Raw genomic sequence first — 94,885 nt, 5'->3', positions numbered from 1 at the left:
AAATAAAAGGAAGAGATATTGAAAAAGCGCGCCGCATGCTGGTCTCGGCATATCAGCGCCGCTTTTTAAGCGGCACTGAATTTTGTGGGGAGCCGTGACGTGCAGGGCCGGCGCGCCGGCAGGCCCTGCTCGGTTGAGGCTCGGAAAGCCAGGTAGACAATTACACATGAGCAACCGAAACATGCCACTTCACGCCCGGTGGCGGCAGCGGAGCCGCAGAAAAACGGCAGGCGTTTGCCAACGCAACAAACCCCGATCAAAAAAACCACCGCACATAAACAACCGAAACAATCCACTTTATGACCGATGACGGCAGCATAGCCGCAGAAAAACAGCGAGCGTCTGCCAACGCAACAAACCTCGATCCATAAAAAGAAGCCCCCCGCATGGCCATGCGCCCCCCCTCACATCCGAAAACCCTCAATCGTCATCACATCACTACAAAAACTCCCGTCCCCCTGAATCTCAAAATACTCAACCACTTCAGCAGAGGCCCCCTCCTGTAACGCCCGGATAGCCGTCACAAAGTGCTCCGGCGTCCGCATCCGCGTTACCCAGCTGCTGAACTCCAGCGCCAGGCGGCCGCGGGTCACTTTTTCTGCCCCCAGCCCGGCGGCGTTAAACATCGTGAGCCACTCGCCGCCGGAATAGTTGTGCACATGGGAGGTGTCGCGCAGCACCTCCACCGTTTGCAGGTGGATGTCCAGCACCGGGTGGCCGGGCGACACCACGTCCATCACGATCACCTTGCCGCCCGGCTTCAGCACCCGCCGCACCTCGCGCAGTGCCAGCCCGACATCATGCCAGTGGTGTGCTGAATAACGGCTGATCACCACATCAAATTCGCCATCCGCAAACGGCAACGACTCCGCCGCCCCCTGCACCACCCGGATATTCGCCAGTTGCCGCGCTTCGGCCGCCCCGGCCACCACCTTCAGCATCTCCGCCGACAGATCGTATGCCGTCACCTGCGCTACCTGCCCGGCCGCCACAAAACTGGCGTGCCCCGCCCCGCAGCCGATGTCCAGTACATTGGCCTGCGGGTGCGCCGCCAGCCGCCGCGCCAGCCGCTGTAAATCTTCGCCCTGTGCGTGAACCGCGCTGTGTAAATAGGCGTCGGCCTGCGTGCCGAACTGCCGCTCAACTGCCTCTGCGTGGGTGCCCTGCTTGTCCATAATGCCTCCGGGGTGCTGATAAGAATGAAGAGTCTGACGGCCGTCCTGTTGCGCCGTGGCCCCACTATAGGTGCCTACAGATACGGGTACAATATGAGCAGTTATACTGGTATAACGGCTACCCCCTTCGCGAAATGGACACGAGATGATGCAACCCGATACCCTGAATGGCCCCAAGGCACTGGGCGCTTTTTTACGCGCCCACCGTGAACGCCTCACCCCGGCGCAGGCCGGGTTGCCCCGCGCCCCGCGCCGCCGTACCAGCGGATTGCGGCGTGAGGAGCTGGCGCAACTCAGCGGCATCAGCACCACCTGGTACACCTGGATTGAACAGGGGCGCGATGTCTCCGTCTCGCCGCTGACCCTGGCGCGGCTGGCGCGGGCGCTGCAACTCGGCACGGCCGAGCGTGACTATCTCTTCTCCCTGGCGCAGGCCAGCGACCCGGAGGGCCAGGACGCGGCAGACGCCGTCAGCCCGGCGCTGCTGGCCAGCGTGCAGCAGATCCACTGCCCCGGCTACCTGCTGGACAGCGTCTGGAATGTGATCAGTTGGAATGCCCCGGCGCAGGCGCTGTTCAGCGGCTTCCTCGGCAGCGACCCGGCCCCTAACCTGCTGAATTTTATGTTCCTGCACCCGCTGGCGCGGGTACTGGTGGCGGACTGGCCGGAGCGGGCGCGGCGGGTGGTGGCAGAATTCCGCGCGGAGACGCGCCACTTCCCGCACTCTGAACCGGTGCGTGAACAGATCCAGACGCTCTGCCGCGCCAGCGTGCAGTTTAACGGCTGGTGGCACGGCCAGACGGTGATGGCGCGCGAGGGCGGCCTGCGCCGCTTCCATCATCCCCAGCGCGGCGACGTCCTGTATCGCCAGCAAACCTTCTACCCGGCGGGCAGCCCGGCACTGAAACTGGTGATGCTGTTGCCCGGCGAGGACGCTGAAAATATTGACACCCCACCGCAGAATGGGTGACGCTGAGCCCCCTGCCGATGAGGATACGCCTATGATCCCACGCCTGATATACCGTGATAACGCCATTGAGATCCGTGCCCCGGAAGAGGCTGAAGCCCCGCTGCTGTGCCGCGCCGTGCGCGATTCCCAGGCTGACATTGGCCGCTGGGAGAGCTGGTGCACGCCCGCCTACAGCGTGGCCGACAGCCTGCGCTTCCTGCGCGATTCAGAACAAAAACGCTCGCGCGGCAGCGAATACAACTTCAACCTGTTTGACCTGCACACCGGCGAGATCACCGGCGCTATCTCCCTGAACCGCATCAGCTACGAATACCATATGGCCAACGTCGGCTACTGGACACGCAGCGACCGCACCGGCCAGGGGCTGGCCCCGCTGGCGGTGCGCGCCGCCAGCCAGTTTGCCTTTGAGCGGCTGGCGCTGACGCGGCTGGAGATCGTGGCGATGGAGCGCAACCACCGCAGCTGCCGGGTGGCCGAAAAAGTGGGGGCCACCGCCGAAGGGCTGCACCGCAACCGGCTCTATTTTCATGGTAAACCCTGCCACGCCTGGGTTTACTCCCTGATCCCCGGTGACATCACCTACCCCGATGCCACCGGCTCCCCGATGCAACAAAGGAATGCGACGCTATGACTGCTTCTTATCTCGTCTCCCCGCACTGGCTGGAAAAACATTTGCAGGATGACAACCTGATCGTGCTCGACTGCCGCAAGGCCAAGCCCGGCACCACCCCGCCGCGGCCGCTGGAAGAGGAGTACCGCGATGCGCACATCCCCGGCGCGGTCTATTTTGACGTGGATAAACTCTCCGACCAGCACACGCCGCTGCCGCATATGCTGGCGGACGATGCCTACTTTGCCCGCGAGGCCGGGAAACTGGGCATCCGCAACGATCAGACTATCGTCGCCTATGATGACGGGGATTTCTTCTCGGCACCGCGCATCTGGTGGATGCTGCGCCACTACGGCGCACAGGATGTGCGGGTGCTGGACGGCGGCATCAATGCCTGGCGCGCCGAAGGTCGTCCGCTGGAACAGGGCGAGGTAAGCCGCCCGCCGCAGACGTTCCGTGCTGCCTTCGACCGCAGCCAGGTGAAATCGGTGAAAGAGGTCAGTGCACTCAGCCAGAGCGGCGAAGCGCAGATCGTGGATGCCCGCGCCGCCGGGCGTTTCCGGGGTGAAGTGCCGGAGCCACGCCCCGGCCTGCACAGCGGCCATATCCCGAACAGCCTGAACGTGCCCTTTACGCTGCTCTCGGCAGACGGCCGCCTGAAAAAGCCGGACGCGCTGAAGCAGACGTTTATCGATCAGGGTGTGGATCTGGAGAAGCCGGTGGTGGCGAGCTGTGGTTCCGGCGTCACGGCGGCGGCGCTGGTGTTCGCCCTGGCGACGCTGGGTGTGGAGGCCACACTCTATGACGGTGCCTGGACAGAATGGGGCGATCTCAATGCGCCATGGCCCGTAGAAAAAGGGCCGGTGGAAAAAGGGCCGGTGGAAAAAGGCTGAGCCACCGCCAGATAAAAAGAAGCCCGCGCAAGGCGGGCGGAACAAACTGGATGAAGCTGGGTTGTTATTCGGGGGCTTTTCGCCCTTGCTGTTTTTAACCCATGATTCTTTCAACCCGTTGAGTGTAGATCGGTTTCGGGCCGCATGATGTTATTAAAATGTAAACAAATGCGCCCAACCTTATCCAGCCGGCCCTAACCCACCCAACAGATAGCGCCCCGGCTCCTGTGCGCCCGGTAGGGCCGATCCGGGCGGCAATTTGCCGAACCAGTGGTAACGGTTTTTCGCCACGCCGTTATACACCGCATCACGCAGCACAGGGGGGAACAGGCGCAGAATCGCCAGCGCGCGCCACGGCCAGCCGAGCTGTGCCAGAATGGCGAAAAACGCATCAGACCGCACCCGCAGCTGCGGGCCGCGAATCCAGGCGATGGTGTTGAAATGATCGGTAGGCAGCCCGGCCCAGCGCAGTAAGTCCTGCCCGGTGGCGGACTGCACGGTCGCCAGTTTCAGTATGCGCTGCTGGTCAGCCCGCAACAGGAAACGCACCAGCCGGTGGCAGAGCGGGCACTCACCATCAAACAGCACCACCTGTTCACCGGGCGGAAGATGCGGAGGCGCAGAACCTTGTGTCATCATCGTTACCTTATTCACTGTCAGCCCCTTTGACTGCGTGATTCCGCCCTTTCCCCCCAGCCTCAGGAGACCCCATGCGCCCGCACCCCGCCGCCGACAACATCATCCCGCTCTACCAGCAGCATGCCGCGTTGTGGGATGCCGCCCGCCGTGACGACTTTATTGAACAGCCGTGGCTGGATGCCTTTCTCAGCCTGCTGCCGGGGGGCGGCCAGGTGCTGGACATCGGCTGCGGTGCGGCAAAACCGCTGGCCGCCTGGATGATTGCCCGCCGGTTTGACGTCACCGGCGTGGATGCCTCACCGCCGATGATTGAACTCTGCCGGGCGCGCTTTCCGCAACAGCGCTGGCAAGTCGCGGATATGCGCACGCTGGCGCTGGGCCGCACGTTCCACGGCCTGCTGGCCTGGGACAGCGTCTTCCATCTGACGCGTGAGGCGCAGCGGCAGATGTTCCCGATCTTCCGCGCCCATGCGCGCCCCGGTGCGGCGCTGCTGTTTACCAGCGGCCCGGCGGACGGCGAGGCGATCGGCACCTTTGCCGGCCAGCCGCTCTACCACGCCAGCCTCGATCCGGTGGAGTACCGGCAGTTGCTGGCGCAGAACGGCTTCCGGGTGGTCAGGCAGCAAAGCGAAGACCCCACCTGCGGCCACCACACGATCTGGCTGGCGCAGCGGCAGGGCTGAACGCCGCTCAGGTTGCCGGCACCTGCTGCCGCGCGATCGCCTGCCGGAAGGCGCCGATCGGGCAGAAGCCCTGCACATCGGCCGGGCAACCGGCCAGTTTCAGCGTAACGCGCTGCGGCGGGGTTTGCAGGGTCAGGGCGCTGTTGTTGCGGATCTGCTCCGTGGTCGGGTAGACATACTCCACCTTCAGCAGGTCACGGTTCGCCGTGCTGTCGTGCCAGCGCTGGAAGACCACCGCACCGCTGATCGGCGTGCGCTCATACTGCTGCGGCAGCTGATAATCCTGGGTGCCCAGCGCCGCCAGCAGGGAGGCGATGTTGGAATCATGCCCCACCAGCACCGCCACTTTCGCCTGTTGCGCGGCCTGCTCGTCCGGCGTTTTGCCGTTGGCCCCGTCCAGCGCCTGGCTGATAAAGCCCAGCAGCGGCGCGGCGGCGTTGGCGGCAATCGCCGGGGAACCGAACAGCGTCTCATGGTAGAGGTTTTTGATCGCCTCCAGTTGCTGCCATTGTGCCGGGGTGCTGACCTTGCCCCAGGCCACATCGGTGAGCGGGTAGCCCTCATAATATTGCAGCATAAAGGCGTCGGCCGCGCCCGTGGCGGTGCGCAGCGGCCCGGTGATGCCCGGCTCTTTGCCCTGGCTCAGCTGCACGCTGGAGGGCTGCGCCGCCAGCGAACAGCGCTTTTCCTCCCGGCAGATTTTGCTGTGCCGGTAATCCAGCACCTGCTCCAGAAACGCGTAGTTCGGCTTCAGCCGCTGGTTCAGGCCGTCGATGCCGCCCTCCCCGGCATGCTGGTTGAGGGAGCGCAGCGCGTTCTGGCGGAATGTGTCTGTCACGTCAGCGGTAATAATCGGGTTGAAGGTCGGGTCCATGGTGCCGACCAGCATCTGGTGCGTGACGCGGACATCACAGCCGGGAAACGCCCCGGCCAGGAAGTGGGTGGCGGTGTCGATGGTGCGCGGCAAACTGTTGGCGTAGGTAAACACCTGTTTGGGTGCCGGGCAGCCGCCGGCCGCCAGCAGGCCGGTGGTGCCGAGCCAGGCGCGGAAATAGCGCCCGACGTGCTCCTCCACCTGCCCGCCCTTAGGGGTCAGCAACCCGCCGGGGGTCTTCCACGCCGGCCAGGTGTGCGGCGTGGACTCCGCCAGCACATCGCCGTAGTTCACCAGCGGTGCGCGGATGCCGTGGCGGCTCATGATCACCACTTTTTCCAACGTATAACCCGCCGGTGCGCCGCTCTCCGCCGCGCCTGCCGCCAGCGGCAACAGCAGCCATGACAGCGCAGCCGCGCCCTTTTTCCATCCCGATTTTTTAGCCATTGATCGCTCCATTGTGAAAACACCTGGTGGTGCAGCCTTCAACCACTTGATCCTGCGTCTTTTTTCAGCATAGAAGAGTCTGGCGGAAAGGGTGAGAAGCGGCTCACATTCCCTGATTCAGTGGCTGACCGAATGGGAAAACAGGTTCATGACCATCACGCCCGCCACAATCAGCGCCATGCCGAGCAGCGCCGGGAGATCGAGTTTCTGGCCGAACAGCAGCCAGCCCACCAGCGTGATCAGCACCACGCCCAGCCCTGACCAGATGGCATAGGTGATACCCACCGGCAGGGTGCGCAGCGTCAAAGACAGCAGGTAAAAAGCGATGCCGTAGCCTGCCGCCATCAACAGCACCGGCCCCGGCCGGGTGAAGCCGTTGCTGGCTTTCAGCGCGGAGGTGGCGATCACTTCCGCCACGATCGCCGCGAGTAAAATAGCCCACTGTGTCATTGTCTGCTCCCTTGTTGATTGAGCCTTAAGCGTAGCCGGTCAGTTTTGTGCCGTGACGTAATGGGAAAAGGTGGCAGCCGGGGTGAGGGCCAGCGTCTGTTTCATGTGGGCGATCTCCTCGCCCGGCGGGCGGCCGAAGAAGCGTTTGAACTCGCGGCTGAACTGTGACGCGCTTTCATAACCGACCTGGAGGGCGGCGGCCGCGGCCGTGACGTCATGGCGGATCATCATCAGCCGCGCCTGATGCAGCCGGGTCGATTTCAGGTATTGGATCGGGGTGGTCTGGGTCACGGCTTTGAAGTGCGCATGAAACGCCGGGACACTCATTCCCGCTTCCCCGGCCAGCCGGCTGACGTCCATCGCGGCGTCATAATGCTGGTGGATGCGGCGCAGCGCGCGGGCGATTTTGCCGAAATTCCCCTGCTGCACCAGCGCTGCCCGCATCGCGCCGCCCTGCTCGCCCATCAGCACCCGGAAACAGATTTCGCGCACCAGCGACGGCCCAAGGATGTCCGCCTCCAGCGGCGTGCTGAGCGCCTCCAGCAGCCGCAGCACGCTGTCGCTGAGTTTGCCGGTCAGGGGCGTCGCGATCATGCTCTGCGGGTCGGCCGCGATCCGCCCGTGCCCCTCCTCAATCGCCAGCATTAATTCAGCGGTGGTGGTGAGATCGAGCCGCAGCGCCACGGCCAGCATCGGCTCCTCCGGTGTGGCTTCGGTTTCGGTGGCAAACGGCAACGGCACCGACAACACCAGGTAGTGCCGGGCATCGTACACAAACGCCTTATTGCCGAAGAACCCGCGTTTCCGCCCCTGGCAGACAATCACGATGCTCGGCTCATAGAGCACCGGCGTCAGCGGCAGGGGCTGGTTGGCGCGCATAAAACGCACGTTTTCCAGCGCTGACTGGGTATAGCCCTCACGCGGTGCCAGCCGCAATAACAGCTCCACCATACGCTGTTGCCGGTGCACATCCGGCTGTATGACCACTGCCTCACTCATCTTGCCCTCCTGAGATTGCTGGAACCGGGTTACCGCGACCGGCTAAAGCATGGCACAGGCGGGCCGTGCCGCGCCAGTGGCCACGCTGGGTGAAATTTACCCAACCACATGGCTAAAGCCCCGGCGGGCGCTGCCGATAATTCAGAATTAGCCATTTTTATTCCGGGGAAGCCAGGTGAGCCACAGCGACAAAGAACAATTTCTGAAAACCAGCCCGCTCTCAATCATTGCCAGCCTGCGTGACCTCGAAACGCAGGACACCGCAGTCATGGTGAGCCATGCACGCGGCCAGTTCGTGACCAAAGTGCTGGCGGTGCTGCCGGAGAGCAGCGAGTGGGTGCTGGATCTGAGCAGCGTCGGCCACGAAAACCGGGTGGCGCTGGAAGCACAAACGCTCGGCGTGGTGGCGGAAACCGCCAGCGCGAAGATTGAGTTTACCCTCAGCGGCCAGTTGCGTGAGCAGCCGTGGCAAGGGCTGCCGGCGTTTTACGCACCGCTGCCTGCGTCGTTGTATGCCATTCAGCGGCGCGAATATTTCCGCGTCAACACGCCGCTGTCGCTGGATTTCTGCTGCCGCGGCACCCTGCCGGGCTACGGGGATTTCTGTTTCCAGGTGAAAGATATTTCGCTGGGCGGCATCTGCCTGTATGCCGACAAGGCGTTCACCGGCACGTTGCAGGCGGGCACGGTGCTGCGCAATGCGGAGCTGGATTTAGGGATGTTTGGCCGCTTTACGCTGGACATTCAGTTTGTGGATGTGATGGTAAACCAGGTGCTGGATCGCAAAGGCGACACCCAGAACCAGACCCGTTTCAGCTTCCGGTTCCCGATGCTCAGCGCCCCGCAGGAGCGCGATTTGCAGCGGGTGATTTTCGGGCTGGAGAGGTTGCAGCATGAGCGGCGGCAGCGGGTGCGATAGCGCGTAGGCGCGGGCTTATCGCTTAGAACGGAGAAAGTTGCGTTGGCGGATTCTTAGATCGGAGAAGGTTGCGTTGGCTCACGTCCGCTGTCTTTCTGCGGCTCCGCTGCCGCCACCGCGCAAGGGGCGCGTAGGCGCTCGCCCCTTGCATCCCCGCGCCTTAGGTGCCCTGGCTGAATCATTGCCCGCTACCGCGGGTGACCCTCATTTCGCCTCCGGGCTAATCGGGCCGCCGCAGACACGCTCCCAGCGTGGCTGCGACTCTCGCACACATCCTTGTGTGCTCGCCCGGCCCTGCGGCTCCATTCGGCAATGATTTTTACGCCCCCACCAGACTGCAAATCAAAAGGTATGTGAGGAAAGAGTAGACGGGATTCTATTGATGAATCCGCGTTTACTTTTGGCCTGCGGCTCCATTCGGCAAGAGTTTTTATGCCCCCGCCAAACTGTAAACTCTTGGGTGTGTAAGGAAAAAGCAGGCGGGGAAACGTTGAGGGATGTGGTGAAAAAGGCGTAAAAAAGCCGGGACATTGATACGGCCCGGCTTTTTATGCCGCCTGCTTTTATGAGGCTTAAAGGTCGCGGGTTTTGAAGGTGCTGACGTGGGCAGTCAGGCCGAGTGCCTGTTGCTCCAGGGCGGCGGTGGTGGCGGTGGCTTGCTGTACCAGCGCGCTGTTCTGCTGGGTGACGCCCTCCATCTCGTGCACCGCCTGGGTGACCTGGCTGATGCCGCGTGCCTGCTCGTCCGAGGCAGTGACAATCTCCGCCATAATAGCGTTGACCGCCATTACCGCCTGCGTCATCTCGGCCATGGTCTTGCCGGTGGCGTTCACCAGCGATACCCCTTTGCCGACCCGTGCGCCGGATTCCGCCAGCAACACGCTGATTTCGCGGGCGGCATCGGCGCTGCGCTGCGCCAGATTACGCACCTCGCCCGCCACCACCGCGAAACCACGGCCCTGCTCACCGGCGCGCGCCGCCTCTACCGCGGCGTTCAACGCCAGAATATTGGTCTGGAATGCGATGCCGTTAATCAGCGTGGTGATGTCATTGATGCGCCGCGCGCTGTCGTCAATCTCACCCATAATCGCTACCACTTCACCCACCAACTCCTCGCCGCGCCCGGCAATCTGCGCGGCGTTACCAGTCAACGACGTGGCGCTGTGGGCGTTCTCCGCGTTCTGCTGCACCGTGGCGGTCAACTGCTCCATACTGGCTGCAGTCTGCTCCAGCGCGGCAGCCTGCTGCTCGGTACGGGCAGCCAGCTCCACGTTCCCGGCGGCAATCTGCGTCGCCTCACTGCTCACCGCCTCGCTGGTGGCGCGGATCTGCCCGACCAGCGTCGAAAGCTGACGCTGCATGGTCGACAACGCGTAAAACAGACTGTGCGTGTCCTGCGCGTTCACCGTTACCGGCTGGCGTAAATCGCCTGCGGCAACGGCCAGCGCAATCTCAGCCGCCTCACGCGGCTCTCCGCCCAGCGGGCGCGCCACCTTAAAGGTGAACACCGCGCCCAGCACGCCAGTCACGATCACAATACTCAACAACATCAGCCACAGCGCCTGAGTACGCTGCCGATCGGCCGCCGCCATCACCACATCCAGCGGCGCGACAATCTGCAACATCCACGGCGTGCCGCTGTTCCCAATCGGGATCGGCAACACAATAGTGATGGCGCGCGTCTTCAGCACGCTGTCTTCCACTTCCGCCTGCCACGGCTTCCCGGCACGGATATGATCCAACAACACGCGCTCTGTAACGCTCTCGCCACGCAGCGCCGCATCCGGGTGCGCGACCACTTTCCCCTCCGCCGAATAGAGCGCCGCATAACCGGTGCCCTCAAAGGGCACAATCTCCGCCACCATCTTTTGCAAAGTGGCCAGGGAGAAATCCGCCGTCACTGACCCGACGAACTTCCCCTCTTTCATGATCGGCACCGCAATCGAGGTCAGCAGCACCGGCACGCCGTTATAGGGGTAACTATAAGGCTCGAGGATCACGTCCGTGCGGCGCTCGCGCGGCAGCAGATAGTAATTGCCGCTGCCGGCGGTTTCGTAGTCGGTTAAGTTGTGCAGCGCCGGGTTGCCCTGTGCATCGCGATCGCTGTAACGCATAAACCGCCCGGCGGCATCCTGCCCCGGCTGGCCGGCAAACGTGCGGTCTTTGCCGTCAAAGGCGTCCGGCTCCCAGCCCATCGACATCGACAGGAAATCGGGATGGCTACCGAGCGTGTTCTGCAGCAAGGTATCCGCCAGGTGACGATCGGCCGCCCCGCCCTGTTGCAGGCTTTGCAGGTTCACCCCCAGCGAGCGTGCCGCAATCAACGCCGCATCCAGCCGCTGCTGGGTGGCGAAGGCTTGCGTGGCCGCCGTCTGCGTGAGGTAACGGATAGACAGGGCTTTTTGTTGCTGGCCGGACTGGTAGCTCAGCAGGCCCAGCGTGGTGACAAAACCCAGCGTGATCACGCCCAGCCCGGCCAGCAGCATCACGCTGCGGGTAGAGAGGCCGCGGTGCGTGGCGCCCGGCGGTTTTTTACGAAACAAGGATGACAAAAACATGGGATTCCCCTGGCGAAGACAATAACAGTGACAGCGGCACTCCCTGCTCGGGTGGTTCACCTGTTTCCGGCCAGGCATCGGAAGAGGTTATCGGCAACAAATGGCGAAACCTTAACCACCTTATGCAAGGCAACACCCTTGACACCCGGTTAACATTGAATTTAAATTCAATTAAAATGAGTAACAATTCACACAGGGAAACAGGCATGGAACAGCATACGGACAGCATTGCACCGGTTGAGCGCCAGTTTCAGGCCTATAACCAGCATGATTTACCCGCCTTTCTTGCCAACTTCAGTGATGATTTTGTCTCGTACCGGATGCCCTCGCCGCAGCCGGTATTACAGGGGAAAGCCGCACTGGCCGATTTTTATGCCGCCCATCGTTTTAATAACCCGGCGTTGCGGGCAGAGCTGTTAAGCCGCACGGTGGTGGGCAATACGGTATTCGACCATGAGCGCATTTACGGGCTGGGCGCAGAGCCTGTCACCAACATGGCGGTGTTTCAGGTGGAGGGCGGTCTGATCACCACAGCCTGGTTCTGGTTTGCCTGAATCATGCTTTTTGTGAATGAATAGTTAAAACGATTCAGCAACCTGATTGATTTATGCTGTTAAATTACGCAGGATGGGGTTCTTTTATTCATCGAAGGAATGAGAATGCTGACGATCAGAACGGCCGGGGTCGCGGATGCGGCAACCCTGCAACAAGTGGCGCGTGACTCTTACCTGCACCATTTTGCCCACTTATGGCAGGTGGCAGCGGAGATGGAAGAGTTTCTGGCGGAGGAGTACAACCGCGAAACCCTGGAGGCGGAGCTGGCCAACCCGGAGATTCTGTGGCTGCTGGCGGAGTCCGCCGGGCAACCCGTCGGCTTTGCCAAGGTGTGCTGGAACCGCCCGCGCCCGGACAACGGCGAGCCGGGCGCGCTGTTGCAAAAGCTCTACATGATGCCGGAGCAGACCGGCCATGGCTACGGCCACCAGCTGTGGGAAAAGGTGCTGGCAGCAGCACAGCAACAGGGGCAGAAAAACCTGTGGCTGACGGTGTTGCAGAACAACCCGCGGGCGCGCACCTTCTACCTGCGGCGCGGCATGGAAAGCATCCAGACCCTGCCGTTCTCCAGCGTCAGCCAGCGCAGCCTGATGGATCTGCTGGCCATGCCGCTGGCATGATCGTCCTGCCGCTGCCGGGTTTCCCGGTGGATCTGGTGAGTGCCGCGCCGGCGCACACCCACGCGGTGTGTGCCTATTTTGCGCGCAACCAGGCGCACCTGGCCCCGTGGGAGCCGTTGCGCCCGGCCGGGTTTTATGCGCCGCAGGCGGTACGGCAACGGCTGGAAAATGCGGCCGCTGAAGTGGAAGAGGACCGCAGCGTCCAGTTTCTGCTATGGGATCGCGGGCAGGGCAGCATGGTGGGTGCCTGCAATTTCACCGGCATCGCGCGCGGCGCGTCACAGTCCTGCCATCTCGGTTATTCGCTGGATGCGCAACAGCAGGGCCGGGGGCTGATGACCGCCGCGCTGCGCCGGGGCATCCGCTTTATGTTTGAACAACAGGCCCTGCACCGCATCATGGCCGCCTACCTGCCGCATAACCGCCCCAGCGAACGGCTGTTGCAACGCCTTGGTTTTGAGCGCGAAGGCTATGCCCGCGCTTACCTGAACATCGCCGGGCGCTGGCAAGATCACGTGCTCACCGCGCTGATCGCCCCGCTCGATGTCACCGAACGGTGAGCTTTTCTTTACTGTCCCCTCTATTTTTAGCAGCACGGGTTTAACAATTTTACGCCAAATCACGTACACTCCCTGCGCCGGTTACCGCATGGCGTGGTAACCCCGTAATGGGACGTGCCGTGTTTCTGACGCTTCGCCCCTCTGCCCGGCACCGGATAACGGCCGCCTGGCTGGGGATCTTCGCGCTGTTGCTGTTGTTTGTTGCCCCGGTGATCTCCACATCACTGGCACAGACGCACGCCCGGACGATGGCGATGCCCGGCATGATGATGCCGATGGATACCATGGCGATGGACCATGACACGATGGGTCATGATGCGATGGCCGCAGGCGACATGCCGATGACGCACCCGGCCGGGGTGATGCCCGATCAGGCTGCCTGCGGTTACTGCGTGCTGCTGGCCCATGCGCCGCTGCTGGAGATGGCGCTGCCGCTGCTGGCCTGGTTTACCCTGCTGGCCGCCCGTACGCCGCCGCCCCGGCGGCGGTTGCGCCTGCCGCCCCCGCCCCCACTCTGCCGGCCGCGTACGCGCGCGCCCCCTGTTCTGCTGATAAGCCTCTGACGCCCCCGGCGTCTTTTGCCCGTTGCCGCTGCCCGTAAAGGCGGTGGCCGCGTGACGTTTGCCTTATCACGGAGTTCACTATGTCGGTTGAATCTTTGCCGCAGGCACATACGCCTGTGCGCACCCTTTCCTCCCGTGCGGCGCTGCTGGCGCTGCTGAAACGGCTGCATTTCGCCATCGGCCTGTTCGTCGGCCCGTTTATCTTTGTCGCCGCGCTCACCGGCACCCTGTATGTGCTGACGCCGCAACTCGAAAACGCGCTCTACGCCCAACAACTCTTTACCGATGCCACCGGCCCGGTGCAGCCGCTGTCACGCCAGGTGGCGGCCGCACAGGCCGCCGCCGGGCAGGGTGCGCGGATTATTGCCGTGCGCCCTGCACCGTCGCCCACGGAGACCACCCGCGTGATGTTTGCGGCCGCCGGTCAGGGGCCGTCGGAGAGCCGTGCGCTGTTTGTTGACCCACACACGCTGGCGCTGCGCGGTGACCTCACCGTCTACGGCACCAGCGGCGTGCTGCCGTTGCGCACCACGCTGGACTACCTGCACCGCAGCCTGCTGCTGGGGGAACCGGGGCGCATTTACAGCGAATTGGCCGCCTCCTGGCTGTGGGTGGCAGCCCTGGGCGGCCTGGCACTCTGGCTGGCGCAACGCCCGCCGCGCCTGACCCGCCACGCCACCGGCACCGCCCGGCAGCAACAACGCACCCGCCGCCGCCATACCCTCACCGGCCTGACGCTGCTGCTGGGGCTGCTGTTCTTCTCCGCCACCGGGCTTACCTGGTCAAACTGGGCGGGCGGCAACATCGACCGGATGCGCAGCGCGCTGGGCTGGATGACCCCGGCAGTGAGCACCGCGCTGCACGGCGGGCACACGGAGATGGCCGACCCGCACGCCGAACACCACGGCATGATGATGATGCCGGGCATGGTGATGCCGCCCGCGCCCGCCCAGGCGGCGGCCACCTTTGACGGCGTCCTGGCGGCGGCGCGGCAGGCGGGGATCACCGCTGACCGGCTGGAGATCCGCCCGGCGAAAACCCACACGCAGGCATGGACGGTGAATGAGATTGACCGCCGGTGGCCGACGCAGGTCGATTCTGCGGCAGTGGATCCGCACGGCTACCGGGTGGTGGATGTGGTGCGCTTTGCGGATTTCCCGCTGGTGGCCAAACTCACGCGCTGGGGGGTGGATGCGCACATGGGGGTGCTGTTCGGGCTGCCGAACCAGCTGCTGCTGGCGGCGTTCGGGCTGGGGCTGTGCCTGATGATTCTCTGGGGCTACCGGATGTGGTGGCTGCGGCGGCCCTCTGCCCCCGCCCAGCACCCGGCGCAGACGCTCTCGGCCGCCTGGGCCGCCTTGCCGCTGCTGCCGCGCCTGCTGGTGCTGCTGGTGGCCGCCGGGCTGGCGCTGGCCTTGCCGGTGATGGGCGTCAGCCTGCTGCTGTTTTTGCTGGTGGACCTGCTGCGCTGGCGGCGCGCTGCCTGAGGCCAGAAGGTGCCGCCCACGCGGGCGGCACCCGGGCGTCAGATGATGCCGCCGTTCGCGCGCAGCGTCTGCCCGTTGATCCAGCCGCCGTCCGGCCCGGCCAGAAACGCCACGGTGCCGGCGATGTCCTGCGGCTCGCCGAGGCGCTCCAGCGGCGGCATCTTCGCCAGCCGCTCAACCTGTTCCGGGGTTTTGCCGTCGAGGAACAGATCGGTCGCCGTCGGGCCGGGCGCGACGGCATTCACGGTGATGGTGCGGCCGCGCAGCTCCCGCGCCAGTATCGCCGTCAGCGCTTCCACCCCGGCTTTGGTGGCGGCATAGACGCCGTAACCCGGGTGCCGCAGCCCCACCAGGCTGGAGGAGAAATTAATGATGCGGCCGCCGTCGCGCAGGCGCGTTGCCGCTTCACGCAGGGCGTTGAAGGTGCCTTTCAGGTTAATGGCGATCAGCCGGTCAAAGGTCGCGTCATCCACCTCCGCCAGCGGGGCGATCGCCATCACCCCGGCGTTGTTGACCAGCACATCCACGCCGCCAAACTCCGCCACGGCCCGGTCAAACAGGGCAGCCACAGCGGCGGCATCACTGACGTCCGCTTTCACCGCGATCGCCCGGCCACCGCGCAGGGTGAGCTTCTCCACCAGCGCATCGGCCGGCAGCGCCTGGCTGGCGTAGTTAATCACCACCGCAAACCCCTCGTTGCTCAGCCGCTCCGCCACGGCGGCACCGATACCGCGTGATGCCCCGGTCACGATAGCGACTTTCTGGTTTTCATTGCTCATCATCTTTTTCCCGTTGTGGTCAGTGGCGGGCACCATTGCCTGCCGTGGAGCCATCATGCTCCTTTCGCGCCGGCGGATAATCCCCTATCTTTCGGTATCACTTTCCGGAAAAGGCGAACAATCATGGACAGACTGGATGCGATGCAGGTGTTCATCCGTGTGGTGGAGTTGCGCAGCTTTACCAAAGCGGCCGCGCTGCTGGGCCTGCCGCGCTCCACGGTGACGGATGCCGTGCGGCAACTTGAGGCGCGGCTGGGGGTGAAGCTGCTGGCGCGTACCACCCGCCACGTCAGCCCGACGCCGGACGGTGACGCCTATTACCTGCGCTGCCTGAACATTCTGGCGGAGGTGGAGGATGCCGAAGGCGCATTCGCCGGCGGCACCCCGAAAGGGGTGCTGCGGGTGGATGTGCAGGGCACGCTGGCACGCCATTTTATGCTGCCGGCGCTGGGTGATTTCCTGGCCGCCTACCCGGGCATTGAACTTCAGCTCAGCGAGAGCGACCGCCGGGTGGATGCGCTGCGCGAGGGCATCGACTGTGTGTTGCGGGTCGGCCCGGTGCATACCAGCGATCTGGTGGCGCGCCCGCTGGGGGTGCTGGAGGAGATAACCTGCGCGTCACCGGCTTATCTGGCGCGCTTCGGTACGCCCCACAGCCCGGCCGATCTGGCCGGGCATCTGATGGTGGGGTTCCGCACCGAAGAGGGCACGGTGTTGCCGCTGGCGTTTACCCAGGACGGCCGGGCAACCACAGTGACGCTGCCGTGCCGGGTATCGGTAAATGGGGTGGAGAGCTTTGTTGAGGCCGCGTTGCAGGGGTTCGGCCTGCTTCAGGCCCCCTATTACAGCCTGGGCCCCGCGCTGGCCAGCGGCCAACTGGTGCCGGTGCTGGAGGCCTTCGCCCCGGGCACGCCGCTGCCGGTGACCCTGCTCTACCCGCAGAACCGCCGCCACGCCGGGCGCGTGCGGGTGTTTATTGAGTGGCTCAGCCAGGAATTTGAGGCGCGTAACCGGCGCGGTGCCTACCGCAAGCCCAGCTGAAATCAGTAACGCACCGCGTAGGAATTGATGACCTTGTCGATTTTATGGTCAATGGCGTTAATCACCCGGCCGGAGGCCATCTGCATACCGATGCTCAGCACCACCGCGGCGGCCAGCACCGCCAATAAGCCTTTTGCTGTCATGGTGGGGTTCCTGTGAAGGGGCAATACCGGGGATGGCTGCCCAGGGTATAGCTATAGCAACCCACTGCCGTCACGGCAATCAAAAAGACAGAATGTTCTTAGAGAGCAGACCTGTTACTACATCCGGTAAAACCATACCAGGTAAAACTATGCCAGGTAAAACTGCGCCAGGTAAAACCATACCAGGTAAAACTACACCGGCTAAAACCACCCCGGGTAAAAAGGGGCCGCCCACAGGCGGCCCATAAAACAAGCAAGGGGGTAACGGGTAAAGCAAAAAATCAGCGGGTGGTCTGGGTGGTGGTCGAGGTGCTGGTGGCGGTGGAGCCATTATCGTCTGAGCCGCCATTTTCCAGCAACAGCGCCACGGCAGTAATCGCGGCGATGCTGCCGACACCGATGGCATCAGACTGCCCCTTGCTCAGGGAGGTCGCGCTGCTGCCTGCGGTTTGTGCGGCAGCGGCACCGCCGGAAATCGCCAGGGCGGCGATCAGGCCGGCCACTTTCATCATGTTGACGTGCATTTTTTATTCTCCTGATGATATTGCGGTGAGAGTCCTGGAATAACCACGGGCCGCCCGGTCGCCGTTGAGGCTTTACGCTGTTTTTTTGTCGCGTAATAACCCGGGGCACGTTGAAACGGCCCGATATTGCCGGGGGATTCCTTGCCAATTAATCAAGCCCGGCGAATTAAAACGCTAGAGGTTTGGCTTTTAAAAAACAAATAACATCAGCACCGGTAAAGGTTTTAAGAATAGCCTTAATATAAAATGAATTTTTTTAGTTTTTCCAGCCTTTATCACAAGGTGAAATGATCATGAAATCGGCGTGAAAAACATTTAAAAACAAAAAGTTAACTTTAGGACAATATTTAAGAATCTCAGACTCCCCCGCCAGCTATTGCGCGCACTAAAATAATCGCATTATTTTCACTTATCTTATTTATGGCAAAAGTTTCATTTTCATTCTCTTATTTATTTCTCATTTATTCTGCTGATTTTATTTGCCCGGAGGATAAAGCGGCATGCCAACGCGAAATAAACCGGCGGCCGGGTTATTCCGCGGCAACAAGAGAGGCGGTGAGCTGGATAATTACCGGGGGAGATGATTAAGCGGTGATGGCCGTTTTCCGGCGCAGGCGGGCACCCAGCCGGGCTGAAGATTGATTTCAGCCGGCGTAAAAGGTATAACTGGCGAACTTTAGCAGTTTAGACGTCTATACGGATAAGAATGAGCAGCCAACCTTCCCCCACTTCCGGCCAAGAAGGCCAGTTCCAGCGCACCATGAAAGCCCGCCACCTGGTGATGCTCTCCCTGGGCGGCGTGATCGGCACCGGGTTGTTTTTCAATACCGGCTACATCATCTCCACCACCGGCGCGCTGGGCACGCTGCTGGCCTACCTGATTGGTGCGCTGGTGGTTTACCTGGTGATGCTGAGCCTGGGCGAGCTGTCGGTGGCGATGCCGGAAACCGGCGCGTTCCACCTTTATGCCGCCCGTTACCTCAGCCCGGCCACCGGTTACACCGTGGCCTGGCTCTACTGGCTGACCTGGACAGTGGCGCTCGGCTCCAGCCTCACCGCCGCCGGGTTCTGTATGCAGTACTGGTTCCCCACCGTGCCGGTGTGGATCTGGTGCCTGCTGTTCTGCCTGATCATCTTTGGGCTGAACGTCATCACCACCAAGGTGTTTGCCGAAGGGGAGTTCTGGTTCTCGCTGATCAAAGTGGTGACTATTCTGGCGTTCATTATTCTGGGGGCCGGGGCGATGGTCGGGCTGGTCCCGATGCAGGACGGCACGCCCGCGCCGTTCCTTCACAACCTGACGGCCGGAGGCTGGTTCCCGCATGGCGGCCTGCCGATTCTGATGACCATGGTGGCAGTGAATTTTGCCTTCTCCGGCACCGAGCTTATCGGCATTGCGGCCGGTGAAACGGCGCAGCCGGAAAAAGTGGTGCCGATAGCCATCCGTACCACGGTGGCGCGGCTGGTGATCTTCTTTATCGGGTCGGTGTTTGTGCTGGCGGCGCTGATCCCGATGGATCAGGCCGGGATTGTGAAAAGCCCGTTCGTGGCGGTGTTTGAGAAGATCGGCATCCCTTATGCGGCGGACATTTTTAACTTCGTGATCCTGACCGCCATTTTGTCGGCGGCCAACTCCGGCCTGTACGCCTCCGGGCGGATGCTCTGGTCATTGGCGAATGAGCGCACCCTGCCGCGCGCCTTTGCGCGTGTGAACCGGCGCGGCATTCCAATGAACGCGCTGCTTATCAGCATGGTCGGCGGGCTGCTGGCGCTGCTCTCCAGCGTGATTGCGCCGGACACGGTGTTCGTGGCGCTCTCCGCCATTTCCGGCTTTGCGGTGGTGGCGGTGTGGCTGAGCATCTGCGCGTCACATTATGTGTTCCGCCGCCGCTGGCTGGCAGAGGGCAACACGGCGGCCGCCCTGCCCTACCGCGCGCCCTGGTACCCGGTAACGCCGATCCTCGGTTTCGTGCTCTGTGTGCTGGCCTGCGTCGGGCTGGCGTTCGATCCGTCACAGCGGATTGCCCTATACTGTGGCCTGCCGTTCGTTGCGCTCTGCTATGTTGCCTATTACGTGACCCAACGACGGGCGAAAACCTTAACTGCCGCTGTATCAGGAGAACACCATGCCGGCTGAAAACCCGATTGCCCGCCATCTGGCGCAACACCCTTACCTGATCCTGGACGGGGCGCTGGCCACCGAGCTGGAGGCGCGCGGCTGCAATCTGGCTGACCCGCTCTGGTCGGCGAAAGTGCTGATTGAAAACCCGGAACTGATCTATCAGGTGCATCTGGACTACTTCCGCGCCGGGGCGCAGTGCGCCATTACCGCCAGCTACCAGGCGACGCCGCAGGGCTTCGCGCCGCGCGGGCTGGATGAGGCGGCCTCGCTGGCGCTGATTGGCAAAAGCGTAGCGCTGGCGCAGCAGGCGCGCAGTGATTATCTGGCGCAGCACCCGGAGAAAACCGGCCTGCTGGTGGCCGGCTCGGTCGGCCCCTACGGCGCGTATCTGGCGGACGGCTCCGAGTACCGGGGTGACTACCAGCTGCCGCAGGCGGAGATGATGGCGTTCCACCGGCCGCGCATCCGGGCGCTGGCGGAGGCGGGTGTGGATCTGCTGGCCTGCGAGACGCTGCCCTCGTTTGCCGAGTTGCAGGCGCTGATTGCGCTGCTGGCGGAGTTCCCGGCGCTTTCTGCCTGGTTCTCCTTTACGCTGCGTGACAGTGACCACCTGAGCGACGGCACCCCGCTGGCGCAGGTGGTGGATCTGCTGAACGCCACCCCGCAGGCGGCGGCGCTGGGGATCAACTGCATCGCGCTGGAAAAGGTCACGGCGGCGCTGCAATCCTTAAGCCCGCTGACGGACAAACCGCTGCTGGTTTACCCCAACTCCGGCGAGCAGTATGACGCCACCAGCAAACGCTGGCACAGCTGCGGCACCGGCCACCACACGCTGGCGGACAATCTCCCGGCGTGGACGGCGCTCGGCGCCCGGCTGATTGGCGGCTGCTGCCGCACCACCCCTAAAGACATCACCGCCATCGCCCAGCGCTGCGCGGGCTGATTCCCTTCCCCCTTTCCTGCCTCGGCGCGCCGGTTATTCCGGCGCGTCTGCCGCGCACCGCTGCCAGTAATGCAAAATGGCATCCGCCAGATCGTTCTCTTCAGCATAAAACCAGGCCAGCGGCAGCCCAAGCACGTCGGCGATGCGGCGGGCGGTAGCCTGATCGGGCTGGTGCTTGCCCTTCTCATACTGGTTCATCCGCGAGCTGGAAGTGGTTTCCTCCATGCCGGCCAGCAGCCCGAGTTTGTATTGTGTTAACCCGGCCCGCACCCGCGCCTCTTTTAATCGCTTTACCAGCATGGTTATTTCCCTCTTTATTTCCTCAGATATTCTTAGTTTTTATCCGCGCCCGCTTCCCGCCCGGCAAAATAACGCGAACATCAGGCTGCGGAAGTATGAACGCCGCCCCACTTCTTGGGAAAGAAGTTTATTTTAAGATGTGTCTGAATATTGCTGGTTTTATGAGCCACTTCGCAAAATGTGATTGCGCTCGCCGGATAGATTCCTTTGCCAATCACTTCATTTAACAGGAATTTTTATTTTAACGCTGCGGTTGTTAAGCGTGACCTATTAATCTGATAGTGATAACAGCCTTATAAAATGGCGCAATCCCGGTAAAGTAGCGGCCTGACACACCCGCGTAACCGGTTGTTTTTACGCCATTGTGGGTCACTGACCGGGCGCAGGGCACGATTTTTAACGCCGTGCCGGCTGCCCCCTATTTCCGCCAGGGAGAAAAGATCACCATCCATCGAAATATTTAATTCATTACAACGATAAACACCGGTGCATCGCTGCCCCCGCTCTGCGTGGCCCGCCGGTTATTTATTTTGGTTACCTGCACATTCAGGTGGCCCACCCAGACTCACCTGCAATAAATAGCCTCTGGCTGATAAGAAAGTCTGTTTAAAATAAGGAAAGATCATGCGCAATATCCGTGCTGCGGCACTTAACACCCGGCTTAAAAAAAGCCTGCTGATTGTCTCGTCATTAATTATCGGTACCTCTGCCGCCGCCGCCACCCTGACCCGCGATAATGGTGCGCCGGTAGGCGATAACCAGAACTCCCAGACCGCCGGTGCCCACGGCCCGGTGCTGCTGCAGGATGTGCAACTGTTGCAGAAGCTGCAGCGCTTTGATCGCGAGCGCATCCCGGAGCGCGTGGTGCATGCCCGCGGCACCGGCGCGCACGGCGAGTTTACCGCCACCGCTGACATCTCTGACCTGACCACCGCGCAGCTGTTCCAGAAAGGCAGCAAAACGCCGGTGTTTGTGCGCTTCTCCCTGGTGGTGCACGGCAACCACTCGCCGGAGACGCTGCGTGACCCGCGCGGCTTCGCCACCAAGTTCTACACCACCCAGGGCAACTGGGATCTGGTCGGCAACAACTTCCCGACGTTCTTCATCCGCGATGCGATCAAGTTCCCGGACATGGTGCACGCCTTCAAACCTGACCCGCGCACCAACCTGGATGATGACGCGCGCCGCTTTGACTTCTTCTCCCACCTGCCGGAGTCCACCCGCACCCTGACCGAGCTGTACTCCAACGAGGGCACCCCGGCTTCCTACCGCAACATGGACGGCAACAGCGTTCACGCCTACAAGTTCGTGAATGCCAAAGGCGAAGTGCACTATGTGAAGTTCCACTGGAAAACGCTGCAAGGGGTAAAAAACCTCGACCCGCAGCAGGTTGAGCAGGTGCAGGGCAAAGATTACAGCCACCTGAGCCATGACCTGGTGGACGCGATTAACCGCGGCGATTTCCCGAAATGGGATCTCTATGTGCAGGTGCTGAAGCCGGAAGATCTGAAGAATTTCGATTTCGACCCGCTCGACCCGACCAAAATCTGGCCGAATGTGCCGGAGCGCAAAATCGGCCAGATGGTGCTGAACAAGAACCCGGATAACGTGTTCCAGGAGACCGAGCAGGTGGCAATGGCCCCGGCGAACCTGGTACCGGGCATTGAGCCGTCTGAAGACAAGCTGTTGCAGGGCCGCCTGTTTGCCTATGCCGACACCCAGATCTACCGCCTCGGTGCCAACGGCATGAGCCTGCCGATCAACGCCCCGCGTGCGCCGGTCAACAACATTAACCAGGACGGCAGCCACAACACCGGCCACACGCAGGACAAGGGCGTGAACTACCAGCCAAGCCGCCTCTACCCGCGTGAGGAGCTGGCCTCGGCGCGTTACAGCCTGACGCCGCTGGAAGGCACCACCCAGCAGAGCAAAATCCAGAAGGAGCAGAACTTCAAACAGGCGGGTGAGCTTTACCGCTCCTACAGCAAAAAAGATCAGGATGACCTGATCAACAGCCTCGGTTCGGCGCTGGCCACCACCGACAGCGCCAGCCGCGACGTGATGCTCTCCTACTTCTATAAAGCGGACGCCGACTACGGCACCCGCCTGACCAAAGTAGCGAAAGCGGATCTCAGCAAAGTGCAGCAGATGGCCGCCAGACTCTCTGACTAATGATCCCGGCCGCCCGCCCCACGGGCGGCCTGAAGGAGCCAATGATGATACGTATTTTGCTGATAGTCAGCCTGCTGTTCTCTTTGCCGGGCATCGCCCAGCCCACCCCGCCGGGGGAGGTGCAGGCTTCACTGAACCGCTACCTCTGGGATGCGGCGCGCAATGGCGATAACAAGGTCATCGGGGAGTTTGTCGCGGCCAGGTATGACCTGAACGTGCAGGACGCCAACGGCTACACGCCGGTGATCCTCGCGGCCTATCACGGCAACGGTGACACGCTGGCGCTGCTGCTGAAACATGGCGCAGACCCCTGCCTGCGGGACAAACGCGGCAACAGCGCACTGATGGGCGCGATTTTTAAAGGTGAGGTTAAGATCGCCCGCACCCTGATCGCCGCGCCGTGCAACCCGGACCAGCGCAACAACGCGGGCCAGACCGCCGCCATGTATGCGTCGCTGTTTCAGCGCACGGAATTGCTGAAAGCGCTGGCCGCCAAAGGGGCCGATATGCAGGCCACCGATGCGCTGGGCAACAGCGTGGCGTCCCTGGGACAGGGGGAAATCCGGGGGCGGTGAGGGGTCAGTATTTCATCCTGAAGGCTTCCGCCATTTTACCTATCTGATGCATAGGGTTGTTATCACGTGCCATTTTATGCGCTTCCGGCTTTAGAATGATAATCAGCAGGTAGCTGTCAGGATGCATGGCACCATGGCAGTAAACCAGGTGAGCGTTATCGCTGGTGCGCGTAAACTGGCGGAGGTGGCGGGGAAAAGGATGGTCTCCGTCGGCAAGGTGCACGTGCATAACCTGCTCCTGCTTCACCAGAGGATTCGTGCGGTCATCATCATAAGGTGCATCGCGGCCAAAGGTATCCGGCAACACACCCCCCTGTTTATACAGCAAAAAATCCGCCACCAAATCGGCCAGTTCCTGCTGGCTGAGTTGATGACGGATCCAGGTCGATTTAAAGATTCTGATGCTCATTCCGTGAACTCATTCCGTGAACTCATTGAAATCTTTGTCTGAGGCGTTTTCTAACAGCCCCTGTGCGTGGCCGGTAATCTCATTCAGGCGGGCGGCTGTGGGCCTGAAACGGGCGGTAACCTGATGAGCGCGGTTCTCTTCCAGTAAATCCATTAACTCTTCAAAGAGTTTGGCGCTGATCATATACCCGGCCGGACGATTGTTGGACAACACCGCTACCGGTTGATCAATAAAATACTTCGCCGGGTTTTTCCGTAGCTCCGTAATATTGATCGCTTTTTCCGCTAAGATGCGCTGCATAGCCCCTCCATTATGTACGTAATAATGTACAGCATAGTGATCATCAGACTCTTCTACAAGGGGGCGTTACATATTGGCGGACGTCTTTTCCGAGATACCATTCTTAACAGAAACCATCGGCAACTCGCCGGAATTCCGGCTCATTTGCAGTGTAAATATGATTTATGGCATGCCCGCAATCGCGTTGATGTTTCCAGAGTACACCGTCAACGGTCTGATTCTCCCTTTTCATTACGCGAGATAATAACCTGATGCAGGGGAGATTCGGGGGCGGTGAGGGAGGTATAGATATCGCAACAAGCATGATGCGCAACACGCATCATCGCGTTATAATAGAGGAAATGCATAGCTGAGCAGCCAAGAATGATTAAGGATTTCAGGCACAAGGGATTGCGGCAGTTTTTCTCAGTGGCTCGACGGCGGGTATCAATGCCCAGCAGGCAAAACGCATCAGCTTGCGACTCGCTGTATTGAATGCGGCTGTACAAATCAGCGATCTTGATTTGCCCGGTTTTCATCTCCACGCCCTGAAAGGGGATCGCGAGGGTATCTGGTCAATCACCGTCACAGGCAATTGGCGCATTACGTTTGAATTTATTAACGGTGATGCTTATATCGTCAATTATGAGGACTACCATTGATGAACATGTATAACCCGCCGCACCCCGGCCATCTGGTCAGGGAAACGATGGAAGAGCTGGGATTAAGTGCGCGCCAACTGGCGCTGGCGCTGGATGTCGCACCCACCACGCTGCAACGGCTGGTTAACTGCCAGTCAGATATCTCTTCCGAGATGGCCATTCGCTTAGCGGAAGTCATCGGCAGCTCGCCGGAAGTCTGGCTCAGTTTGCAGTGTAAATATGATTTATGGCAGGCCCGCAACCGCGTTGATGTTTCCAGGCTGCACCGGTTAACAGCCTGATCCCTCTTTCCCAAAACGTTATGTGATCACCCCCTACAGCCCCAGTGCCGTCAGCCCCGGGTGGTCAATTGGCCGCGGGGCGTGGCGATCCCAGTGGAATTTGCGTTCTGCTTCCGTAATCGGCAGGTCATTGATGGAGGCGTGACGCGTTTCCATCAGGCCGTTGGCGTCAAATTGCCAGTTCTCATTGCCGTAGGCGCGGAACCACTGCCCGGCGGCGCCCTGCCATTCATAGGCGAAGCGCACCGCGATGCGGTTTTCGCTGTAGGCCCAGAGCTCTTTGATCAACCGGTAGTGCTGCTCGCGCGCCCATTTCTCTGTGAGGAAAGCCACAATTTCCGCCCGGCCGGTGATAAAGCGGTCACGGTTACGCCAGCGTGAGTTTTCGGTGTAGGCCAGCGCAACACGCTGGGCATCGGTGCTGTTCCAGGCATCTTCCGCCGCGCGGACTTTCTGGATGGCGCTCTCTAAGGTGAACGGCGGTAACGGGGGGCGGGTGAGTGACATGGCGAACTCCTGTTGTAGGGTAATCCCTTGTTGTACCGGGATTTACTGCCGGGGGGAAATCACTCTTAGTGCTAAGGATGACCGGAAAAAGGGGTAACCGGGTTTGCCGTTGTGCGCAACGCGCGTAAGCCGAATTGGCATTCTGGTCTGTCATTTCTCAGACTGCCAATTCATCTGTTTCTGCCAACAGAATAAGCCATGACGGGATTAAAATTTTTCAGGCAACTCTTTATGAATGAACACTCCTTTTCCATTTATACCGATTTCTATATATTGGCCAAACTTCAATGCCCGCAATATCCGCATGACACTGGTTCTGGAAATTGAGGTTCTTTTTTGAATATAGGCAGCCACCTTAATATTTTTCCTTATCTCCTCAGGTTGACTGCAAATATCGAGGATAACCTCTTTAATTTGTTCATAAGCCCCTTTCCCGACCAATTTACAGTTCTCTTTCCAGAGTAAGATCATGGAATAGGTCACGGCTTCGCAGACCGATTGCCAAAGTTTCTTTTCAGTGAACATCGCTTTAGCGACTGTTATGGGGATATAGCTCAGCTCACAATGGGTTTCTGCAATAAAATAGTGACCCTGATTTTCATGGATGGCATTTGCCAGCCCTAATAACGCTTTTTCGATATTTACCTTCACATAAATATTATTATCCCCCCGCACCATTGACATCCGCCCCTCTTTCAGCAGGAAGATATAATTAATCTTGTGGCGAAAATCCAGGATCATGCCTTTCTCAAGTGAAAAAGGAAACGAGTTTGGTTCAAGCACTTTCGCTAACTCTGCAATCGCTGAAGGCCGGCGAGCCCGTGCAGGAGGTTTTGCGGCGCGCAAGGGAGGGACGTATACATCAGCATCTATATATTCTTTCATAATATTATTCTGCCTTATGTTTACTCTATACTTTATCGCCAACGTATAGAGATAATTCAGCTAAACAATATTTACAATGTGCCATTTGGTACAGTTGTTTTGGACGCCTGACGACATTCACCGCCGCACAATGCAGCGCGCCGGGCTTAACCCGGCGCGTTTTTTATGACGATGCCCTGACGATCAGCGTGCGGCGGCTTCCAGCACCTGGTGGATAGTGGTCGAGAGCTCGTTGATTTCGAACTTCGCCACGTAGCCGTTGGCCCCGACTTTACGCACGTGCTCCTCGTTGGCACTGCCGGAGAGCGACGAGTGGATCACCACCGGGATGCTTTTCAGCTGTTCGTCCCGTTTGATGTTGCGGGTGAGCGTGAAGCCGTCCATTTCCGGCATCTCCAGGTCGGTCAGCACCAGCCCGATCTTGTCGGTGATCGGCACCCCTTCCGCCCTCGCCTGCTGGGCGATCAGTTTGATTTTCTCCCAGGCTTCCAGCCCGGTGTTGTGCATCAGCGCCGGGATGCCCAGCCCTTTCAGGCCGTGCTCCAGCATGGTACGGGCGACTTTGGAGTCTTCCGCCACGATGGCGATGGCACCCGGCTTCAGTTTGAAGCCTTTGGCTTTGATGTCATCCGCCGCTTCAACGATGCGCACCGTCGGGATGATGTCATGCAGGATCTGCTCGACATCCAGCACCAGCGCCAGGTTGTTGCTCTGTTTGTCGTTGTCCAGGCAGGCAATGCTGGTGATGTTGCGGTTGCTGACCCCGGCTTCCGCCGCGTGTACCTGGCTCCAGTCGAGGCGGACGATGTTGTCCACGGACTCTACCGCGAACGCCTGGGTGCTGCGCGCATACTCAGTGACCAGCAGCAGGTTCAGCCCGGTAGACGGCGTACACCCGGCCACGGCCGGCAGGTCAATCACCGGGATAATCTGCCCACGGATGCTCGCCACGCCCAGCAACGGCGATTTCATGCCCGCGGCTTTGGTGATGGTCGGCATCGTGACGATTTCACGCAGCTTAAACACGTTGATGCCATAGAGTTCCGATTTCTCACCTTTTACATCCGTTCCCAGGCGGAAGAGCAGCAGCTCAAATTTATTGGAGAGCGCAAGGTTGGCCCGTTCATCGATATCTTTTTGAAAATTATCCATCTTTGCCTCTGAGAATGGTGAGTGTCGTAATTTACAAGCCGATATAGGTGAGGAGCTAACGGGGGAAAGCCCGGCTTTCCGGCATTGGCGCGCTTGAATTACTCTTCAGAGGTTATCGGCAGGAGGCGGGGATTTTATAGGGCAGAGAACAGATTTTGCACTGGCTGCCGCCGCCGGGGAGGTAAACCCGCGCCCTGCTTCACAGTTTTGTGATCCCGGTTAACCAGCCTGCGCACAATTCAGCGTACAACGTCAGTTTGGCTTTTCCAGCTTAGCTGGCACCACTGAACAGAACGGGGTACTCCTTGCGCAAGGCAACAGTGAGCATACTATTGTTACTTTTTTTTATGATCTCAGGCCGGGAGTTTCTGTATAACCACCTTTCCCCCGTGACATTAACCGTGGCAGACACCCTTAACATCAACAGCACCGCCCGCTTATATGTGGTAGAAGCCGATGCGAACACCCCCTCCCGCCCCGCTTACCGTTATTATCTGGCCGATAACACGCTCAGTGAGTCTGATTTTCTTACAAGTATTCAGGAGAGCGAGGCGTATTTTCTGCTGACGCGTGAAAAAGCCAAAGCGGAAGTGAAACAGGGCGTACTTTATTTATCCACCACCGGTGCCGTGTATAAATTCACGAATACCGGCAGTTACCGGGTGGGGAATAATACCTATTACGTGAAGATTGCGCTGTCGGCTGCGCCGGAGTGATGGGGTAAGGGCGGCAGGGTGCCGCCCTTACCCCAACAGATTGATTTAAATTTTAATAATAATATTATTATATTTTTTTAAATTTATACCTTGCAAAGCTTTTTCAGAAAACATTCTAAAAAACCAGAAAAAACCGGAATTTATTTGATCTTGATTAAAAACCCTCACAAGTTTAAGCGTATAAATAACGTGCACTTTTCATTTCACTTCTAATTAAGGATATATAATGGCAATTCCTGCTTACTTATGGTTAAAAGATGATGGTGGCGCAGACATTAAAGGTGATGTCGATATAACGGGGCGCGAAGGCAGTATAGAAATACTTGGGTTAGTGCATAATTTAAGATTACCTACAGACGCAAGAACGGGATTGATAACAGGCACAAGAATTCATGCACCGTTAACCTTTGAAAAAGAAATAGATTCCTCTTCCACCTATCTTTATAAAGCAGTTGCTACAGGGCAAACACTTAAGTCTGCCGAAATAAAATGGTATAAGATAAACTATGCCGGGCAGGAAACTGAATATTACAACTTCCTTTTGGAAGGCGTTAAAGTAGTTTCTATATCACCTATTATGCATAATATCAAAGACCCAACTAAAGAGAATTATAATCATTGCGAATGCGTAGAACTCCATTATGAAAAGATAACCTGGAAAAATTGTGATGGAAATATCATTTTTTCCGATTCCTGGAATGATCGCGCGTAATCTTAAGGAGAAAAAATGCCCCGCCATTTGCATAGCTCTGTAAAAGCACACCCTCCTTATGATGTTTCATCTTTTTCTCCACCTGGAGTCTCCATCGTAAGCAATATGGCACAAGCACGGATGCATGCTGGCCATGGCTCGCCATCAGCGTTAACGTACTATTGGTTTTACATGATGGTTCGCAATCATGGGCAATGGGATTATAAATATCAGTATGGACGTCAGTACGCCAACTGTGGCAACTTCAATTTTGGCGCTGTAGGTACAGCGGTTGGTATTCCAGAAGAGGTTCTTGTACGGGCGGCAGGCTGGGCGCAAGGCCGCGCTGGTACAACAGCAAAAGATTATAGCGTTTGGTATAGTCTTCCCCCATATGGGGACGATCCTGTCGACCAGGCTTGGATCAGAGCAGGAATTGACTATGCAAAACGCTCGGGGTATTAGCTTCTGTAAGTTAGCTTTATTTATAACTATTTTTACGTGCTTTTTGGTCTTGGCTGTTTGGTTTATAGGCCGAGCCATGTTTCCTGTCACTCAGACCATTATTGGCGCGTTAAAAATAAATGACTCTGCAATGTTGTATGTCGTTGAAGCGGACGTCAATGCGACCACCCGCCCCTCTTATCGTTATTATCTGGCAGATAAAAACATCAGCGAGGCGGATTTTCTTGAGAGCATTCAGGAGAGCGATGATTATTTTTTGCTGACCAGTGAAAAAGCACACGCAGAAGTCAAAGAGGGCGTGCTGTTTTTATCTACCACCGGCACCGTGTATAAATTCACCAACACCGGCAGTTATCCGGTGAGGAATAATTACTTCCACGTTAAAGTCGCACTGTCGGCTGCGCCGGAGTAATGGCGTTATGGCGGCTTTTTAGCCGCCATGTTTTATGTGGTTACACCGCGTCCAACGTTCCCCGCAGCGTGTTAATCCGCTCCCACAGTACAAAGCCCAACGATGCCCTCACCCACGGCTCACTCACCTGCAACATGCCGTGTGCCAGCGCCCGGCACTGCTCCGCCAGCTCTGAAGCCGTCAGCGGGCGGTCATCATAAAGATGCGCATCAAAAGGATAAGGCGAGGCTGGCACGGCGTAAGGCAGATCGAGTGCGGCATCCAGCGCATTCAGTTCGCCCAGTAGCATAGTGCAGAGATTCTCATTGGCTGGTGAGGTATCGAGGTTCACCAGGCAAAACGCCAGCAGGCGGCAGTGTTCGGTCAGGGCATGGGGGGAAGAGAAATCAGTATGGGAAAATTCAGAAACCATGCGTGGGGATTGGCTATCCATATAAACGCTCCTTGAAGTGATAACTAAAGCCACCACCGGAGTTCTCACGCTCTTGGGTGGTAGCCCAGACGGGGGTGAGAAACCGGCCTTCAAGGACACCGGCCAGCCCGAAGGCTGCCCCGCCTGAGCCACCATTGAAACACGGCATACGCCATGTAATAGATGTGCCAAGGCCGCAACCCCAAATAAGAGGTCGCCCTGAAGTAACTCGGGTTCTCACGCCCGGCTGCGGATGTGCCGCAACGGCAGGAATGATAACAGGTGGGGGATTAGGGGGACAATGGGGAGGAGGCAGGCGGGAGTATTGGAATTGTTGAATAACGGAGAATGGCTATCGCCCCAGAGTGAGGCGTAAAAACAAAGATCCCGCCCTTGGCCGGGATCTTACTGTTATTGCTTAAATTTAATCGATTCTTGATCTAAATAAGTTTGCCAGTTTCTAAATAATCGCTCAGTATTTTCTCTATGGCTATGAACACTAGGATCATAGCCATCACTGACAGGCATATATGAAACAAAGCTTTCAATCGCCTCAGGGTAATCAAAATCCTCGTAAATAGTCTCAACCATTTTTAATGGTTTTGAGTAGTTATTACGATTAATAAACAACCACAGCAGTATAATAAAAAGCCATTTCTCTTGGGTTACAGACTCATCAGAATCGGTGCAATGCATTGATAAATCATCTAAAATAAATTTTATCTCATGAGTATCCATTTTACTCTTAAAAGACAACTCAAGTTCTAGGTGTGACGCCTCACCTAATGACACCAAATATTCTGCATGCTTTACAATAGAATGCCATCCGATTAATTTCTTTTCATAGCCCCATTTAATATCAAACCATGACAACTTAATGTGACCACAAATAAATTCATATGATATTGAAAGCATATCCATATTATTTCACCTTCGGTGCTTTTTGGTTTGGTTTTCCTGTTATGCCAACACCTTCAATAAAGCGTTGGTGCGTTACATTTCCTGTCTTATCATAAATATACTCAAAAACTCCATCCTTGCCATTAAAGGCTCCTTTAGTCTGCAATAGTGAACGCTTCACACCATCCCCACCAGTAATGGTGAATACCTCACCAGCCATTAATTGCTCTCGGCTTAAATAGCTAGCCCCACGATGGCCAGGATCTGGCTTAAGGCCACTACCAACACGTTGAGCATCAAGGATTTTATCGACAACTGAAGACTTTATTAATGTATTCGCAGTCTTACCCAAAACAGCAATTGCTCGTTCTGCGGGTAAAGAACTCAATAACGCCAGAGCATAGCCTTTAGTAGATTCTGCCTGAAGCAACGCCATCACGGTATCTGATGCAGGGGTATTTTCCAGAATCGCTTTAACTACATCTTCTGGCAAATCTCCTTTCAAATAATGATCCCGAATAGCTTGTTTTTCTTGCGCAGTCAGCGTGTTATCGGTTGAAAGCTCCCTTTCTAACGACCCCGCCCCTTCAAAATATTTCGCACCTTGGCTACCAAATATGTCTCCAAGGCTACTCAGCGAGTTATTCTCAACCGCATTCTTCCCGGCAATCGCCCCCGTCGTGGCCGCGGCAGAACTGTTGCCCGTCATGCCGCCTGCCAGCCCGGCGGCAAGCGTGCCCAGCAGGCTCAGCTGTTCGCGGTCATCTTCCTTAAGTGCCGCGATTTTTTCCGGTGTATCCGCTCCCCAGTACTTCTCTGCAATGTAGCGCGTGGCCAGTTCACCGCTAAAGGCACCCGCTGCGCCTGCGGCCGCATTGCCGCCGGACATCTGTGCAGAGACCGCGCCCCACACTGCGTGCGCCATGGCATTCGCGGCGACATCAACATTTCCCGCAGCGTCGGTCGTCTGTTGCTTAATTAATTGGGCAGCCCAAGGGCATTCAACACAGCAGGTTAATATTATATATAAAGAGTCAATGCCTCCTGATATTTTATACCATGGAACCGCTACGCGATTTTTATCGTCAATCCGGGAACAAGGATTAACTCCCCAAAAACGCCAGCATGTTCATTTATCCTCTGACAAAGAGACAGCTTTTCAGGTCGGCTTGCGTTATGGGAAACCAGCGGTGCTAAAAATTAAAGCCCAGAACATGTATGAACAAGGCTTTAAATTCTTTCAGGCTGATAATGGCGTCTGGTTAACTGATGTCGTTCCTTACCAGTTTATTCAAGAATAACTGCTATTCATCATCAGCCTGTTCTGCTTTATAGCGGGCTGATTCAAGGCGAGCCATTTTCAGCCATTCGGTAAAATTATCAGCATATCCTCTGTCTTCCCAACCGGGTGAGGCAAAGGTATGAATATAGTATACCCTTGGATCTCCTGATGTATCGTCACCATTAAAGCAAACGATATTATCCGAGCAATTTACCTTAGCAAATGGAACCAAGATTCTTGATGGGTATTGCCGCTTTACCTCAATCATCAAAAATGAAGATGATTCTTTAAATTCACAGATAAAAACCATGGCCCAATATTAGGGATAACATCTAAAGACATTATTTAAATATAAGTACCTGGGTATTAAAACCGACAGGAAGCTAATTTTTTTCATATAAACATGCTATCACTATTACTTACCATTTCTTTTAAGATCTTTGTATGATCCTACAACCCCGGAGTTTAGGGTGAGAATTCCAATATTTTGTTAACAGCTCGTTCAAATGCCTTAATGAATCACATAAATCTGAATCATCACACAAAACACTTTCATTTCTAAACAATGAAACTGCATATATTTTCTCTAAAACAAACCAATACTCATGAAATTCATCTCTCCATTCCTCATCTACTGATTGTAAACAAAAAAATAAACCTTCTAAGTTATCAATTAATTTCTTAAGTGAAATCTCTCCTATGTCAAAAGAAATCAACATTTCTTTCATCAAATTAATCTGCCATTGATCATATTCACTTAAGTTTATTTCAGATAACAATGTTATCATAATTTTACGTCCAGCAATGCTGGCCTTTAGGTGTGATAAATTTAAAGTCACCACTCATGATATCGTTTTTAAGCTGCTCAATTAGCTGAGAATTTCGTAAGCCAACTTGAATTTTTATTTCAAATGGAATGCCGACCTTAAAACCTAAATCAGGTTAGTAGCTTATAACAGGGTAAATCCCCTGACTAGTAGTAACCACATAAGATTCAAATCCATTTGCATCAGGAATAATATCTATTTCATTTCCATTGCAAAAAACCAGTTTAAATATATCTCCCTCCAACACTTCAACTTGCTTAACACATTGATTTAAAAAAGAGAATAGCAGATTGCTTGTCATCAGATCCTCTCCATGTCCAATCAAAAACTCATCTGTATTGCCACATTGGAAGGAACATTGCACCAATATTGAGGCTCCTGTTGAGAACAAGAAAACGAGTGACCCGATACCAACAGTGATGCCGGTAAAAATAGCTTGATTAAATTCATTAAGTTCGCTTTTTGTAATCATTTATTATCATTACCTTTTAGGTGGTATCGTATTTTCTGGCAACGGAATGTGAGTTTCCCCACGAGTTCCCGTCCCCCCTGTAGCCGGGTTTATTGGCTGTCCATTCTTCACCGATATCCAGTAACCATTTTCAAGCCCTGGGACAGGAGTAGCGCCTGAAGGCATAACTCTTATATAGGTACTATTCGGCTTACTTGGATCAGTACCTGGAGGGAAGTAAATTGTACTTCCTTCAGTACGTCCTGGGCGACTAATCCAATCTGATGGTATAACAGGGCCTTGTGCCGGGTTTGTAAAAGGCTCCAATTTAGGAGGGACTTTAGGGCCAGATATTTTACCATTAGCACCCAGCGTATGACCATTAGCCAGGTAAGCCAACTCATCCTGATCTGGTTCATCCGCTATCGGCGTTACGGTCGTATTCCCTGCCGTTTCCGGCATACCCTCTGTATTACCGGTATTCGTAGCGCTCTGCTGCCCTGACTTATCCGGGGTAGTCAGCGTAATGCCTTTGTTTTGCTCCTGTTTCGGATTAACCAAAATACCCGTTGTCGGGTCTTTCTCCGGCACAGGGAAGACAGTAATTAGCCCTTTCTGCCCCTGTAATTCATCATACGCTTTGCGTTCTGCCGGCGAGAGGTTGTCCACCAGAGCGGGATTGCCTGACATGGAAGCAAGCATGACGTTCGTTTTCTGAGCCGAAGAGAGTTGCTCCACTGCTGACGTCGCGGCAGTGGCACCGATTAGCGCTCCCAGCCCACTTTCAATCAACTTATTACGGCAGGCTGCAACTTTGGTACAGCCTTCAATCGCTAGTTTACCGCCCTGTGCAATGACACTTAGATAATGATTATTCTCAACCGCATTCTTCCCAACCTGCGCGGCGGTCAGGGCATCGGCGCCTCTGTCGCCTATCAGGCCGCCCGCCAGGCCGCTTGCCAGGGTTGCCAGGGCGGAGACGGTTTTCTTCTCCTCCTCACTCAGTTCGCCCGGCTTTTTGTTGTAGAGGCTGCCGGCAATCATCCCGGTTGCCTCGCCGGCCACTGCGCCACCGGCGGCCACCAGCGCGTTTTTATTCTGCGCGGCGGCCAGCGCGGCGTTGACGACTGCATGCGCCATCAGGTTGGCGGCGGTGTTTACCTCGTTGGTGACCGGGTCGGTGGTCTGTTGGTGGATCAGCTCCGCAATATAAGGGGCCGCGCCTCCGGCGATGGCGGCTTTCACATCCCCGCCAATCAGCCCCTGGATCACCGCCGTGGCGGCCTGCATGCCCTGTTGCAGGGCGCTGCCGGTGCCGTAAGGGGCCATCGCCGTGGCTTCTACCTGTTTGGCGATCTGTTCCGGTGTCGGCTTCGCGTTGCCTTTGGCTGCCAGTGCCGCTTTCGCGGCGGCGACAGCTGTCGGATCTTTTTGCGCCTTCGCAGCAGCAATTTTCCCCTCGGTCGTCGCGATGTCCATCGCCTGTGCGGCGATGTCGCCTACCAGCTGCGCGGTCTGTAGCCGGCGCTGCTCTTTCTCTTTGTTAAAGATCGGGTCGATGCTGCCGTTGGCGTGCTCAACGTCGCGGCTCAGGTCGCTGACTGCCTGCTGCTGCGCGCCCGGGTTGCGGATAACGAGAGTGCCGTCAGAGACTGCGGCCTGCGTCACGCCTTCGGCATGGCCGCTGCCGCCTGCTCCGGCCAGCACGGTGCTCGCCGCGTTGCCCAGGAACATGCCGCCTATCGAGCCGCTGCTGCTGAAGGAGACGCCCTGATGCTCGGTTTTGTAGTCTGCGCGGTTGTCGAGGTTGCTGAAGCCCAGCGTGCCGGTGTCGAGCCGGTTCGCGGCTGCGTCGGCGGTGCTGCTGATCACGGCACCGTCGAGCTGGGTATGGTTGCCCACCGTGAGATCGAAGCCTTTATCACCGGCGTAGAGGCCGGTCTGCTGCTGCACTGAGTCATAGGTGCTGCGCAGCTTGTCACGGTTATAGCTGAAGCTGACCGAGGTGCTCTCAGGGTTGCCGAAGCCATAGCTACCGCCCACGCCGGCGCTCTGCTGCGTGCTGGTGTAGTTGTCGCTGTCCTGCAGGCTGCTCAGGGTCAGGTCACGCCCGACGTTCGCGCTGATCTGCTCGCCGTTCACCTGCGCGCCGTGAAGCGCGGTGTCACGCCCGCTGTTAAGTGTAACCTGCTGCCCCGCATCCAGCGTGGTCTCATTCCAGGTGGTGCCGTTGCCCTTCTCATTGCCGTGCGCGCTGTTGGCGCTGGCCGAGATCGAGAAGCCGCTGCCGGTCATGATGCTGACACCCACCGAGCCGCCTTTACTCTGGTTTTTGCCGGTGGTCAGCTGGGTATCCAGCCCCGCTGACAGCAGGATGTCACGCTGGGCGTCCAGGGTAATATCCTGCCCTGCTTTGGCCTGAGTGCCCACCAGCGTGATGTCGCCGCTCTGCGCGCTGGTGCCGCGGCCGGTGGCGGTCACGGCGAGGTTGCGCCCGGCCGACAGGGTGCTGCCGGTGGTGGTATCCCGCTCACTGTGGGATGACGAGGTTGAAGACTGGCTGCCCAGCGAGAGCGCAACGCCCACGGTACCCTGTTCGCCTTTGGCCTGCGCCAGGCGCGACGCCTGCTCCGCCTGCACGCCGGAGAGCACGCTCTGCACGCCCTGCAGTGCCGCCAGCCGTGAGTCGCCCTGTTTGGTGGCGGCCTGCGCGGTGGTGACGGCGCTGTTGACCGCACTGCCGACGGTGCCGGAGAGCGCCAGCGTCAGACCGCTGGTTTTTTGCTCGAACTTCTCGTCACTGACGCGTTTGTCATGGCCGGGGGTAATGGTCACGCTGTCGCCGGTGATGCTGAGATCGCGCCCTGCCACCAGATCGGCACCGTTGATGTGCGCCTGCCCGCCGGCGGTGATGCTGACGTTGCCGCCGGTGCTGCCCACAGTGCTGACGCTCTGGCTCTGGGTGGTGCCCTTCTCCTTCAGGTCATGCACGGTTTTACTGCTGCCGATAGAGAAACCGATGCCGCCGGTGCCCATCAGGCCGCTTTTTTTGGTCTCGGAGAAGTGCCATGCGGAGTCGGTATTGGTAGCTGCCAGAATATCGACCTGGTTACCGGCGTTCAGCGTTACGTTGCTGTCACCCACCACCTGCGAGCCTTGCACCAGCAGGTTATTGCCCGCCGAGACCGTGACATGGTTGCCGCTCAGCAGCGTGCCCTGTTCCGTGGTGGCGCTCTCTTCCTCGATGGTGTGGGTGGTCTTTTTGCTGAGGAACCCTTTTTTGGTTTTGGTCTCCTCTTTGTAGTGGTAATCGCTGTCGGTGGCGGTCGTGAGGGTGACATCACGTCCGGCGGTGACCGAGACATCCTGCTGCGCGGTGACCTGCGTCGCGGCGCTGTTCACATCACGTCCGGCGGCCAGGGTGGTGCTGCCGCCGCTGGCGATCTCGGTGGCCTGCTGCCGCACCGTCTCATTGATCTCGCTGTTGCTGCCGGATTTATAGCGGTTGCCGCTGGTGGTGGCTTCCGCCTGTAAGGTGAGATCCCGCCCGGCGTTCAGGGCGGCGTCCCCCTCGGCGGCCAGCCCGGCTGCGTGGCTGGTGAGGTCACGCCCGGCCGTCAGGGTCAGATCGCCGCCGCTGGAGACGGTGGTGCGATCGACGCCGGTGGTGTGCGACTCGCGCTTGCCTTTGCTGTCCTGCTGGCTGGTGGCGGCGCTGTTCAGGGTGAGATCGTTACCGGCTGCCAGCGCGGCGTTGCCGCCGGCATTAACGGCACCGGCAGTCACGGTGAGGTCATGGCCCGCCTGCATGGTCAGGTTGCCGCCCGCCGACACGCTGTCGGCCTGGTTGCTGACCGTGCGGGTCCCGGTGTTCGCGGCGTTCTGCCAGCCGTTTTTAAAGCCGGACTGGCTGCTGCCGTTGGTGAGCTGATTGGCGGTGACCGCGATGTCGCCCCAGGCGTTCATCAGCATGTCGCCGCCTGACGAGAGCGCGGCCCCGGTCACGGTGATGTTTTTACCAGCCTGCAGGCTCAGCGTGTCCAGCGCGGTGATGCTGCCGGTGCTGCCGGGCGCGGTCTGGGTGAAGCTCATGGCCGCGCCGCCTTTGCTGGTGGCGTTAAAGGTCTGCGTGTCAGCCGTGGTCAGGTTGTTGATGCTGCCGCCCACGCTCTCCAGCGCCACGGTGGTGCCGCGGATGGTGGCACCGACGTTATTGATGTCACCCAGTGCGCTCAGTTGCAGGCTGCTGCCTGCGCTCATCAGCCCGTCGTTCAGGTTGCTGATGCTGTTCTGGCTGTCGAGCGCCATGCCGGACTGGGCCAGCAGCGAACTGCCGCTGTTGGTGATCGTCCCGGCCTTGAGCGTCACGTTGTTGCCGGCGATCACGCTGCCGTTGTTCACCGTGACATCTTTCGGCGAGAGATAAACCTTCGGCACCATCACCGTCTGGCCGTTAACCGTGGTGGCCTCCCACCAGATGATGCTGGTGTCGAGCGCCGCGACCTGTGCCGCCGTGAGCGAGACGCCGAACTGCAACCCCAGCGACTGTTGTGCCGCGGCGGCGTTGTCCATCAGGTAGCGCATCTGTTCCAGATCGGAACCGAGGCCGTTCAGGTAACGGTTGCCGGTCTGGTTAAGCACCGTGTTGCTGACGTAGCGGGTATCAAAGGCCGCGTCGCCCAGGAACCGGTAGTCATACTCCGGCTTGAGGCTGAGGCGGTCGAGCAGGTAAGCGGAGCCGATAAACTGCGTCTCGTCGGTGTACTGGCTGCGCGTCTCCTGCGGCGCCTGCCCCGGCTGTTTGCCCAGCAGGGTGTAGAGATCGCCGAACAGGCTTGCATCAAGCTGGCCCAGCCCGTTGAGTTTGGGGTTAAGGGTGATGAGGTATGGGCTTTGAGGGTCGGCAGACGCCACAAAATAGCCGTTCTGCCCGCTCGGCAGCGGGTAGGCGCTGGTATCCACCGCTTTACCCTGATAGGTATGCAGCGCGCTGCCTTGCGTGGCCGAAAGCCCGGTGCCGTTCACCTGTGTGCTGTTTAACACGGCAGCCTGCCCCAGCCCGGCCCCGGCCTGCGGTTGGGTCGTGTAATTTTTCAGGGCAGTGACGGAGGCGGTCGTATTGTCCAGCGCGCTGCCGCCGTTGATCTGTTGCAGCGCGGCCTGTAGTTGATCCTGCCATTGCAGTGAACCGACCGCTACCTGCGCGCTGTTCGCCAGCGCCTGTTTTTGCTGGGCGGCCGCGATGCCCGGCGTTGCCAGGCGGCTCAGGGCCGGGGCCGTGAGGGTGTGGTCAACCCCACCGGCATTGGCGTTGGTCTCAGTATTGCTGATGTTGTTGCTGAAGCTGGCGCTGAGGTTGCCGCCTGCCTGAATCACGGCGCGGTACACGTTGCCGCTGCCGTCCGTTTCATAGGTGGGCGCACCGTCCAGCTTGTAAGACATAGAGGATGAACTTGATCCGCCTGTGTAGCGGTAAGTCAGGTACTCCGTGGTGGTGCCTTCCGTCCAGGAGCGGTTGCTCAGAGTGTCACCGGAGAGCGCCATATCCCCACCGGCCAGCAGGGCCGAGGCCATATTTTCCAGCGTTCCGGCCTGGCCGGTAACGTTACGCCCGGCCGCGATCCGCGCCTGGTTGCCGCCGGGGTTTACGGTAATGGCCGAGCTTTGTACCGCGACTTTTTGGACGGCGGCTTTTTCGGTCGGTGCGTAGTACGTGACTGTCGAGCAAATATCATCCCCATGGCCGTGAATACACTGCCCTTCCCGTGTATGCGAGGCATACTCCCCCGGTGCAAACCAGGAGAGCGGAATCGCAACCACCGCATCGCCCGCCCAGGCGGGTTTGTCCGTGGAGATAACCTGTTCACTGGCGGAGAAGCCGTCGCGCTGGTTCAGCAAGTGCCCGGTCTTCACCGTGATATCGCCGTTTTGCGTCTCGATGGTGCCGGAGGTGTTGATGACCTCACTGTTGGCATTGCCTGCGCTGTCGCGCTGCATCCACAGGCTGTTACCGGCCAGCATGTCGCCGCGCTGGTTCTGGATGCTGTTTGCCAGCAACCAGAGATTGTTGCCCGCGTAGATCAGCGCGCTGTTGAGAATGCTGCCCGGCGCGCTGAGCGTCAGGGAGCCGAGCGTGCCGGTAAAGCCCGCGACATTGATGTCGCTGCGGCTGGCGAGGGTGACGTCACCGCCGCCCTGCAGGCTGCCCGCGCCGTTAAGATCGATGCGCCCGCCGCTGAGGTTGCTGGTGCCGCTGCCGGTGGTCAGCTGGCCGTTGTTCACCAGCGCGCCCCCGGCGCTGAGGTTGAGTGCCTGCCCCTGCATTACGCCCTGATTCACCAGATCGCCGTTGCTGCTGGCCGTCAGCGTGTTCCCGGCTGCCACAGTGCCCTGCGCGGTGAATGCATTGGCCAGCGTCAACGTCAGGTTGCCGAGGGCGACCAGCTGGCCGGTGGAGTCCAGCCCGGTGCTGTTAAGCACAAGGTTGCCGCCGCTGAACAGCCGCCCGCTGCCCTGCTGGCTGGCCTGGTCTGCCGTGATGTTAAGCTGGCTGCCGCCAAGCAGGGTGCCGCTGTTGGTCAGTTGCTGATAATTCACCGTCAGGTTAGCGCCCTGCACGCGGCCCTGGTTAGTTAACGCCCGGCCGGTCAGCGTGCCCTGCTGTTCCGCCAGCAGGGTGCCGGTATTGCCGGTGGACGCCGCATTCACATTCAGTTGCGCCGCCTGAAGCCAGCCGCTGTTAGTGAGCTGCGGGGTGTTCAGCGTCAGCTGGCCGCCGCCGAGCAGGCGGCCTTCGTTACGGGCCGTCTGGGTGGCGGTGAGTGTGCTGGTGCCGCTGCCCTGAATCAGCCCCTGGTTGATCAGGTTGGGGGTGGTGAACGAGAGATCTTGCCCGCTGAGCAGGCTGCCGGCGGCGGTGTTGGTCAGGTCGCCGCTCAGGGTCAGCGTCATGCCGTTGTCCCCTTGCAGGCGGCCGCTGTTGGTCAGTGCGCCGCCGGTCAGGCTCAGGCTGTTGCCCTGCATCCGCCCCTGATTGTTCACCGAGGCGGCATTCAGCGTCAGCGCGCCGCCGCTGAGCAGCGTGTTGTCCTGCTGCTGGGTCAGGTTGCCGGTGAGGTTGACCGCCAGCCCCTCCACCCCGCTGATGGCCCCGTTGTTGTCCAGCGATCCGCCCTTCAGGCTGAGGTTTTTGGCGATCCACTGGCCCTGGTTGCTGAGGGTCAGCGCCTGAAGCGCTGCCTGGCCGTTGGCGCTGATTTTGCTGTTCGCCCCGGCCGCCAGCGTATTCGCCAGCACCAGCGCCAGCGCATCGGCGCTCTGGATGGTGCCGTTCTGGATCAGGTCACCCGCCTGCAGCGTGATGCTCTGCCCCTGCAGGCTGCCGCTGTTGGTGATGCGGCCATTGCCGCCGTTAATCGTCAGCGCGCCCTGGGTCAGCAACGCACCGCTGTTGAGGAGTGACGGCGCGGCAGACGCGACGGCCATCACCCGCAACATGCGGGCAAAGGCGGGCGGCGGGGTGCCGATCGTCAGGGCGTGCAGGCCGGTCAGGGTGCCCTGATTGGTGACCTGCGTCGGGTGAATCGTCAGGGTGTTGCCCTGCACCGCGCCGCTGTTGTTCAGGGTGGTGCCGTCGAGCGTGAGATCCCCCTCACTCAGCAGCGAGCCCTGGTTGCTGAGCGTGCGGGCGGTGACTTGCGCGCCCGCTTTGCTCAGCAACTGACCGCCATTCTGCAATGTGCCGGTGACGGCGGCAGTGAGTGCGCTGGTCGCCAGCAGTGAGCCGTCATGTTGCCATGCGTCGGCAGTGACGTCGGCATCCTGCCCTTGCAGCGTGCCGTGGGTGATGAGTTGCCCGGCGGTAAGCGTCAGGTCACCGCCGCTGAGGGCGCGCCCCGGCTGGCCGAGGGTTATGCTGTCACCCGTTACGGCCAGCCCGTCGCTGCCCTGCCACAGGCCATCGTTAGTGAGTTCATTGGCGTGCAGCGTCAGGGTGCGGGCAGCGACCGTGCCGCTGTTCAGCAGGCGCCCGCCGCTGAGCCAGCCGTCACCGCCGCTCCACAGCTGGCCGTGGTTGATCAGGTCACCGGTGACGCTGCCGTTCAGGCCGTTAACCCCGTTCAGGCTGCCGCTGTTGTCCAGTTGGCTGAGGGTGTAGATCAGCTGTTGCCCCTGCAACGTGCCGCTGTTTTGCGCGCTGCCCCCTTGCAGGGTCAGGTCGCCGCCGCTCAGCAGCTGGCCGTAGTTCTCCAGCGTGCTGGCCGTGAGATCGAGGCGCTGTTCGCCCTGGGCGGTGCCGTTGTTGCGCAGCGTGCTGCCGGTCAGCGTCAGGGTGCGGGCGGCCACGGTGCCGCTGTTGTTCAGGGTGGCAGCCTGGAGTGCCGCGCCCTCCTGCGCCACCAGCTGCCCGCCGGACTGGTTGTCCAGCGTGTCAGCGGCTGCCAGCGTCAGGCTGTTGGCCGCTATCCGCCCCTGGTTGATCAGGGACTGACCGTTGAAGGTGAAACCCTCATTGGCCTGCACCAGCCCGGCGTTCTCCAGCCGATCCGGCGAGAGGCTCAGCCCGCCGCCGCTCAGCAGCTGCCCCTGCGCGGTGTTGCTCAGTTGCGCGGTGGTGAGGGACAGCGAGCGGTTACCCTGCAACAGCCCGCTGTTAATCAGTGACGGGGCATCAAGGCTGAGCTGGCTGGCGGCCAGTGTGCCGCTGTTATTGATGCCCGCCGCGCTGAGATCGACATCCTGCTGCCCCAGCAGTGAGCCGCTGTTGGTCAGGTCGCCGGTAAGCACGGCGCTGAACGCGTTCTCTGCCAGCGCACTGCCGCTGTTCTGCCAGTTGCGGGCCTGCACCTTGACCGTGCGCCCCTGCAACGCGCCCTGATTCGCCAGCGTATCGCCGTCGATCGTCAGCGCATCGCCGCTCAGCAGCTGCCCGCTGTTGCCGAGTGCGCCGCCCTGTACCTGCACGCTGTCACTGCCCTGGATCAGGCCGCTGTTGATCAGGTCACCTTGCAGCGCCGCCACTTTCGCCATCAGCCAGCCGCGGTTGTCGATCTGTTCCGCCTGTAAGGTGATGCCCTGCTGCCCGAGGATTTTCCCGCTGTTTTCCAGCCGGTGCTCCACCGTGACCTGCCCATCCTGTTCGCTCAGGGCATTGCCGCTGTTTATCCACTCGCCGGTGGCGAGATTCAGCGTGCCGCCCTGCAACAGCCCGGCGTTGGTCAGGCGGGTTTGCCGGAGATCCAGCGTGCCGTTACTGACCAGCACGCCCGCCTGCTGGTTATCCAGCGTGGTGCCGCGTTGGGTAAAGGCGGTGGTGCCCTGCAGCCGCCCCAGGTTGGTCAGGGTCTCCGCCTGGGTAGTCAGCGTGTCAGCCGCGATCTGCCCGGCATTCTCCAGCAGCGGCGCGTGCAGCGTGAGGTGCCCGGTCGCCAGGAGGTTGCCGTTGCTCTGGTTGGTGAGGCTGTTTGCCAGCGTCAGCAGCATATCCGTGGATTGCAGATCACCGGCGTTATCCAGCGTGCCGGCGTCGAGGGTCAGCGTGCCGCCGCTCAGCAGCGCGCCCTGGTTGGTGACGGCATCGGCTGCTACCGCCAGCGAGCTGTTCCCTTGCAGTGTGCCGCGGTTGGTGAGGGTTCCATGCGTGACCGCCAGTGTCTCTGCCGCCAGCTGGCCCGCGTTATCGAGCGCGTCGCCGCTGAACGTCAGGCGATCTTTCGCCAGCAACAGCCCCGGTGCCTCGTTAAAGAGGGCGAGGGTGGCGGCCGTCAGGGTCACGGCGTTGATTTCACCCCGGTTGGTCAGGCGATCGCCGCTGAGTGCCAGCGCGCTCTCCCCGGTGATCAGGCCGTCATTATTGAGCACCGGGATCGCCAGCGTCAGATCGCCGGCCGTGTGGATCGTGCCGCCCGCGAGGTTATCGAGTTGCGTGGCCAGCAGGTGTAATGACTGTTCGCCCTGCAACAGGCCGCTGTTGGTGAGGGCGTGGCTGGTTACCCTGAGGTCCGGCGCGGTCAGCGTGCCGCTGTTTTCCATCTCCGGCGCGGTGATCCGCACAGCGGCCGCGCTGCTTTTGCCGCCATGGTGCAGCTGTTCAGCACTCATGCTCAGCGTGCCTTTGGCCGCGTGCGTGCCGTCCAGCGTGGCCTGCTGCGCCGCGATCGTGAGATCGCCCTGGCTCTGCACCTGCGCGGTTTTTCCGCTGGTCAGCTGGTTGCCCTGCAACACCAGATCGCCCCCGGCGCTCACATCACCGTTCAGCACGGCGCGGTTGGCCTTCAGCGTCAGCGCGCCCTGGCTGCGGGTCACGGAGCCTTCGCCGCCGGTCAGCGTGTCACTGCTCATTGCCAGCCCCTGTGCGCCGGAGAGCGTGCCGTTCTGTTCCAGCGTTCCCGCGTTAAGGGTAAGCCTGCTGTCACTCAGAAGTTTGCCGCTGTTGCGTAACGCGTCACGCAGCGTCAGGGTGCCTGCGCCTTGTGCGCTGAGCGTGCCGTTCTGGCTGAGGGTGTCGGCAGTGAGCGCCAGCGTATCGCCGCTTTGCAGCGTACCGCTGTTTACCACTGACGCGCCGTTGAGCACCATGCCCTGCCCGCTCTGGAGGGTGCCGCTGTTAGTGAGCGCGTTCATGCTGCTCTGCACCTGCCCGCCCGCCAGCAACGTGCCGCTGTTGTTAAGCGTGCCGCCCGTCAGCGTCAGGGTCTGGCCGGCATTCAGGTTGCCCTGGGTCAGGGCATTGCCGCCGGCGGCCAGATGGATGTCACGCGCCGCATCTGCCCGGCTGGCGCTGTCCTGCGTGAGATCGCGGCCTGACAGCTGAATATCCTGCCCGGCGGTCAGCGCGGCATGGCTGAGTTGCAGCGTGCCGTCACTGGTGAGCGCCATGTTGCCGTCGCTGACCAGTGCGCCGCCCTGTACGCTGACGCCCGTCTGCCCGCCGATCGTGATAGTGCCGGAGGCTTTGTTGTCGCCGTGCAGTTCCACGCGCTCACCTTTCGCCGTCAGCGCGCCGCTGGCCAGGCTGGTGTTGACCACCAGTTTACCGTTGGCATTCAGCGTAATATCACCCTGCCGGGCATTCAGGTTGCCGAGGTTAACCCCCACCCCTTTTTCGCTGGAGACCAGATGGATGCGGTTGGCATACATGCCGCCCAGCGCGCCGGTATCCACGGAGACGCTGGGGGCCGCGCCGTCACCGGTAATCGGCGTGAGGCTGCCGTCTGCCGCGACCCGGTTCGCCCCGGCAATCACCTTCAGGTCTTTGGCGTGAATGGCGGCATTCACGTCGGTGGCGCGGGCGATAATCGACAGCGCATCCGACTGGCTGCCGTTCAGCCCCTGCCCTTCCACCGTAATGCTGCCTTTGCTCACCTCCAGCGATTGCAGGTTGCCCTGCGCATCAAAGGTGGGCTTGCCGGTGGTCAGCGTGACATTCGGCGTGTTGATAAAGCCGCAGCCGTTACAGGTGATGCCGTAAGGGTTGGCGACCATCACATTGGCCGCTTTGCCCGCCACTTCGGTGTAACCCTGGAGCTGTGAACGGTTCGCGCCGGTGACTTCGTTGATAATCGCGTGGGCTTCCTGCCCGGCTTTCAGGTTCGGGTTGTTCTGGATCAGGCCGCCCAGCTGGGTCTGGGTCAGTTGCCCGGTGGCGTTGTTGAGGATCAGCCCTTCCGGGCCGACGTTGTAGGTCTGGTACTGGTTATGGGAGATCCCGGCCTGGTTGGGTGGCGCGATGTTGATCACCGGCACGCCGTTGGCGGCTTTATCCAGCTGCGTGTGGGTGCCTGCCGGGGCGATCTCAGCCGCCAGCGTCGGCAGCAACGGCTGCCATGCCACCAGCGCACAGATCAGGTAGGTCAGCAGACGCTGGGAAAAAGAAGCCTGTGGGAGTCGATTGTCCATAACCTTGCCTTTTAGAACACCAGCGCCAGCCGGTAAGAGATGCTGAGATGATCGGGTGCCAGCCGGTAAGAGATGCTGAGATGATCGGGTGCCAGCCGGTCGGGATAGCTCACCGGCAGGCCAAGCGTTAACTGGGTAGAGAGGTAACGGTTGGTGGTGCCCAGCCCCACCGCGCTGCCCCACAGCGTGCCGGAAGCCCACGGCTCCTCGGTGCTTTTCTTCAGCCAGCCGCCGTCAACGGCCAGCGTGGCATTCACCTGGCCGAGGCCGGGCAAGGTCATCAGGGCGTAATTGAGTTCGTTCCGCCAGTAGCCGCCGATGTCGCCGGAGAGGTACTGCTCTTTAAAACCGCGCACCGAGCTGTCGCCGCCGATCGTCAGCCGCTCATTGCCGTAGAGCCGATCCGGCGTCCACTGCCCGTACACGCTGCTCAGCCACCACAGCGATGCCGTCACCGGCCGCTGAAAACTGCCGCTCAGGCTCCATTTCCGGAAGTCCGCTTTCGGAAGAGCGCCGGGTTTGCCGTGGTCGCTCTCCGCCCCAAGCCAGGGCACCCCATGGCTGAACACCGGGTTAAGCGTGGCGATGCCACCGGCGAGTTTTTGGGTGTGGTTGAGGCCGAGTTGCAGGCTGGTGAGCTGACGGCTGCTGCTCTGCAACAGCACATCGTTCAGGTAGTTATGGCTGGTGTAGTGGCTGAGGCCGGCCATCAGCCCGGTTTTGATGTCGCTGTTACGGAACAGTACCCAGGAACCGTTCAGGCGGTGGGTTTCGCTGCTGCCGTGGGAGAGCCAGCGATAGCCGTTGCTGGTCAGGGTGCTGCGGTAGTCACTCCAGCTGTAGCTATAATCCAGCAGGCCGTAGCCATAAGGCACCGAAAGCCCGGCCTGAAGGCTTTGCGCATCCCGCGAGTGGGAGAACGCGCTGCTGCGGCCCCCGCTGATGAACCATTTATCGGCCAGCCCCAGCAGGTTATTGCCGGTCAGCGAGCCATTTATCTGCCCGACGCCGGTACTTTTCTGGCCGCTATTATCAAAACCCAGCGCCACGGTCAGCGGAAATTCCGGCGTGGCGGTGAGATTAACAATGGAATAACCGGCATTCTCTCCCGGTAATATTTCAATCTGCACCGGCGTGCTACGCAACCGGTTTATCTGCTCCATTCCCTGCTCAATATCGCGCAAGTTCAGGATATTCCCTTCCCGCCCCGGGAACGCCATGGCCAGCTGGCGCGATGCGGCCCCCTCCAGACGGATGGCCTGTAATTTCCCTTCCAGCACCGTGATATGTAACTGCCCGCCTGCGAGATCCTGCTCCGTAATAAAGGCGCGGCTGGTGATATCCCCCCGGCTGATATACCACTGTGAGACATCCCGGATAAGCTGATTAATTTCTGCCATGCCGAGGCAGCGGCCGGAATAAGGTGCGGTCAGCGTTTTCTTTTGTGCAGCCGTTAATAACGAGGCGTTATCAATCTGAATAGTCTTTATGGTAAAGCATGGCCCCTGCCCGGTTTCCGGCATCGGTGCCGCAGGCAGAGTTGCCTGCATACTTCGTTGTAAATCATTACGTTGCTGTTCATTCTGCTGCAATAGCTGCTGCTGTTGGGTCTGTATTTGATTGCGATCGGCAGGCGATAAAGGTTGCGCCTGTGCGTGGAATATCATCAGTGCGGCCACCAGCACCACTAATTTCCGTGTATGTGCCATCATAATAAAGCGGGTGTCTTACCAGGGGGGAGCCAGATTCAGGTGACACAGAATATCAGCTTAACAATCGACTTTTACTTATCTAAACAATAAAACAGTAAAATTCCGGCATCAGGCATTAGCGCGCCACGTCATCATGACTTAATGCAAATTATCTGTTTATTATAAAAGACGGGCTTACAAAATCTTTACTAAAGAAAACGTTATATTAGCCGGGGAAAAATACTGGGACAAAGTACTGGGGCGTATTACTCAGTCCGCAGAAAAACAAATAAGTTCCCGGTGACGTGAATTAATGGCAATTGGCGTAAAAAAGAGCATGGCGGAACCGGCAGAGCGCAACCAATTACCATAGAAAAGCGGCCGGATTCGCCAGCCGGCTGAAAATCCGTTACTATCCGCTCCCCTTTCCCCCTCCGGCAGCCTGATGTCTACGATTCCCGATACCTTTATTGCCCCGCCGTGCCATGACAAGATAGAAGTGCTCTATCAGGACGATCACCTGGTGCTGATCAATAAGCCCAGCGGGTTGCTCAGCCTCTCGGGGAAAAACCCGCAAAATATTGATTCGGTGCATCATCGGCTGGTACAGCGGTTCCCCGGCTGCACGCTGGTGCACCGCCTTGATTTCGGGACGTCCGGGCTGATGGTGGTTGCCCGCAATAAGGCGATCAATGCCGCGCTCTGCCACCAGTTCAGCCAGCGCACGGTGACCAAGGTGTACAGCGCACTGCTCTGCGGGCATCTGGACAACGACGAAGGGGTGATAGACGCGGCGATTGCCAAAGACCCGGCGCTGTTCCCGCTGATGTCGATTTGCGCCCTCAACGGCAAGCCCGCCCGTTCGCGCTATCGGGTTATTGAGCGCTTTTATCACACGTTGGAAAACAAGAGGTTACTGCCGTTAACGCGGGTGGCGCTGACCCCGGAGACCGGGCGTACCCATCAACTGCGCATTCACTGCCGGGAGTTGGGCCACCCTATTTTGGGCTGCGACCTGTATGGCGGCCGCCTGCTGCCGGGCACGGAACAGACGCCGCGGCTGATGCTGCACGCCAGTGAGTTAGATTTTGTTCATCCCATCACCGACGCGTGGATTAACGCCCGCCATGCCAGCCCGTTCTGAACGCGCCGGGCAGACGCCGGGCGCAGTGCCAACCGGCAGGCTTACTCAGGGCGCTGAAGGTAAACCCCGGCACCGGGCATTACCACATTAAATCATCGGGCACTTTAAAGTCGGCATACGGATCATCTTCATCCTGCTCTTCCTGACTCAGCGCACTGTTTAACACGATGCTCTCCGCATCACGCTGCGCAATTTTATCGGCGACGCTCGCGGGGATAATGGCGTATTGGCTTTCACCTTTGCTATCCACCACCAGACGGGCAATGGCGAGACGGCCATTGATCAGTTGCGCCTGGGTCAGCTTATCCACCATTATTTTTTTAATGAGATTATTGTCGGTGAAGTTAAAACCGATATCGCCTTTTGGCACAGTGATTCGGTTCATTTCAATCAGCTGCTTCACCTGCGCTTTATACTCTTTAGATAACGCCGCTTGTTTCTGCTGTTCGCTCAGTTGCTTATCCCGCTCAAGCTGGGCTTTTTTATTCTCTTCCACCGCCTCTCTTGCCTCACGAGCCTGAACACGTGATTTTTTAGCCGTTCGCTGGACTTTGGCCACTTTTTTGCTGGTCACTAATCCAGCTTTCAGCATCTGCTCTTGTAAGGTAAGTTTTGTCATTTTCGTATCTGAACCCGTTGGATAATGCGTAGGATTATACCTGTAATTTTTGAGGTTGTACCAGGTTGCCGGCCCTGCCCCCGGCGCGGCCCGGGTTTGGGGGCGATCGGCGGCGGGCGTCGCGTGTGTGGGAGGGGGAGCAGGAGCAGTGGATGGGGGGTTGCGGCTGGTACATGGCAGGCAGGGCTGCGGCCCCCTTGCGTATTTCTTCTGAACCCCTATTAGTTACGGCACAGGGTCAGCTTACTGTGTGTAAGACGGGCGCGGCAGCGGGTCTGCTATGAACAAAAAGCGGATATAATATTGCGCTCAGGTTTTGGATTGTGCAGTATTTATAATCTATTCTTGTTAACCCAAAATATGCCGCCATGATTGTAATAATCACATTGAGTAATAATTTTTTTAAGGATAAATCATGCCTGGAATAACTCTGACATTATCTGGCTACAAGGACCAAAAGTTGACGAGAGAGTGCGTGCATTTAGCCACTCAAATCACATGCAATATATTGAAGAAAAACAGCTTTGAAACCATGGTCATAGTCAGACATGTAGATAATGACGACTGGTTCATTGACGGTAAGAGCTTGGCTGAATGGGGGAAAAACTCATTTAGACTTGAAGTTACTGTCGTGGATGAAACATGCAGTAAAGATCAAAAAACGGCTTACCAAAAGGCAATTTATAACGCTATGGAACAAATCATTGGTAACTTACATCCTCAGTCAAATGTTCATATCATCGATTGTAAAGCTGCCTCATATGGATACACAGGAATAACTCAAGAATACAGATACCAACATAAAGACGAGTTTTACTAATAATAAATCCGTCCACTATAGCGTTTATTTGACGCATTTATGCAGTGAGCTTAAAGCGCCAACGTGCGCTTCCGGCACATGGCGGTCAGGAGTGATTACATCGCGGTCTTTCCTGGTCCGATAATGCTCCTTAGCATATTGGCGTATCATCCGCATTTGCTCGGCTGCGCCCCGAGAGAGCAGGCGCGCAGAAGGCAAACACACGCAGGACAGGGAACGTTTGATGAAGCTTATTGGTAAAATCGGTATTGGCATGGTGGCCCTTACCTGCGTACTCGTTTTAGATGGTTTCATTGGTTATGCGATTGGCTATCAGGCTGATGTGAAGGCATGCAAGACCCTGACGCGTGCAGAGGTAATCGATGCGGTAGTGGCTGATGTGACGCATCCTGACAAGCGTATTTTTAATCAATTTCATCTGGTTCCTTCAAACCTCTATGTAGATAGAGAGGCTATTCAGATAGGGCCTACGTCTGTACTGGCCCCCTTGCGTATTTCTTCTGAACCTGACCGGCAATATTTCGCGATGCTACGTTGTTCAGACCTGGAGGATATTGAGTATGCAAGTGATTAGCGGATGGGCCGTTACGGGTCATGAATAGGATGATGCGATGGGTGAATTTTTCAGAGGATGTGAAAACCCGCGAAAAGCGGGTTTTGCATTACTGCGGGTAGCCTTACATCATTCGGTTGCACAGACTCTTCAAACGCTGCTGCACCTCTTCGTGAGGTTCGCGCTCAACACATTCTTCCAGGTACTGACGGTGAACCGACAGGCTATCAAGCGGCCACACTTCGAGGGCATTCATCGCCATGTGACGGTTACTTACCACTGGGCTTTGCAGTGCGGCCTTAAGTAAAGGCCATCCCATTTCCGGGAAGCGTTTTAATTCCTGTAATACCAAATCCAGCTGGCGTTGAGAATTCCATTTTGGCCCCATGCCGCTGCTCATTGTCGGCCCACTCGCGATCGCCTTAAGATCAAACTGTGCTTCTGCCAGATTGCATACCTGGCTGGCCTGGTATGCATCCTCTGTCTGCATCAGGTAGTACCAGAGCGATGACTCAGGATTATTGCGCTGGCGTGCAAAGAGTGCAGGAAAGGGATCCTCTTGACGATCGCGGCATACGTCAACAGCAAGATGGAACGCGTAACCTTCTTCACCCGCCAACGCCTGTGCGGTAACGTCCCCCCAAATCGTTAACGCCAGCACCTCGGCGCTTGTTGCCACCAGCTGCGAGGAGAGAGCCGGTTCCAATGATTTTTCACTCTGTGCCCACTCCCTGATACGTTTGGCAGTGAGGTAGTGCAGCGGATGAGCGGGCAGATATGCCAGGACGTTTTGCAAATAACGCCAACAGGCCTTCGCGCCATCGTCATAGGCTGACATACCGGGAACCGGCCCCCCATTTAACAGCGCATAAATCATTTCCGCTGCCCCCAGCAGAAGGGCATCGTCATGTTCCGATGCCAGCGCATCGACCAGCCTGCCGTGGACTGCACAGTTCACCGCGGTGTATTCATTCATCACTGAATTGGCGAAGCCCTCGCGCAACAACCAACTACAGATCGTTTCATCCAGTGTGTATGGCATACGTTCCATCAGATGAATGCGCCCCCAGCCGTTAACCCGCAGCGCCATGGCAAACCAGATATCGGCATACTGCTCCGGCTCAACCATGGAACGCAGTGCGACAACAGCATAGAGCGTAAACTCATCATGGCGCGCCAGCACTTTCAACACTTCCACACTGCGCTGTTGTGGAAAGAAGGCCATCATAGCCATGGCAAACTTTACCGCATTAGGATGCGGGCTTTGGGTGCTCAGCAATAACACCAGCTCATGGAGCTGATCCGCCCGCAGGCCCCGGGACTCAGGGATGGCTTTCATCAGGTCATCGATGTAATGCAGAAGGGAATCCTGATTTATTAAGTCATACAGCACCTGCATTGTCTTGAAGCCCGGTTTTGCGAGCGCCTGCTGCAACGCAGACAGAATTTCCTCTGCGCCCGGACCATCGCTACCGACACCAAAGTGGTAAATCATCGTGCCTTCAAGCGCACCGGGTGCCCAGAACGCTTCATCCAAGTCACCTAACGGCTGAGCCTCTAATAGGCTGTTATCCCATGCCAGCGGTTGTGGCTGATCATAGGTTTGCTCAAGACGTGCATAGATCGATGGCAGCTGTGCATCCCATACCACCGGAAAGGTATGTTGTGGGCTTTTGCCCAGTAACCTGTTAAACCAACTTTTCATATCCATTCCCTGTTAAACGTGATTTCCCAGCACCGTTTCAAATAGCAGTGCATCGAGTAACGCGTCATCGCGCTTGTTGGGCGACGGGGTGAGCGCCGCGTCAGTACGGGTCAGTTCAGCCTCTATGAAGGCATGCAGGACTGGCCGGCGAGGCCCGTATTGTGCTTCACCGGCGCGTTGTTTGGCGGTAAGCAACGCCACGATGTCCTGCAGTAACGGGCCTTCCTCTACCGTTCCCTGAAGCAGTTGATCAAAGCGCATGGGCGGCGCGCCTTTACCCGCTTCTATCCAGCGCACCGCCAGCAAAGGGCGCAGAACATAAAAATACTTTTTCAGCCTGACTTCGTCGCCTTGCAGATAATGACGAAAGTTTTTGTGCGCCATAGACCGGTAGTGCCAGCGCGCCCGCTCCGGTGAAAAGAAACGATCGCTGATAGCATTCACACGCGCCATTATGTCGTCGTTCTGCCGGTATATGATTGGCGAATCCAGCCAGTCGTTTAGCGTGGGGTTGGCGCGCTTTAAAAGACCCAGTGCTTTTCGCCACTCCCAGCCGCAAACGTCGAGTTCGGCATCGATTGGTTTTTCGATAACGTCACGCGGCGATTCAACGCGCAGGTACCACTCAGGTTTATGCACGTAGATAAAACGCACATCATAATCACTGTCCGGTGAGGCAAAGCCCCAGCCACGGCTGCCTGATTCACAGGCAAACAACACACGTACGTCGTGTTCAGCTTCAATGTGCTCCAGGACGCCGCAAACGCGGGCGCGCATCGCCTCATCAACGCCGTGTAATCCCGTTTCTATGTTCATCCTGCTCTTCCTTTTATCCTTTTACGCACACGACCTGGCGTAGCGTGTGAACGATCTCAACCAGAGAAGATTGCGCTGCAATCATGCCGCAGCCAATGTCTACGCCTACTGCCGCCGGGATGATGGCACCCAGCGTCGGGATCACACTGCCAATCGTTGAGCCTTTACCAAGATGTACATCGGGCATGACTGCTACATGCTTAAAGATAAATGGCATGTTGGTCGTGTTAAGCCGTTGCTGTCTGGCTTCAGGTTCCACCGGCACACCGTGCGTCCACATTTTTATCGGCCCACCCGAGAGAGAATTCAGTATTTCAAATTGAGGTTTCATTTTTTTCGTTTGTCATAGTGATTTTTATAGCGGTTTTATATACATAGCGAATGGCGTGCCAATCATTACATTTCACAGCAAAATTAATTAAGCCAATGATTTATAAAATTATTTATTTAAACCCGTAATTTGCCATGAAGAATTGGAAGGGATATTCTTATCTTATTAGATAAGGATTTATCTCAAAGGATAACTAATGAAAAAACGTGTCGTCATCGGTGTTCTGGGAACTCAACTTGACAGGCGGGGTAAGCGTCAGCATCGCTGGACCAAATGGCGCCCCAGCGTGGCACTATGCCAGCACGAGGATTTACCTATTGACCGCTTCGAGTTGTTGCACCAACCGCACGACATAAGCCTGGCGGAACGGTTGGTAGAGGACATTGGGGAGGTATCACCGCAAACGCGGGTTGTACCGCATGCCGTCAGCCTTACCGATCCCTGGGATTTCGAAGAGGTTTACAGTGCATTTCTTGATTTCGCCAGCCGTTACCCGTTCGATACCGAGAACGAAGAGTATCTGGTGCACATCACCACCGGTACTCATGTGGCGCAGATTTGCTGGTTTCTGCTGACAGAAGCGCGTTACCTCCCAGCCAGCCTGTTACAGACCGGGCCAGGACCAAAGGGCGAAGTGACACCAGAAGGCGTGTATTCGGTCATTGATCTGGATTTAAGTCGCTATGCCACGTTAACCAGCCGCTTTCAGCATGAGCAGCAGAGTTCGGTTTCATTTCTTAAATCAGGTATCGACACCCGTAATCCCAGATTTAATGCGCTTATCGAACAAATCGAACGCGTGGCGCAGCGATCGAATGCCCCCATGCTTTTAACGGGGCCAACGGGGGCGGGAAAATCGTTTCTGGCAGAGCGGATCTTTCAGTTACGTCAGTCTCGTCATCAGGTCAAAGGAAAATTTGTCGCCGTTAACTGCGCTACGCTGCGCGGTGATAACGCTATGTCAACGCTGTTTGGCCATGCTAAAGGGGCGTTTACAGGTGCATTGTCTGCACGCACGGGCTTATTGCGTGAGGCTGATGGCGGCATTCTTTTTCTCGATGAAATCGCGGAGCTGGGTCTTGATGAACAAGCTATGCTGCTGCGTGCGATTGAAGAGAAGCGCTTCTTCCCGTTTGGTGCAGACCGTGAAGTCAGCAGTAATTTTCAGTTGATCGCCGGCACGCACCGGGATATGCATCAGTGGGTAAGTGAGGGGCGCTTTCGAGAAGATTTGTATGCGCGCATCAATATGTGGACATTCAATCTGCCGGGTCTTGCCGAGCGCCGGGAAGACATTGAACCTAACGTTGATTACGAACTTCAGCGCTTCATGCGTGACCAGCAGAGCCAGGTGCGCTTCGATAAAGATGCGCGCGCCCATTACATCCGTTTCGCGAACTCAGGTGAGGCTGCCTGGCGGGGCAACTTTCGCGAACTTGGTGCCAGCGTAGCGCGGATGGCAACATTGGCAGAAAACGGACGCATTACAGTAGCGCTGGTGGATGAAGAGATCGCCCGTTTGCAGGCAAACTGGCATACAAAAGGGAAACCTTTCGTGACATTGCCGCTTGAGAATGAGATCGATCTGTTTGATCAAAAGCAGCTAGAAACGGTTATTGATGTTTGCCGGCGTTCAACCTCGCTTTCAGAAGCGGGCCGTAAACTCTTCGCTATCTCCCGGCAGCAGAAAAAGCAGCCAAACGATGCGGATCGGTTGCGCAAATACCTCATGCGTTTTGATTTAAGCTGGGAGGATGTGCGCGAGCAAAAGGAATGATTCGCCTGCACTCTATCCGAGGCTATGTAGGCGCTAATCACGGGAGTTCGTTTACTCGAACCTGCGCGAATTAACGGTTCACCATATCGATCACGACCATACCAATAACCCGGAAGACGGCAGTAACGGGGCGTGATTGTGTCTCTATTGTCATGAACACTCGAAGTACACGGAAGCTGACCAGTACGGCACCACCGTGGTGGCAGGAGAAGACGCGCAAAAAGAGGTAGGGGCCGCGACCTATAGCCTCTTTGCCGATTTAAATCTGGAGATCTATCTATGAGAATAGTTGACGGGTCGAACGCAATTCTCTCGCCGTAGAATGAGGCAGACACCGGCCATAAATGACTGAAGAGTAAAAACAGCCATTATCATCAATTATCTGGCAAAGACACTTGAAAGACTTACCTGGTACAGTGCTGTCAACTGACTGAGCAGCTTCATCAATCGTGTCGAAATCGATCGTAATGCTCACCTCTTTTACCCAGGCGTCAGGGATCTGTTGTTTCGCAAGAAGGTCTGCAAGCATATACGTGTAGCGCCACGCTATATTATCAATTAGAACAAAGCTGGCGCTGCTCTTATGCCTTGGAAATGTAAATCTCACCGAAGTAAGATGCCTTTCGATAGCAAATAGCTTTAACTGGCCAATAGACCAATATCCGTTGTAATCGTTGTTCCGACTGACAAAGCTTCCATTAAGAGAATTTGCTATTCCTTTAAGCTCAGTTCTTCGTGCCATTATTGATTCCTGACTGCTTTTCACACGGCCTAATTAATCACTATAATTTGTACCGGCCGACTGGGCCATCCTTCAGCACTCAATCTGCTATTTGTAAATAATGGCGCGATATCATGTACGCCTGCTTCTGGCATCCCCTACTCATAATCCTTAAAACACGCGATCAGCATCTCAGTGAGCACCCTGACTTTTCGCGAGGGGTGCTGACCCGGCGGGCGGACGACATAGACGCCGGCTGAGGGCGGTGGGTAGCAGGTCATTATCGGCACCAGTGCGCCCGAGGCTACATGGGGGCGGGTTACGCCATCGGGGAGCCAGGCGATGCCGAGCCCCTCTATGGCGGCGGCGGCCAGGGCGGTCGCGTTGTCAGCTTTGAAACGCCCCTGCGGGTTTACCGTCACGATCTTCCCGCCATCCATAAATTGCCAGGCTTCCGTTCCCTGCATCAGCGCATGATGGTTCACCAGCTCGCTGGGGTGCTCAGGCGCGCCGTGCGCCTTGATGTAGCCCGGGCTTGCCACGAGTTTTCCGTAAATCGGCCCGACGCGCCTTGCCATCAGGGTGGAATCCGGCAGGTAACCCACCCGGATCGCACAATCAAACCCTTCGGCAATGAGATCCACAAACCGGTCGCTAAAGGAGAGATGAATATGGAGCCGCGGATGGTCCAGCGCCATTTTCGCCAGCACGGGGGCGAAGTGCGCAGGGCCGAAAGAGAGTGAGGCGGCCACCCGTAAACGGCCACAAAGCTCGCCGTCTGGCTGAAGGGTTTCTCTTGCCGCTTCAATCTCGGCGCACGCTCTGGCGGCATGATCCCGAAACGTGCTTCCTGCTTCCGTGAGCGCGGCACCCCGGGTGGTGCGGGCCAGCAGCTGGATGCCCAGCTCCGTTTCAAGCCGGGCAAGCCGTCGGCTGACGATGGATTTAGAGACATTAAGCCTGCGTGCCGCAGGCGAGATCCCGCCCGCATCCGCGACTTCTACAAAGGTAAGCAGATCCTCAATGTCCACACGGTCTTCCCCCCTGTTGCGGCATGGCTGGTGCGCGGAACCACCGGCCTCCATTATTACCAGCCGTGACAGGGGTGTCCATTTTTTAAGCGTTATTGCCAGCGAAGATAGGGTGTTCCGGGCGGGATTATGCCGAGGAAAATGAGGCCGGTGTTGCATCACCGACCTCTGTGCTGTCAGCGTGCGTTGGCCGGTGCCGGGGTGTTGAGCAGTTGCTGCTCCCATAAGTAGGCAATGCCGCTGCCCGCTGCGTGCTGAATGATCACCTTATTCAGCTCTGCGGCACTCTCCGCCCTGGCCCAGTCACGCTGCCACTCCGCCGCCAGCGCCAGCCAGGTCATCATATTAACCCCGGCGGCGATCATGCGCTGTATCGCTACCTGATGCGCCTCGACTGACACCGCACCCGATGCATCGGTGATGACGGTGACATCCCAGCCCTCCCCGGCGGCCTGGATGGCGGGCATCGCGACACAGATTTCAGTCCACAGCCCGGCGATGATCAGCTGTTTGCGGCCGGTCGCCTTGACCACTTCCACCACCCTGGGATCTTCCCAGGTGTTGATGAAGGTGCGATCTATCACCTCCTGATCGGGGAAAACGTCCGTGATTTGCGGAAAAATAAGGCCGCCGCGTTCAGCAATCACGCTGGTCAGAATGGCCGGCACCCCAAAGACGTTGGCGGCTTTCGCCAGAGCGGTGGCGTTGTTGACCACCAGGTGGGGATCGTGGCTGTTCAGATTGGTGAGTTGGTAAGGCTGGTGATCAATCAGCACCAGTACGGAGTCTTCAGGGCGAAGAAGCGAAGTAAGGCCGTTGCGAAAGGTCATGCATGCATCCTCTGTTACCGTTGTGAGTGAGATGGGTGCGGCGTTAAGGCCCGTGCAGCCTCCGGCACCACCAGGTCGGATACTGGCACTTCCCCTCAGCAGGCGGTAGCGCCCTTTCCCGGCTTACTCTGTCGCGTAAAGTGGAACGCCGCGCCGACGCCATGCAGCAAGGGCGACCAGAGGCCGCCCTGTTTTATGCGGTTACACCGCGTCCAGCGTTTCCCGCAGGGCGTTAATGCGCTCTCATAGTACAAAGCCTAACGACGCCCTCACCCACGGCTCACTCACCTGCAACATGGCGTGCGCCAGCGCCCTGCACTGTTCCGCCAGCTCCGAGGCCGGAGTTCCTACGCTCTTGGGTGGTAGCCCAGACGGGGATAGGAATACCAGCCCGAAGGCTGCCCCGCCTGAGCCACCATTGAAACACAGCGTATGCCATGTAATAGATGTGCCAAGGCCGCAACGGCGGGAATAATAGCAATTACCATGTTAAATCAAGCTATTTCTTCTTCATTATCTATGGAAACGCCCCCGTAGCTTGCCTGCGGTTGCGCACTCGCAGCACCGCTTGGCTGACCACAAAGATGGTCAGCCGTACCCGGTCGTAAGTGCCCGGCGCTAACTATGCCCATTGGGGTAGCTTTATAAGAAATAAGGAGTTTGCGGTGATGCATATACTATGGTCATTTCTCCTTAAATTTAAAGCTTAACGGTCCTCCTTCTTTTGCCCAGACTCAACCGTGCCTTCAGATGGCAGAATGCGTAACAAATTTATCTCAATCCAGTCGCTGAGCTGTATCACGCGTTGATAAAGCTCCAGTCCCATTGGGGTCAATGAATATTCTGTATGCGGTGGTATAACAGGCAGCATTTTTCGATTGATAAAGCCGTCCTTTTCGAAAGTTTGCAAAGTCTGTGCAAGCATTCTTTCGCTTATGCCGTTGATTTTTCTTTTCAATTCACTAAAGCGCATGGTGTCTTTGTCAAGAGCAATAAGGATTAAAATGCCCCACCGGCTGGAAATATGCTGAAGAATCTCGCGTGAGGGGCAATTAACATCTAACAGCTTTCCAGGCCTAATTGCTTGTTCTTCCTTGTTAATTTTTTCTGACATCATATTCTCCAAAAAAACTTCACACTTACTAATTTGTTAGTACTTATCTTTAGTTAGTATATGTTTTATAGTGCGTTCAGTCCATGAATTAGAAACTATGCTTCTAAGCATGCTTATCCTTCAGTAGGCCAATATTTGTAAATGGAGAACGCTATGATCGCAGTAACGGGTGCAACAGGTCAGTTGGGTCGTCTGGTTATCGAAGCGCTGTTAAAGAAAGTTTCAGCAAGTGAAATCGTCGCCGCAGTACGTAATCCGGCTAAAGCACAAGATCTTAAAGAGTTGGGCATAACGGTTCGCGAAGCGGATTACAGCAAGCCCGAGACATTAAAAACCGCTTTTTCGGGTGTGGATAAACTTCTGCTTATCTCTTCAAGTGAAGTCGGTCAACGTAGTGCGCAGCATCAGGCCGTGATTGACGCAGCCAAAGAGGCTGGTGTGAAACTGGTTGCTTATACCAGTTTGCTGAATCTTGAAAACTCCCCGCTGTTGCTGGCCCGTGAGCATCGCGATACCGAGGCTGCTTTGAGATCATCAGGGTTGCCTTACGTGCTATTGCGTAACGGCTGGTATACCGAAAACTATGCGGCGAGTATCGCTCCCGCTCTGGCACATAACGCCTTTATTGGATCTGCTGGCGAGGGTCGTATCTCCTCTGCACCGCGTATTGATTATGCGTTTGCCGCAGCGGCAGTGCTGCTGATGGATAATCAGGAAGGCAAAGTTTACGAACTGGCCGGTGATGATAGCTACACCCTGAACGAATTTGCGGCAGAAATAGCCCGTCAGTCAGGTAAAGAAGTGAATTACGTTAACCTGCCACAAGCTGATTTTGCTACAGCACTGAAAAAGGCAGGTTTGCCGGATGGCCTGGCTGATGTTCTGGCCGATTCCGATATGGGTGCCAGCAAGGGGGCGTTGTATGATGAAAATCACGCATTGAGCCAATTATTGGGTCGTCCAACGGTTTCTTATAAAGAAGTGATTGCCGAAAGCCTGAAAGCGCTTTAATTAACAAGGCTATTATCAATAAGGGTTACCCGTCAAAAATCACGATAGCCCCTGTTAAAGGGAGGCATATTGCCTGATACCAGTCACGTAAGGTGACTGGTATTTTTTTTATAGGATATTTTGGCTTTTTGCCAGAGTTCAATTTGGCACAAAGCTGGCAACAACTAAGTTCTCAATTGACGTTGAGCGAAGCGTTAATTTTTATAAATCAGGTTCTTATAAAAAGTTCTTTATCCGCTGGGGCTATCTCGTGAAACAAGCAATATAGTGACAGGTGGGCGTGTTAACGCATTGCTGACAAATCTGCTTTGCCAGAATTTCGCTCCATACGCCTGGAAAAACAAAAACGCCGCAAAAGTAACTTACTGATTTTACAAAAAATGGTGCCGATAATAGGAGTCGAACCTACGACCTTCGCATTACGAATGCGCTGCTCTACCAACTGAGCTATATCGGCTTGGGAGGGAACTGCCGGGGAACTACGGGGTGACAAATTATTGAAATCTGCACGGCAAGTCAAGAGGCGTTTGGCCGTCTGCTGGTTTTATCAGCGCCCTGCCCTGTCAGGCTTTTGGATTGCTGTTTTACCATTGATAAGCTGAATGAAAGTGGCGAGGTGTCAGGCAAAAATCCCCCGCACGCCAGGTGCGGGGGTGAGGGTCAGGCGCGGACTAAATCATCGCCGTAGCCGATCCATTTGTAGGTGGTGAGCGCTTCCAGGCCCATCGGGCCGCGGGCATGCAGCTTCTGGGTGCTGACCGCCACTTCCGCGCCAAGGCCGAACTGGCCGCCGTCGGTGAAGCGGGTGCTGGCGTTCACGTAGACCGCCGAGGAGTCCACTTCACGCACGAAGCGTTCGGCGTTGGTCAGCGAACGCGTCAGGATCGCGTCAGAGTGCGCGGTGCCGTAGGTGCGGATGTGCTCCACCGCTGCGTCAAGGTCATCCACCAGCGTGACGTTCAGGTCGTTCGACAGCCACTCATCCTCGTAATCCTGCGGCTCCACCGGCACTACCTGCGCCGGGCCGTCTTGCAACAGCGGCAGCGCGTCTTCGGAGGCGTGCAGTGTCACGCCCGCCCCGGCCATTTGGCGGCTCAGCGCCGGCAGGAAGGTCCCGGCAATCGCGCGGTGCACCAGCAGCGTCTCCAGGCTGTTGCAGGCGCTGGGGCGCTGCACCTTGGCGCTCTCAATCACCGTCAGCGCTTTGTCGAAGTCGATGCTCTCATCGGCAAACATATGGCACACGCCGATGCCGCCGGTGATAACAGGAATGGTCGAGTGCTCGCGGCACAGCTTGTGCAGCGACGCGCCGCCGCGAGGGATCAGCATGTCGACGTAGCGGTCGAGGCGCAGCAGCTCGTTCACCAGCGCGCGATCGGGGTTCTCAATCGCCTGCACTGCCGCGCCCGGCAGGCCGCAGCGCTCCAGCGCGCGCTGGATCACGCTCACCGTCGCCTGGTTGGTGAGGTGCGTCTCTTTGCCGCCGCGCAGAATCACCGCGTTGCCGGTCTTCAGGCACAAGGTCGCGACATCAATGGTCACGTTCGGGCGCGCCTCGTAAATCACGCCAATCACGCCCAGCGGCACCCGGCGGCGCTCCAGCTTCAGGCCGTTATCCAGCAGGCTGCCGTCAATCACATGGCCGACCGGGTCGTGCAATTTACTGACCTGACGCACGTCAGTGGCGATCGCCGCCAGCCGCGCCGGGGTCAGCAGCAGGCGATCGAGCAGCGCCTCGCTCATCCCGGCCGCGCGTGCGGCGGCCACATCCTGTTCGTTGGCGCTGAGGATAATCTCGCTCTCGGCTTCCAGCATGTCGGCAATCACCAACAGCGCCTGGTTTTTTTTCGCCGTGCTCAACACGGACAACTGGTAAGAGGCCTGTTTCGCGGCCTTACCCATAGAATCCAGCATGGCAGCTCCTTAACTGACAATCATATCGTCGCGGTGGACAGCCACCGGACCGTACTCATAACCGAGGATATCGTTGATCTGTTGTGAGTGATACCCGGCGATCATGCGCATCGCATCACTATTATAGCGGGTGACGCCGTGGGCCAGATCGCGCCCGGCCAGGTTGCGGATGCGGATCACCTCGCCGCGCGAGAAGTCCCCTTTGACTTCCTTAATGCCCTTCGGCAGCAGCGAACTGCCGCGCTCCAGCATCGCGGCGGCCGCGCCGTCATCAATGGTGACCTCACCGGCCGGCGGCGCGCCGAAGATCCAGCGTTTACGATTCTCCAGCGGCGTCTCCAGCGCATGGAAGCGGGTGCCGACGGAGGTGCCGCTGATCACGTCACCGATCACGTCCGGGCGGCTGCCGGCGGCGATGATCACGTCGATGCCCGCGCGGCAGGCGACGTCTGCGGCCTGGAGTTTGGTGGCCATGCCGCCGGTGCCGAGGCCGGAGACGCTGTCGCCGGCGATGCCGCGCAGCGCGTCATCGATGCCGGTGACTTCGCGGATCAGCTCCGCTTCCGGGTTCTTGCGCGGGTCAGCGGTGAACAGCCCCGGCTGGTCGGTCAACAGCAGCAGCTTGTCAGCCCCGCCGAGGATCGCCGCCAGCGCCGAAAGGTTGTCGTTATCGCCGACTTTGATCTCGGCGGTGGCGACCGCGTCGTTCTCGTTGATCACCGGCACGATGTGGTTGTCCAGCAGGGCGCGCATCGTGTCACGGGCGTTGAGGAAACGCTCTCTGTCTTCTAGATCCGCACGGGTCAGCAGCATCTGCCCGACGTGGATGCCATAAATCGAGAACAGCTGCTCCCACAGCTGGATCAGGCGGCTCTGCCCGACCGCCGCCAGCAGCTGCTTGGAGGCGATGGTGGCGGGAAGCTCAGGGTAGCCCAGGTGCTCGCGCCCGGCGGCAATCGCCCCGGAAGTGACAATGATGATGCGGTGACCCGCCGCGTGTTGCTGAGCGCACTGGCGCACCAGCTCCACAATGTGGGCACGGTTCAGGCGGCGCGATCCGCCGGTGAGCACGCTGGTGCCCAGTTTTACAACCAAAGTCTGGCTGCCACTCATAATTAGTCTGCCGTTGCGTCTGAAAAGGGAAAGGATAGAGGAGTCTGAGAAGACCGTCACAGCGATCTTTGTAACAGGAGAGACGCGCCATGCCAACAGGCACGGCGCGAAATTAAAGGAAATCAGGGGGAAAGCGCCCGGGGGCGGGCAGCGTCAGGCGCTGAGTTTTACCGGTTCGTCAGCAAAGTCATCGGCAGGGGCCAGCGGCAGTTCCATCTCGTTCAGCATGGCGGCCAGGCGGTGGTGGAAATCGCGTAATGTGGTTTCCAGTTTCTCCTGCACTTCGGGGTCTTTAATCTTCTGGGCTTTCCAGACGCCCTCTTTGTCAAACAGGCCAAACTGGTAAACGTAGGTAAACCGCGTGGCCTCGGCCTGGAGTTCAATCCACCAGCCCCAGAACTCACGTTTCTCAGGCGCAGGTTTGACGTTGACACACACGGCCAGGCAATCAAAAAAGAACTGATCGTTCTGGCACTTTCCTTCCCGCAGATAAGGCCCCAATGCCGCGAAACGCTTCATTAACCGGCTCTTAGGATGTCCGCTTGGTAATGTCATTTTTTACCTCCTTATGGCAACGATCCTTTTTAACAAACCGATAAAAAATAGCAACTCTATTAACGCATTTTACCTTTCAGCCACGTGCTCATCTCCTCCATCGCCTGATGGAAACCGCGATAAACCGGCTTTTTGCCGATCTCCAGCAGTTTGCCGTCGCTGGAGGAGGAGACGATCAGCCGTGACTCCTCTTTCGGGCTGAACGGCTCATTCGGCCAGTAGCCGGAGAACATCGGCGTCGGGCAGCGGCGGCCGAGCAGCCCCTGGGTTTTCAGCGAGTAGCGGTTCAGCTCCACCCGCAGCGCGGCGTCAGAGGCGGTGCTCATGCCGAGGCGGCTGGCCAGCACGTCCATGTACATGTCCGGCACTGACTCCTGCGCGGCGCTGTTGCACATCAGGTTGTGCACAATCGGGCCGAGGCAGGCCACGGCGCGCAGCCGCTTCGGCTCCAGGTAGGCCAGCCGCACCGCCACATTGGCGCCGAAGCGGAAGCCGAGCAGCGACACGCGGGTGTGGTCTACCCATGGCACGGTGGTGAGCTGCGCCAGCACCTGCTGGTGCAGGAAGCTGGTGTCCTGCGTGAGTTTCCAGCGTGAGGAGAAGCCGATGGAGGGCATGTCGATGGTCAGCATCGCCATGCCGCGCGGGGCGAAATAGTCACGGAACAGGCGGTAGTGGTCGCTCTGCATCATGTCCAGCCCGCCGCAGATCAGCACCGTGGGGTACGGCGCTTTGCCCTCGTGCGGCATATGCAGAAAACCGCTGATGGGCGCACCGCCGGGGATCGGGAACTCAATCTCTTTCAGCTGATAGGGCAAATGCTGTGACGCCTCTTCGTAGGCGCGGTTCGACAGCACTTCCGCCTGGTCGGCCAGCTCATCCCCTTTCAGGTGCGGGTAAGCCGCGATGCTGTAGAGGTTGGCGGCCATCAGCCAGTATTCGCCGCGCGCTGCCGGGTCGGTGCTCTCCAGCGCCTTCTGCTGCCACAGCATCGCCTGATGCGACCACTCATAGATCCAGTTGCCGTTGCGGTAACCGACCACGGTGTCGAGCAGCGCCTCGTCGGTGCGTTCGGCAGGCGAGGCAGCGATGCGCGCCAGCACCTCCTGCATCTCCAGCGCGTCCACGCCGCGCCAGATCCACATCAAGCGGTTGATCATCCGGTACCAGTGGTGAGTCGCCTGCCCTTCCAGGGCGGACTCGGTGGCCAGCGTCGGGTGATGGTGCGCACGCTTGACCAGCGTGGAGGTTTCCGGGTGTTTGAAGCGCGGTTTGAACAGGATTTCCGACAGATTGGCTTGGGACATGTACAGCCTCCATGATGCAGTGGGCGGGCGCGGATGCGGCCGGACATTATCGTGTGAGTGTACCAAATAACGTGGGGGAGAGAGCGGGCTGGGTCAATATTGGTGTAACGGCAGAAACAGCGCGCCCGGCGAAAGCCGGGCGCGGAGCGTATCACTGACGGGGCTTAGCGGCCGCCGATCGGCGCTACGAAAGTCACGGCCATGTCCCATGGCTGTTCGATCCAGGTATCCTGCGGGATGTCGACCACGTAGTCATCCACCAGCGGCTGACCGGCCGGTTTGGCGAAGATGGTGACGAAGTGCGCTTTCGGGTACATCTCACGGATCGCGCGGGCGGTGCCGCCGGTATCGACCAGATCGTCGATGACGATGAAGCCTTCACCGTCGCCTTCTGCGCGCTTGAGCACTTTCAGGTCGCGCTGGTTGTCGTGGTCGTAGCTGGAGATGCACACGGTATCAACATGGCGGATACCCAGTTCACGCGCCAGCAGCGCCGCCGGCACCAGGCCGCCGCGGCTCACCGCGATGATGCCCTGCCATTGGTCGGCCGGAAGCAGGCGGTGTGCCAGTTTGCGGGCCTGCATTTGCAACATGTCCCAAGTAACGACGTATTTTTCGCTCATAAAATCGTGTCCCAGCCAGCTATAAATTGGCTTAAAAGTATTCAGGGGGGAAAAGGTTGCGCGAGATTATAGAGAGCCGGCCGGATAAAAACCAGTAACAATCGGCGAAAGCGGCCCCTTTTTTCCCGGCCCGCCACGCGCACCCTGCGGGAGAAAGTGATATTCTCTCAGGTTCACGCCAGGGGCTCCTGGCGGCGCATTATCCACCTAACCATTTGCAGCATCCCACCTTTTCCGCAGCGGCCAGTGCGTTACCCTGGGCCGCTGCCGGGCCGGAGATGCTGCTACAGGAGACTCATTGTGTCTGAACTGTCGCAACTCTCGCCACAGCCGTTGTGGGACATTTTCGCCAAGATCTGCTCGATTCCGCACCCCTCTTTCCATGAGGAAGCGCTGGCCCAACACATCATGGCCTGGGCCGCTGAGAAAGGAATCCACGCTGAGCGCGATCAGGTCGGCAATATTCTGCTGCGCAAACCGGCCAAGCCGGGCATGGAAAACCGCAAGCCGGTGGTGCTCCAGGCGCACCTCGACATGGTGCCGCAGAAAAACAATGACACCGTGCATGACTTCACCAAAGACCCGATCCAGCCTTATGTTGACGGCGAGTGGGTAAAAGCGCGCGGCACCACGCTGGGCGCGGACAACGGCATCGGCATGGCGTCGGCGCTGGCGGTGCTGGCTGATGAGAGCGTGGCGCACGGCCCGCTGGAAGTGCTGCTGACCATGACCGAAGAGACCGGCATGGACGGTGCATTCGGTCTTCAGCCGAACTGGTTGCAGGGTGAAATCCTCATCAACACCGACTCTGAGGAAGAGGGTGAGATCTACATGGGCTGTGCGGGCGGTATCGACGTCTCCACCACCCTGCCGTTGCAGCGCGAAACGCTGGCCGGTGGCTACACCACGCTGACGCTGGTGGTGAAAGGCCTGAAAGGCGGCCACTCCGGCGCAGACATCCACCACGGCCTCGGCAACGCCAACAAGCTGCTGGTGCGCTTCCTGTTTGAACACGCCGCCACCCTCGGCCTGCGCGTGCTGGACCTGAACGGCGGCACCCTGCGCAACGCCATCCCACGTGAAGCCTCGGCCACGCTGGCGGTACCGGCGGCCAACGTCGATGCGCTGAAAACGCTGGTGGATGACTACCAGTCCACGCTGCAAAACGAACTGGCGGCAAAAGAGAAGAAGCTGGCGGTGCTGATCACCCCGGCCGAAACCAGCGCACTGGCGCTGACCAACGCCTGCCAGGATCGCCTGCTGGCGCTGCTGAACGCGATGCCAAACGGCGTGATCCGCATGAGTGACGCGGTGCCGGGCGTGGTGGAAACCTCGCTGAACGTCGGTGTGGTCACCATGACGGCGGACGAGGCAAACATTAACTGCCTGATCCGCTCGTTGATCGACAGCGGCAAAGATTACGTGGTCGAGATGCTGACCGCCCTCGGCCAGCTGGCGAACGCCACCACCACGCCGAAAGGCGGCTACCCGGGCTGGCAGCCGGACCCGCACTCCCCGGTGATGGGCCTGGTGCGTGAAACCTACCAGTCGCTGTTCGGCAAAACCCCGAACATCATGGTGATCCACGCCGGGCTGGAATGCGGCCTGTTCAAAAAGCCGTACCCGGAGATGGACATGGTCTCCATCGGGCCGACCATCACCGGCCCGCACTCCCCGGACGAGCAGGTGCACATTGAGAGCGTCGGCCTCTACTGGCAGCTGCTCACCGCGCTGCTGAAAGCGATCCCTGAGAAGGCGTAATCCCGTTTTTACCCCAGCAAAAAGCGACGCCCCGGCGTCGCTTTTTTATTGGCCTGCATGGCCTAATCCCACGGCAACCCGTTAATCCCACGGCAACAGCAGCTGGCGCTCCAGTTGCGGGTCGAGCAGCGTCACATGCAGCCCCACCAGCCGTACACTGCGCCCGGCCCGCCGCTGATCCCACGCCTGGTGCGCCACCGCCAGCAGATCCGGCAGGTTCAGCTCCGGCCAGACGTGCTCCTGGGTGGTCTGCTGGAAATCCTGGAATTTCAGCTTCACCCCCTGCCGCGCAATCTGCAAATCCGGCCGCACCCGCCGCAGCCGCGCCTCCAGCTCCGGGTAGAGCCGGTCGGTAATCAGCGCCGCGCAGTCGTCCCATTCACTGATGTCATTCACCAGCGTGGTCTCCACGCCCACCGATTTACGCAGCCGGTCAGCGGAAACCTCCCGCTCATCGATGCCGTGGCTGCGCTCCCAGATGGCATGGCCAAACTTGCCGAAGCGCTTGAGCAGGTCGGCCAGATCGTACCGCTGCACATCGGCGCAGGTCAGCAACCCCAGCTCCTCCAGCTTCGCCGCCGTGACCTTGCCGACGCCGGGGATTTTGCTCAGCGGCAGATCCTGCAAAAATGCCGCCACGCCGCTGGGCGGGATCACAAACTGGCCGTTGGGTTTGTTGAGGTCAGAGGCGATTTTCGCCAGGAATTTCACCGGCGCGACCCCGGCCGAGGCGGTGAGTTGCAGCTCGTCCCAGATCGCCTGGCGGATTTCACGGGCGATCAGCGTGGCCGAGCCGCTGCACTGCGGGGTGTCGGAAACATCCAGATAGGCTTCATCCAGCGACAGCGGCTCAATCAGCGGCGTGTAGCGGGCGAAAATGTCACGGATGTAAAGCGAGGCTTCTTTATAGGCCGCCATCCGGCCGGGGATCACTTTCAGCTGCGGGCAGAGTTTCAGCGCCATCGCCGTGGACATGGCGCTGCGCACGCCATATTTACGCGCCGGGTAGTTGGCGGTGCTGATCACCCCGCGCCGGTCGGAGCTGCCGCCGATGGCGATCGGGATGTCGCGCAGGCGCGGGTCATCACGCATCTCCACCGCCGCGTAAAAGCAGTCCATATCGACATGTATGATTTTGCGCACCATCTCCCCCGGCCCCGGCCTCCCGCACCTGTATAAGTATACAGGCGGAAGCGGCGTTGGCTCAAGCCGCGCGCTGTCATGGATATGTCACTGAAAATGAATATGTTATTTAGCAAAGATTACTTTTCGCGGGCCACCTGCCGTGCTACTCAACAGCGGTACGCTTTTCCCTTTGCGCTTTTAAGGATGAAATGATGTCAATCAGCAAAACGTTCGTGATGGCAGCCTCGCTGTTGCTCGGCAGCGCCCCGGTGTGGGCCGCCCCGCAGATTATCGCCCACCGCGGCGGCACCGGTGACGCGCCGGAAAACACCCTGCCGGCCATCGATCTGGCCCTGAAAAACGGCGCGGATGCCGTCTGGGTCACCGTGCAGCTCAGCAAAGACGGCGTGCCGGTGCTCTACCGCCCGTCAGACTTAAGCGCGCTGACGCCGCTGAAAGGCGCGGTCTCCGCGTATACGGCGGCCGCTCTGGCAAAAACCGACGCCGGCTGGGCGTTCGCCAAAGGCGGCCGGCACCCGTGGCGCGGCAAACAGGTGGGCATTCCCACCCTGGCCGACGTATTAACGCGCCACCCGCAGGTGGTCTTTTACCTCGACATCAAAAGCCCTGACGCCGCACCGGAGGTGATGGCCGCCGCGCTGGCGAAGGTGCTGCAGGAGACACAGAGCCTGTCGCGCAGCCGGGTTTACAGCACCGACAGCCGCTATCTGGCTGCCCTGCCGCCGGAGGTGCCGCGTTTTGAAAGCCGTGACCTGACGCGCACCGCGCTTGCGAACATCACCATGGCGCACCAGTGTACGCTGGAGGCGTCAGCCGCCGACCGCTGGTATGGGCTGGAGCTGCAACGCAAGGTGGAGGTGGTGGAGAAATATACCCTGGGCGAGGCGCGGTCTGCCGCCACGTTAGTCTGGGACAAGGAAGCCATGGAGTGTTTCCGCAGCCGCGGCAAGGCGCACATTGTGTTGTTTGGCGTGAACAGCCCGCAGGCGTTGCAGCAGGCCGCTGACCTCGGCGCGGATGGCGTGCTGGTGGATGCGCCGTCGCAATTCGCCTCCGCTGCCCGTTAATCCCCCCGCTTTTTACTGCCTCACCCGGAAGACGGCGGCGCGCCTGCCCCGTCTTTTTTCTTAATCGGCGATATAGCTTCCAAAAAATATCATTTTCCCCCCATTGCTAAATAATTAATCAGCTTTACTATGAGTCAGCCCCGCACCGGGGCGGTAAAGGCATACGCCGGGGCGCTCGCCCGCAGGCAACGACAGTTTTTTATAATAAGCAGGAATGATAATGGGCAAAATCGCGCTGATGCTTGCGATGTTTCTCTGTTTGCCTTGGGTATCCACCACCAGCTCCGCCAGTGAGCAGGTGACAGTTACCCAAAATATTAAACAGCAATTATTGGGTACTCCGATCTATATTCAGATCTTCAAAGAAGAACGCACCTTAGAGTTATACGGCAAGATGGGGAATGAGTTCCGCTTGCTGGGTGCGTACCGCATCTGCAACTTCTCCGGCGGCCTTGGCCCGAAACGGCGTGAAGGGGATTTCAAAAGCCCGGAAGGGTTCTACAGTGTGGATCTCCGCCACCTGAAACCCAACAGCCGCTTCTACCGCGCCATCAACATCGGCTACCCAAACGCCTATGACCGCGCGCAGGGTTATTCCGGTAACTACCTGATGATTCACGGGGATTGCAAGTCCATCGGCTGTTATGCGATGACCAACGCGTATATGGATGAGATCTTCACCTATGTCGATGCGGCGCTGCGTAACGGGCAGGTGAAGGTGGACATCGCCATCTATCCGTTCCGCATGACAGACGCCAACCTCCAGCGCCACCGCATGTCGTCCTACTATACGTTCTGGCGCGGCCTGCAACCGGGCTACCGCTACTTCAGCGAGAAACACCTGCCGCCGACGGTCACCGTCGCGAATGGCCAGTATGTGTTTAACCCGGCCATTATTGGTACGCAGAACATTTCAGAGTATGCGTTCACCGAAACGAAATAAGGCGAACTCACCTGGCGCAATCTTGTGCCAGGTTTCGTTGCCGGTCAGCGGCTGGGTGGCAATCACCGAGACCACATCATTGGGTGTGGTCTGCTGCTGAAAATCGATCTCTACATCCCTGTCCAGCAATGTGGCTTTGCCGAACGGCGCACGGCGGGTGATCCAGTGCAAATTGGTGGAGCAGTACGCCATCACAAACCGCCCATCTGACAACAGCATATTGAACACCCCCTTCTCCCGCAGTTGATCGGCCAGTGACGCAATAAAGCGGAACACCGCCGGCCAGTTACCGGGCGTGCGCGGGTAGCGCTGCGTCAGCTGGTTCAGCAGCCAACAGAAGGCATATTCGCTGTCCGTCTGCCCGATCGGGCGCATCGGCCCGGTCTCCAGCCGGCGGTAGCCTTTCAACTGGCCATTGTGGGCATACGTCCAGTTACGGCCCCAGAGCTCGCGGGTAAAGGGGTGGGTGTTTTCCAGCGCCACTTCACCGCGGTTGGCCTGGCGGATATGCGACACCACGGCGCAGGATTTGATCGGGTACTCCTGCACCAGCCGGGCAATCGGGGAGTTAAAACTGGGGTGCGGATCTTTAAAGGTGCGGCAGCCCAGCCCCTCATAAAAAGTAATACCCCAGCCATCTTTATGCGGGCCGGTACCGCCGCCGCGCTGTACCAGCCCGGTAAAGCTGAAGCAGATATCGGTTGGTACATTGGCGCTCATCCCGAGCAGTTCACACATTGCCTGTCTCCTCCCCTGACAACCGCGGCAGCGCCACTCAGTGGCTGCTCATCTCTTTTTCAATCAGCATGATCAGGATGTGGATCACCTTGATGTGAATCTCCTGAATACGATCAGCATAGCCGAAGTGCGGCACCCGGATCTCAACGTCCGCGCTGCCGTCCATCTGGCCGCCATCTTTGCCGGTCAGGGTGATCACTTTCATGCCTTTGGCACGCGCTGCGGAAATCGCCTTGATCACATTGCCGGAATTGCCGGAGGTGGAGATGCCGAGCAGCACGTCACCGCGCTGGCCGACCGCTTCAATAAAGCGTGAGAACACGAATTCATAGCCGAAATCATTGCTGACACAGGAGAGGTGGCTGACGTCAGAGATGGCGATCGCCGGGTAGCCGGGGCGGTTTTCGCGGTAACGGCCGGTGAGTTCCTCGGCGAAGTGCATGGCGTCACAGTGGGAACCGCCGTTACCGCAGGAGAGCACCTTACCGCCCGCCTTGAAGGCGTCTGCCAGCAGCACCGCCGCCTGCTGGATGGCGGCCAGGTTGGCCTCATCGCTGAGGAAATTGTTCAGAGTTTCAGCAGCTTCGTTCAGTTCGTTACGGATTAAATCCTGGTACATGACAGCCTCTTGATAGCCCGTTGGCATGAAAATTCTTCCGCTGTGCAGTGTAGCGGATTGCCCCATGAGCGAGAAGCGTTGTCACACCCGGCCCCGCTTTTTGGCAACCGGTGCGGTGGGAATGTGAGCCAGATTGTAATTAGCATGTAAACGTATTGCTAAAAAAATAGCCATCATCTACAACCTATACATCGTCAACAGGTCAGACCTCCTACAACTTAGGGAGCTTTCAATATGCTGGTGCTTACGATTATCGGTTTTTTGGTGCTGCTGGGCGTGCTGTTCTACCACAAGGTGAATCTGCTCCTCAGCAGCCTGCTGCTGCTGGCGTATGCCGCCGTGCTCAGCGCGGCCCAGGTGTGGTCGTGGTGGGTGTTGCTGCCGCTGGCCCTGGTGCTGCTGCCGCTCAATGTGCTGCCGCTGCGCCGTGCCCTCTTCTCCGCCCCGGCGATGCGCACCTTCAGTAAGGTGATGCCCGCGATGTCCCGCACGGAAAAAGAGGCGATTGATGCCGGTACCACCTGGTGGGAAGGCGATATCTTCCAGGGCGCGCCGGACTGGAAAAAACTGCACAACTACCCGCAGCCGGTGCTGACGCCGGAAGAGCAGGCGTTTCTGGACGGCCCGGTCAACGAGGCGTGCCGCATGGCGAATGATTTCGCCATCACCCACGAACTGGCCGACCTGCCGCCGGAGTTGTGGGCCTACCTGAAAGAGCACCGCTTCTTTGCGATGATCATCAAGAAAGAGTATGGCGGGCTGGAATTCTCCGCCTATGCCCAGGCGCGGGTGTTGCAGAAACTGGCGGGCGTCTCCGGCATTCTGGCGATAACCGTAGGCGTGCCGAACTCCCTCGGCCCCGGCGAGCTGCTGCAACACTACGGCACCGACGCGCAGAAGGATCACTACCTGCCGCGGCTGGCACGCGGGCAGGAGATCCCCTGTTTCGCACTCACCAGCCCGGAAGCGGGCTCGGATGCCGGGGCGATCCCGGACACCGGCGTGGTCTGCATGGGCGAGTGGCAGGGCCGGCAGGTGCTGGGCATGCGCCTGACCTGGAACAAGCGCTACATCACGCTGGCCCCGGTCGCCACGGTGCTTGGGCTGGCGTTCAAACTCTCTGACCCGGAACACCTGCTGGGCGAAACCGTTGAGCTCGGCATCACCTGCGCGCTAATCCCCACCAGCACGCCGGGCGTAGAGATCGGCCGCCGCCACTTCCCGCTTAACGTGCCGTTCCAGAACGGCCCGACGCGCGGCAACAACATCTTTGTGCCGATTGACACCATCATCGGCGGCCCGGCGATGGCCGGCCAGGGCTGGCGGATGCTGGTGGAATGCCTGTCGGTCGGGCGCGGCATCACCCTGCCCTCCAACTCCACCGGCAGCCTCAAATCGGTGGCGCTGGCCACCGGTGCCTATGCCCACATCCGCCGCCAGTTCAAAGTGGCGATCGGTAAAATGGAAGGCATCGAGGAGCCGCTGGCGCGCATTGCCGGTAACGCCTACGTAATGGACGCCGCCGCCACGCTGATCACCACCGGCATCATGGCCGGGGAGAAACCGGCGGTGCTCTCCGCCATCATCAAATACCACTGTACCCACCGAGGGCAGCGCGCGGTGATGGACGCGATGGACATCACCGGCGGCAAGGGCATTATGCTCGGCCGCAGCAACTTCCTCGCCCGCACCTATCAGGGCGCGCCGATCGCCATCACCGTGGAAGGGGCGAACATCCTGACCCGCAGCATGATCATCTTCGGCCAGGGGGCGATCCGCTGCCACCCGTATGTGCTGGAGGAGATGGCGGCTGCCGCAGAACGTAATGTGGAACGCTTTGACCGCGCGCTGTTCGGCCACCTCGGCCACGTCGGCAGCAATGAAATGCGCAGTCTGTGGCTCGGCCTGACCAACGGCCGCACCAGCCGTGCACCGGTGCGTGACGCCACCACGCGTTATTACCAGCAGATCAACCGGCTGAGCGCCAACCTTGCGCTGCTGGCGGATGTCTCAATGGGCGTGCTGGGCGGCAGCCTGAAACGCCGTGAACGCATCTCGGCGCGGCTGGGTGACATCCTCAGCCAGCTGTTCCTCGCCACCGCCACCCTGAAACGCTACGAGGATGAAGGGCGCCAGCAGGCGGATTTGCCGCTGGTGCACTGGGGCGTGCAGGACTGCCTGCGCCAGGCGGAACAGGCGCTAGATGAGCTGCTGCGCAACTTCCCGAACCGGCTGGTGGCCGGGCTGATGCGGCTGGTGGTGTTCCCGGTTGGCCGGGCGCAGCAAGGCCCGTCAGATCGCCTTGACCACCAGCTGGCGCAACTGCTGCAACAGCCTTCGGCGACCCGCTCGCGCCTTGGGCGCGGCCAGTACCTGACGCCGGGCGAAAATAACCCGTTCGGCCAGCTGGAAGAGGCGTTACAGCACATCATTGCAGCGGAAGTTGTCCATAAACGGCTCTGCCGTGAGGCTGGCAAAACCCTGCCGTTCACCCGGCTGGATCAGCTGGCGCAACAGGCTCATAAAGAAGGGAAGATTAATGACGACGAGGCGCGTATATTAATCCAGGCGGAAGAGAGCCGTCTGCGTTCGATTAACGTAGACGATTTCGACCCTGAGGAACTGGCAGCCAAAAAGCCGGACTCATTGAAACAGACGCCGCGCCACCCTGAGGCGGCATAGGGCAAAGACATTACACAGCAACTTTACCCGCAGTAAGCAAAACGGCACTCCCTGGAGTGCCGTTTTTTTTCGCTGATGCCGCGGTTACGCTTTCGCCGGGCGCACGCGCTGCGTCAGGCCCTTCAGGAAGTAACGCATAAACTGGTCACCGCACGGGCGATAGTTCTTGTGCCCCGGCTTGCGGAAGATCGCGCCGATCTCCGGCTGCGAGACGCGGAAATCCACGGACGCCAGGATCTCCAGAATGTCGGTGGTTTTCAGCTCGAACGCCACGCGCAGCTTTTTCAGGATAATGTTGTTGGTGACCGGCAGTTCAATTTCCGGGGCCGGGTGCGACTCATCACGGCCGCGGCGGAAGAAGATCAGGCCATTCAGGAAGTGCGCCATCACGGTGTCCGGGCAAGGCTGGTGGCCCGCCTCCTCCTCTTTCTTCAGATAGCTTTGCACCTGCTCCACGCTCGCGCTTTCACCGGCCGAAGCCAGGATCTCGATGAGGCGGGCATCGCTCAGGTCAAGCATGTAGCGGATGCTGCGCAAAACATCGTTGTTCATCATATCGGTCATTCCTGTTTTTAAGAGAGGGCGGCGTTTGGGAGCGCCGGTGCGCATTATAAAAGGATCGCGCCCCGAAACACCTCTTTATTTGCCCCGACTTCCCGGATTTGGCCGTCTAAGCGTCTTGATTGCCAAACGTCAGACAGATGTTATATTGTCGTTACACCCATTTCTGAGTATCGGCAAACACCATGAGCGCAGCCCTGATCCCGCAAAGTAAATTACCGGCCCTCGGCACCACCATTTTCACCCAGATGAGCGCCCTGGCGCAGCAGCACAACGCCATTAACCTGTCGCAGGGCTTCCCGGATTATGACGGCCCCGACTACCTGAAAGCGCGGCTGGCGTTCCATGTGGCGCAGGGCGCGAACCAGTACGCCCCGATGACCGGCTGTGCCGCGCTGCGTGAAGCGATTGCCGATAAAACCGCTGACCGCTACGGCTGGCAGCCGGATGCCGGTGCGGAGGTGACGATTACCGCCGGGGCGACCGAGGCGCTCTATGCCGCCATCACCGCGCTGGTGCGACGGGGCGACGAGATGATTTGCTTCGACCCGAGCTATGACAGCTACGGCCCGGCGGTAGAGCTGGCGGGCGGCACCATGACGCGCATCACGCTGCAACCGCCCGCCTTCCGCGTGGACTGGTCACAGTTTGCCGGCCTTATCACCGACAACACCCGGCTGGTGATCGTCAACACGCCGCACAACCCGTCCGCCACCAGCTGGCAGGCGGCGGATTTCGAGGCGCTGTGGCAGGCGATTGGCGACCGCGAGATTTACGTGCTGAGTGACGAAGTGTATGAGCACATCTGCTTCACCGCGCAGGGCCACGCCAGCGTGCTGGCACACCCGCAATTGCGCCAGCGGGCGGTGGCGGTCTACTCGTTCGGCAAAACCTACCACATGACCGGCTGGCGCGTCGGTTACTGCATCGCCCCGGCGGCGATCACCGCCGAGCTGCGCAAAGTGCACCAGTACCTGACCTTCTCCATCACCACCCCGGTGCAGCTGGCGCTGGCGGATATGCTGCGCCACGAACCGGCGCACTGGCAGACGCTGCCGGCATTTTACCAGGCGAAGCGTGACCGGCTGGTGCAGGCGCTGGCCGCCAGCCGCTTTGAGGTGCTGCCGTGCGAGGGCACCTATTTCCTGCTGGTGGACTACAGCGCGATCTCAGATCTGGATGATGTCGCCTTCAGCCGCTGGCTGACCGAGCATGTCGGCGTGGCGGCGATTCCGCTGTCGGTATTCTGTGCCGATGCCTTCCCCCACAAACTGGTGCGGCTCTGTTTTGCCAAGCAGGATGCCACGCTGGACGCCGCCGCGGAGCGCCTGTGTCAACTCTGAACCTGACTTTACTGCAACAGCCGCTGACGTGGCTGGACGGCGCGGCCAACCTGCGCCATTTCGACACCCTGCTCAGCACGCTGCACGGGCGCGATCTGATCATCCTGCCGGAGATGTTCACCACCGGTTTCGCGATGCAGGCGCCCGCCAGCGCGCTGCCGGAGGCGGAGGTGATCGCCTGGCTGCACCGCTGGGCGCAGCAGACCCACGCGCTGGTGGGTGGCAGTGTGGCGCTGAAAACGCCGGAAGGCGCAGTGAACCGCTTCCTGCTGGTGGAGCCGGGCGGCCGGGTGCACCGTTACGACAAGCGCCACCTGTTCCGCATGGCGAACGAACATATGCACTATCAGGCGGGCAAACGGCGCGAGATCATCGAGTGGCGCGGCTGGCGCATCCTGCCGCAGATCTGTTACGACCTGCGTTTCCCGGTCTGGTCACGCTGCCATCAGGATTACGATCTGGCGCTCTACGTCGCCAACTGGCCCGCCGCGCGCGCCGCCCACTGGCAAACCCTGCTGGCCGCGAGGGCGATTGAGAACCAGTGCTACGTCGCCGGCTGCAACCGGGTAGGCACTGACGGCAACGGCCTGCACTACCGCGGTGACAGCGTGATCCATGACCCGCAAGGCGCGGTACTGGCTTCCGCCGCCCCGGAAACCCCGGCGACCATTGAGGCCGCGCTCTCTCTGGAAGCGCTCCAGGCCTACCGCCAGGCCTTCCCCGCCTGGATGGATCAAGACAGCTTCCTGCGCCACGATTAAGCAATACCGCCTGCTGAAAAGTGGGCGGGATTTCTGTTTATACAGCACTTGCCTGTTAACCACACAAGGAGTATGGTCTTTCTGTTTTTTTAACAGAGGATTATTGGTATGGCCAGGATGCTTGCCCGCTTGGGCAATAAGACAACTCAGGGATACATTGTCAGTGCCACAACATCGGTTTATGAGGGAGATCTGCCGTTAGCCCAATTTGGTGATCTGGCATGGTGCAATGTCTGCCGGGGAAGTTTCCAGATGGCGGCAACAGGCACGGGTTGGTTTGAGGATGGCTATTTTGTTGCCAATGGTGACCGCGTAATGTGCGGTTGCCCTAACCACACCGTGTGCGCCGAATCCAGTTTCTTTGATGAGAGCGCCGATCAGGGAGGATTCTCGTCCTCTTTTCGTGAAACAGAACCCAGCACCACACATCAGACAGAACCCACCCAGTACGCCCAAACCGCAAAAAAACCGGTTTCCCCGCCCCTGCCGCTGCCCGCCCTGATTTTTGAAACGCAAAAGAAGATGGACGACTATACCGCTTCCGATATGAAGCATGGTGACCTGACTGCCGCCCAATTACGGGAGCAATACCATCTGACGGATATTTCCTCGCGCTGTAACCCCTACCAGATGGCGGACAGGCAAGCCAGCGCCCGGATATTGTTTGATGAGTTCCGCCACCTTTCTGATCTCTACTCTTTCCAGGGGCCCTATCAGGGGCTGATGCGCAAGATGATCGCGCATATGCAGGAGAACAGCGGAAAGCCGTTTAGTGATCCGTTGCTGGACAGGGCGATGAAGGAAAGGATTGATGAGGATACAAGCGAAAGTAGTTCAATTAAACGAATTAGAAACACTCTGCAAAAATTTATCTCTTGGGAAGGAAAATATTATCCTTTAGAAAAGCATAGTGAATTTCATGCATCTATAATAGATTCTATTTTACCTAAATTTAATAACTGGGCTGATCGAATTAATGGTTTAGGCATTACTGTTCACGGCACTGCAGCAACACATATCATATTAAAATCATTAGATATTAACGGTGACACTTTCCGTGCCACCATACACTACCAAATACAGGATCACTTTGGACTGGATGATGTGGACGTCCAACACCCGCTTTATCACCAGTTTCGACTATTCCGGATCTGGTTTATGCTTCAGCGCTGGGAATATTATGATTACAAGCCGTTCATCACAGAAATGAATGTCACCAAAACCATTGAGGGCCACCGTGACTTATAAATATAAACTATTGCTAGCGGTGCTTACCGCTGGCATTATTTACAATAGTTTCCATCTATTGAAGCCCACAGAAATAATTAATGCACATGATAACCATCACGTCCTTGTTAAACACTTCCCTATTTTTGATAAAGCAAAAATAGAGTGGTGGGAGAATAACAAAAAAATTTTAAAGGAGAAATACAACCTCCCTAAAAAGTACTCAGATGGTTCATTTTCTATTATGTTTTGGGACTATGGTGAGGGTTATAAAGTGCTTCCAGAAACTGACCAAAACTCAGACTTAGCTTGCTTTGATGACATAAAATCAAAAGCTAATTGTATAGAGAAAAAGGTAGTACTTACCGTGAGTTGTTTTGACGGCGGAAAAACAAGTTTTCATATGAGCAACGGACATACTTATCTTCAACTTAGCGACAAAAGTGAGCTTAAGCGCGTTGAATAAAAACCAGAGGATATAAATGTTAAAGAATAAAATATTATCGGCACTGTTATTAATAGGTTTCTTATTTAGCCTATGGTGGTTGTTAAGACCTGTGGAAATCGATGCTGTTCACCGCGATGGCGCTAAAGGACTCAGTGTTGTGCTGGTGAAAAATTTCCCGCTAACTGACAAGGGCGCCCTATCATGGTGGAAAAAGAACAGCTCCTACCTTAAAGATAACTATAACGTTCCAGACCCCAATGAAGAGGGTGAATATAGGATATACTTTTTAAAATGGAATGGCATTTATAAAGAGATGCCTGATACTGACCAAGGTTCTGATCTTCGTTGCTTTTCGGATATGCCCTCCCCAAAAAACTGTATCGATAAAGAAGGGATAATGTTATCTATTGCCCGGTTTGATGGGGGTAAAATTAAGATTGAAACACGTCATGGTAATACGTACCTTCAACTTTCCGAAAAAAGCGGGCTTAAACGCGTTAAGTAAAACCTGAGGATAAAAATGTTAAAGAGCAAAATATTATTAGCACTGTTATTAGTAGGGTTATCATTTAGCCTATGGTGGTTATCGAGACCGGTAAAAATTGGTGCAATCCATCGGGATGGTTATAAAGGATATGCTACCATCCTGGTAAAAAATTTCCCTTTGACTGATAATGGTGCTATTTCATGGTGGAACGAAAATAAAAACCGATTTAAAGAAAAATACGACATCCCTTCTTATGATGAAGAAGGACATTATGATTTAGTCTTTTTGAAGTGGGACGGGGTTTATAGAACATTACCAGATACGGATCAAGGTTCTGACCTCCGCTGCTTTGATGATATGGCAACCACAAAAAATTGCATTAAAAAGGATGGGATAGTTTTTTCTATTTCAAAATTTGATGGTGGTAAAATCATGTATAGAACACGAAATAGTAATACCTATATTCAACTAAAAGAACAAAGCGAGATAAAGCGGGTTAATTAACCTATAAAAAACCAGAGGAAAACATGTTTAAGCAAAAAATCATATTGATACTGTTATTATTAACATCCCTCTACGGGGTATGGTGGCTATTAGCTCCTGTAAAAATCATTGGCGTTCATCATGGCATGGCACACAATTATATCTTGGTTAAAAACTTCCCAATCACCGATCAAAAAAAGATAAGCTGGTGGAAAAAAAATAACCAAGAAATTAAGCGTAAATATAAGATACCAACACCTAACCCTAGCAATAAATTTACAATTGTTATATGGGATATAGGCAGCGGGTACAAAGAGATGCCTGAAACCGATCAGAATTCGGACTTACTCTGCTTCGCAGATATTAAGAAGAAAAACTGTGTTGAAAAACCGGGGCTTCTTATGAAGATTTACAGACTCCCTTACCAAAGCAAGATCTTCTATGAAATGAATGACGGCAGCCTCTATGACCAACCTGCCGAAACAAGCGAAACCAGACACATCAAGTAGATAAGAAAGGATAACATGTTAAATAATAAAATATTACCAATCCTCTTCTTAATGGTTTTCCTCTTTAGCCTAGGGTGGTTATTAACACCCATTGAGATTAAAGGGATTCATACTGACGATAACTTTAGCTTTATCCTGGTCAACAACTTCCCTGTGACTGATAAAGGTAAAATAGCATGGTGGTCGGATAACAAGGCCTCCTTAACTAAAAAATATGGCGTACCCGCGCCAGACAGCAACGGCTATTACACCGTGGTGATTTGGGACTTCGGCGATGGCTATCGGGAGATGCCGGATGTTGACCAGGGTTCTGATTTACTCTGTTTTGATGATATGAAAACGACCTTTAACTGCCTCGAAAAACCCGGCAGCATCTTAATGATTTCACGATTTGACGGCGGAAAAACAAGTTTTCATATGAACAATGGGCATACCTACCTTCAACTTTCCGAAAAAAGCGAGCTTAAACGCGTTAAGTAAAACCTGAGGATATAAATGTTAAAGAGCAAAATATTATTAACACTGTTCTTAATAGGTTTCCTGTTTAGCCTAGGGTGGTTATTGAGACCTGTGGAAATCGGTGCTGTTCACCGCGATGGCGCTAAAGGGCTCAGTGTTGTGCTGGTGAAAAATTTCCCGCTGACTGACAAGGGTGCCCTATCATGGTGGAAAAAGAACAGCTCCTATCTTAAAGATAACTATAACGTTCCAGACCCCAATGAAGAGGGGGAATATAGGATATACTTTTTAAAATGGAATGGCGTTTATAAAGAGATGCCAGATACTGACCAAGGCTCTGATCTTCGCTGCTTCTCGGATATGCCCTCTCCAAAAAATTGTATCGACAAAGAAGGAATAATGTTATCTATTGCCCGGTTTGATGGGAGTAAAATTAGAATTAGGACACGTCACGGCAGTGCTTACCTTCAAATTTCAGAAAAAAGCGAGCTTAAACGTATAAATTAAATACCAGAGGATGAAAATGTTAACAACAAAAATAAAATTTTTTCTTATAGCAAGCATACTATGTATAGCATGGGGGGTATGGTATCTCTCCCAACCTGTAGAAATAATAGCAATACATGATGGCAGTGTATTACTTGTCAAAAACTTCCCAATGACAGATAAAGGTAAAATAGCCTGGTGGGAAAACAATAAAAACAGGCTAAAAAATAATTATGATTTTCCTGCCCCCTATTCAATAAACAGAAGTTTTTACATTTCCATTTTTGATTTTGGCCACGGCTACAAAGCGATGCCTGATACTGATCAAGGTTCTGATTTACTTTGCTTTAATGATATCAAAGCAGCAGAAAGATGTATTGAAAAGAAATGGATTATGGATATTACATTTTTTTATGATAAAAAAATTCGTTTTAATCTAAGAGGCGGATCTTCTTATAGGCAGGAAGTAGAAAATGGCGAAATAAAGCGTGTTCGATAAAATATTTTCCCTAGCCTCCCATCATCAGCAGATATCATTTTATCGAGTATCAAATGCATATCATATATAAATCCTTAATAGCAGCATTTTCTACAGGAATTATTTACACAGGAATTTATCTCTTAAAACCCACAGAGATAATCAGTGCACATGATAACCACCACGTTCTTGTGAAATCCTTCCCTATGTTTGATAAGACAAAAATAGAGTGGTGGAAAAATAACAAAAACATTTTAAAGGAGAAATACAATCTCCCTAAAAAGTACTCAGATGGTTCATTTTCTATTATGTTTTTGGACTATGGTGAGGGTTATAAAGTGCTGCCAAAAAATGACCAAAAATCAGACTTAGCTTGCTTTGATGACATGAAATCAAAAGCTAATTGTGTAGAGAAAAAGGTCGTACTTACTGTAAGTTGCTTTGACGGCGGAAAAACAATTTTTCATATGAGCAACGGGCATACCTATCTTCAGCTCACCGATGAAAGCGAGCTTAAACGCGTTGAGTAAAATCAGAGGCTAGCATGTTAAAGAATAAAATGTTATTTCTAGTAAGTTTGCTCTTTGCTTTATGGCTGTTACAGCCTGTAAAGATAATCGCTGTGCATAGATCAGGAACTTTTACGGATATTATCGCTGAAAACTTCCCTGTTACTGATAAAGGAAAAATAAAATGGTGAAAAGCTAAAAAAGAGCCAATTGAGAAAAATATAAATTCTTGCCCACAGATAAAAATGAAAACCATACCGTAATAATTTGGGAGTGGCGAGGAAGTTATAAAGAAATGCCTGATACTGATCAAGGCTCCGATCTCCTTTGCTTTGAGGACATGAAAACGAAAAAGAACTGCATCGATAAAGATAAAAGAAAGGTATGGATATCTACATATGGCAAGGGTAAATACGAGTACTCAGTCGGGCTGGATGACAGAACCTATACCCAACTTACAGAAAACGCCGAACCTAAAAGAGTCCCTGATTAGCCCTCTTCCCCCCCACCCGGTACAAAACTTGCATCCCTTCCCTGTTTTTATTTCACAGGGGGCAGACCGATGACCATTACCTTTGTTGCACACCTTACGCCGGAACCGGCGCTGTATGGCGCGCTGGCCGCGATTCTTGCTGAGCTGCGGGCGTTGCCGTTGCTGCATCTGCCGGTCAGCCATGACGAGGAACGGTTCCCCGGCGGGCGGGGGCATATTACTGCGCGCGGGCAGCGGGTCAGCAGCGGGTTGCTGTGGGTCGAACGATTGACCGGCCGCGATGCCGGGGCAGAGACGCCGTGGGAAACGGTGCGGGAACGGGCACTTAGGGAAGATCTGGTGGTGCCGGTGAACCCGGCGCTGTTGCCCCAACTGGAGGCGTTTATCGCGGATGCGGAGTCGCACGGCGTGGCGGTAGAGTGTTTGCGGGTGGTGAAAAAGAACCAACGCTACCAGCTTGAAGAGTGGGAAAGCGGCAAAGTGCGCAGCAACGGCTGGATGCAGGATGACGTCGGCCGCTGGACGGTGGGCAGCGTCGCGCAGCCGGTGATGCGCAGCGGCCAGACCCTGCGGGTGGCGCTGGCCGGCACCGCCCAACAGCATCATGACGCCAACCCGGCCATGATGGCTGCACTGGGTGATGCCGCCGATGCACTGGCAATGCCCATCGAACTGCTGTTTCTGTCGCCGGGCGTCAGCCACAGCCAGCGCGTGCGGCTGCTGCGCAATGCGGACGCGATTGTCCTGCCGGACGACCCCTGCGCAGGGCCGGGTGCGGTAGAGACAGAGGCCGCCGACTGGGCGCTGGAGCAGAATCTGCCGATCCTCGGCACCGGCAGCGGGATGCACGTGATGGTGGCGGCGCTGGCGCAACAGTGCCTCGCCGCCCCGCTGCCCTGCACGCTGCCGCTGGCCGCACCGCGCCTCGGCAACCACCGCATGACGGTGCAACACCGCAGTGCGCTGGCGGCAGCGGCAGGCAGCGCCCTCACCCTGCGTTACCACCAGCACCACCGGCTTAACCCGGCACTGCTTGAGGATCTGGCGGCTGCCGGATTACAGGTGGCCGCCGCGTTTGACGACCATGACTGCGCGGCGGTGACGCTGGCCGATCACCCGTTCTTTACCGGCCTGGCCGGGCGGCCGGAGCTGGCCTCACGCCGTGAACGCCCGCAACCGCTGCTGATGGCGTTCTTGCAACAGGTACGCCAGAGCAAGCGTACCCGGGAGATCAGCCACGCGGCACTGACGACGAGCGCACCCCCGGCACATCCGCACTTCTTACGGGGTTGAATAACAGGTTGAGCAGCAGCGCGGCCAGGCAGGACGCGCTGATGCCGGAGTGCAGCAGCGTGTTCACCCAGCCGGGAAAATGATCGTAGAAGGTCGGCATCACAATCGGGATCATGCCGAAGGCGATGGCCGTGGCGACCACCACCAGGTTCATGTTGTCTTTGTAGTCCACTTTCGCCAGCGTGCGGATGCCGCTGGCCGCCACCGAGCCAAACAGCACCACGCCTGCCCCGCCCAGCACCGGCAGCGGAATGGTGGCGAAGATCACCCCCAGCGCCGGGATTACCCCCAGCAGCACCAGGATCAACCCGCCTGCACTCACCACAAAGCGGCTTTTGATGCCGGTCAGCGCCACCAGCCCGATGTTCTGGGCGAAGCTGCTCTGCGGGAAGGAGTTGAACACCGGCGACAGCGCGCTGGCCAGCATGTCGGCGCGCAGGCCGTTGGCGATGCGGCGGCTGTCCACCGGCGAGCCGACAATCTCCCCCACCGCCATCAGCCCGGCGGTGGTCTCGGTGAGCAGCACCAGCACAATCAGCAGCATCGATAAGATCGCCGGCAGCTCAAAGGTCGGCCAGCCAAAAGCGAACGGCTGCGGCAGCGCCAGCAGCGCGCCGGAGGCCAGCCCGCTGAAGTGGGCTTTCCCGGCCAGCATCGCCGCCACGGTGCCGATGACCATCGCCAGCAACACCGAAATGCGCGCCACCGCCCGGTTGCCCACTTTGTTCAGCAGCAACACCACCGCCAGCGTAAAGGCCGCCAGCCCGATGTTGCCGGTCGAGCCCCAGTCCGGCGCGTTAACGCGGCCGCCCATCGCCCAGCGCACCGCCACCGGCATCAGCGACAGGCCGATCACCGTGATCACCGTGCCGGTCACCACCGGCGGGAAGAAGCGGATCACCTGGGCAAAAAACGGCGTGATCAGCAGGCCCAGCGCCGCCGCCACCATCACCGCGCCAAACACCGACGGCAGCCCGCCGCCGCCATTGACGATGGTGACCATGGTCGCTACCCCGGCAAAGGAGACGCCCTGCACCAGCGGCAGGCGCGAGCCGAAAAATGGCAGCCCCAGCGTCTGTAACAGCGTGGCCAGCCCGCTGACAAACAGGGCAGCCGAGATCAGCATCCCGATGTCGGCGGTGCCCAGCCCGGCGGCGGTGCCGATAATCAGCGGCGGGGCGATGATCCCGCCGTACATGGTCAGAATGTGCTGCAAGCCGTAGGCAAAGGTTTTGCCCAGCGGCAACCGCTGATCTTCCGGGCGGTGTGGGGCGTGTGGCGCGGTCGGTGTCATGGTCGGTGCCCTCAGGTAACGGATTAACAGAAGCCGGTGACGTTCTCCCAGGCTTTCCCGGCCGGGGAACTGCTCTCACGCAGCACGCTGGCCTCAATCAGCCCATAGGGGCGGTCGGCGGCGAAGAAGACTTCATTCGGGTTATCAAGGCCGAACGGCGAGAGATCCACCGTGAAATGGTGCTTGTTCGGCATCGAGAATTTCAGCTCATCAATCTCCGGGTGCGCCTCCAGCACGCGCTTGCCCATTGCGTACAGCGTCTGTTGCAGCGCCAGCGAGTGGGTGTCGGCGAAGGTCTCCAGCAGCAGCCGTTTCACGTTGCCGTAGACTTCGTTGAAGTCGAGATCGAGGCGGTTATAGCGCCAGCGGGCGGTCACGGCCGTGGCCAGAATGCGGTCGGTCGCGCCTTTCAGGGTGGTGTAGCGGTCTTCCATAAAACCGTGGAACTCCGAGCCGGTGGACTTCATCACCACCAGATCGGTCAGCCCGGCCACCACCCAGGTCTGGTCGCCGTCTATTGTCACGCAGGCGGTGCGCGTCTCCTGGCCGCTGCGCACAAAGGCGTGGTCATGCCCCTCGCCGTTCACCGGGATGCGCTGCCACTGATACTGCTCGGCCGACCAGTGGCCGCCGCTCACTACTTCATAGTTGCCGGTGAAGTGGCGGCCGAGGCGCAGCAGGAAATCTTCCGGCGAGCGGATGCCGTCGCGGGCAAAGGCGTAGACGGTGTTTTTCTGGGTGTCGGTGGGCAGGCAGTGGGCGTTGTCACCCTCTTCATGCACCGCCCGGAAATCACCGCGCAACTGGGAGGTGACGTTCAGGTCATCAATCTCATGGCGTGCGCTGTCGCGGGTTACCTTCACCACCCGCACCTCGGCTTTGCCGTACTGGTTTATCCCTAAAATGATGTTGTCGTTCATATTCAGCTCCCGCGATAAGTGGAATAGGCATAAGGGGCGATCAGCAGCGGCAGGTGGTAGTGCGCCTGTGCCGCGTCAATCTGCACATCGAGCATGGCGGTGAGGTAGAGTGACGCCCGCCCATCCCGCGCAAAGTAGCCGCCGATGTCCGCACACAGGCGATAATGGCCGCCGGGCAGCGGGTCCGGCGTCAGGTCAGTGACGCGGCCGTCGCGGTTGGTTTCACTGCGGGCGATGACCTGCTCCTGCCCGTCGACGATCTGCGCCAGCCAGACGGCCACGCCCGCCGCCGGTTGGCCGAGCGCGGTATCAAGAATGTGGGTGGTAATGGTGCTCATGGCGTAATCAGCTCCTCTAAGCGCAGCAGCGTAATCTGCCGCAACTGTTCCAGGCTCTCCTGCTGCTCCTGCACCGGGCTGTTCACCAGGCGGCGTTGCAGGATGGCCAACATCTCCTCAGCGCTGCGCCCTTTGGCGCGCACCAGAAATACCCGGCCGAACCGCTGCTCATAGGCCAGGTTGCCCGCCCGCAGTGCAGCGGCGGTATCTGCATCAGGGGGTACGCCCGCCTGCTCGCGGCGGGAAAATGCCGCTTCCGCGTGCTGCCCGGCGGCGCGCTCCCCGATGCGCGGGTGGGCGCTGAGCGCCAGCATCAGCTCAGCCTCCTGCCAGCCCTGGCTGGCCTGCCGGGCCGCTGCGAGTAATTCCGTGCGCGAGGCGTAAGGCCGCCCGGCAACCAGCTGCGCCGCCCAAGCCGGGATCGCCACACAGGGGCGTAACAGTGCCCCGGCGCGTTCCGCGGAAAGCGCATTAAAGTCATCTACGTTCATCGTTACTCCTGAGGCAACCCGGCAGAAAGGGAAGTGCAAAACACGTGCCGGAATGCGTAAAGGTCACACCGGCGCGGGTTCCCCGGCTATCGCCAGCACGGCGGAGAAGTACGCCGCCACCGCCACGGCCACATCGGCTTCGTTCACGGACTCGTCCGGGTGGTGGCTGATGCCGCGATCGCAGCGCACAAACAGCATCCCTACCGGCCAGCGCTCTGCCACGGCAATCGCGTCATGCCCGGCACCGCTCGGCAAACTCAGGCTGCGCCCCTGCACGGCCGCCACGCTGTGGCTGAGATGCGTTTGCAAGGTGGCATCACAGGCGGTGGCGGGCATGGCGTAAAATTGCTCGGCGGAGAAGCGCAGCCCGCGCCGGGCGGCGATCTGTTCCGCCTCTGCCAGCAGCTCAGCGAGCAGGCTTGCCAGCGGGGCCTCTTCCGGGCCGCGGATGTCGAGCGACAGCCGCACCTCGCCGGGGATCACGTTGACCGCGCCCGGCAGGCAGCTCAGGGTGCCGACGGTGGCGACCCGGTGCTGCCCGCGTTCGGTGGTGATGCGTTCCACCGCCAGCGCCCACTCTGCCGCCGCCGTCAGCGCGTCTTTGCGCTGCCCCATCGGCACCGTCCCGGCGTGGTTCGCCTCGCCGGTGAACACGCAGTTGAGCCGCCGCGCCCCGTTGATAGCGGTGACCACGCCGAGCGGCAGGTCGGCAGCCTCGAGGCACGGCCCCTGCTCGATGTGCAACTCAAGGTAGCCGCAGAAGGCTTCCGGGGGCCGCGCCGCCGCCGTGATGCGCGCCGGGTCCAGCCCCGCCTCTTGCAAGGCGCGCGCCACGCTGACGCCGTCGGCATCGGTGCGCGCCAGCCACTCCGGCGGCCAGGTGCCGGTAATGCCGCGGCTGCCGAGCAGCGTGATGCCGAAGCGCGTGCCCTCTTCATCGGCAAAGCCGATCACCTCCAGCGCCACCGGCAAGCGGCGGCCGGTGCGGTGCAGCTCAGCCACCACTTCAATCGCCGCCAGCACGCCCAGCATCCCGTCGTAGTGACCGGCGTTGCGCACGGTGTCGAGGTGCGAGCCCAGCAGCAGCGCCGGGGCGTCCGGCGTGAGGGCGTCATAACGTCCGCAGATGTTGCCGACGCTGTCCTGCCAGACGCGCATCCCCGCCGCCGTCATCCAGGCTGCGACGCACTGGTTGGCGCGCAGGTGCTCCGGCGAGAGGTAGACCCGCGTCAGCGCGCCCGGTGTTTCGCTGATCTCCGCCAGCGCCGCACAGCGCGCCATGATGCGTTGCGCGGCGGCGCGGCGCTGCTCTGCATCCAGCGCGGGCGGTGCAGCTGAGGAACATTCAGGCATCAGCGGCCTCCTGCCGGGGCGGCGTGTTGATCGTGGTTTTGCTGATCATAATGATTCCAGGCGGCCTGGAGCGCCTCGCCCTGGGTGGAGCGGAAGCCGAGCCGGTTGAGCACCGCTTCCAGCGCCGTCAGGGTCTGCATCACGCAATCTTTGCGGGCGTTATAACCCATGGTGCCGATGCGCCAGATCTTGCCGGCCAGCGGGCCGAACGAGGTGCCGATCTCAATCGAGAAATCGTTCAGCAGCAGCTGGCGCACCTGCTCGCCGGGGATGCCGTCCGGGATCATCACGCCAAGCACGTTGTTCATGCGGTGGTTCAGGTCGCCGAACACCTCCAGCCCCATGCCCTGAATCCCGGCCAGCATTGCACCGCCGTGCAGTTGGTGGCGTGCGATGGTCTGATCCAGCCCCTCTTCCAGGATCACGCGGGCACATTCGCGGGCGGCGAACAGCATACTGGTGGCTTCGGTGTGGTGGTTGAGGCGCTCTGGCCCCCAGTAATCCATGATCATGCCGAGGTCGAAATAGTTGGAGTAGATCATCTCCTCGCTGCCGTCGGTGTGCTCAGCGGTGCGGATGCCCTCCTCCACGCATTTACGGCGGCGGATCGCCTCCTCAAAACGCGCGCTGATGGTCACCGGCGAACTGCCGGAAGGGCCGCCCAGGCACTTCTGCAACCCGGCGGAGACGGCGTCCAGCCCCCAGGCATCACTCTCCAGCGCATTGCCGGCCACCGAGGCAGTGGCGTCGGTGTAGAACAGCACACCGTGGCGGCGGCAGATTTCGCCCAGTTGGTCGAGCGGCTGGAGCATGGTGGTGGAGGTGTCGCCCTGCACCGTGAGCAGCCAGCGCGGCTTCACCGTTTTGATCGCGTCCTCAATCTGTTGCGGATCAAACACCTCGCCCCACGGTACCTCGATGGTGTGCACCTCGGCGCGGCAGCGGCGGGCGATCTCACACAACAGGTGGCCGAACCGGCCGAACACCGGCACCAGCACTTTGTCGCCGGGGCGGATGCCGGAGAGCAGCACCGCCTCGATCCCGGCGCGGGAGGTGCCGTCCACCAGCAGCGTCCAGCGGTTTTCGGTGCGGTAGATGCCGCGGTAGAGCGCCATGACTTCGTTCATCATGCCGGTCATTGCCGGGTCATACTGCCCGAGCAGCTGGCTCGCCATCGCCCGCAGCACGCGCGGGTCGGCGTTAATCGGCCCCGGCCCCATCAGCAGGCGGGCGGGCGGGTTGAGTTGTCCGTAGTGGGTCATGGTTTCACTCCCTTCTTTCGTTATCACCAAACAGGCACACCGCCGCGCCTCAGGCCTCGTTCAGGCCGCGCACCGATGCGATAAATTGTTGCAGTTCCGGCGTTTGCGGGTGGGCAAACAGCGCCCGGCTTTCGCCCTGTTCCCACACTTTCCCCTGATGCATGAAGATCACGCGGTCACCGACCTCACGGGCAAAGTTCATCTCATGCGTCACCAGCACCAGCGTCATGCCCTCTTTCGCCAGCTGCTCCAGCACTTTCAGCACCTCGCCCACCAGCTCCGGGTCAAGCGCGGAGGTGATCTCATCACACAGCAGCACTTTCGGGTTCATCGCCAGCGCCCGCGCAATCGCCACGCGCTGCTGCTGGCCGCCGGAGAGGCTGGCGGGCGCATAGTGCATCCGGTCGCCCAGCCCGACTTTGTTCAGCATCTCTTCGCCCAGCGCCCGGCACTCCGCGGCACTTTTGCCCAGCACCCGGCGTGGTGCCAGCATCACATTCTCCAGCGCGGTCATGTGCGGGAAGAGGTTGAAATTCTGGAACACCATGCCGATGGAGCGGCTGATCTCACGCGCCTGCGACTCCTTGTCAGTGATGGTCATGCCGCCCAGCTTGATGCTGCCCTCCTGATACCCCTCCAGCCCGTTGATGCAGCGCAACAGGGTACTTTTGCCGGAGCCGCTGCGGCCGATGATCGAGATCACCTCGCCCATATCGATATCCAGATCCACGCCCTTCAGCACATGGTTTTTGCCGTAATATTTTTGAACCTGATTAATGGTGATCAACGGCATGGAATTTTCTCTCCAGATAATGGCTGTAACGCGAAAGCGGATAACACATCAGGAAGTAGCCCAGGGCCACCAGCCCAAACACTTTAAACGGCTGATAGGTCACGTTATTCAGCATGGTGCCCGCCTTGGTCAGCTCGATAAAACCGATAATCGACGCCAGCGCGGTACCCTTGACCACCTGCACCGAAAACCCTACCGTCGGCGCGATGGCGATGCGCAACGCCTGCGGCACAATCACCCGCCACAGCGTCTGGCCGAACGTGAGGCCGAGGCAGCGCGACGCCTCCCACTGCCCTTTCGGCAAGGCATCGATGCTGCCGAACCAGATATCCACCAGAAAGGCGCTGGTGAACAGCGTCAGCGCCAGGGTTGCCGCCGTCCAGGGGCTGACATCAATGCCGAACAGGCCGAGGCCGAAGAACGCCAGAAAGAGCTGCATCAGCAGTGGTGTGCCCTGAAACAGCACCGTATAACCGCGCACCAGCCGCACCGGCCAGCGGCGGCGGGTCAGGCGCAGCAGCAGCAACGGCAGCGTCACCAGGGTGCCGCCGAGGAACGCCACCAGCGACAGCAGCAGCGTCCAGCGCGCCGCCAGCAGCAGGTTGCGCACGATGTCCCAGTCGGTAAATGTCATCATGCCGGTACGCCTCCAAATACCCGGCGGCCCAGCGCCAGCAGCACGTGCCGCATCACTATCGACAGCAGCAGGTAGAACAGCGTAGTCACCAGATAGACCTCAAAACTTAAAAAGGTGCGCGACTGAATCAGGTTGGCGGCAAAGGTCAATTCTTCATACGAAACCTGCGACACCACCGAACTGCCGAGCATTACGATAATGCACTGGCTCACCAGCGCCGGGTAAATCCGCTTCAGCGACGGCGGCAGTACCACCCGCAGGAAGGTCTGCGCGCGCGACAGCCCAAGCACCCGCCCGGCTTCCCACTGCCCTTTCGGCGTGGCCTGGATGCCGGCGCGGATAATCTCGGTGCTGTAGGCGCCCAGGTTAATCAGCATCGCCAGCAGGGCCGCTTCCCCGGCCGTGAGTTTCAGGCCGAGGCCCGGCAGGCCAAACACAATAAAAAACAGCTGCACCACAAACGGCGTATTGCGGATGACCTCAACATACCCGCCCCAGAGGGCGCGCAGCACCGGCCGGTTGCCACAGCGGATCGCCGCGCCGCAGATGCCGAGGGCAATCCCGCCTGCCGTCGCCAGTGCCGTCAGCTCGAGGGTGGTCAGCAGCCCCGCCAGCAACTCCGGCAGATAGGGCCACAGGGCCGGAAAATTGAGCTGATAGGTCATGTCCGCTCCTTACGCGCCCAGATCGGCCGGCAACGGCGCTTTCAGCCATTTTTCCGACAGCGTGTTCAGCGTCTGGTCTTTCAACGCCTCACCAATCAGTTCATCCACTTTGGCCTTCAGCGCCGGTTCATCCTTGCGCATCCCGACGTAGCACGGGGAATCCTTCAGCATGAATTTCGCCACCGGCGCTTTCGCCGGGTTCTGGCGGGCAATCGCCGCCACCACCAGATTGCCGGTCGCCACATATTTCACCTGGCCGGAGAGATAGGCGGACAGCGTGGTGTTGTTATCCTCATACCGCTTGAGCTGCGCCTCTTTCGGCGCAATCCCGCTCAGCACCATGTCCTCCACCGCGCCGCGCGTCACGCCGATGCTCTGCCCGGCGAGCTGGCTGGCATCACTCAGGGTTTCCTCTTTCGGGCCGAAAACGCCGAGGAAGAACGGCGCGTAAGCGCGGCTGAACGCGATCGCCTTCTCGCGCTCCGCATTTTTACCCAGGCTGGAGATCACCAGATCCACCTTGTCGGTTTGCAGGTAAGGCACGCGGTTGGCGCTGGTGACCGGCACCAGTTGCAACTTAAGTTTCATCTTGTCGGCCAGGTAGTGCGCCATGTCGATGTCATACCCCTGCGGCTGGAGATCGGTGCCTACCGAGCCGAACGGGGGGAAGTCCTGCGGCACCGCGACCCGCAGCACGCCGCGCTGCTGGATCTGTTGCAGTTGGTCAGCCAGTGCGGCCGACGCCTGCATCACCAGCAGGGCCGCCCCTGCCAGGGCAAGAAACGATTTTCTGAATGTCATGAGCATATCTCCGGGGTGCGAAAGATGAAACGATAGATTCTTATAGAAGCCATCCTGCAACGAATGTGCCAAGAATCACCCGGCGGGAAACTGGGGCGTTATCTCATGACAGCGCCCCGGTTATTGGCAAAAAGCAGAGGGAGTGCGGAAGGGGCGGCGCACTGCACAGCGGGCGTGCGGTGCGTTAATCAGGTGCAGGGGATCAGTGCAGCCGCACTGTATGGGTGCAGCGCTGGGCGGTCAGCGCTGTTCCAGCTCGTCTAGGTCGCCGTAGAGATCGGCAATCTGGTGGATGCGCTGGCGGCCGCTGGCCAGCAGGTGGTGCAGCAGCGCATTGCTGAGCAGGTTAGCCAGGCTCATCGCCGCTGAGTAGGCGTCAAACGCGGAGACGCTGTCGAGCGGTGCGGCCAGGTGCCAGCGCGCCAGCGGCAACAGCGAAGCCGCCTGCGGCTCGCACACCAGCACCACCGGCACCTGTTGCGCCTGCAACTGCGCCAGCAGGGCGCGCACCGCACGCGGGCGACGGCGGAACGCCACAAAGATCACCACATCGTCTGCGGTGAGATCCACCAGCTCCTCGGAGAGCGTCTGGCCCGGCTGCGGCACCAGCTGCACCCCGGGGCGAATCTGTAACAGTTGCTGGCGCAGGTGCAGCGCCACCGGGTAGCTGTTGCGAAAGCCGAGTAAACAGACGCGCCGCGCCGCGGCCAGCGCCGCAATCACCTCACCAAACTGCGCGGCATCGATCTGGTGCACCCACTGCGTCAGGTTGGCCATCTCCTGCTTGTAGTGACGCGCCAGCAGGGTGTTGCCCTCCACCGCGTCGCGGTTGTCAGTGAGCGGCAGGCCGCTCTGGCGCAGCGCCCGCACCTCGTCACGCATGCCGCGGTAACTGGCATACCCCAGCCGCCGGAACAACCGGCTGACGGTGGCTTTGGAAACGCCGCTGAGCCGCGCCAGCTCGGCGCTGTTGTGGCTCATCAGGTGGTCGGGGTGGTCGAAAATAAAGTCCGCCACCCGCTGCTCCTGCGGCGTCAGCGCGGCGTAATGGCTGCGCAGCCGTTCATCAATCTGTTTCATCCGCTCCCCTGCAACCTCTGTTTCACGCTATTGCAGGCAAGGTAACAGGCAACCCGGCAAAGTGGAACGCCTCTTGCTTGATTTATGCCTGTGAATCCGCCCCTTGCCGGGGCAAACAGAGGAATCGGCATGATAAACAGTAATTGCGCCCCGCTCGGCATGGCCGTGACGCCGCACCATCTCGCCAGCCAGAGCGCGCTGGCGGTGCTGCGTGACGGCGGCAACGCCATCGAAGCGATGGTTGCGGCCGCCGCCAGCATCGCGGTGGTTTACCCGCACATGAACGGGCTGGGCGGCGACGGCTTCTGGCTGATTGTGCCGCCGCAGGGCGATCCGATCGCGATAGACGCCAGCGGCGCGGCCGGCAGCCTCGCCACCCCGGAGCGTTACGCCGGGCAGGCGCGCATTCCGCACCGTGGCCCCGGCGCGGCACTGACGGTGGCGGGCACGGTGGGCGGCTGGCAGGAGGCGTTGCAGGTAAGCCGCGAACTGGGCGGCGAGCAGCTGCCGCTGGACCGGCTACTGCGTGACGCGCTCCGCTATGCCGCCGACGGGGTGCCGGTGACGGCCTCGCAGGAGGCGGCCACCCGCAGCAAATACGCTGAGCTGGCGCATTTTCCGGCCTTTGCGGAAGTGTTTTTGCCCGGCGGCGAGATCCCGCTGTGCGGCAGCCGCTTCACCCAGCCGGCGCTGGCGCGCACCCTGTCGGTGCTGTGTGAAGAGGGGCTGGAGAGTTTCTATCGCGGCACGCTGGCGGATCAGATGGCTGATGAGATGGCGAGCTGCGGGATGCCGGTCACGCGCGAGGATCTGGCCGCCTACCGCCCGAAACGCCGGGTGCCGCTGCGGCTGCAACACAGCAAAGGCGAAGTCTTTAACCTGACGCCGCCGACGCAGGGGCTGGTGTCGCAGGCGATCCTCGGGATAACCGACCGGCTGGATCTGGCGCAGAGCAACGAGGCCGACACCCTGCACGGCATCGTCGAAGCCACCAAACTGGCGTTTGGCCTGCGTGACCGCTTTATTACCGATCCGCGCCAGATGACGCAGGACGCGCAGGCGCTGCTCGACCCGGCGCACCTGGATGCGCTGGCCGCGCAGATTGACCCGCTTCAGGCCGCGCCGTGGGGCAACGGCAAAGGGCCGGGCGATACCGTGTGGCTCGGCGTGATGGACAGCAGCGGGCTGGCGGTTTCGTTTATCCAGAGCCTTTACCACGAATTCGGCAGTGGCGTCGTGCTGCCCGGCAGCGG

93 protein-coding genes, 1 tRNA gene and 5 pseudogenes are annotated in these 94,885 nt (G+C 58.5%); 47 read left to right on the top strand and 52 right to left on the bottom strand.

Annotation, left to right across the window (positions count from 1 at the left end; genetic code table 11):
• Positions 1-404: 404 nt before the first annotated feature.
• Positions 405-1,175, bottom strand: coding sequence for a class I SAM-dependent methyltransferase (locus CYR55_RS18815; RefSeq protein WP_101817885.1), 771 nt, complete (start codon positions 1,173-1,175; stop codon positions 405-407).
• A gap of 148 nt (positions 1,176-1,323) precedes the next feature.
• On the opposite strand from CYR55_RS18815, the gene CYR55_RS18810 reads away from it, so the two are divergent.
• From CYR55_RS18810 to sseA, 3 genes are read left to right on the top strand one after another with little or no spacing between them, the layout of a single operon-like run.
• Positions 1,324-2,145 (top strand): helix-turn-helix transcriptional regulator, encoded by an 822-nt coding sequence (locus CYR55_RS18810; protein WP_101817897.1) that lies wholly within the window; start codon positions 1,324-1,326, stop codon positions 2,143-2,145.
• Between the two features lie 31 nt (positions 2,146-2,176).
• Positions 2,177-2,776, top strand: a complete 600-nt coding sequence (locus tag CYR55_RS18805) for a GNAT family N-acetyltransferase (RefSeq protein WP_101817884.1) — start codon at positions 2,177-2,179, stop codon at positions 2,774-2,776.
• Positions 2,773-3,648: a 3-mercaptopyruvate sulfurtransferase gene (gene sseA / locus CYR55_RS18800; RefSeq protein WP_101817883.1), complete on the top strand. Its 876-nt coding sequence runs from the start codon at positions 2,773-2,775 to the stop codon at positions 3,646-3,648. Before CYR55_RS18805 ends, sseA begins: the two co-directional genes overlap by 4 nt.
• Positions 3,649-3,828: 180 nt before the next feature.
• On the opposite strand, the gene CYR55_RS18795 is transcribed toward sseA, so the two are convergent.
• On the bottom strand, positions 3,829-4,287 hold the full coding sequence (locus CYR55_RS18795) for a thiol-disulfide oxidoreductase DCC family protein (RefSeq protein WP_241522190.1): 459 nt from the start codon (positions 4,285-4,287) through the stop codon (positions 3,829-3,831).
• 71 nt (positions 4,288-4,358) lie between these two features.
• Here CYR55_RS18795 and CYR55_RS18790 point away from each other — a divergent pair, with 71 nt between their 5' ends.
• Positions 4,359-4,970, top strand: a complete 612-nt coding sequence (locus CYR55_RS18790; protein WP_101817881.1) for a class I SAM-dependent DNA methyltransferase — start codon at positions 4,359-4,361, stop codon at positions 4,968-4,970.
• 7 nt (positions 4,971-4,977) lie between these two features.
• Here CYR55_RS18790 and agp read toward each other — a convergent pair whose 3' ends face one another.
• The 3 genes from agp to CYR55_RS18775 all read right to left on the bottom strand — a co-directional run bounded on the left by agp (position 4,978) and on the right by CYR55_RS18775 (position 7,740).
• Positions 4,978-6,291 carry a bifunctional glucose-1-phosphatase/inositol phosphatase gene (gene agp / locus CYR55_RS18785; RefSeq protein WP_101817880.1) on the bottom strand — a complete coding sequence of 438 codons (1,314 nt, stop codon included), beginning with the start codon at positions 6,289-6,291 and terminating at the stop codon, positions 4,978-4,980.
• 117 nt (positions 6,292-6,408) lie between these two features.
• Entirely contained in the window at positions 6,409-6,741 is a 333-nt protein-coding gene (locus tag CYR55_RS18780) for a DMT family transporter (protein ID WP_101817879.1), read from the bottom strand.
• Positions 6,742-6,780: 39 nt separating this feature from the next.
• Complete coding sequence (locus tag CYR55_RS18775) at positions 6,781-7,740, bottom strand: AraC family transcriptional regulator (RefSeq protein ID WP_241522189.1); 960 nt, start codon at positions 7,738-7,740, stop codon at positions 6,781-6,783.
• Between the two features lie 175 nt (positions 7,741-7,915).
• Between CYR55_RS18775 and CYR55_RS18770 the strand changes: the two genes are divergently transcribed.
• Positions 7,916-8,659: a flagellar brake protein gene (locus tag CYR55_RS18770; RefSeq protein WP_101817878.1), complete on the top strand. Its 744-nt coding sequence runs from the start codon at positions 7,916-7,918 to the stop codon at positions 8,657-8,659.
• Positions 8,660-9,231: 572 nt separating this feature from the next.
• Here CYR55_RS18770 and CYR55_RS18765 read toward each other — a convergent pair.
• Entirely contained in the window at positions 9,232-11,217 is a 1,986-nt protein-coding gene (locus CYR55_RS18765) for a methyl-accepting chemotaxis protein (protein ID WP_241522188.1), read from the bottom strand.
• Positions 11,218-11,423: 206 nt separating this feature from the next.
• Between CYR55_RS18765 and CYR55_RS18760 the strand changes: the two genes are divergently transcribed.
• The 5 genes from CYR55_RS18760 (at position 11,424) to CYR55_RS18740 (ending at position 15,002) form a co-directional block, all read left to right on the top strand.
• Positions 11,424-11,771: a nuclear transport factor 2 family protein gene (locus tag CYR55_RS18760; protein WP_101817877.1), complete on the top strand. Its 348-nt coding sequence runs from the start codon at positions 11,424-11,426 to the stop codon at positions 11,769-11,771.
• Positions 11,772-11,876: 105 nt separating this feature from the next.
• Entirely contained in the window at positions 11,877-12,392 is a 516-nt protein-coding gene (locus tag CYR55_RS18755) for a GNAT family N-acetyltransferase (protein ID WP_165699629.1), read from the top strand.
• Positions 12,389-12,952 carry a GNAT family N-acetyltransferase gene (locus CYR55_RS18750; protein WP_101817875.1) on the top strand — a complete coding sequence of 188 codons (564 nt, stop codon included), beginning with the start codon at positions 12,389-12,391 and terminating at the stop codon, positions 12,950-12,952. Before CYR55_RS18755 ends, CYR55_RS18750 begins: the two co-directional genes overlap by 4 nt.
• A gap of 107 nt (positions 12,953-13,059) precedes the next feature.
• Positions 13,060-13,515, top strand: coding sequence for a DUF2946 domain-containing protein (locus CYR55_RS18745; RefSeq protein WP_101817874.1), 456 nt, complete (start codon positions 13,060-13,062; stop codon positions 13,513-13,515).
• A gap of 80 nt (positions 13,516-13,595) precedes the next feature.
• On the top strand, positions 13,596-15,002 hold the full coding sequence (locus tag CYR55_RS18740) for a PepSY-associated TM helix domain-containing protein (RefSeq protein WP_175580817.1): 1,407 nt from the start codon (positions 13,596-13,598) through the stop codon (positions 15,000-15,002).
• 38 nt (positions 15,003-15,040) lie between these two features.
• Here CYR55_RS18740 and CYR55_RS18735 read toward each other — a convergent pair whose 3' ends face one another.
• Positions 15,041-15,781, bottom strand: coding sequence for an SDR family oxidoreductase (locus tag CYR55_RS18735; protein WP_101817893.1), 741 nt, complete (start codon positions 15,779-15,781; stop codon positions 15,041-15,043).
• 123 nt (positions 15,782-15,904) lie between these two features.
• On the opposite strand from CYR55_RS18735, the gene CYR55_RS18730 reads away from it, so the two are divergent.
• On the top strand, positions 15,905-16,822 hold the full coding sequence (locus tag CYR55_RS18730; protein WP_101817873.1) for a LysR family transcriptional regulator: 918 nt from the start codon (positions 15,905-15,907) through the stop codon (positions 16,820-16,822).
• 2 nt (positions 16,823-16,824) lie between these two features.
• On the opposite strand, the gene CYR55_RS23625 is transcribed toward CYR55_RS18730, so the two are convergent.
• Complete coding sequence (locus CYR55_RS23625) at positions 16,825-16,965, bottom strand: hypothetical protein (protein WP_165699628.1); 141 nt, start codon at positions 16,963-16,965, stop codon at positions 16,825-16,827.
• A gap of 281 nt (positions 16,966-17,246) precedes the next feature.
• Positions 17,247-17,489, bottom strand: coding sequence for an exopolysaccharide production protein YjbE (yjbE, locus tag CYR55_RS18725; protein ID WP_241522187.1), 243 nt, complete (start codon positions 17,487-17,489; stop codon positions 17,247-17,249).
• A gap of 706 nt (positions 17,490-18,195) precedes the next feature.
• On the opposite strand from yjbE, the gene mmuP reads away from it, so the two are divergent.
• Both mmuP and mmuM read left to right on the top strand, forming a co-directional pair.
• A complete protein-coding gene (mmuP, locus tag CYR55_RS18720; protein ID WP_101817872.1) occupies positions 18,196-19,626 on the top strand; it encodes an S-methylmethionine permease in 1,431 nt (476 codons plus the stop codon).
• On the top strand, positions 19,616-20,554 hold the full coding sequence (mmuM, locus tag CYR55_RS18715; RefSeq protein WP_101817871.1) for a homocysteine S-methyltransferase: 939 nt from the start codon (positions 19,616-19,618) through the stop codon (positions 20,552-20,554). Before mmuP ends, mmuM begins: the two co-directional genes overlap by 11 nt.
• A gap of 33 nt (positions 20,555-20,587) precedes the next feature.
• On the opposite strand, the gene CYR55_RS18710 is transcribed toward mmuM, so the two are convergent.
• On the bottom strand, positions 20,588-20,854 hold the full coding sequence (locus CYR55_RS18710; RefSeq protein WP_101817870.1) for a helix-turn-helix domain-containing protein: 267 nt from the start codon (positions 20,852-20,854) through the stop codon (positions 20,588-20,590).
• A gap of 624 nt (positions 20,855-21,478) precedes the next feature.
• Between CYR55_RS18710 and CYR55_RS18705 the strand changes: the two genes are divergently transcribed.
• Positions 21,479-23,026 carry a catalase gene (locus CYR55_RS18705; RefSeq protein ID WP_101817869.1) on the top strand — a complete coding sequence of 516 codons (1,548 nt, stop codon included), beginning with the start codon at positions 21,479-21,481 and terminating at the stop codon, positions 23,024-23,026.
• Positions 23,027-23,067: 41 nt separating this feature from the next.
• A complete protein-coding gene (locus tag CYR55_RS18700) occupies positions 23,068-23,601 on the top strand; it encodes an ankyrin repeat domain-containing protein (protein WP_206604048.1) in 534 nt (177 codons plus the stop codon).
• Between the two features lie 4 nt (positions 23,602-23,605).
• Here the strand turns inward: CYR55_RS18700 and CYR55_RS18695 are convergent, their stop codons facing one another.
• Both CYR55_RS18695 and yafN read right to left on the bottom strand, forming a co-directional pair.
• A complete protein-coding gene (locus CYR55_RS18695) occupies positions 23,606-24,010 on the bottom strand; it encodes a type II toxin-antitoxin system YafO family toxin (protein WP_101817868.1) in 405 nt (134 codons plus the stop codon).
• A gap of 9 nt (positions 24,011-24,019) precedes the next feature.
• Positions 24,020-24,310, bottom strand: a complete 291-nt coding sequence (gene yafN / locus CYR55_RS18690; RefSeq protein ID WP_101817867.1) for a type I toxin-antitoxin system antitoxin YafN — start codon at positions 24,308-24,310, stop codon at positions 24,020-24,022.
• A 363-nt stretch (positions 24,311-24,673) separates the two neighbouring features.
• Here yafN and CYR55_RS18685 point away from each other — a divergent pair.
• Together CYR55_RS18685 and CYR55_RS18680 are read left to right on the top strand one after the other, a co-directional pair.
• Positions 24,674-24,951, top strand: a pseudogene (locus tag CYR55_RS18685) (type II toxin-antitoxin system RelE/ParE family toxin).
• Positions 24,948-25,232, top strand: a complete 285-nt coding sequence (locus CYR55_RS18680) for a HigA family addiction module antitoxin (protein ID WP_101817866.1) — start codon at positions 24,948-24,950, stop codon at positions 25,230-25,232. The pseudogene CYR55_RS18685 and the gene CYR55_RS18680 overlap by 4 nt, the downstream one beginning before the upstream one ends.
• A 33-nt stretch (positions 25,233-25,265) precedes the next feature.
• Here CYR55_RS18680 and CYR55_RS18675 read toward each other — a convergent pair whose 3' ends face one another.
• From CYR55_RS18675 to CYR55_RS18665, 3 genes are all read right to left on the bottom strand, one after another.
• A complete protein-coding gene (locus CYR55_RS18675; RefSeq protein WP_101817865.1) occupies positions 25,266-25,739 on the bottom strand; it encodes a nuclear transport factor 2 family protein in 474 nt (157 codons plus the stop codon).
• A gap of 207 nt (positions 25,740-25,946) precedes the next feature.
• The gene (locus CYR55_RS18670) at positions 25,947-26,624 is read right to left on the bottom strand and encodes a helix-turn-helix domain-containing protein (protein ID WP_101817864.1); all 678 of its coding nucleotides are present in this window, start codon (positions 26,622-26,624) and stop codon (positions 25,947-25,949) included.
• A 183-nt stretch (positions 26,625-26,807) separates the two neighbouring features.
• Positions 26,808-27,776: a chemotaxis protein gene (locus CYR55_RS18665; RefSeq protein WP_101817863.1), complete on the bottom strand. Its 969-nt coding sequence runs from the start codon at positions 27,774-27,776 to the stop codon at positions 26,808-26,810.
• Positions 27,777-28,177: 401 nt separating this feature from the next.
• Between CYR55_RS18665 and CYR55_RS18660 the strand changes: the two genes are divergently transcribed.
• The 4 genes from CYR55_RS18660 (at position 28,178) to CYR55_RS23390 (ending at position 30,060) form a co-directional block, all read left to right on the top strand.
• Positions 28,178-28,492 (top strand): hypothetical protein, encoded by a 315-nt coding sequence (locus CYR55_RS18660; RefSeq protein ID WP_146001007.1) that lies wholly within the window; start codon positions 28,178-28,180, stop codon positions 28,490-28,492.
• A gap of 226 nt (positions 28,493-28,718) precedes the next feature.
• Positions 28,719-29,204 carry an Hcp family type VI secretion system effector gene (locus CYR55_RS18655; RefSeq protein ID WP_101817861.1) on the top strand — a complete coding sequence of 162 codons (486 nt, stop codon included), beginning with the start codon at positions 28,719-28,721 and terminating at the stop codon, positions 29,202-29,204.
• Positions 29,205-29,219: 15 nt separating this feature from the next.
• On the top strand, positions 29,220-29,648 hold the full coding sequence (locus tag CYR55_RS18650) for a polymorphic toxin type 44 domain-containing protein (protein WP_206604047.1): 429 nt from the start codon (positions 29,220-29,222) through the stop codon (positions 29,646-29,648).
• Positions 29,626-30,060 (top strand): hypothetical protein, encoded by a 435-nt coding sequence (locus CYR55_RS23390; RefSeq protein WP_146001006.1) that lies wholly within the window; start codon positions 29,626-29,628, stop codon positions 30,058-30,060. The genes CYR55_RS18650 and CYR55_RS23390 overlap by 23 nt, the downstream gene beginning before the upstream one ends.
• Positions 30,061-30,100: 40 nt before the next feature.
• Here CYR55_RS23390 and CYR55_RS18640 read toward each other — a convergent pair whose 3' ends face one another.
• The 3 genes and pseudogenes from CYR55_RS18640 to CYR55_RS18625 form a co-directional block, all read right to left on the bottom strand.
• Positions 30,101-30,493 (bottom strand): hypothetical protein, encoded by a 393-nt coding sequence (locus CYR55_RS18640; protein WP_146001005.1) that lies wholly within the window; start codon positions 30,491-30,493, stop codon positions 30,101-30,103.
• Between the two features lie 390 nt (positions 30,494-30,883).
• The gene (locus tag CYR55_RS18630; protein WP_165699627.1) at positions 30,884-31,393 is read right to left on the bottom strand and encodes a DUF2247 family protein; all 510 of its coding nucleotides are present in this window, start codon (positions 31,391-31,393) and stop codon (positions 30,884-30,886) included.
• Position 31,394: 1 nt separating this feature from the next.
• A pseudogene (locus tag CYR55_RS18625) lies at positions 31,395-32,369 on the bottom strand (VENN motif pre-toxin domain-containing protein); the annotation flags it as partial.
• Between CYR55_RS18625 and CYR55_RS18620 the strand changes: the two are divergent.
• Positions 32,359-32,673: pseudogene (locus CYR55_RS18620) on the top strand (RNA 2'-phosphotransferase); the annotation flags it as partial. The pseudogenes CYR55_RS18625 and CYR55_RS18620 sit on opposite strands and share 11 nt — an antisense overlap.
• A gap of 3 nt (positions 32,674-32,676) precedes the next feature.
• On the opposite strand, the gene CYR55_RS18615 reads toward CYR55_RS18620, so the two are convergent.
• The 5 genes from CYR55_RS18615 to CYR55_RS18600 form a co-directional block, all read right to left on the bottom strand.
• Entirely contained in the window at positions 32,677-32,964 is a 288-nt protein-coding gene (locus tag CYR55_RS18615) for an SMI1/KNR4 family protein (RefSeq protein WP_241522186.1), read from the bottom strand.
• Positions 32,965-33,085: 121 nt separating this feature from the next.
• Complete coding sequence (locus CYR55_RS23385) at positions 33,086-33,496, bottom strand: hypothetical protein (protein ID WP_146001004.1); 411 nt, start codon at positions 33,494-33,496, stop codon at positions 33,086-33,088.
• 100 nt (positions 33,497-33,596) lie between these two features.
• Positions 33,597-33,953 (bottom strand): hypothetical protein, encoded by a 357-nt coding sequence (locus tag CYR55_RS18610; protein WP_101817855.1) that lies wholly within the window; start codon positions 33,951-33,953, stop codon positions 33,597-33,599.
• A 9-nt stretch (positions 33,954-33,962) separates the two neighbouring features.
• A complete protein-coding gene (locus tag CYR55_RS18605) occupies positions 33,963-45,830 on the bottom strand; it encodes a hemagglutinin repeat-containing protein (protein ID WP_101817854.1) in 11,868 nt (3,955 codons plus the stop codon).
• Between the two features lie 11 nt (positions 45,831-45,841).
• Positions 45,842-47,542, bottom strand: a complete 1,701-nt coding sequence (locus tag CYR55_RS18600; protein ID WP_101817853.1) for a ShlB/FhaC/HecB family hemolysin secretion/activation protein — start codon at positions 47,540-47,542, stop codon at positions 45,842-45,844.
• A gap of 424 nt (positions 47,543-47,966) precedes the next feature.
• Between CYR55_RS18600 and CYR55_RS18595 the strand changes: the two genes are divergently transcribed.
• Positions 47,967-48,665 carry an RluA family pseudouridine synthase gene (locus CYR55_RS18595; RefSeq protein ID WP_101817852.1) on the top strand — a complete coding sequence of 233 codons (699 nt, stop codon included), beginning with the start codon at positions 47,967-47,969 and terminating at the stop codon, positions 48,663-48,665.
• A gap of 79 nt (positions 48,666-48,744) precedes the next feature.
• On the opposite strand, the gene CYR55_RS18590 is transcribed toward CYR55_RS18595, so the two are convergent.
• A complete protein-coding gene (locus CYR55_RS18590; protein WP_101817851.1) occupies positions 48,745-49,284 on the bottom strand; it encodes a DUF2058 domain-containing protein in 540 nt (179 codons plus the stop codon).
• Between the two features lie 415 nt (positions 49,285-49,699).
• On the opposite strand from CYR55_RS18590, the gene CYR55_RS18585 reads away from it, so the two are divergent.
• Both CYR55_RS18585 and CYR55_RS18580 read left to right on the top strand, forming a co-directional pair.
• On the top strand, positions 49,700-50,104 hold the full coding sequence (locus CYR55_RS18585; protein WP_101817850.1) for a tautomerase family protein: 405 nt from the start codon (positions 49,700-49,702) through the stop codon (positions 50,102-50,104).
• A gap of 223 nt (positions 50,105-50,327) precedes the next feature.
• On the top strand, positions 50,328-50,678 hold the full coding sequence (locus CYR55_RS18580) for a hypothetical protein (RefSeq protein WP_101817849.1): 351 nt from the start codon (positions 50,328-50,330) through the stop codon (positions 50,676-50,678).
• Between the two features lie 103 nt (positions 50,679-50,781).
• Here CYR55_RS18580 and CYR55_RS18575 read toward each other — a convergent pair whose 3' ends face one another.
• From CYR55_RS18575 to CYR55_RS18565, 3 genes and pseudogenes are all read right to left on the bottom strand, one after another.
• The gene (locus CYR55_RS18575; protein ID WP_101817848.1) at positions 50,782-52,362 is read right to left on the bottom strand and encodes a hypothetical protein; all 1,581 of its coding nucleotides are present in this window, start codon (positions 52,360-52,362) and stop codon (positions 50,782-50,784) included.
• A 12-nt stretch (positions 52,363-52,374) separates the two neighbouring features.
• Positions 52,375-53,178, bottom strand: a complete 804-nt coding sequence (locus CYR55_RS18570) for a nucleotidyltransferase domain-containing protein (RefSeq protein WP_101817847.1) — start codon at positions 53,176-53,178, stop codon at positions 52,375-52,377.
• A gap of 58 nt (positions 53,179-53,236) precedes the next feature.
• Positions 53,237-53,509, bottom strand: a pseudogene (locus CYR55_RS18565) (RtcB family protein); the annotation flags it as partial.
• A gap of 196 nt (positions 53,510-53,705) precedes the next feature.
• Here CYR55_RS18565 and rtcR point away from each other — a divergent pair.
• Both rtcR and CYR55_RS18555 read left to right on the top strand, forming a co-directional pair.
• A complete protein-coding gene (gene rtcR / locus CYR55_RS18560; RefSeq protein WP_101817846.1) occupies positions 53,706-55,286 on the top strand; it encodes an RNA repair transcriptional activator RtcR in 1,581 nt (526 codons plus the stop codon).
• Positions 55,264-55,569: pseudogene (locus CYR55_RS18555) on the top strand (YajD family HNH nuclease). Before rtcR ends, CYR55_RS18555 begins: the two are co-directional and overlap by 23 nt.
• On the opposite strand, the gene CYR55_RS23380 reads toward CYR55_RS18555, so the two are convergent.
• From CYR55_RS23380 to CYR55_RS18535, 4 genes are all read right to left on the bottom strand, one after another.
• Positions 55,564-56,028, bottom strand: a complete 465-nt coding sequence (locus tag CYR55_RS23380) for a hypothetical protein (protein WP_146001003.1) — start codon at positions 56,026-56,028, stop codon at positions 55,564-55,566. The pseudogene CYR55_RS18555 and the gene CYR55_RS23380 overlap by 6 nt on opposite strands.
• 137 nt (positions 56,029-56,165) lie before the next feature.
• On the bottom strand, positions 56,166-57,038 hold the full coding sequence (locus CYR55_RS18550) for a LysR family transcriptional regulator (RefSeq protein ID WP_101817889.1): 873 nt from the start codon (positions 57,036-57,038) through the stop codon (positions 56,166-56,168).
• Between the two features lie 176 nt (positions 57,039-57,214).
• Complete coding sequence (locus CYR55_RS18545; protein WP_101817845.1) at positions 57,215-57,868, bottom strand: hydrolase; 654 nt, start codon at positions 57,866-57,868, stop codon at positions 57,215-57,217.
• A 706-nt stretch (positions 57,869-58,574) separates the two neighbouring features.
• The gene (locus tag CYR55_RS18535) at positions 58,575-58,982 is read right to left on the bottom strand and encodes a winged helix-turn-helix transcriptional regulator (protein WP_101817888.1); all 408 of its coding nucleotides are present in this window, start codon (positions 58,980-58,982) and stop codon (positions 58,575-58,577) included.
• Between the two features lie 153 nt (positions 58,983-59,135).
• On the opposite strand from CYR55_RS18535, the gene CYR55_RS18530 reads away from it, so the two are divergent.
• Positions 59,136-59,993 carry an SDR family oxidoreductase gene (locus CYR55_RS18530; protein ID WP_101817844.1) on the top strand — a complete coding sequence of 286 codons (858 nt, stop codon included), beginning with the start codon at positions 59,136-59,138 and terminating at the stop codon, positions 59,991-59,993.
• A 381-nt stretch (positions 59,994-60,374) separates the two neighbouring features.
• Here CYR55_RS18530 and CYR55_RS18525 read toward each other — a convergent pair.
• The 6 genes from CYR55_RS18525 to gpt form a co-directional block, all read right to left on the bottom strand.
• Positions 60,375-60,450, bottom strand: a tRNA-Thr gene (locus CYR55_RS18525).
• 203 nt (positions 60,451-60,653) lie between these two features.
• Positions 60,654-61,907 (bottom strand): glutamate-5-semialdehyde dehydrogenase, encoded by a 1,254-nt coding sequence (proA, locus tag CYR55_RS18520; RefSeq protein WP_101817843.1) that lies wholly within the window; start codon positions 61,905-61,907, stop codon positions 60,654-60,656.
• 9 nt (positions 61,908-61,916) lie between these two features.
• Positions 61,917-63,020 (bottom strand): glutamate 5-kinase, encoded by a 1,104-nt coding sequence (proB, locus tag CYR55_RS18515; protein ID WP_101817842.1) that lies wholly within the window; start codon positions 63,018-63,020, stop codon positions 61,917-61,919.
• Between the two features lie 153 nt (positions 63,021-63,173).
• Positions 63,174-63,575 carry a sigma factor-binding protein Crl gene (gene crl / locus CYR55_RS18510; protein WP_101817841.1) on the bottom strand — a complete coding sequence of 134 codons (402 nt, stop codon included), beginning with the start codon at positions 63,573-63,575 and terminating at the stop codon, positions 63,174-63,176.
• A 59-nt stretch (positions 63,576-63,634) separates the two neighbouring features.
• Positions 63,635-64,882, bottom strand: a complete 1,248-nt coding sequence (frsA, locus tag CYR55_RS18505) for an esterase FrsA (protein WP_101817840.1) — start codon at positions 64,880-64,882, stop codon at positions 63,635-63,637.
• Positions 64,883-65,046: 164 nt separating this feature from the next.
• Positions 65,047-65,505, bottom strand: coding sequence for a xanthine phosphoribosyltransferase (gene gpt, locus CYR55_RS18500; protein WP_101817839.1), 459 nt, complete (start codon positions 65,503-65,505; stop codon positions 65,047-65,049).
• Between the two features lie 300 nt (positions 65,506-65,805).
• Here gpt and pepD point away from each other — a divergent pair, with 300 nt between their 5' ends.
• Positions 65,806-67,266, top strand: a complete 1,461-nt coding sequence (gene pepD / locus CYR55_RS18495; protein WP_101817838.1) for a beta-Ala-His dipeptidase — start codon at positions 65,806-65,808, stop codon at positions 67,264-67,266.
• 81 nt (positions 67,267-67,347) lie between these two features.
• On the opposite strand, the gene dinB is transcribed toward pepD, so the two are convergent.
• On the bottom strand, positions 67,348-68,409 hold the full coding sequence (gene dinB / locus CYR55_RS18490; protein ID WP_101817887.1) for a DNA polymerase IV: 1,062 nt from the start codon (positions 68,407-68,409) through the stop codon (positions 67,348-67,350).
• Between the two features lie 194 nt (positions 68,410-68,603).
• Between dinB and CYR55_RS18485 the strand changes: the two genes are divergently transcribed.
• Entirely contained in the window at positions 68,604-69,479 is an 876-nt protein-coding gene (locus CYR55_RS18485) for a glycerophosphodiester phosphodiesterase family protein (protein ID WP_101817837.1), read from the top strand.
• Positions 69,480-69,699: 220 nt separating this feature from the next.
• On the top strand, positions 69,700-70,422 hold the full coding sequence (gene dpaA, locus CYR55_RS18480; protein WP_101817836.1) for a peptidoglycan meso-diaminopimelic acid protein amidase: 723 nt from the start codon (positions 69,700-69,702) through the stop codon (positions 70,420-70,422).
• On the opposite strand, the gene CYR55_RS18475 is transcribed toward dpaA, so the two are convergent.
• Positions 70,393-71,160: a class II glutamine amidotransferase gene (locus CYR55_RS18475; RefSeq protein ID WP_101817835.1), complete on the bottom strand. Its 768-nt coding sequence runs from the start codon at positions 71,158-71,160 to the stop codon at positions 70,393-70,395. The two genes, dpaA and CYR55_RS18475, sit on opposite strands and share 30 nt — an antisense overlap.
• A gap of 37 nt (positions 71,161-71,197) precedes the next feature.
• The gene (gene lpcA / locus CYR55_RS18470; protein WP_072926752.1) at positions 71,198-71,779 is read right to left on the bottom strand and encodes a D-sedoheptulose 7-phosphate isomerase; all 582 of its coding nucleotides are present in this window, start codon (positions 71,777-71,779) and stop codon (positions 71,198-71,200) included.
• 234 nt (positions 71,780-72,013) lie between these two features.
• Between lpcA and fadE the strand changes: the two genes are divergently transcribed.
• Positions 72,014-74,461, top strand: coding sequence for an acyl-CoA dehydrogenase FadE (fadE, locus tag CYR55_RS18465; protein WP_101817834.1), 2,448 nt, complete (start codon positions 72,014-72,016; stop codon positions 74,459-74,461).
• An 84-nt stretch (positions 74,462-74,545) separates the two neighbouring features.
• On the opposite strand, the gene CYR55_RS18460 is transcribed toward fadE, so the two are convergent.
• Positions 74,546-75,016, bottom strand: a complete 471-nt coding sequence (locus CYR55_RS18460) for a YehS family protein (protein WP_101817833.1) — start codon at positions 75,014-75,016, stop codon at positions 74,546-74,548.
• A 191-nt stretch (positions 75,017-75,207) separates the two neighbouring features.
• Here CYR55_RS18460 and CYR55_RS18455 point away from each other — a divergent pair, with 191 nt between their 5' ends.
• From CYR55_RS18455 to CYR55_RS18390, 14 genes are all read left to right on the top strand, one after another.
• Positions 75,208-76,365: a pyridoxal phosphate-dependent aminotransferase gene (locus tag CYR55_RS18455; RefSeq protein WP_101817832.1), complete on the top strand. Its 1,158-nt coding sequence runs from the start codon at positions 75,208-75,210 to the stop codon at positions 76,363-76,365.
• Positions 76,353-77,126 (top strand): amidohydrolase, encoded by a 774-nt coding sequence (locus CYR55_RS18450; protein ID WP_101817831.1) that lies wholly within the window; start codon positions 76,353-76,355, stop codon positions 77,124-77,126. The genes CYR55_RS18455 and CYR55_RS18450 overlap by 13 nt, the downstream gene beginning before the upstream one ends.
• A 108-nt stretch (positions 77,127-77,234) precedes the next feature.
• Positions 77,235-78,374, top strand: coding sequence for a PAAR domain-containing protein (locus CYR55_RS18445; protein ID WP_101817830.1), 1,140 nt, complete (start codon positions 77,235-77,237; stop codon positions 78,372-78,374).
• On the top strand, positions 78,364-78,819 hold the full coding sequence (locus CYR55_RS18440) for a DUF943 family protein (RefSeq protein WP_241522185.1): 456 nt from the start codon (positions 78,364-78,366) through the stop codon (positions 78,817-78,819). Before CYR55_RS18445 ends, CYR55_RS18440 begins: the two co-directional genes overlap by 11 nt.
• A 16-nt stretch (positions 78,820-78,835) precedes the next feature.
• Positions 78,836-79,306, top strand: a complete 471-nt coding sequence (locus CYR55_RS18435; RefSeq protein ID WP_101817828.1) for a DUF943 family protein — start codon at positions 78,836-78,838, stop codon at positions 79,304-79,306.
• Positions 79,307-79,321: 15 nt separating this feature from the next.
• Positions 79,322-79,792 (top strand): DUF943 family protein, encoded by a 471-nt coding sequence (locus tag CYR55_RS18430; RefSeq protein ID WP_101817827.1) that lies wholly within the window; start codon positions 79,322-79,324, stop codon positions 79,790-79,792.
• Positions 79,793-79,815: 23 nt separating this feature from the next.
• A complete protein-coding gene (locus tag CYR55_RS18425; protein ID WP_101817826.1) occupies positions 79,816-80,280 on the top strand; it encodes a DUF943 family protein in 465 nt (154 codons plus the stop codon).
• A 15-nt stretch (positions 80,281-80,295) separates the two neighbouring features.
• Complete coding sequence (locus CYR55_RS18420; protein WP_101817825.1) at positions 80,296-80,760, top strand: DUF943 family protein; 465 nt, start codon at positions 80,296-80,298, stop codon at positions 80,758-80,760.
• Positions 80,761-80,775: 15 nt separating this feature from the next.
• A complete protein-coding gene (locus CYR55_RS18415; RefSeq protein ID WP_101817824.1) occupies positions 80,776-81,246 on the top strand; it encodes a DUF943 family protein in 471 nt (156 codons plus the stop codon).
• 16 nt (positions 81,247-81,262) lie between these two features.
• Positions 81,263-81,724, top strand: a complete 462-nt coding sequence (locus CYR55_RS18410; protein WP_165699625.1) for a DUF943 family protein — start codon at positions 81,263-81,265, stop codon at positions 81,722-81,724.
• Between the two features lie 53 nt (positions 81,725-81,777).
• Positions 81,778-82,233: a DUF943 family protein gene (locus CYR55_RS18405; protein ID WP_101817822.1), complete on the top strand. Its 456-nt coding sequence runs from the start codon at positions 81,778-81,780 to the stop codon at positions 82,231-82,233.
• A 14-nt stretch (positions 82,234-82,247) separates the two neighbouring features.
• A complete protein-coding gene (locus CYR55_RS24140) occupies positions 82,248-82,403 on the top strand; it encodes a DUF943 family protein (protein ID WP_101817821.1) in 156 nt (51 codons plus the stop codon).
• A 38-nt stretch (positions 82,404-82,441) separates the two neighbouring features.
• The gene (locus CYR55_RS24245) at positions 82,442-82,705 is read left to right on the top strand and encodes a DUF943 family protein (RefSeq protein WP_101817820.1); all 264 of its coding nucleotides are present in this window, start codon (positions 82,442-82,444) and stop codon (positions 82,703-82,705) included.
• A 69-nt stretch (positions 82,706-82,774) separates the two neighbouring features.
• Positions 82,775-83,998 carry a glutamine amidotransferase-related protein gene (locus CYR55_RS18390; RefSeq protein WP_101817819.1) on the top strand — a complete coding sequence of 408 codons (1,224 nt, stop codon included), beginning with the start codon at positions 82,775-82,777 and terminating at the stop codon, positions 83,996-83,998.
• On the opposite strand, the gene CYR55_RS18385 is transcribed toward CYR55_RS18390, so the two are convergent.
• The 11 genes from CYR55_RS18385 to CYR55_RS18335 all read right to left on the bottom strand — a co-directional run bounded on the left by CYR55_RS18385 (position 83,937) and on the right by CYR55_RS18335 (position 93,632).
• Positions 83,937-85,292: a nucleobase:cation symporter-2 family protein gene (locus tag CYR55_RS18385; protein ID WP_101817818.1), complete on the bottom strand. Its 1,356-nt coding sequence runs from the start codon at positions 85,290-85,292 to the stop codon at positions 83,937-83,939. The two genes, CYR55_RS18390 and CYR55_RS18385, sit on opposite strands and share 62 nt — an antisense overlap.
• A 23-nt stretch (positions 85,293-85,315) precedes the next feature.
• Complete coding sequence (gene pucL / locus CYR55_RS18380) at positions 85,316-86,212, bottom strand: factor-independent urate hydroxylase (RefSeq protein WP_101817817.1); 897 nt, start codon at positions 86,210-86,212, stop codon at positions 85,316-85,318.
• A gap of 2 nt (positions 86,213-86,214) precedes the next feature.
• Positions 86,215-86,550, bottom strand: coding sequence for a hydroxyisourate hydrolase (gene uraH / locus CYR55_RS18375; protein ID WP_101817816.1), 336 nt, complete (start codon positions 86,548-86,550; stop codon positions 86,215-86,217).
• On the bottom strand, positions 86,547-87,041 hold the full coding sequence (gene uraD, locus CYR55_RS18370) for a 2-oxo-4-hydroxy-4-carboxy-5-ureidoimidazoline decarboxylase (RefSeq protein ID WP_101817815.1): 495 nt from the start codon (positions 87,039-87,041) through the stop codon (positions 86,547-86,549). Before uraD ends, uraH begins: the two co-directional genes overlap by 4 nt.
• A gap of 63 nt (positions 87,042-87,104) precedes the next feature.
• Complete coding sequence (hpxK, locus tag CYR55_RS18365) at positions 87,105-88,394, bottom strand: allantoate amidohydrolase (RefSeq protein WP_101817814.1); 1,290 nt, start codon at positions 88,392-88,394, stop codon at positions 87,105-87,107.
• The gene (locus tag CYR55_RS18360; RefSeq protein WP_101817813.1) at positions 88,394-89,656 is read right to left on the bottom strand and encodes a pyridoxal-phosphate-dependent aminotransferase family protein; all 1,263 of its coding nucleotides are present in this window, start codon (positions 89,654-89,656) and stop codon (positions 88,394-88,396) included. The genes hpxK and CYR55_RS18360 overlap by 1 nt, the downstream gene beginning before the upstream one ends.
• Positions 89,657-89,705: 49 nt before the next feature.
• Complete coding sequence (locus CYR55_RS18355) at positions 89,706-90,449, bottom strand: amino acid ABC transporter ATP-binding protein (RefSeq protein WP_101817812.1); 744 nt, start codon at positions 90,447-90,449, stop codon at positions 89,706-89,708.
• Entirely contained in the window at positions 90,430-91,083 is a 654-nt protein-coding gene (locus CYR55_RS18350; protein WP_101817886.1) for an amino acid ABC transporter permease, read from the bottom strand. The genes CYR55_RS18355 and CYR55_RS18350 overlap by 20 nt, the downstream gene beginning before the upstream one ends.
• Positions 91,083-91,751: an amino acid ABC transporter permease gene (locus CYR55_RS18345; protein ID WP_101817811.1), complete on the bottom strand. Its 669-nt coding sequence runs from the start codon at positions 91,749-91,751 to the stop codon at positions 91,083-91,085. The genes CYR55_RS18350 and CYR55_RS18345 overlap by 1 nt, the downstream gene beginning before the upstream one ends.
• A 9-nt stretch (positions 91,752-91,760) precedes the next feature.
• The gene (locus CYR55_RS18340) at positions 91,761-92,552 is read right to left on the bottom strand and encodes a transporter substrate-binding domain-containing protein (protein WP_101817810.1); all 792 of its coding nucleotides are present in this window, start codon (positions 92,550-92,552) and stop codon (positions 91,761-91,763) included.
• Between the two features lie 240 nt (positions 92,553-92,792).
• Positions 92,793-93,632: a MurR/RpiR family transcriptional regulator gene (locus CYR55_RS18335; RefSeq protein WP_101817809.1), complete on the bottom strand. Its 840-nt coding sequence runs from the start codon at positions 93,630-93,632 to the stop codon at positions 92,793-92,795.
• A gap of 129 nt (positions 93,633-93,761) precedes the next feature.
• On the opposite strand from CYR55_RS18335, the gene CYR55_RS18330 reads away from it, so the two are divergent.
• Positions 93,762-94,885: gamma-glutamyltransferase family protein (locus CYR55_RS18330; protein ID WP_101817808.1), on the top strand; the 1,124-nt coding region annotated here is incomplete at its 3' end.

This window comes from Chimaeribacter californicus (genome assembly GCF_002858675.1).
Lineage (GTDB): Bacteria > Pseudomonadota > Gammaproteobacteria > Enterobacterales > Enterobacteriaceae > Chimaeribacter > Chimaeribacter californicus.
This window is presented reverse-complemented; position numbering and strand designations above follow the sequence as displayed.

Excerpts from the sequence above, each read along its gene's own strand:
- proA (WP_101817843.1), bottom strand. The coding sequence starts at position 61,907 with ATGCTGGATTCTATGGGTAAGGCCGCGAAACAGGCCTCTTACCAGTTG.
- CYR55_RS18655 (WP_101817861.1), top strand. The coding sequence starts at position 28,719 with ATGGCAATTCCTGCTTACTTATGGTTAAAAGATGATGGTGGCGCAGAC.
- CYR55_RS18675 (WP_101817865.1), bottom strand. The coding sequence starts at position 25,739 with ATGTCACTCACCCGCCCCCCGTTACCGCCGTTCACCTTAGAGAGCGCC.
- CYR55_RS23390 (WP_146001006.1), top strand. The coding sequence starts at position 29,626 with ATGCAAAACGCTCGGGGTATTAGCTTCTGTAAGTTAGCTTTATTTATA.
- CYR55_RS18780 (WP_101817879.1), bottom strand. The coding sequence starts at position 6,741 with ATGACACAGTGGGCTATTTTACTCGCGGCGATCGTGGCGGAAGTGATC.
- CYR55_RS18805 (WP_101817884.1), top strand. The coding sequence starts at position 2,177 with ATGATCCCACGCCTGATATACCGTGATAACGCCATTGAGATCCGTGCC.
- CYR55_RS18650 (WP_206604047.1), top strand. The coding sequence starts at position 29,220 with ATGCCCCGCCATTTGCATAGCTCTGTAAAAGCACACCCTCCTTATGAT.
- crl (WP_101817841.1), bottom strand. The coding sequence starts at position 63,575 with ATGACATTACCAAGCGGACATCCTAAGAGCCGGTTAATGAAGCGTTTC.
- CYR55_RS18350 (WP_101817886.1), bottom strand. The coding sequence starts at position 91,083 with ATGACATTTACCGACTGGGACATCGTGCGCAACCTGCTGCTGGCGGCG.
- CYR55_RS18595 (WP_101817852.1), top strand. The coding sequence starts at position 47,967 with ATGTCTACGATTCCCGATACCTTTATTGCCCCGCCGTGCCATGACAAG.
- CYR55_RS18710 (WP_101817870.1), bottom strand. The coding sequence starts at position 20,854 with ATGCTGGTAAAGCGATTAAAAGAGGCGCGGGTGCGGGCCGGGTTAACA.
- CYR55_RS18705 (WP_101817869.1), top strand. The coding sequence starts at position 21,479 with ATGCGCAATATCCGTGCTGCGGCACTTAACACCCGGCTTAAAAAAAGC.
- CYR55_RS18765 (WP_241522188.1), bottom strand. The coding sequence starts at position 11,217 with ATGTTTTTGTCATCCTTGTTTCGTAAAAAACCGCCGGGCGCCACGCAC.
- CYR55_RS18615 (WP_241522186.1), bottom strand. The coding sequence starts at position 32,964 with ATGGTTTTTATCTGTGAATTTAAAGAATCATCTTCATTTTTGATGATT.
- CYR55_RS18815 (WP_101817885.1), bottom strand. The coding sequence starts at position 1,175 with ATGGACAAGCAGGGCACCCACGCAGAGGCAGTTGAGCGGCAGTTCGGC.
- pucL (WP_101817817.1), bottom strand. The coding sequence starts at position 86,212 with ATGAACGACAACATCATTTTAGGGATAAACCAGTACGGCAAAGCCGAG.
- dpaA (WP_101817836.1), top strand. The coding sequence starts at position 69,700 with ATGGGCAAAATCGCGCTGATGCTTGCGATGTTTCTCTGTTTGCCTTGG.
- CYR55_RS18405 (WP_101817822.1), top strand. The coding sequence starts at position 81,778 with ATGCATATCATATATAAATCCTTAATAGCAGCATTTTCTACAGGAATT.
- CYR55_RS18580 (WP_101817849.1), top strand. The coding sequence starts at position 50,328 with ATGAAGCTTATTGGTAAAATCGGTATTGGCATGGTGGCCCTTACCTGC.
- fadE (WP_101817834.1), top strand. The coding sequence starts at position 72,014 with ATGCTGGTGCTTACGATTATCGGTTTTTTGGTGCTGCTGGGCGTGCTG.
- CYR55_RS18740 (WP_175580817.1), top strand. The coding sequence starts at position 13,596 with ATGTCGGTTGAATCTTTGCCGCAGGCACATACGCCTGTGCGCACCCTT.
- CYR55_RS23625 (WP_165699628.1), bottom strand. The coding sequence starts at position 16,965 with ATGACAGCAAAAGGCTTATTGGCGGTGCTGGCCGCCGCGGTGGTGCTG.
- frsA (WP_101817840.1), bottom strand. The coding sequence starts at position 64,882 with ATGTCCCAAGCCAATCTGTCGGAAATCCTGTTCAAACCGCGCTTCAAA.
- CYR55_RS18445 (WP_101817830.1), top strand. The coding sequence starts at position 77,235 with ATGGCCAGGATGCTTGCCCGCTTGGGCAATAAGACAACTCAGGGATAC.
- CYR55_RS18485 (WP_101817837.1), top strand. The coding sequence starts at position 68,604 with ATGTCAATCAGCAAAACGTTCGTGATGGCAGCCTCGCTGTTGCTCGGC.
- CYR55_RS18610 (WP_101817855.1), bottom strand. The coding sequence starts at position 33,953 with ATGATTACAAAAAGCGAACTTAATGAATTTAATCAAGCTATTTTTACC.
- CYR55_RS18390 (WP_101817819.1), top strand. The coding sequence starts at position 82,775 with ATGACCATTACCTTTGTTGCACACCTTACGCCGGAACCGGCGCTGTAT.
- CYR55_RS18600 (WP_101817853.1), bottom strand. The coding sequence starts at position 47,542 with ATGATGGCACATACACGGAAATTAGTGGTGCTGGTGGCCGCACTGATG.
- CYR55_RS18425 (WP_101817826.1), top strand. The coding sequence starts at position 79,816 with ATGTTTAAGCAAAAAATCATATTGATACTGTTATTATTAACATCCCTC.
- sseA (WP_101817883.1), top strand. The coding sequence starts at position 2,773 with ATGACTGCTTCTTATCTCGTCTCCCCGCACTGGCTGGAAAAACATTTG.
- uraH (WP_101817816.1), bottom strand. The coding sequence starts at position 86,550 with ATGAGCACCATTACCACCCACATTCTTGATACCGCGCTCGGCCAACCG.
- CYR55_RS18335 (WP_101817809.1), bottom strand. The coding sequence starts at position 93,632 with ATGAAACAGATTGATGAACGGCTGCGCAGCCATTACGCCGCGCTGACG.
- CYR55_RS18755 (WP_165699629.1), top strand. The coding sequence starts at position 11,877 with ATGCTGACGATCAGAACGGCCGGGGTCGCGGATGCGGCAACCCTGCAA.
- CYR55_RS18670 (WP_101817864.1), bottom strand. The coding sequence starts at position 26,624 with ATGAAAGAATATATAGATGCTGATGTATACGTCCCTCCCTTGCGCGCC.
- CYR55_RS18545 (WP_101817845.1), bottom strand. The coding sequence starts at position 57,868 with ATGACCTTTCGCAACGGCCTTACTTCGCTTCTTCGCCCTGAAGACTCC.
- CYR55_RS18530 (WP_101817844.1), top strand. The coding sequence starts at position 59,136 with ATGATCGCAGTAACGGGTGCAACAGGTCAGTTGGGTCGTCTGGTTATC.
- CYR55_RS18590 (WP_101817851.1), bottom strand. The coding sequence starts at position 49,284 with ATGACAAAACTTACCTTACAAGAGCAGATGCTGAAAGCTGGATTAGTG.
- CYR55_RS18475 (WP_101817835.1), bottom strand. The coding sequence starts at position 71,160 with ATGTGTGAACTGCTCGGGATGAGCGCCAATGTACCAACCGATATCTGC.
- CYR55_RS18455 (WP_101817832.1), top strand. The coding sequence starts at position 75,208 with ATGAGCGCAGCCCTGATCCCGCAAAGTAAATTACCGGCCCTCGGCACC.
- CYR55_RS18745 (WP_101817874.1), top strand. The coding sequence starts at position 13,060 with ATGGGACGTGCCGTGTTTCTGACGCTTCGCCCCTCTGCCCGGCACCGG.
- CYR55_RS18790 (WP_101817881.1), top strand. The coding sequence starts at position 4,359 with ATGCGCCCGCACCCCGCCGCCGACAACATCATCCCGCTCTACCAGCAG.
- lpcA (WP_072926752.1), bottom strand. The coding sequence starts at position 71,779 with ATGTACCAGGATTTAATCCGTAACGAACTGAACGAAGCTGCTGAAACT.
- CYR55_RS24140 (WP_101817821.1), top strand. The coding sequence starts at position 82,248 with ATGTTAAAGAATAAAATGTTATTTCTAGTAAGTTTGCTCTTTGCTTTA.
- CYR55_RS18420 (WP_101817825.1), top strand. The coding sequence starts at position 80,296 with ATGTTAAATAATAAAATATTACCAATCCTCTTCTTAATGGTTTTCCTC.
- CYR55_RS18415 (WP_101817824.1), top strand. The coding sequence starts at position 80,776 with ATGTTAAAGAGCAAAATATTATTAACACTGTTCTTAATAGGTTTCCTG.
- CYR55_RS18735 (WP_101817893.1), bottom strand. The coding sequence starts at position 15,781 with ATGAGCAATGAAAACCAGAAAGTCGCTATCGTGACCGGGGCATCACGC.
- CYR55_RS18760 (WP_101817877.1), top strand. The coding sequence starts at position 11,424 with ATGGAACAGCATACGGACAGCATTGCACCGGTTGAGCGCCAGTTTCAG.
- yjbE (WP_241522187.1), bottom strand. The coding sequence starts at position 17,489 with ATGCACGTCAACATGATGAAAGTGGCCGGCCTGATCGCCGCCCTGGCG.
- CYR55_RS18695 (WP_101817868.1), bottom strand. The coding sequence starts at position 24,010 with ATGAGCATCAGAATCTTTAAATCGACCTGGATCCGTCATCAACTCAGC.
- rtcR (WP_101817846.1), top strand. The coding sequence starts at position 53,706 with ATGAAAAAACGTGTCGTCATCGGTGTTCTGGGAACTCAACTTGACAGG.
- CYR55_RS18345 (WP_101817811.1), bottom strand. The coding sequence starts at position 91,751 with ATGACCTATCAGCTCAATTTTCCGGCCCTGTGGCCCTATCTGCCGGAG.
- CYR55_RS18570 (WP_101817847.1), bottom strand. The coding sequence starts at position 53,178 with ATGAACATAGAAACGGGATTACACGGCGTTGATGAGGCGATGCGCGCC.
- CYR55_RS18355 (WP_101817812.1), bottom strand. The coding sequence starts at position 90,449 with ATGCCGTTGATCACCATTAATCAGGTTCAAAAATATTACGGCAAAAAC.
- yafN (WP_101817867.1), bottom strand. The coding sequence starts at position 24,310 with ATGCAGCGCATCTTAGCGGAAAAAGCGATCAATATTACGGAGCTACGG.
- CYR55_RS18640 (WP_146001005.1), bottom strand. The coding sequence starts at position 30,493 with ATGGATAGCCAATCCCCACGCATGGTTTCTGAATTTTCCCATACTGAT.
- CYR55_RS18730 (WP_101817873.1), top strand. The coding sequence starts at position 15,905 with ATGGACAGACTGGATGCGATGCAGGTGTTCATCCGTGTGGTGGAGTTG.
- CYR55_RS18535 (WP_101817888.1), bottom strand. The coding sequence starts at position 58,982 with ATGTCAGAAAAAATTAACAAGGAAGAACAAGCAATTAGGCCTGGAAAG.
- mmuP (WP_101817872.1), top strand. The coding sequence starts at position 18,196 with ATGAGCAGCCAACCTTCCCCCACTTCCGGCCAAGAAGGCCAGTTCCAG.
- CYR55_RS18605 (WP_101817854.1), bottom strand. The coding sequence starts at position 45,830 with ATGGACAATCGACTCCCACAGGCTTCTTTTTCCCAGCGTCTGCTGACC.
- CYR55_RS18775 (WP_241522189.1), bottom strand. The coding sequence starts at position 7,740 with ATGAGTGAGGCAGTGGTCATACAGCCGGATGTGCACCGGCAACAGCGT.
- CYR55_RS18385 (WP_101817818.1), bottom strand. The coding sequence starts at position 85,292 with ATGACACCGACCGCGCCACACGCCCCACACCGCCCGGAAGATCAGCGG.
- CYR55_RS18435 (WP_101817828.1), top strand. The coding sequence starts at position 78,836 with ATGTTAAAGAATAAAATATTATCGGCACTGTTATTAATAGGTTTCTTA.
- CYR55_RS18410 (WP_165699625.1), top strand. The coding sequence starts at position 81,263 with ATGTTAACAACAAAAATAAAATTTTTTCTTATAGCAAGCATACTATGT.
- CYR55_RS18665 (WP_101817863.1), bottom strand. The coding sequence starts at position 27,776 with ATGGATAATTTTCAAAAAGATATCGATGAACGGGCCAACCTTGCGCTC.
- CYR55_RS18585 (WP_101817850.1), top strand. The coding sequence starts at position 49,700 with ATGCCTGGAATAACTCTGACATTATCTGGCTACAAGGACCAAAAGTTG.
- CYR55_RS18700 (WP_206604048.1), top strand. The coding sequence starts at position 23,068 with ATGATGATACGTATTTTGCTGATAGTCAGCCTGCTGTTCTCTTTGCCG.
- mmuM (WP_101817871.1), top strand. The coding sequence starts at position 19,616 with ATGCCGGCTGAAAACCCGATTGCCCGCCATCTGGCGCAACACCCTTAC.
- uraD (WP_101817815.1), bottom strand. The coding sequence starts at position 87,041 with ATGAACGTAGATGACTTTAATGCGCTTTCCGCGGAACGCGCCGGGGCA.
- proB (WP_101817842.1), bottom strand. The coding sequence starts at position 63,020 with ATGAGTGGCAGCCAGACTTTGGTTGTAAAACTGGGCACCAGCGTGCTC.
- CYR55_RS18460 (WP_101817833.1), bottom strand. The coding sequence starts at position 75,016 with ATGATGAACAACGATGTTTTGCGCAGCATCCGCTACATGCTTGACCTG.
- CYR55_RS18340 (WP_101817810.1), bottom strand. The coding sequence starts at position 92,552 with ATGACATTCAGAAAATCGTTTCTTGCCCTGGCAGGGGCGGCCCTGCTG.
- gpt (WP_101817839.1), bottom strand. The coding sequence starts at position 65,505 with ATGAGCGAAAAATACGTCGTTACTTGGGACATGTTGCAAATGCAGGCC.
- CYR55_RS18630 (WP_165699627.1), bottom strand. The coding sequence starts at position 31,393 with ATGGATATGCTTTCAATATCATATGAATTTATTTGTGGTCACATTAAG.
- CYR55_RS18575 (WP_101817848.1), bottom strand. The coding sequence starts at position 52,362 with ATGAAAAGTTGGTTTAACAGGTTACTGGGCAAAAGCCCACAACATACC.
- CYR55_RS23380 (WP_146001003.1), bottom strand. The coding sequence starts at position 56,028 with ATGGCACGAAGAACTGAGCTTAAAGGAATAGCAAATTCTCTTAATGGA.
- CYR55_RS18795 (WP_241522190.1), bottom strand. The coding sequence starts at position 4,287 with ATGATGACACAAGGTTCTGCGCCTCCGCATCTTCCGCCCGGTGAACAG.
- CYR55_RS18810 (WP_101817897.1), top strand. The coding sequence starts at position 1,324 with ATGCAACCCGATACCCTGAATGGCCCCAAGGCACTGGGCGCTTTTTTA.
- CYR55_RS18360 (WP_101817813.1), bottom strand. The coding sequence starts at position 89,656 with ATGACCCACTACGGACAACTCAACCCGCCCGCCCGCCTGCTGATGGGG.
- CYR55_RS18750 (WP_101817875.1), top strand. The coding sequence starts at position 12,389 with ATGATCGTCCTGCCGCTGCCGGGTTTCCCGGTGGATCTGGTGAGTGCC.
- hpxK (WP_101817814.1), bottom strand. The coding sequence starts at position 88,394 with ATGCCTGAATGTTCCTCAGCTGCACCGCCCGCGCTGGATGCAGAGCAG.
- CYR55_RS18430 (WP_101817827.1), top strand. The coding sequence starts at position 79,322 with ATGTTAAAGAGCAAAATATTATTAGCACTGTTATTAGTAGGGTTATCA.
- agp (WP_101817880.1), bottom strand. The coding sequence starts at position 6,291 with ATGGCTAAAAAATCGGGATGGAAAAAGGGCGCGGCTGCGCTGTCATGG.